The organism is Micromonospora pisi, assembly GCF_003633685.1.
Classification (GTDB): Bacteria; Actinomycetota; Actinomycetes; order Mycobacteriales; family Micromonosporaceae; genus Micromonospora_G; species Micromonospora_G pisi.
Genome location: NZ_RBKT01000001.1, coordinates 5521097 through 5635523 on the forward strand (window position 1 = coordinate 5521097; position 114427 = coordinate 5635523).

At 71.3% G+C, this 114427-nt stretch carries 101 protein-coding genes (2 of these 101 cut by a window edge); 64 read left to right on the top strand and 37 right to left on the bottom strand.

Annotated features, from left to right (window positions below; all coding sequences use genetic code 11):
- The 3 genes from BDK92_RS23635 to metH form a co-directional block, all read left to right on the top strand.
- On the top strand, positions 1-642 hold the 3' portion of the coding sequence (locus BDK92_RS23635) for a helix-turn-helix transcriptional regulator (RefSeq protein ID WP_121158669.1). 2166 nt of this gene lie to the left of the window's left edge; 642 of the gene's 2808 nt are visible here — the last part of the coding sequence; the start codon falls outside the window, past its left edge; the stop codon is at positions 640-642.
- Positions 643-753: 111 nt separating this feature from the next.
- A complete protein-coding gene (locus tag BDK92_RS23640) occupies positions 754-1383 on the top strand; it encodes a TetR/AcrR family transcriptional regulator (RefSeq protein ID WP_121158670.1) in 630 nt (209 codons plus the stop codon).
- Positions 1384-1463: 80 nt separating this feature from the next.
- Positions 1464-5078, top strand: coding sequence for a methionine synthase (gene metH / locus BDK92_RS23645; protein ID WP_281278638.1), 3615 nt, complete (start codon positions 1464-1466; stop codon positions 5076-5078).
- Between the two features lie 19 nt (positions 5079-5097).
- On the opposite strand, the gene BDK92_RS23650 is transcribed toward metH, so the two are convergent.
- Positions 5098-5682 carry a thymidine kinase gene (locus BDK92_RS23650; protein ID WP_121158672.1) on the bottom strand — a complete coding sequence of 195 codons (585 nt, stop codon included), beginning with the start codon at positions 5680-5682 and terminating at the stop codon, positions 5098-5100.
- Positions 5683-5788: 106 nt separating this feature from the next.
- Between BDK92_RS23650 and mdlC the strand changes: the two genes are divergently transcribed.
- The 10 genes from mdlC (at position 5789) to BDK92_RS23700 (ending at position 17697) form a co-directional block, all read left to right on the top strand.
- Positions 5789-7384 (top strand): benzoylformate decarboxylase, encoded by a 1596-nt coding sequence (gene mdlC, locus BDK92_RS23655; RefSeq protein WP_121158673.1) that lies wholly within the window; start codon positions 5789-5791, stop codon positions 7382-7384.
- 188 nt (positions 7385-7572) lie between these two features.
- A complete protein-coding gene (locus tag BDK92_RS23660) occupies positions 7573-8070 on the top strand; it encodes a hemerythrin domain-containing protein (protein WP_121158674.1) in 498 nt (165 codons plus the stop codon).
- A 36-nt stretch (positions 8071-8106) separates the two neighbouring features.
- A complete protein-coding gene (locus BDK92_RS23665) occupies positions 8107-9375 on the top strand; it encodes a sensor histidine kinase (RefSeq protein ID WP_121158675.1) in 1269 nt (422 codons plus the stop codon).
- The gene (locus BDK92_RS23670; protein ID WP_121158676.1) at positions 9372-10025 is read left to right on the top strand and encodes a response regulator transcription factor; all 654 of its coding nucleotides are present in this window, start codon (positions 9372-9374) and stop codon (positions 10023-10025) included. Before BDK92_RS23665 ends, BDK92_RS23670 begins: the two co-directional genes overlap by 4 nt.
- 117 nt (positions 10026-10142) lie before the next feature.
- Positions 10143-11288, top strand: coding sequence for a hypothetical protein (locus BDK92_RS23675; protein ID WP_211349348.1), 1146 nt, complete (start codon positions 10143-10145; stop codon positions 11286-11288).
- A 33-nt stretch (positions 11289-11321) separates the two neighbouring features.
- A complete protein-coding gene (locus BDK92_RS23680) occupies positions 11322-12797 on the top strand; it encodes a magnesium chelatase ATPase subunit I (RefSeq protein WP_121162522.1) in 1476 nt (491 codons plus the stop codon).
- A 3-nt stretch (positions 12798-12800) separates the two neighbouring features.
- Positions 12801-14777: a VWA domain-containing protein gene (locus BDK92_RS23685; protein ID WP_211349350.1), complete on the top strand. Its 1977-nt coding sequence runs from the start codon at positions 12801-12803 to the stop codon at positions 14775-14777.
- Positions 14778-14868: 91 nt separating this feature from the next.
- The gene (locus tag BDK92_RS23690) at positions 14869-15342 is read left to right on the top strand and encodes a hypothetical protein (RefSeq protein ID WP_121158677.1); all 474 of its coding nucleotides are present in this window, start codon (positions 14869-14871) and stop codon (positions 15340-15342) included.
- Positions 15343-15476: 134 nt separating this feature from the next.
- On the top strand, positions 15477-17063 hold the full coding sequence (locus tag BDK92_RS23695) for a PQQ-dependent sugar dehydrogenase (protein ID WP_170208665.1): 1587 nt from the start codon (positions 15477-15479) through the stop codon (positions 17061-17063).
- A 106-nt stretch (positions 17064-17169) separates the two neighbouring features.
- Positions 17170-17697: a hypothetical protein gene (locus tag BDK92_RS23700; RefSeq protein WP_121158678.1), complete on the top strand. Its 528-nt coding sequence runs from the start codon at positions 17170-17172 to the stop codon at positions 17695-17697.
- A 7-nt stretch (positions 17698-17704) separates the two neighbouring features.
- Here BDK92_RS23700 and BDK92_RS23705 read toward each other — a convergent pair whose 3' ends face one another.
- Positions 17705-18706: a GlxA family transcriptional regulator gene (locus BDK92_RS23705; protein ID WP_121158679.1), complete on the bottom strand. Its 1002-nt coding sequence runs from the start codon at positions 18704-18706 to the stop codon at positions 17705-17707.
- Between the two features lies 1 nt (position 18707).
- On the opposite strand from BDK92_RS23705, the gene BDK92_RS23710 reads away from it, so the two are divergent.
- On the top strand, positions 18708-20081 hold the full coding sequence (locus BDK92_RS23710) for an MFS transporter (RefSeq protein ID WP_211349352.1): 1374 nt from the start codon (positions 18708-18710) through the stop codon (positions 20079-20081).
- 16 nt (positions 20082-20097) lie between these two features.
- Here the strand turns inward: BDK92_RS23710 and BDK92_RS23715 are convergent, their stop codons facing one another.
- Entirely contained in the window at positions 20098-20874 is a 777-nt protein-coding gene (locus BDK92_RS23715) for an RICIN domain-containing protein (RefSeq protein ID WP_121158680.1), read from the bottom strand.
- A 91-nt stretch (positions 20875-20965) separates the two neighbouring features.
- Complete coding sequence (locus BDK92_RS23720) at positions 20966-21250, bottom strand: DUF427 domain-containing protein (RefSeq protein WP_121158681.1); 285 nt, start codon at positions 21248-21250, stop codon at positions 20966-20968.
- Between the two features lie 112 nt (positions 21251-21362).
- Between BDK92_RS23720 and BDK92_RS23725 the strand changes: the two genes are divergently transcribed.
- Both BDK92_RS23725 and BDK92_RS23730 read left to right on the top strand, forming a co-directional pair.
- A complete protein-coding gene (locus BDK92_RS23725) occupies positions 21363-21974 on the top strand; it encodes a hypothetical protein (RefSeq protein ID WP_121158682.1) in 612 nt (203 codons plus the stop codon).
- Entirely contained in the window at positions 21964-24330 is a 2367-nt protein-coding gene (locus BDK92_RS23730) for a caspase, EACC1-associated type (protein ID WP_147457095.1), read from the top strand. Before BDK92_RS23725 ends, BDK92_RS23730 begins: the two co-directional genes overlap by 11 nt.
- 399 nt (positions 24331-24729) lie before the next feature.
- Here BDK92_RS23730 and BDK92_RS23735 read toward each other — a convergent pair whose 3' ends face one another.
- Positions 24730-25485, bottom strand: a complete 756-nt coding sequence (locus BDK92_RS23735) for an SAM-dependent methyltransferase (protein WP_121158684.1) — start codon at positions 25483-25485, stop codon at positions 24730-24732.
- 422 nt (positions 25486-25907) lie between these two features.
- Here BDK92_RS23735 and BDK92_RS39745 point away from each other — a divergent pair, with 422 nt between their 5' ends.
- Both BDK92_RS39745 and BDK92_RS23745 read left to right on the top strand, forming a co-directional pair.
- Positions 25908-26609 carry a hypothetical protein gene (locus BDK92_RS39745; RefSeq protein WP_211349353.1) on the top strand — a complete coding sequence of 234 codons (702 nt, stop codon included), beginning with the start codon at positions 25908-25910 and terminating at the stop codon, positions 26607-26609.
- Positions 26610-26702: 93 nt separating this feature from the next.
- Positions 26703-27182, top strand: coding sequence for a cupin domain-containing protein (locus tag BDK92_RS23745; RefSeq protein WP_121158685.1), 480 nt, complete (start codon positions 26703-26705; stop codon positions 27180-27182).
- 20 nt (positions 27183-27202) lie between these two features.
- On the opposite strand, the gene BDK92_RS23750 is transcribed toward BDK92_RS23745, so the two are convergent.
- On the bottom strand, positions 27203-27862 hold the full coding sequence (locus tag BDK92_RS23750; protein WP_170208666.1) for a DUF4232 domain-containing protein: 660 nt from the start codon (positions 27860-27862) through the stop codon (positions 27203-27205).
- 135 nt (positions 27863-27997) lie between these two features.
- Between BDK92_RS23750 and BDK92_RS23755 the strand changes: the two genes are divergently transcribed.
- The 3 genes from BDK92_RS23755 (at position 27998) to BDK92_RS23765 (ending at position 31560) form a co-directional block, all read left to right on the top strand.
- Positions 27998-29197 (top strand): hypothetical protein, encoded by a 1200-nt coding sequence (locus BDK92_RS23755; RefSeq protein WP_121162527.1) that lies wholly within the window; start codon positions 27998-28000, stop codon positions 29195-29197.
- Positions 29194-30669 carry a hypothetical protein gene (locus tag BDK92_RS23760; protein ID WP_121158686.1) on the top strand — a complete coding sequence of 492 codons (1476 nt, stop codon included), beginning with the start codon at positions 29194-29196 and terminating at the stop codon, positions 30667-30669. The genes BDK92_RS23755 and BDK92_RS23760 overlap by 4 nt, the downstream gene beginning before the upstream one ends.
- Positions 30670-30801: 132 nt before the next feature.
- Complete coding sequence (locus BDK92_RS23765; RefSeq protein WP_121158687.1) at positions 30802-31560, top strand: MerR family transcriptional regulator; 759 nt, start codon at positions 30802-30804, stop codon at positions 31558-31560.
- A gap of 254 nt (positions 31561-31814) precedes the next feature.
- Here the strand turns inward: BDK92_RS23765 and BDK92_RS23770 are convergent, their stop codons facing one another.
- Positions 31815-32567: a GNAT family N-acetyltransferase gene (locus tag BDK92_RS23770; protein ID WP_121158688.1), complete on the bottom strand. Its 753-nt coding sequence runs from the start codon at positions 32565-32567 to the stop codon at positions 31815-31817.
- A 241-nt stretch (positions 32568-32808) separates the two neighbouring features.
- On the bottom strand, positions 32809-33729 hold the full coding sequence (locus BDK92_RS23775) for a LysR family transcriptional regulator (RefSeq protein WP_121158689.1): 921 nt from the start codon (positions 33727-33729) through the stop codon (positions 32809-32811).
- A gap of 95 nt (positions 33730-33824) precedes the next feature.
- Here BDK92_RS23775 and BDK92_RS23780 point away from each other — a divergent pair, with 95 nt between their 5' ends.
- From BDK92_RS23780 to BDK92_RS23795, 4 genes are all read left to right on the top strand, one after another.
- On the top strand, positions 33825-34868 hold the full coding sequence (locus BDK92_RS23780) for a DMT family transporter (protein WP_246017213.1): 1044 nt from the start codon (positions 33825-33827) through the stop codon (positions 34866-34868).
- Positions 34763-36046 carry an MFS transporter gene (locus BDK92_RS23785; RefSeq protein WP_121158691.1) on the top strand — a complete coding sequence of 428 codons (1284 nt, stop codon included), beginning with the start codon at positions 34763-34765 and terminating at the stop codon, positions 36044-36046. Before BDK92_RS23780 ends, BDK92_RS23785 begins: the two co-directional genes overlap by 106 nt.
- A gap of 66 nt (positions 36047-36112) precedes the next feature.
- Entirely contained in the window at positions 36113-36454 is a 342-nt protein-coding gene (locus tag BDK92_RS23790) for a PadR family transcriptional regulator (protein ID WP_121158692.1), read from the top strand.
- Positions 36451-37404, top strand: a complete 954-nt coding sequence (locus BDK92_RS23795) for a permease prefix domain 1-containing protein (RefSeq protein ID WP_121158693.1) — start codon at positions 36451-36453, stop codon at positions 37402-37404. The genes BDK92_RS23790 and BDK92_RS23795 overlap by 4 nt, the downstream gene beginning before the upstream one ends.
- Before the next feature lie 70 nt (positions 37405-37474).
- On the opposite strand, the gene BDK92_RS40865 is transcribed toward BDK92_RS23795, so the two are convergent.
- Complete coding sequence (locus tag BDK92_RS40865; RefSeq protein WP_281278639.1) at positions 37475-37609, bottom strand: hypothetical protein; 135 nt, start codon at positions 37607-37609, stop codon at positions 37475-37477.
- Positions 37610-37778: 169 nt separating this feature from the next.
- On the opposite strand from BDK92_RS40865, the gene BDK92_RS23800 reads away from it, so the two are divergent.
- Positions 37779-38177: a hypothetical protein gene (locus BDK92_RS23800; protein ID WP_147457096.1), complete on the top strand. Its 399-nt coding sequence runs from the start codon at positions 37779-37781 to the stop codon at positions 38175-38177.
- A 13-nt stretch (positions 38178-38190) separates the two neighbouring features.
- Here BDK92_RS23800 and BDK92_RS23805 read toward each other — a convergent pair whose 3' ends face one another.
- Positions 38191-38571 (bottom strand): winged helix-turn-helix transcriptional regulator, encoded by a 381-nt coding sequence (locus BDK92_RS23805; RefSeq protein WP_121158695.1) that lies wholly within the window; start codon positions 38569-38571, stop codon positions 38191-38193.
- 130 nt (positions 38572-38701) lie between these two features.
- On the opposite strand from BDK92_RS23805, the gene BDK92_RS23810 reads away from it, so the two are divergent.
- The 3 genes from BDK92_RS23810 to BDK92_RS23820 all read left to right on the top strand — a co-directional run bounded on the left by BDK92_RS23810 (position 38702) and on the right by BDK92_RS23820 (position 45444).
- Complete coding sequence (locus tag BDK92_RS23810) at positions 38702-39565, top strand: SDR family oxidoreductase (protein WP_121158696.1); 864 nt, start codon at positions 38702-38704, stop codon at positions 39563-39565.
- Positions 39566-39844: 279 nt separating this feature from the next.
- On the top strand, positions 39845-42922 hold the full coding sequence (locus BDK92_RS40870; protein WP_281278640.1) for a S8 family serine peptidase: 3078 nt from the start codon (positions 39845-39847) through the stop codon (positions 42920-42922).
- 98 nt (positions 42923-43020) lie between these two features.
- Positions 43021-45444, top strand: a complete 2424-nt coding sequence (locus BDK92_RS23820; RefSeq protein WP_121158698.1) for an ATP-binding protein — start codon at positions 43021-43023, stop codon at positions 45442-45444.
- 64 nt (positions 45445-45508) lie between these two features.
- Here the strand turns inward: BDK92_RS23820 and BDK92_RS23825 are convergent, their stop codons facing one another.
- Positions 45509-45871 (bottom strand): hypothetical protein, encoded by a 363-nt coding sequence (locus BDK92_RS23825; protein ID WP_147457097.1) that lies wholly within the window; start codon positions 45869-45871, stop codon positions 45509-45511.
- A 309-nt stretch (positions 45872-46180) separates the two neighbouring features.
- On the opposite strand from BDK92_RS23825, the gene BDK92_RS23830 reads away from it, so the two are divergent.
- The 6 genes from BDK92_RS23830 (at position 46181) to BDK92_RS23855 (ending at position 54276) form a co-directional block, all read left to right on the top strand.
- Positions 46181-48283 carry an AfsR/SARP family transcriptional regulator gene (locus BDK92_RS23830; protein ID WP_147457098.1) on the top strand — a complete coding sequence of 701 codons (2103 nt, stop codon included), beginning with the start codon at positions 46181-46183 and terminating at the stop codon, positions 48281-48283.
- 144 nt (positions 48284-48427) lie between these two features.
- Positions 48428-49846: an FAD-binding oxidoreductase gene (locus BDK92_RS23835; protein WP_121158701.1), complete on the top strand. Its 1419-nt coding sequence runs from the start codon at positions 48428-48430 to the stop codon at positions 49844-49846.
- A 336-nt stretch (positions 49847-50182) separates the two neighbouring features.
- Entirely contained in the window at positions 50183-50839 is a 657-nt protein-coding gene (locus BDK92_RS23840; protein ID WP_121158702.1) for an RNA polymerase sigma factor, read from the top strand.
- Positions 50836-51615 (top strand): hypothetical protein, encoded by a 780-nt coding sequence (locus BDK92_RS23845; RefSeq protein WP_147457099.1) that lies wholly within the window; start codon positions 50836-50838, stop codon positions 51613-51615. The genes BDK92_RS23840 and BDK92_RS23845 overlap by 4 nt, the downstream gene beginning before the upstream one ends.
- A 44-nt stretch (positions 51616-51659) precedes the next feature.
- Entirely contained in the window at positions 51660-52136 is a 477-nt protein-coding gene (locus BDK92_RS23850; protein ID WP_147457100.1) for a hypothetical protein, read from the top strand.
- 4 nt (positions 52137-52140) lie between these two features.
- Positions 52141-54276: a bifunctional polysaccharide deacetylase/glycosyltransferase family 2 protein gene (locus BDK92_RS23855; RefSeq protein ID WP_121158705.1), complete on the top strand. Its 2136-nt coding sequence runs from the start codon at positions 52141-52143 to the stop codon at positions 54274-54276.
- Between the two features lie 113 nt (positions 54277-54389).
- On the opposite strand, the gene BDK92_RS23860 is transcribed toward BDK92_RS23855, so the two are convergent.
- Positions 54390-55991 carry an MDR family MFS transporter gene (locus BDK92_RS23860; RefSeq protein ID WP_121158706.1) on the bottom strand — a complete coding sequence of 534 codons (1602 nt, stop codon included), beginning with the start codon at positions 55989-55991 and terminating at the stop codon, positions 54390-54392.
- A gap of 68 nt (positions 55992-56059) precedes the next feature.
- Positions 56060-56680, bottom strand: a complete 621-nt coding sequence (locus BDK92_RS23865) for a TetR/AcrR family transcriptional regulator (RefSeq protein WP_121158707.1) — start codon at positions 56678-56680, stop codon at positions 56060-56062.
- 204 nt (positions 56681-56884) lie between these two features.
- Here BDK92_RS23865 and BDK92_RS23870 point away from each other — a divergent pair, with 204 nt between their 5' ends.
- From BDK92_RS23870 to BDK92_RS23885, 4 genes are read left to right on the top strand one after another with little or no spacing between them, the layout of a single operon-like run.
- Positions 56885-57604: a GntR family transcriptional regulator gene (locus tag BDK92_RS23870; protein ID WP_121158708.1), complete on the top strand. Its 720-nt coding sequence runs from the start codon at positions 56885-56887 to the stop codon at positions 57602-57604.
- Positions 57601-58668, top strand: coding sequence for an ADP-ribosylglycohydrolase family protein (locus BDK92_RS23875; protein WP_121158709.1), 1068 nt, complete (start codon positions 57601-57603; stop codon positions 58666-58668). The genes BDK92_RS23870 and BDK92_RS23875 overlap by 4 nt, the downstream gene beginning before the upstream one ends.
- The gene (locus BDK92_RS23880; protein ID WP_121158710.1) at positions 58668-60194 is read left to right on the top strand and encodes a purine-cytosine permease family protein; all 1527 of its coding nucleotides are present in this window, start codon (positions 58668-58670) and stop codon (positions 60192-60194) included. The genes BDK92_RS23875 and BDK92_RS23880 overlap by 1 nt, the downstream gene beginning before the upstream one ends.
- The gene (locus tag BDK92_RS23885) at positions 60191-61225 is read left to right on the top strand and encodes a PfkB family carbohydrate kinase (RefSeq protein WP_246017214.1); all 1035 of its coding nucleotides are present in this window, start codon (positions 60191-60193) and stop codon (positions 61223-61225) included. Before BDK92_RS23880 ends, BDK92_RS23885 begins: the two co-directional genes overlap by 4 nt.
- A gap of 59 nt (positions 61226-61284) precedes the next feature.
- On the opposite strand, the gene BDK92_RS23890 is transcribed toward BDK92_RS23885, so the two are convergent.
- The 3 genes from BDK92_RS23890 to BDK92_RS23900 form a co-directional block, all read right to left on the bottom strand.
- Entirely contained in the window at positions 61285-62511 is a 1227-nt protein-coding gene (locus tag BDK92_RS23890) for an exonuclease domain-containing protein (RefSeq protein ID WP_121158711.1), read from the bottom strand.
- Positions 62512-62650: 139 nt separating this feature from the next.
- On the bottom strand, positions 62651-62914 hold the full coding sequence (locus BDK92_RS23895; RefSeq protein ID WP_121158712.1) for a virulence activator alpha C-terminal domain-containing protein: 264 nt from the start codon (positions 62912-62914) through the stop codon (positions 62651-62653).
- Between the two features lie 60 nt (positions 62915-62974).
- Positions 62975-64084: a hypothetical protein gene (locus BDK92_RS23900; protein ID WP_121158713.1), complete on the bottom strand. Its 1110-nt coding sequence runs from the start codon at positions 64082-64084 to the stop codon at positions 62975-62977.
- Between the two features lie 208 nt (positions 64085-64292).
- On the opposite strand from BDK92_RS23900, the gene BDK92_RS23905 reads away from it, so the two are divergent.
- Positions 64293-65621, top strand: a complete 1329-nt coding sequence (locus tag BDK92_RS23905; RefSeq protein WP_121158714.1) for an AAA family ATPase — start codon at positions 64293-64295, stop codon at positions 65619-65621.
- Between the two features lie 16 nt (positions 65622-65637).
- On the opposite strand, the gene BDK92_RS23910 is transcribed toward BDK92_RS23905, so the two are convergent.
- The gene (locus tag BDK92_RS23910) at positions 65638-66564 is read right to left on the bottom strand and encodes a 2-hydroxyacid dehydrogenase (RefSeq protein WP_121158715.1); all 927 of its coding nucleotides are present in this window, start codon (positions 66562-66564) and stop codon (positions 65638-65640) included.
- A 168-nt stretch (positions 66565-66732) separates the two neighbouring features.
- Between BDK92_RS23910 and BDK92_RS23915 the strand changes: the two genes are divergently transcribed.
- The 5 genes from BDK92_RS23915 to BDK92_RS23935 all read left to right on the top strand — a co-directional run bounded on the left by BDK92_RS23915 (position 66733) and on the right by BDK92_RS23935 (position 71386).
- Positions 66733-67179 carry a MarR family winged helix-turn-helix transcriptional regulator gene (locus tag BDK92_RS23915; RefSeq protein WP_121158716.1) on the top strand — a complete coding sequence of 149 codons (447 nt, stop codon included), beginning with the start codon at positions 66733-66735 and terminating at the stop codon, positions 67177-67179.
- 30 nt (positions 67180-67209) lie between these two features.
- Positions 67210-68970 (top strand): MFS transporter, encoded by a 1761-nt coding sequence (locus BDK92_RS23920; protein ID WP_121158717.1) that lies wholly within the window; start codon positions 67210-67212, stop codon positions 68968-68970.
- 27 nt (positions 68971-68997) lie between these two features.
- Positions 68998-69879 (top strand): hypothetical protein, encoded by an 882-nt coding sequence (locus BDK92_RS23925; RefSeq protein WP_147457101.1) that lies wholly within the window; start codon positions 68998-69000, stop codon positions 69877-69879.
- Positions 69880-69930: 51 nt separating this feature from the next.
- Positions 69931-70386 carry a hypothetical protein gene (locus BDK92_RS23930; protein WP_121158719.1) on the top strand — a complete coding sequence of 152 codons (456 nt, stop codon included), beginning with the start codon at positions 69931-69933 and terminating at the stop codon, positions 70384-70386.
- 166 nt (positions 70387-70552) lie between these two features.
- The gene (locus BDK92_RS23935) at positions 70553-71386 is read left to right on the top strand and encodes a hypothetical protein (protein WP_246017215.1); all 834 of its coding nucleotides are present in this window, start codon (positions 70553-70555) and stop codon (positions 71384-71386) included.
- 89 nt (positions 71387-71475) lie between these two features.
- Here BDK92_RS23935 and BDK92_RS23940 read toward each other — a convergent pair whose 3' ends face one another.
- From BDK92_RS23940 to BDK92_RS23950, 3 genes are read right to left on the bottom strand one after another with little or no spacing between them, the layout of a single operon-like run.
- Entirely contained in the window at positions 71476-72096 is a 621-nt protein-coding gene (locus BDK92_RS23940; protein ID WP_121158721.1) for a hypothetical protein, read from the bottom strand.
- Between the two features lie 23 nt (positions 72097-72119).
- Complete coding sequence (locus BDK92_RS23945) at positions 72120-72401, bottom strand: hypothetical protein (protein ID WP_121158722.1); 282 nt, start codon at positions 72399-72401, stop codon at positions 72120-72122.
- The gene (locus tag BDK92_RS23950; RefSeq protein ID WP_147457102.1) at positions 72398-73483 is read right to left on the bottom strand and encodes a LuxR C-terminal-related transcriptional regulator; all 1086 of its coding nucleotides are present in this window, start codon (positions 73481-73483) and stop codon (positions 72398-72400) included. The genes BDK92_RS23945 and BDK92_RS23950 overlap by 4 nt, the downstream gene beginning before the upstream one ends.
- Positions 73484-73881: 398 nt before the next feature.
- Here BDK92_RS23950 and BDK92_RS23955 point away from each other — a divergent pair, with 398 nt between their 5' ends.
- Together BDK92_RS23955 and BDK92_RS23960 are read left to right on the top strand one after the other, a co-directional pair.
- Entirely contained in the window at positions 73882-74349 is a 468-nt protein-coding gene (locus BDK92_RS23955; protein WP_121158724.1) for a PPOX class F420-dependent oxidoreductase, read from the top strand.
- 64 nt (positions 74350-74413) lie between these two features.
- Positions 74414-75328, top strand: coding sequence for an SDR family NAD(P)-dependent oxidoreductase (locus BDK92_RS23960; RefSeq protein ID WP_121158725.1), 915 nt, complete (start codon positions 74414-74416; stop codon positions 75326-75328).
- A gap of 10 nt (positions 75329-75338) precedes the next feature.
- Here the strand turns inward: BDK92_RS23960 and BDK92_RS23965 are convergent, their stop codons facing one another.
- The gene (locus BDK92_RS23965) at positions 75339-75731 is read right to left on the bottom strand and encodes a hypothetical protein (protein ID WP_121158726.1); all 393 of its coding nucleotides are present in this window, start codon (positions 75729-75731) and stop codon (positions 75339-75341) included.
- A gap of 408 nt (positions 75732-76139) precedes the next feature.
- Here BDK92_RS23965 and yicI point away from each other — a divergent pair, with 408 nt between their 5' ends.
- Positions 76140-78413 (top strand): alpha-xylosidase, encoded by a 2274-nt coding sequence (yicI, locus tag BDK92_RS23970; protein WP_121158727.1) that lies wholly within the window; start codon positions 76140-76142, stop codon positions 78411-78413.
- 65 nt (positions 78414-78478) lie between these two features.
- Here the strand turns inward: yicI and BDK92_RS23975 are convergent, their stop codons facing one another.
- The 3 genes from BDK92_RS23975 to BDK92_RS23985 are packed head-to-tail and all read right to left on the bottom strand — an operon-like array spanning position 78479 to position 80895.
- Positions 78479-79201, bottom strand: a complete 723-nt coding sequence (locus tag BDK92_RS23975; RefSeq protein ID WP_246017216.1) for a YqeB family protein — start codon at positions 79199-79201, stop codon at positions 78479-78481.
- Positions 79202-79999 carry an ABC transporter permease gene (locus BDK92_RS23980; RefSeq protein WP_121158728.1) on the bottom strand — a complete coding sequence of 266 codons (798 nt, stop codon included), beginning with the start codon at positions 79997-79999 and terminating at the stop codon, positions 79202-79204.
- The gene (locus BDK92_RS23985; RefSeq protein WP_121158729.1) at positions 79996-80895 is read right to left on the bottom strand and encodes an ABC transporter ATP-binding protein; all 900 of its coding nucleotides are present in this window, start codon (positions 80893-80895) and stop codon (positions 79996-79998) included. The genes BDK92_RS23980 and BDK92_RS23985 overlap by 4 nt, the downstream gene beginning before the upstream one ends.
- Before the next feature lie 129 nt (positions 80896-81024).
- Here BDK92_RS23985 and BDK92_RS23990 point away from each other — a divergent pair, with 129 nt between their 5' ends.
- From BDK92_RS23990 to BDK92_RS24000, 3 genes are all read left to right on the top strand, one after another.
- Positions 81025-82275 (top strand): sensor histidine kinase, encoded by a 1251-nt coding sequence (locus BDK92_RS23990; RefSeq protein WP_121158730.1) that lies wholly within the window; start codon positions 81025-81027, stop codon positions 82273-82275.
- 29 nt (positions 82276-82304) lie between these two features.
- Entirely contained in the window at positions 82305-83012 is a 708-nt protein-coding gene (locus tag BDK92_RS23995) for a response regulator transcription factor (RefSeq protein ID WP_121158731.1), read from the top strand.
- A gap of 148 nt (positions 83013-83160) precedes the next feature.
- A complete protein-coding gene (locus tag BDK92_RS24000; protein WP_170208669.1) occupies positions 83161-84102 on the top strand; it encodes a phosphotransferase in 942 nt (313 codons plus the stop codon).
- Here BDK92_RS24000 and BDK92_RS24005 read toward each other — a convergent pair.
- Positions 84077-86524, bottom strand: a complete 2448-nt coding sequence (locus tag BDK92_RS24005; protein WP_121158733.1) for a hypothetical protein — start codon at positions 86522-86524, stop codon at positions 84077-84079. The genes BDK92_RS24000 and BDK92_RS24005 overlap by 26 nt on opposite strands.
- A gap of 264 nt (positions 86525-86788) precedes the next feature.
- Between BDK92_RS24005 and BDK92_RS24010 the strand changes: the two genes are divergently transcribed.
- Complete coding sequence (locus BDK92_RS24010; protein ID WP_147457103.1) at positions 86789-87499, top strand: hypothetical protein; 711 nt, start codon at positions 86789-86791, stop codon at positions 87497-87499.
- Positions 87500-87590: 91 nt separating this feature from the next.
- On the opposite strand, the gene BDK92_RS24015 is transcribed toward BDK92_RS24010, so the two are convergent.
- From BDK92_RS24015 to BDK92_RS24030, 4 genes are all read right to left on the bottom strand, one after another.
- The gene (locus BDK92_RS24015; RefSeq protein ID WP_121158735.1) at positions 87591-88325 is read right to left on the bottom strand and encodes a hypothetical protein; all 735 of its coding nucleotides are present in this window, start codon (positions 88323-88325) and stop codon (positions 87591-87593) included.
- On the bottom strand, positions 88312-90657 hold the full coding sequence (locus tag BDK92_RS24020; RefSeq protein ID WP_121158736.1) for a hypothetical protein: 2346 nt from the start codon (positions 90655-90657) through the stop codon (positions 88312-88314). Before BDK92_RS24020 ends, BDK92_RS24015 begins: the two co-directional genes overlap by 14 nt.
- Positions 90654-91526, bottom strand: coding sequence for a hypothetical protein (locus tag BDK92_RS24025; RefSeq protein WP_121158737.1), 873 nt, complete (start codon positions 91524-91526; stop codon positions 90654-90656). Before BDK92_RS24025 ends, BDK92_RS24020 begins: the two co-directional genes overlap by 4 nt.
- Positions 91527-91616: 90 nt before the next feature.
- Positions 91617-92297 (bottom strand): Crp/Fnr family transcriptional regulator, encoded by a 681-nt coding sequence (locus BDK92_RS24030; protein ID WP_170208670.1) that lies wholly within the window; start codon positions 92295-92297, stop codon positions 91617-91619.
- Between the two features lie 90 nt (positions 92298-92387).
- Here BDK92_RS24030 and BDK92_RS24035 point away from each other — a divergent pair, with 90 nt between their 5' ends.
- On the top strand, positions 92388-92873 hold the full coding sequence (locus BDK92_RS24035; protein ID WP_121162530.1) for an SRPBCC family protein: 486 nt from the start codon (positions 92388-92390) through the stop codon (positions 92871-92873).
- Positions 92874-92891: 18 nt separating this feature from the next.
- Here BDK92_RS24035 and aceB read toward each other — a convergent pair whose 3' ends face one another.
- The 3 genes from aceB to BDK92_RS24050 all read right to left on the bottom strand — a co-directional run bounded on the left by aceB (position 92892) and on the right by BDK92_RS24050 (position 95908).
- Complete coding sequence (aceB, locus tag BDK92_RS24040) at positions 92892-94484, bottom strand: malate synthase A (protein WP_121158739.1); 1593 nt, start codon at positions 94482-94484, stop codon at positions 92892-92894.
- A 92-nt stretch (positions 94485-94576) separates the two neighbouring features.
- Entirely contained in the window at positions 94577-95017 is a 441-nt protein-coding gene (locus BDK92_RS24045; RefSeq protein WP_121158740.1) for a hypothetical protein, read from the bottom strand.
- Positions 95018-95170: 153 nt separating this feature from the next.
- On the bottom strand, positions 95171-95908 hold the full coding sequence (locus BDK92_RS24050) for an MIP/aquaporin family protein (RefSeq protein ID WP_121158741.1): 738 nt from the start codon (positions 95906-95908) through the stop codon (positions 95171-95173).
- A 128-nt stretch (positions 95909-96036) separates the two neighbouring features.
- On the opposite strand from BDK92_RS24050, the gene BDK92_RS24055 reads away from it, so the two are divergent.
- The 3 genes from BDK92_RS24055 (at position 96037) to BDK92_RS24065 (ending at position 98551) form a co-directional block, all read left to right on the top strand.
- Positions 96037-97107, top strand: a complete 1071-nt coding sequence (locus BDK92_RS24055) for an NAD(P)-binding domain-containing protein (protein WP_121158742.1) — start codon at positions 96037-96039, stop codon at positions 97105-97107.
- Positions 97108-97401: 294 nt separating this feature from the next.
- On the top strand, positions 97402-97809 hold the full coding sequence (locus BDK92_RS24060) for a hypothetical protein (protein WP_121158743.1): 408 nt from the start codon (positions 97402-97404) through the stop codon (positions 97807-97809).
- Between the two features lie 352 nt (positions 97810-98161).
- On the top strand, positions 98162-98551 hold the full coding sequence (locus BDK92_RS24065) for a cupin domain-containing protein (protein ID WP_121158744.1): 390 nt from the start codon (positions 98162-98164) through the stop codon (positions 98549-98551).
- 117 nt (positions 98552-98668) lie between these two features.
- Here BDK92_RS24065 and BDK92_RS24070 read toward each other — a convergent pair whose 3' ends face one another.
- A complete protein-coding gene (locus tag BDK92_RS24070) occupies positions 98669-99877 on the bottom strand; it encodes a threonine synthase (protein WP_121158745.1) in 1209 nt (402 codons plus the stop codon).
- A 265-nt stretch (positions 99878-100142) separates the two neighbouring features.
- On the opposite strand from BDK92_RS24070, the gene BDK92_RS24075 reads away from it, so the two are divergent.
- The 4 genes from BDK92_RS24075 (at position 100143) to BDK92_RS24090 (ending at position 105084) form a co-directional block, all read left to right on the top strand.
- Positions 100143-100928, top strand: a complete 786-nt coding sequence (locus BDK92_RS24075) for an aldo/keto reductase (protein ID WP_121158746.1) — start codon at positions 100143-100145, stop codon at positions 100926-100928.
- Positions 100929-101146: 218 nt separating this feature from the next.
- Positions 101147-103018: an IPT/TIG domain-containing protein gene (locus BDK92_RS24080; protein WP_147457104.1), complete on the top strand. Its 1872-nt coding sequence runs from the start codon at positions 101147-101149 to the stop codon at positions 103016-103018.
- Positions 103019-103128: 110 nt separating this feature from the next.
- A complete protein-coding gene (locus tag BDK92_RS24085) occupies positions 103129-103518 on the top strand; it encodes a TOBE domain-containing protein (protein WP_121158748.1) in 390 nt (129 codons plus the stop codon).
- A gap of 528 nt (positions 103519-104046) precedes the next feature.
- Positions 104047-105084 carry a hypothetical protein gene (locus BDK92_RS24090; protein WP_147457105.1) on the top strand — a complete coding sequence of 346 codons (1038 nt, stop codon included), beginning with the start codon at positions 104047-104049 and terminating at the stop codon, positions 105082-105084.
- Between the two features lie 149 nt (positions 105085-105233).
- On the opposite strand, the gene BDK92_RS24095 is transcribed toward BDK92_RS24090, so the two are convergent.
- Positions 105234-106367, bottom strand: coding sequence for a glycoside hydrolase family 12 protein (locus BDK92_RS24095; protein WP_121158750.1), 1134 nt, complete (start codon positions 106365-106367; stop codon positions 105234-105236).
- A gap of 252 nt (positions 106368-106619) precedes the next feature.
- Entirely contained in the window at positions 106620-107414 is a 795-nt protein-coding gene (locus BDK92_RS24105; protein ID WP_246017217.1) for an IclR family transcriptional regulator, read from the bottom strand.
- 54 nt (positions 107415-107468) lie between these two features.
- Between BDK92_RS24105 and eda the strand changes: the two genes are divergently transcribed.
- The 4 genes from eda to ctaD all read left to right on the top strand — a co-directional run bounded on the left by eda (position 107469) and on the right by ctaD (position 112462).
- Complete coding sequence (gene eda / locus BDK92_RS24110) at positions 107469-108158, top strand: bifunctional 4-hydroxy-2-oxoglutarate aldolase/2-dehydro-3-deoxy-phosphogluconate aldolase (RefSeq protein ID WP_121158752.1); 690 nt, start codon at positions 107469-107471, stop codon at positions 108156-108158.
- A 5-nt stretch (positions 108159-108163) separates the two neighbouring features.
- Positions 108164-109261, top strand: coding sequence for a sugar kinase (locus BDK92_RS24115; RefSeq protein ID WP_246017220.1), 1098 nt, complete (start codon positions 108164-108166; stop codon positions 109259-109261).
- Positions 109262-109376: 115 nt separating this feature from the next.
- Positions 109377-110483 carry an FAD-dependent monooxygenase gene (locus BDK92_RS24120; protein WP_121158754.1) on the top strand — a complete coding sequence of 369 codons (1107 nt, stop codon included), beginning with the start codon at positions 109377-109379 and terminating at the stop codon, positions 110481-110483.
- Positions 110484-110704: 221 nt separating this feature from the next.
- Positions 110705-112462 (top strand): aa3-type cytochrome oxidase subunit I, encoded by a 1758-nt coding sequence (gene ctaD, locus BDK92_RS24125; protein WP_121158755.1) that lies wholly within the window; start codon positions 110705-110707, stop codon positions 112460-112462.
- Positions 112463-112642: 180 nt separating this feature from the next.
- Here ctaD and BDK92_RS24130 read toward each other — a convergent pair whose 3' ends face one another.
- A complete protein-coding gene (locus tag BDK92_RS24130) occupies positions 112643-113917 on the bottom strand; it encodes an MFS transporter (protein WP_121158756.1) in 1275 nt (424 codons plus the stop codon).
- A 73-nt stretch (positions 113918-113990) separates the two neighbouring features.
- A protein-coding gene (locus BDK92_RS24135) for a nicotinamidase (protein WP_121158757.1) crosses the window boundary here: on the bottom strand, positions 113991-114427 show its 3' portion. Its footprint extends 145 nt past the window's final position; the window shows 437 of its 582 coding nt (coding positions 146-582); the start codon falls outside the window, past its right edge; its stop codon occupies positions 113991-113993.

Sequence of the window (114427 nt, forward strand, 5' to 3'; positions counted from 1 at the left end):
CTGCTGCTGATCAGCCAGGAGCCGTGGGCCGGCCCGCAACTGGTCCGGCTCGCGCTCGCCGGCGGGCTGGACGAGTGGGCCCGGGCCGCCGCGGCGGCGACCCGCCGGCTGGCCGACGCGAACCCCCGGGTCGCCTCGCTCGGCGGTGCGGCGGCGCACGCCGAAGGGCTGCTCCGAGCGGACCGGAGCGCGCTGCACCGGGCCGTGGCCGCGTACCGGTCGAGTCCGCGGGTGCTGGCCAGGGCGTCGGCGATGGAGGACGCGGCACGGGCGGAGAAGACCCACGGCCGGCGTACCGAGGCGGTGGCGCTGCTGGACGAGGTGCTCGAGGTCTACGGGCGGTGCGAGGCGCTGCGCGACCACGCCCGGGTCCGTCGGGAGTTGCGGGCCCTGGGCGTACGGCGGCGCACGATGGCGCCGCCCGCCGCCGCGACCACCGGCTGGACCAGCCTGACCGAGGCGGAACTGCGGGTGGTCCGGCTCGTCGCCCAGGGCATGTCGAACCGGGCGACGGCGGCCCGGCTCTTCCTCTCCCCGCACACGGTCGACACCCACCTGAGGCACGCGTTCGCCAAGCTCGGCGTCTCCAGCCGGGTCGAGCTGACCCGGCGGGTGCTGGAGCATGAGGGCACGTCCTCGTGACGGTGATCCGGGCCACGGGCGGGGATCACGTGAAAGCGTGATGTCGGCCCGGAACCGGACCGACATGATGCTTCCGGAAGGTGGTCACCCGGCCCGGCGGAGGTAGCGCGGATGACGATCTCTGGGCCCCGGGTGGCCGGCGGGGGATCGTCTCGCCGGGTCGGTCGCCCACGTGACGGACGGGTCGACCGTGCGGTCGTCGCGGCGACGGTCGCCCTGCTGGTCGAGGGGGGTGGTGTCGACTCCCTGTCGATCGACGACATCGCGGCGCGGGCCGGGGTGGGCAAGGCGAGCATCTACCGGCGTTGGCCGAACAAGCACGCGCTGCTCAACTCCGTCGTCGCCGACCTGCCCGAGGTGGTGCCCGATCTGACCGGGGTGGGCGTACCGGACGGGCTCCGCCGGGTCTGCGTGTCGCTGCTGGTGTCGGCGCGTGACGAGGAGGTCGGCCGGCTCCTGCCGGCGTTGGCCGGGCTGGGCCGGGCAGATCCGGAGCTGCTGGAGCGTTACCTGTCGGTGGCGGCCGGTGGGCGTCGGCGGCTGCTCCGACAGCTGCTCGAACGGGGGGTGGGCACGGGTGAGATCCGTGACGATGTGGACCCGGTCGACGCCGCCGGCCTGATCGTCCGGTCGATACTCGGCTACGGTCTGCTGGCTACGGCGGGTGACCAGGATACGGTCGACGACTTCCTCGACCTCGTCCTGCGTGGGCTGCGACCCCGCTGTCCGGGGTCGCTCTAGTCTCTGGGGTGCGCGGGCGGGGCCGCGCGGTTGATGTTCCGGACGCGGTGGCATCCGCGGTTGGCGATGAAGGAGTACGGGTGGCGGATCACGGGCAGACCTTGCGTGAGTTGCTGGAGCAGCGGATTCTCGTTCTCGACGGTGCCTGGGGCACGATGCTCCAGGGCGCGGGGCTGACGGCGGCCGACTACCGTGGCGACCGGTTCCGTGATCATGGGCACGACCTGACCGGTGACCCGGACCTGCTGAACCTGACCCGGCCCGACCTCATCCTCGACGTGCACCGGCAGTATCTGGCGGCCGGCGCCGACATCACCACCACCAACACGTTCACCGCGACCAGCATCGGGCAGGCCGACTACGGCCTGGAGGCCGAGGTACGCGAGATGAACCTCGCCGCCGCCCGGCTCGCCCGTCAGGCCGCCGACGAGGCGGGGGGACGGTTCGTCGCCGGCTCGGTCGGCCCACTCAACGTCACCCTCTCGCTTTCCGCCCGGGTTGACGACCCGGCGCACCGGTCGGTGACGTACGACCAGGTCAAGGCGGCGTACGCGGAACAGATGCGGGCGCTGGCCGACGGCGGGGTGGACCTGCTCCTGATCGAGACCATCTTCGACACGCTCAACGCGAAGGCGGCGGTGAGCGCCGCCCGGGAGGTCGTACCCGACCTGCCGATCTGGCTCTCGGTCACGATCGTCGACCTGAGCGGCCGGACCCTGTCGGGGCAGACGGTGGAGGCGTTCTGGTCCTCCGTCGAGCACGCGCAGCCGTTGGTGGTCGGGGTGAACTGCTCGCTCGGGGCCGAGGAGATCCGCCCGCACGTCGCCGACCTGGCCCGGTTGGCGGAGAAGACGTACGTCTCCTGCCACCCGAACGCGGGGCTGCCGAACGCGTTCGGTGGTTACGACGAACTGCCGCACGACACGTCCCGGCAGTTGCGCGAGTTCGCCGAGGCGGGCCTGCTGAACATCGCCGGTGGCTGCTGCGGCACCACACCGGCGCACATCGAGCAGATCGCCGCCGCGGTCGCCGGGGTGGCGCCGCGTCGGGTGCCGGAACACCGGCCACGGACCCGGTTCAGCGGTCTGGAGCCGTTCGAGATCGGTCCCGACACCGGTTTCGTGATGATCGGTGAGCGCACCAACGTCACCGGTTCGGCGCGGTTCCGCCGGCTGATCGAGGCGAAGGACTACCAGGGCGCGGTGGACGTCGCGCTGGAGCAGGTCCGGGGCGGGGCGAACCTGCTCGACGTGAACATGGACGCCGACCTGCTCGACGGCGAGCAGGCGATGATCACGTTCCTCAACCTGATCGCGACGGAACCGGAGGTCGCCCGGATCCCGATCATGATCGACAGCTCGCGCTGGAGCGTGCTCCAGGCGGGGTTGAGCTGTGTGCAGGGCAAGGGTGTGGTCAACTCGATCAGCCTGAAGGAGGGCGAGGAGTCCTTCCTGGCGCAGGCCCGGCACGTACGCGCCGCCGGCGCGGGTGTGGTCGTGATGGCCTTCGACGAGCAGGGGCAGGCCGACACCACCGAGCGGAAGGTGGCGATCTGCGGTCGGGCGTACGACCTGCTCACCCGGGAGGCGGGCTTCGCCCCCGAGGACATCATCTTCGACCCGAACGTGCTCGCCGTCGCCACCGGGATCGAGGAGCACAACGGGTACGCGAAGGCGTTCATCGACGCGCTGCCGCTGATCCACGAACGCTGCCCCGGGGTGCGTACCAGCGGTGGCATCTCCAACCTGTCGTTCGCCTTCCGAGGCAACGACGTGGTCCGCGAGGCGATGCACTCGGCGTTCCTCTTCCACGCGATCCGGGCCGGCCTGGACATGGGCATCGTCAACGCGGGTCAGCTCGTCGTCTACGAGAACATCCCGGCCGACCTGCTCGAACTCGTCGAGGACGTGATCTTCGACCGGCGGCCGGACGCCACCGACCGGCTGGTGACGTTCGCCAGCACGGTCACCGGGGCGGCGACGAAGCGGGAGCGCGACCTCTCCTGGCGGGAGGCGCCGGTGCACCAGCGGCTCGGCCACGCGCTCGTACACGGCATCGTCGACTTCATCGAGGAGGACACCGAGGAGGCGCGGCTGCTGGCCGACCGGCCACTCGACGTCATCCAGGGGCCGCTGATGGACGGCATGAAGATCGTCGGTGACCTCTTTGGCGCCGGCAAGATGTTCCTGCCGCAGGTGGTGAAGAGCGCCCGGGCGATGAAGCGGTCGGTCGCGTACCTGGAGCCGTTCATGGAGGCGGAGAAGGAACAGGCGCTGCGGGAGGGGCGTACCGACGGTGGCCGGGTGCAGGGCAAGGTCGTCCTCGCCACGGTCAAGGGCGACGTGCACGACATCGGCAAGAACATCGTCGGCGTGGTGCTCGGCTGCAACAACTACGAGGTGATCGACCTCGGGGTGATGGTGCCGGCGGCGAAGATCCTCGACACCGCCGTCGCCGAGGGGGCGAACGCGATCGGGCTCTCCGGCCTGATCACCCCCTCCCTGGACGAGATGATCAACGTGGCCCGGGAGATGGAGCGGCGCGGGCTCAAGCTGCCGCTGCTGATCGGCGGCGCGACCACGTCGAAGCAGCACACGGCGGTCCGGATCGCCCCCGCGTACGCCCAGCCGACCGTGCACGTGCTCGACGCGTCCCGGGTGGTCGGCGTCGTCTCCGACCTGCTCGACCCGGTGCTGGCCGAGGAGTTCGACCGGCGTAACCGACTGGACCAGGAGCGGCTGCGGGAGCAGCACGCGGCGAAGGAACAGCGGACCCTGCTGCCGTTGGGTATGGCCCGGTCCCGGGCCGAGCGGCTCGCCTTCGACGACCTGCCGACGCCCGCCTTCACCGGCACCCGGGTCGTCACCCCCGACCTGACCGTGCTGCGCGGTTACATCGACTGGCAGTTCTACTTCTCGGCCTGGGAGCTGAAGGGCAAGTTCCCCGGCATCCTCGACCAGCCGGCCGCCCGGGAACTCTACGACGAGGCGAACGCGCTGCTCGACGAGATCATCGCGGGTGGGTTGTTCCAGGCGCGCGGGGTGTACGGGTTCTGGCCGGCGCGGCGCGACGGCGACGACGTGGTGGTCACCGACGGCCCCCGCTTCCCGATGCTGCGCCAGCAGGCCGCGTGGGGCGACAACCGGCCGAACCGGTGCCTCGCCGACTACGTCGCCACCGAGGGCGACCACCTCGGCGCCTTCGCCGTCTCGATCCACGGCGCCGAGGAGCTGGCCGCCCGTTACGAGGCTGAGCAGGACGACTACCGGGCCATCTCGGTGAAGGCCCTGGCCGACCGGCTCGCCGAGGCGTGCGCCGAGTACGTCCACCTCGAAGCGCGCCGCGCCTGGTACGAGCCGGACGCCGAACCGCTGCTGGCGGACCTGCACGCGGAGCGGTTCCGGGGCATCCGCCCGGCCTTCGGTTACCCGGCCAGCCCCGACCACTCGGAGAAGTCGAAGCTCTTCGACCTGCTCGACGCCGAGTCACTCGGCATGGCGCTCACCGAGTCGTACGCGATGACCCCGCCGGCCAGCGTCAGTGGCCTGCTCTTCTCCCACCCCGGATCGCGCTACTTCGCCGTTGGTCGGATCGGCCGTGACCAGGTCGAGGACTATGCCGCCCGGAAGGGTGTCGAGACGTCCGAGGTCGAACGCTGGCTGCGCCCCAACCTCGGTTACGAGCCGACGGAGTGATCCGGGTGACCGGGCCGGCTCAGGCGAACGCCTGGGTCGGCACGGTCACCGTGGCGGGCAGTACGGCACAGTCACGGCACCGGGCCTCGTACGTGTAGGTGCCGTCGTCGGGCAGGGCGGTGGAGGGCGGCAGCACCCGGACCATCGGCTCGCCGTGTTCGAGGACCTGGGTGTAGACGGCGGTGAAGTCGCGGCAGATGTCGCAGACCGCGCGCCGGTAGGTGACCGTGGCCGGGCCGAGTTCGAGCAGGGCGCGTACCGGCGCGAACATCTCGCCCCGGTGGTCGAGGTCGATGCCGGCCGCGACCACGCGGGTACCGCGCTGGAGCAGCACCCGTACCACCGCCATGTCCTCGACCGTGAACATGTGCACCTCGTCGATGCCGACCACGTCCACCTCCTCGTCGAGGGCGGCGGCGAGGCTGGTGGTCTTCACGGTGGCGAGGGCGGCGCCGCTGCGGGAGACGACACCGATGTCGCGTACGTGCCGGGCGCTCTGGTAGACCCGGTGCCGGACGTTCGTGTACTGCAACGGCGAGAGCAGGCTGACGAGTTCGAGCGACTTTCCGCTCTTCATCGGGCCCAGGATGACGGTCAGATCCACGGCGCACACCGTAGCGCGCGGGTCCGACCGTCGAATAAAGGGTCACATTTGGCCGGATAACCGGCGTGATCGTGGGTAGTCCCGCTCGGACGGGGGGAGTTTGTCCATGGCGACGGTCCGGGAGACGACGTACGACCTGCTCCGGCAACTCGGCCTGACCACCGTCTTCGGAAACCCCGGCTCGACCGAGGAGCCGTTCCTCGGCCACTTCCCGGCCGACTTCCACTACGTGCTCGCCCTCCAGGAGGCGTCCGCGGTGGCGATGGCCGACGGGTACGCCCAGGCGACCGGCGAGCCCGCCCACGTCAACCTGCACACCGCCCCCGGCACCGGTAACGCGATGGGCAACCTCATCACCGCCTGGTACAACAAGACCCCGCTCATCGTGACCGCCGGCCAACAGGCCCGGGAGATGCTGCTGATCGAGCCCCGGCTGACCAACGTACGTCCGGCGGAGCTGGCGCAGCCGTACGTCAAGTGGAGCTACGAGCCGGTCCGCGCCCAGGACATCCCGGCGGCGCTGATGCGCGCGTACAGCACGGCGGTGCAGCCGCCGGCCGGCCCGGTCTTCCTCTCGTTGCCGCTCGACGACTGGCACCAGCCGGCCGAACCGGTCCCGCAACTGCGGCGGGTCAGCCGCCGGTACGCCGCCGATCCGCAGCGGTTGGCGCAGTTCGCGGAGCTGCTCGCGGAGAGCGGAAACCCGGTGCTGGTCTTCGGCGGCGGGGTCGACCGCAGCGGTGGCTGGCCGGCGGCGGTGGCGCTGGCCGAGCGGACCCGGGCGCCGGTCTGGTCCGCGCCCGCGCCGGAACGGGCCGGCTTCCCGGAGAACCATCCGCAGTTCCAGGGCGTCCTGCCGTTCGCGATCGGCCCGCTCGGGGAACGCCTGCGCGGGCACGACACCGTGCTGGTGATCGGGGCGCCGGTCTTCCGTTACTACCCGCACGTTCCCGGCGACTATCTGCCGCCCGGTGCCCAGCTGCTGCACATCACCGACGATCCGTCCGAGGCCGCCCGCGCCCCGGTGGGGGAGAGCCTGCTCGGCGACCCCGGTCTGGCCTGTGCGGCGTTGGCCGCGCTGGTTCCGGTCGCGGGCCGCCCGTCGCCGCCACCCCGGCCGGCGCCACCGGAGCCGGAGGTGAGCGACCCGCCCGCCCCGGCGGCGCTCTTCGATCTGCTCGCCCGGCACTGGCCGGCGGACGGGATCCTGGTGGCCGAGTCCCCGTCGAATCTGACCGTCCTGCGCCGCTACCTGCCGATAACCCGGCCCGGCTCGTACTTCACCACGGCCAGTGGTGGCCTCGGCTTCGGGCTGCCCGCCGCCGTCGGTATCGCCCTCGCCCAGCGGGCCACCGGCCAGCGCCGGCCGGTGATCGCGGTGATCGGGGACGGTTCGTTCCAGTATTCGGTGCAGGCTCTCTGGACCGCCGCCCAGCAGCGGCTGCCGGTGGTCTTCGTGGTCCCGGTCAACCGCCAGTACGGCATCCTCAAGGCGTTCGCCGAGTTCAAGGAGACCGCCGGGGTGCCCGGACTGGACCTGCCCGACCTCGACATTCCCGCCGTCGCCGCCGGGTTCGGCGTCCACGCGCCCCGGTTGACGACCCTGGACGGTTTCGTCGAGGCGTTCCGGGCCGCGCTCGGTGCGGACGGGCCGACCGTGCTGGCGGTGCCGATCACCGCCGAGGTGCCGCCGATCCTCTGAGCCGAGCGGGCCGACCGGCAGACGGAGAGCTCGCAGTGGCCACCGGGCGGTTCCCGGTCCGCGCGTAACCCGGGCGACCGGGAACGCTCCGGGTTAGCGTGAGGCTTGCTTCCGGTCCGGGCCGGTGGCCGCACCCGAACCGGGGCCGGACCGGAACCGGCCGACGACCGCGCCGAAGGACAACCGTCATGGACGACATCACCGCACTCATCCTGGACGACCATCACGCCTTCCGGCGCGGCTTCGCCCGGCTCGACGACGCCCGGGACGAAGCCGAGATTCGGGCGGTCTGGGAGGCGTTGGCGCTGCACCTGGACATCCACGCCGAGGCCGAGGAGGCGATCCTGTACCCGTACCTGGTCCGGCACGGTGACGACGGTCCGGCGGAGACCGACGACGCCATCGGCGACCACAACCACATCCGGGACGCGATCGCCGAGGCGAAGCAGCACGTACTCGGCACCGACGAGTGGTGGGCGGCGGTCTGGCGGGCCCGTAAGGAGAACAGCGAGCACCTGGCCGAGGAGGAGGACGGGGCGTTGGCCGACTTCCGGCGGCATGCCGGGGTCGAGCTGCGGGCCGAACTCGGTTCCCGCTGGCTCACGTTCTACGGCCAGCACCCGAACGGCAAGGGCCTGATGTTCCGTGACAAGGATCCCCAGAAGTACATCCAGGCACATCGCTGACCCCATCGACGGCCGTCCAGGCCCGACAATGGCGGGGTGACGCTCCACCCGGCACTGGCCCCACTGGTACGGGGCACCACCTACCGCCGTGGCGTCTTCCTGCTGCTCGGCGGGGTGCTGCTGCTGCCGTACCTGCTGCTCGGGGTGCTGTTCGGCTCCATGATCAGTGAGTCGTCCGCGCCGCGCAGCGCCATCTGGATCGTGCTGGCGGCGGCGGTGGTGATCGCCGCCGTGCCGATCTTCCTCGGTGGCAGCCGGGCGCTGGAGATCGCCGCCGTGCGGGCTCTGCTCGACGTCGACCTGCCGGAGCCGGCCCGGTCCGGGATGCTGGACCGTGAGTCCCGGCTGCGGGCCGCGCTCTGGATCGGCCTGCACCTGGTCAGCGGTGGCCTGGTGATGTGGGGCCTGATCACCGCGTTGCCGATGTCGCTGGTCTTCATCGTCCAGTGGTTCGGTCTCGGCTCCGAGGCGATGACCGGGGCCCGGTTCGGCCCGCTGGACGAGCACGACACCGGTTGGTTCGTCGCCGCCGGCCTGGCGTTGCTGCTCGGGCTCGGGTACGCGGTCGCCGGCCTGGGTGCGCTGGCCGCCCAGATGGCGCCGGTGCTGCTCGGGCCCTCGCAGACCGAACGAGTCGCGGTGCTGGAGGCGCGGGCCGCCCAGCTCGCCGAACGTAACCGGCTGGCCCGCGAGCTGCACGACTCGGTCGGGCACGCGCTCACCGTGGCCACTGTCCAGGCGGGGGCGGCCCGGGAACTGCTCGACGCCGATCCGGAGTTCGCCCGCCGGGCGTTGTCGGCGATCGAGCAGACCGCGCGCGCCGCGATGGAGGACCTTGACCAGGTGCTCGGCCTGCTCCGCGAGCGGGACCACGACGCGGAGCGGGACCACGACGCCGAGCGGGACGGACGGCCCCGGCGGGACCTCGCCGACCTGGATCGGCTGGTCGCCGAGACCCGGGCGGCCGGTCTGCCGGTCGAGGTCGAGCTCTCCGGCGCGGTCGACCGGCTGCCGGCGGTGCTTTCCCGGGAGGGCTACCGGATCGTCCAGGAGGGGCTGACGAACGCGGTCCGGCACGGTGGCCGGCAGCGGGTGTCGGTGCGGATCGGCGTACCGGTCGGGTATCTCGAGATCGAGGTGGTCAACCCGGTGGGCGGGGCGGGGGACCGGCGTCGCCGTGGACGGGGCCTGGCCGGTATGCGGGAGCGGGTACTGCTGCTCGGCGGACGGATGAGCGCCGGCCCGGAGGGTGGCGACTGGCGGGTTTCGGTCCGCCTGCCGACCGGGAGGGTGGACACGGCATGACCGTCGACGTACTGATCGTGGACGACGAGGAGCTGATCCGGGTCGGCCTGCGGGCGATCATCGACGCGCAGCCGGACCTGCGGGTGGTCGGTGAGGCAACCGACGGTGCGGAGCTGCCCGCCCTGCTCGCCCGGCTGCGGCCCAGGGTGGTGCTGATGGACGTACGGATGCCCGCGATCGACGGCATCCAGGCCACCCGTCAACTCCTCGCCAGTTCCGCCGACCCGCCGAAGGTCCTGGTGATCACCACCTTCGAGAACGACGAGTACGTCTACGCCGCGCTCCGCGCCGGGGCGAGCGGCTTCCTGCTCAAACGGGCCCGCCCGGCGGAACTGCTGGACGCGATCCGGACCGTGGCCCGGGGCGACTCGCTGCTCTTCCCGGCGGCGATCCGGCGACTCGTCGCCAGCTACGGCGGGACCGGCGGGGATCGGCTCGACCGGGCCCGGCTGACCGGGCGGGAGGCCGAGGTGCTGCGCCTGATGGCCGCCGGGCTGTCCAATGTGGAAATAGCGGAGACGCTTGTGGTCGGGGTCGAGACGGTCAAGACCCACGTCGGCAACGTGCTCGGCAAGCTCGGTGCCCGGGACCGAACCCAGGCGGTGATCGCCGCGTACGAGTCCGGCTTCGTCACCCCGGCGACCGGCTGACCCGGTGCCGTCTCCCCCGCGCAGGGGAGGCGGTTCACCCCGACACGGGAGGTTTCCGGGCACGGCACTCGCGAAGGTGGTTGAGCGACATCACCACCTTCGACGAGAGGAACCATGATGACCGAGACGACCGCCCCAGCGGGGGTGAGGAGGGCCGGAAACCGGCCCGGCTGGTGGCCGGAGTACGCCGGCTACCTGACCGCCGTATGGGCCGCCCTCTACGGCCTGCTGGCGCTCGGCTGGACCATCACGGGGCGCGGCTACCCGTACGGGGCCGACCACCCGCGCAACGAGTCGAACCTGCTGCGGCTGCTGACCGACGCCACGGGGGCGCCGGTCTTCGCCACGGTCGGGTTCCTCACCGCCGCGCTCGCCCTCGCGATCACCGGCCCCCGGGCGGTACGCCCGCACGGCCTGCCCCGCGCGCTCCTGCTCGGCTACGGCTGGACCACGGCCGCGCTGCTGCTCCTGGTGGTCCCCGACATGCGGGTGCTGGCGATCGCCGGGTACACGCCGATGCTCATCCTCGGTGCCCCGTTCGGCTGGCCACCGGTCGAGTACGCGGAGATCTTCGACTGGACCACCATCAACAAGCTCTGGGCGGTCCTCGGCGGGCTGCTGCTCGCCCGTGCGCTGCTCGCCTGGCAGTCCCGTACGGCCGCCCGCCCCGGGATCGACGGAGCCGGTGCCGGTTGGACCACGCCGGCGTCGGCGGCCCGCTGGGGTCGGTGGGCGGTCTGGACCGCCGCGGTCATCCCGGTGCTCTACGCGGTCACCCGGTTCGCCTGGGTGTTCGACATCCAGATCGGCCTGACCGCCGAGGAACTGCGCGAACTGCGGGACGAAGGTGCGGTCTGGGCCGGTGCCGGCCTCGCCGCGTTCGCCGTGCTCGGCGCGGTGCTCACCGTCGGCCTGATCCGACCCTGGGGCGAGCGTTTCCCCCGCTGGATGATCGGGATCGCCGGTCGGCGGGTGCCGGTGATGCTGGCGGTGGTGCCGGCCACGCTGGTCGCGGCCCTGGTCACGTCTGCCGGCATCGGACTGTTCAGCGTGCCGGACTTCTGGACCATGATCGCCGATCTCAACCTGGCCGTTGCCCCGGCGTTGCTCTGGCCGCTCTGGGGGGCCGCGCTCGGCGCCGCCGCCCTGGCCTACTACCTCCGTCGACGGCAGCCGCCCGGCCACCTCGTGCCGGACCCGGACGGCCCCTATACCCGTCGGCCGGGTGACCACCGTCCCGTTGGAGATCAACCGCAGCACTGACGGTGGGCAGCGGAGCGAGCTAGCGTGTTCCAGGTGACGGAGATATCCCAGTTGCCGCCCAATCCGCCGGCCGACCTGCCGCGCACGCTCGGAGAGCTGCGCGCGGCAGGTCACCGCTACCGCACCGTGAAACAAGAACTGCGGAACAACCTCCTGACCCGGATGCGGGCCGGCGAGGAGCGGTTCCCCGGCATCGTCGGCTACCAGGACACCGTGCTGCCCGAGGTGGAGCGGGCCCTGCTCGCCGGACACGACCTGGTCCTGCTCGGCGAGCGTGGGCAGGGCAAGACCCGGCTGATTCGGGGACTCGCCCAACTCCTCGACGAGTGGACCCCGGTGCTGCCCGGCTCGGTCCTCAACGAGCACCCGCTGCACCCGCTGACCCCGGCCACCCGCCGGCTGGTCGCCGAGACCGGCGACGACCTGCCGATCGCCTGGCTGCACCGCTCGATGCGGTACGGCGAGAAGCTCGCCACCCCGGACACCAGCGTCGGCGACCTGATCGGCGACGTCGACCCGATCCGGATCGCCGAAGGACGCACCCTCGGCGACCCGGAGACGATCCACTTCGGGCTGGTACCCCGTACCAACCGGGGCATCTTCGCCGTCAACGAACTTCCCGACCTCGCCGAACGGATCCAGGTCGCACTCCTCAACGTGCTGGAGGAACGGGACATCCAGGTCCGTGGCTACCAGCTCCGGCTGCCCCTGGACCTGCTCCTGGTCGCCAGCGCCAACCCGGAGGACTACACCAACCGTGGCCGGATCATCACCCCGCTCAAGGACCGGTTCGGCGCCGAGGTCCGCACCCACTACCCGCTCGACCTGGAGCTGGAGCTGGACCTGATCCGGCAGGAGGCGGAACTTGTCGCCGCCGTACCGGAACACGTGCTGGAGGTGCTGGCCCGGTTCGCCCGCGCGGTCCGGGAGTCGCCGTCGGTCGACCCCCGTTCGGGAGTCTCGGCCCGGTTCGCCATCGCCGCCGCGGAGACCGTGGCCGCCGCCGCCCTGCGCCGGGGCAGTCTGCTCGGCGAGGACGCCGAAGGGACCGGTGCGCCGGTCGCCCGGGTCGGCGACGCCGTCTCCGTCACCAGCACCCTGCGCGGCAAGGTCGAGTTCGAGAGCGGCGAGGAGGGGCGCGAGGTCGAGATCCTCGGCCACCTGCTGCGCACCGCCACCGCCGAGACGTTCCGGGACCGGCTCGCCGGACTCGACCTCTCCGGTTTCATCAACCTGGTCGCCGAGGGCACCGTGATCGAGACGGGTGAGCTGGTCGGCACCGCTGACCTGCTGCGCCAGGTCGGCACCGTACCGGGGCTGGCCAAGGCGCTGGACCGGCTCGGGCTCGGCGACGCCCCCACCCCGGGTGAGGCCGCCGCCGGCATCGAATTCGTGCTCGAGGGGCTGCACCTGACCCGTCGACTGGCCAAGGACGTGACCGAGGACGGCCGAACCCGCTACGGCGGGCGCAACCCGGAGGGCGGCCGGTCGGCCGGTGGGCGGGGCTAACCGATGACCCGCGCTGACCTGCCCGGCGGAAACCGGTTCCGGTACGGCTCCTGGCGGGGCGGTCCGGACCCGCTCGCCCCGCCGTACGACGTGCGTGCCGCGGTCGACTCCGTCGGTGCCGAGGTGCTGGCCGGGGGAAGCCTCCGGGACGCGCTGCGTGCCCTGCTGCGCGGTGGACCGGATGGTCGCGCCGGCCTCGACGACCTGCTCGCCCGGGCGCGGCGGATGCGTCGGGAGGCGATGCGTCGCGGCAACCTCGACGGCGCGGTCACCCGCGCGCAGGCCCTGCTCGACCAGGCGCTCGCGGCCGAGCGTGACGAACTGCGGGGTCGGGACGACGACGCTGCCCGGTTCGCCGAGGCGGTGCTCGACAACCTGCCCGGTTCCACCGCCCGTGCGGTCGAGGAACTGGACGGCTACGAGTGGGCCAGCGACGAGGCCCGGCAGGCGTACCAGCAGATTCTCGACGGGCTCCGTCGGGACGTACTCGAACAGCGGTTCGCCGGGATGCGCGACGCGCTCCGCTCGTCGGCCGCCGACCCGGCTGCCCGGCAGCAGCTGGGCGAGATGATGCACGACCTGAACGACCTGCTCGCCCGACACGGTCGGGGTGAGGACACCACCGACGCGTTCGCCGAGTTCATGCGCCGGCACGGTGAGTTCTTCCCGGAGCAGCCCGGGTCGACCGACGAGCTGGTGGACGTACTCGCCCGGCGGGCCGCCGCCGGGGAACGGCTGATGCGTTCGCTCTCCGACAGTCAGCGGGCCGAACTGGCCCAGCTGATGGAGTCGGCGCTCGGCCCGGACCTGGCCCGGGAGATGTCCGCGCTCGACAGCAACCTGCGCGGGCTCCGCCCGGACCTGGCCTGGGACCGGCGGGAGCGGGTGCGCGGGGAGCAGCCGCTCGACTACGGGCAGGCGACCGGGGCGCTCGCCGAGCTGGCCGAGCTGGACGACCTGCTGGACCAGCTCGGGCAGGAACATCCGGGGGCGACCCTGGACGAGGTGGACGTGGAGGCGGTCCGGCGCAACCTGGGCCGGGACGCCGCCGACGACGTACGCCGCCTGCGTGACCTGGAGCGGGAGCTGCGCCGGCAGGGCTGGGTGACGCGGGACGCCGAGGGCCTGACACTGAGCCCGAAGGCACTGCGCCGCCTCGGTGGCACCGCCCTGCGTCGGGTCTTCGCCGACCTCGGTTCCGGCAAACGTGGGGAACACGACCTGCGCGCGGCTGGTGCGGCCGGCGAGGTCACCGGGGCCTCCCGGCCCTGGGAGTACGGCGACGAGCAGCCGCTCGACGTGGTGCGCACGGTCGCCCGCGCGGTACGTCGTGGCGGCGGCGGGGTGCCGGTCGCGCTGGCGGTCGAGGACTTCGAGGTGGTGGAGACGGAGCGGCGCGCTTCGGCGGCGGTGGCGCTCTGTGTCGACCTCTCCTACTCGATGATCTCGGAGGGGCGGTGGGGTCCGATGAAGCAGACCGCGCTGGCCCTCTCGCACCTGGTGGCGACCCGGTTCCCGCAGGACGCGTTGCAGATCATCGGCTTCGGTCGGGAGGCGGCGACGCTCTCCCGGGAGGAGTTGGCGGCGGTCGAGCCGGACATGGTGCAGGGGACCAACCTCCAGCACGCGTTGCGGCTGGCCGGGCGGCACCTGCGCCGGCATGCGGGCAGCGAGCCGGTGGTGCTGGTGGTGACCGACGGTGAGCCGACCGCGCACCTGGACCCGGACGACGGCGAGGCGGTGTTCAACTGGCCGCCGCTGCGGGAGACGATCGAGGCCACCGTGGTCGAGGTCGACGCCCTGACCCGGTATGGCGCCACGATGAATCTCTTCATGCTCGGCGAGGATCCCGGTCTGCGCCGGTTCGTCGACGCGGTGGCGAAGCGTTCCGGTGGGCGGGTCTTCACCCCGTCGACCGAGGACCTGGGCCAGTACGTGGTCGCCGACTACCTGCGGGTCCGTCGGGGTCGTCGGCGCTGACGTACGTCCCCGGGCCGGTGGCGAGGTGGGCCGGCCCGGGGCACTTCCCAACCTGCCCCGGTGCCCCGTCCAGCGGTCGTAAGCTCGGGGAATGGAGACGGCCGAGCTGCGTCGGGCGTACGAGGAGCTGTTGCGTGAGGTCACGCTGGGCGGGTTCGGCCCGCCGGACGGTGACGGGCTGAACGCGGAGCAGGTGCTCGCGCACCTGGTGGCGAACGACGAGTTGCTCACCGACGCCACCGAGGCGGTGCTTGTCGGCTCGCCGTACGCCTACTACGAGCTGGACACCATCCACCGCCCGCAGCTTGACGACCTGGTCGCCCGGTACGGCGGTCTGGACGGTCTGACCGACCGGTTGCGTGTCACCAGTGACCAGCTCTGCGGGCTGACCGAGCAGGTCGGTGACCGGGTGGACGCGCTGGTCCAGACCCGGTTGCGGGAGGCGCCCCGGCTCGACATCGACGAGGCCCTGCCCTGGGGGCGGGTGCTCGACATCCACGGCCGGGTGCACCTGCCCGCCCACGCCGACGACCTCTGCCTGCTGCGCGAGCCGGCCGGCGACTGAGGCGGTAGCGGACCCCGTCGCTTCGACGCCCGCGGCGGTGTCCCGACACCTGATGGGAGCGTTCCCACGTTCCGGGAAGTCCATTCTGGAGCAGCGCAGCGGCGTTACGTTCCTGTCAACTGATGGGAGTAAATATGCTGCGACGTCAATCGCTTGGCCGGATCTGCGCGGCCGGGACCATCGCCGTACTCATGCCCCTCACCCTCACCGGGGCACCCGCCGCCGCCCGCGACGACTCCCGGACCGGGACGTCACCGGCGGCCGCACCGGCCAGGATCCAGGCGGCGGCGGTGCCGCTCGACCAGCTCACCGTCAGCACCACCCAGGTCGCCTCCGGGCTCCAACGGCCGACCGCGATCTTCGCACCGGACGACGGCAGCGGCCGGTTGCTGATCACCGAGAAGCCGGGGACCGTCCGGGTCTACCACCCGAGCACCGGCCTCGACCCGGCGCCGCTGCTCGACATCACCGACCGGGTGTCGGTCTCGGGCAACGAACGTGGCCTGCTCGGCATCGTCACCTCACCCGGCTTCGCCACCAGCCGGGCGCTCTACGTCGCCTACACCAGCCTGCCCGACGGCGCACTCACCCTCTCCCGGTTCACCCTCGACACCCCCGGTCAGCACCCGGTGCCGGCCGCCCGGGAACAGATCCTGCTCACCCAGCCCCACATCGAGTTCGGCAACCACAACGGCGGGCAACTCGCCTTCGGCCCGGACGGTTACCTCTACTGGAGCCTCGGTGACGGCGGCGGCGCGGACGACGTACTCAACAGCGGACAGAACCTGAACACCCTGCTCGGCAAGATCCTGCGGCTGGACGTCGGCCGGGCCTGCGCGCCGCTGGCGTACTGCGTGCCGGCCGGTAACCCGTTCGTCGGGGTGGCCAACGCCCGACCGGAGATCTGGGCGTACGGGCTGCGCAACCCGTGGCGCTTCTCGTTCGACCCGGCCGACGGCTCGCTCTGGATCGCCGACGTCGGCCAGGGTGCGCTCGAGGAGGTCAACCACCTGCCCGCCGGGCGGGCCGGGGCGAACCTCGGCTGGTCCTGCCGGGAGGGCACGCAAGTCTTCAACCAGGCCCGCTGCCCGGCCGGGGCGACGTTCGTCGAGCCGGTCTTCACCTACCGCACCTCGGTCGACGGCTGCGCCATCATCGGCGGGCACGTCTACCGGGGCCGGCAGTACGCCGACATCGCCGCCGGCACCTACCTCGCCACCGACTACTGCTCCGGTACGGGCTTCGCGATCCGGCCGGGCAGCGGTGGGGCGTACGCCACCCGGGCGCTCGGTGAGCTCACCATCCAGCCGACCACGCTCGGGCTCGACGCGGCCGGTGAGATCTACCTCGCCAACGACCTCCCCGGCCAACTGCACCGGGTCTCGTTCGCCGCGCTGCCTCCGCCGCTCGCCTGCGCGGTCACCTACCGGGTCGACTCCCAGTGGGGGACCGGCTTCACCGCCACCCTGACCCTGACCAACACCGGCACCCAGCCGGTCAACGGCTGGACGGTGAGCTGGGCCTTCGCCGGCAACCAGCGGACCGGCACGTTCTGGAACGCGAGCGGCAGCCAGCAGGGCAGCACCGTCACCGCCCGTAACGCGAACTGGAACGGCACCGTCGCCCCGGGCGCCTCGGTGACCTTCGGCTTCCTGGCCAGCGGCAGTGGCCCCAACCCGCCACCGACCGCCTTCACCCTCAACGGCTCGCCCTGCGCCTGACCGACACCTTCCAAGATCGTCAGATGCTCAGCCGCCCTGTCTTCGGCGTGTCGGTCGGCTGAGCATCTGACGATCATGAGGAGAGCGGTCGGGATAGCCTGCGCGGATGTTGACGGACGAAGATCGCGAATCGCTCGTACGGGTGACCGCTGTCCTGCTCCGGGTGGCCAATCTCCGGGCCAGTTTCCCGTCGGCCCGGGTCAGTGACGACCGTCATGGTGGTAACCACGGTTTGGGGATCATCTGCTGGGACGCGGCCCCGGGTCGAGTGTGGGTGTGGCAGGTGGTGCGCGAGGAGAACGTCGACCGGTCGGCCATCCTCGACGAGATCCACGCCCGGATGGCGAACGTCCGCCTCGATCCGCGTGCTGCCGGTCGCACCGTCGAGTTCGGACCGCGCGGCCTGATGACACCCGCGATCGAGCAGGGGGCGTTCCTGTTCAGCCCTGACACGAAGGTGACCGTCCGATCGGACCAGGACGGGGTGGAGCTGTACCGGGCCGACGAGTTCGATGATCTGCTCCCTGAGGCCCTGATCGACAAATCCGCTGCGGCGGTGCGCGCCGCGACTCTGGCGGCGATCCACGCGGAACGTCATCTCGACTCGTTGATCCGTTCATCAGCGGCCGGGTAGGTGCCTGTCAGTCGACCGAAGCCGCGTGACGGAAGGTGCGGCGGTAGGCGGTCGGCGAGACGCCGATGTGCTGGTGCAGTTGCTGGCGCAGGGCTGCGGCCGTACCGAAGCCGGACTGCTGGGCCACCTGGTCCACCGGCAGGTCGGTGGTCTCCAGGAGTTGTCGGGCGTGGTCGGTGCGCTGCTGGAGCAGCCAACGGGCCGGGCTGAGGCCGGTCTCGGCACGGAACCGCCGGGTGAAGGTCCGTACGCTCATGCTGGCGTGACCGGCGAGCTGGCGCAGGGTCAGCGGCTCGTGCAGGCGTTGCTGGGCCCACTGTCGGGTGGTGGCGGTGCTCGCGTCGGAGACCCGGGGGACCGGGCGCTCGATGTACTGTGCCTGGCCGCCGTCACGCCACGGCGGCACCACGCACCGGCGGGCGGAGCGGTTCGCCACCGCGCTGCCGTGGTCGGTCCGGATGACGTGCAGGCAGAGGTCGATCCCGGCGGCTACCCCGGCCGAGGTGAGCAGGTTGCCGTCGTCGACGAAGAGGACCTCGGGGGCGAGCCGTACGTCCGGATGCCGGCGCCGGAACTGCTCCGCGTACGCCCAGTGGGTGGTTGCCGGCCGCCCGTCGAGCAGCCCGGCGGCGGCGAGCACGAAGGCTCCGGTGCAGATCGACATGATCCGGGCGCCGCGTTCGTACGCCGTGTTCAGTGCCTGGTGCACTTCCGGAGCGAGCACCCCTTCGTCCAGCGCCGGGCCGGCGTGGACTCCGGGCACGATGATGGTGTCCGCCTGCTCCAGCAGCTCCAGCCCGTGGTCGGGCAGCACCTGGAAGCCGGCGGTGCTGCGTACCGGCAGACCGCCGGGGGTGCAGGCGTCGACCCGGTAGCACCGGCGCCCCTCGGCGTCCCGGGCGGTTCCGAAGATCTGCGACGGGGTGCCGAGGTCGAGGCCGACGACATGGTCGAGGGCGAGTACGGCGATCCGGTGCTGACGCGACGACATGGCCGGATTCTTGCGCATGATGGCTCTCCGGCCACTCGTCCGGTCGGTGGAGGTGCCCGAGACTTCGGACGTGAAGTCACCGCGTCTCTTCCATCCTGCCTGGGCGGTCGCCGCCGTCGCCTTCGTCGCCCTGGTCGGCGCCGCGGGCTTCCGCGCCACCCCGTCGGTCATGCTCCACCCGTTGCACGAGGAGTTCGGCTGGCCGTTGGCGACGATCTCCACCGCGGTCTCGGTCAACCTGATCCTGTACGGGCTCACCGCTCCCTTCGCCGCCGCGTTGATGGAGCGCTTCGGCATCCGCCGGGTGGTCGTCGCCGCCCTGCTGCTGGTCTCCGCCGGCAGTGGGCTGACCGTCTTCATGACCGCGAGATGGGAGCTCATCGCCACCTGGGGCGTACTGGTGGGGCTCGGCACCGGCTCGATGGCGCTCGCGTTCGTGGCGACCGTGACCGGCCGTTGGTTCGTCAAGCGTCGAGGGCTGGTGACCGGTGTGCTCACCGCCGGGGGTGCGGCCGGGCAGCTGGTCTTCCTGCCGGTGCTCGCCAACCTGGTGCAGGCGTACGACTGGCGGGTGGCCGCGCTGGTCGTGGCCGGGGCGGCGCTGCTCGTCGTACCGCTGGTGGTGATCTTCCTGCGGGAGCATCCCGCGGACCTCGGGTTGCCGATGTACGGCGGGACGGAGGTGGTCCGGCCCGAGCCGGCGACCGGTGGACCGAACGCGGCGGCGCGGGCGCTCTCCGGTCTGCGGATGGCGTCGCGTACCCGGGCGTTCTGGCTGCTCGCCGGGGGTTTCGCGATCTGCGGTGCGACCACGAACGGGCTGGTCGGCACGCATTTCATCCCGGCCGCGCACGATCACGGGGTGGCCGAGACGACGGCGGCGGGACTGCTCGCCCTGGTCGGTCTCTTCGACATCGTCGGCACGATCGCGTCCGGCTGGCTGACCGACCGGGTGGACAGCAGGTTGCTGCTCGGCGCCTACTACGCGCTGCGCGGGCTGTCGCTGCTGGTGCTGCCGAGCCTCTTCGCCGACGCCACCGGCCCGACGATGCTGGTGTTCATCATCTTCTACGGGTTGGACTGGGTGGCCACGGTACCCCCGACCGTGGTCCTCTGCCGGCAGTACTTCGGTGACCGGGGTGCGGTGGTCTTCGGTTGGGTGTTCGCCTCGCACCAGGTCGGAGCGGCGATCGCGGCCGCCGGTGCCGGCCTGATCCGCGACCGGCTCGGCGAGTACAACCTCGCCTGGTACGTGGCCGGCGGCCTGGCGATCGGCGCGGCGGCGCTCTCGCTGATGCTGAAGCGGCGGGAGCCCGAGCCGGTGCCGGTCGAGCCGGAGCCGGTGGTCAGTGCGGCCCCTCGTGCGTGGCGGTTGCGCCCCAGCGACAGCTAGCCGCGGCGGGGCCGGGTCAGCCGGGTTGGTCCGTCCACCGCTGGTTGCTGCCGCCCTGGCAGCCCCACTGCTGGAGGCCGGTCTCGGGGACATCGAGCGTCTGGGTCGGTACGTCCAGGCACCGGCCGCTGTTGAGGTTGACCAGCGAGATCTGCCCGCCGTCGGCGGCGGCGAGCCGCCAGCGTTGTTCCACGCTGCCGTCGCAGACCGCCGGGCCGACCCGGGCGCCGTCGTCGCGGCTGGCGCCGGTCACCTCCAGGCACCCACCGGTGGCGACGTTCACCAGGGTGACCTGGTCGCCGACGACGGGCGTGGGTCGCCACCGCTGGTTCGGTTCGTCGGTGCAGACCACCTGCCGTACCTCGGCCCCGCTCGGGTCGTTTCCGGCGGTCATCGCGAGGCAGAACGACGATGCGACGGAGTGGAACATGCGGGCCGGGACCTCCACCGGCGTGGGGCTCGGTGGCGGCGCCGGATCGGTGCTGCCGGCGGCGCCACCGCCCGGGCTGGCCGTCGTGGCGTCAACCGAGGCGACCGGGGCGGGCAGTTGCGCGGCCCGGTCGACGTCGGTCCCGCCGTCGCCACGCAGGGCGCCGGTGGCGAAGAGCAGGCCGGTGAGGAGCCCGGCGGCGCCGATCGCGTACGCGCCCGTCATCAGCCGGTCGCGGCCGGGTCGGGGTGGTGGCGGGCCGCCGCCGTACACGGCGCCGCCGGACGAGCCGGGCGCGGCGCCGCCGGACGAACCGTAGACGGTCCCGCCCGGCGCCCGGTGTTGCTCGTCCGAGGTTGCCATCTAGCGATAGTGACCCAGTCGACGGCTCCGCGACCATCCGGCCCGCCCGTCCGACCAGCTATTTCTGGTACGGGTGGCGCCCCGGACCGGATCAGTCGACGACCTGGACGTCCTTCCAGAAGGCGACCCGGTCGCGGATCTGCTCGGCGGCGGGGAGTGGTTCGGGGTAGTACCAGACGGCGTCCTGACTTTCCTTGCCGTCGTACGACAGGGAGTAGTAGGAGGCCTGTCCCTTCCAGGGGCAGATGGTGTGAGTGTCGGATTCGCGCAGCAGATCGTCCCGCAACGCGGCGCGTGGGAAGTAGTGGTTGCCCTCGACGACGACTGTGTCCGTACTTTCGGCGATGACCTGGTCGTTCCAGATGGCTTTCGGCACGTTTTCCAGCCTAGATGGGCCTGACGGGGGCCGCCACGGCTAGCTCGATCTTGACGGAACGGCAAGTCTGTGACCTCTATCGGATCACGCATAGTTACGAGATAATTACAGTATGTCGAGCATATCGTCGGACCGGAAGCTGTTCCTGCAGGTCAGCGGCCCGATAGCAAAAAGCGGACGAGCCGACGCCGAGGCCGCGACCGCACTCCTCCGTGAGCTGCTCAGCGGGACAGGCATAACGGTCACACGGGCCGAAACCACCCCGACTCAGGCGCCAGGCGCCCCGGACCCGAAGGCCGACCCGACCCCGGCTGAGGAGCAGCACGTCCACAAGGGCGGCGAGACCATCTCGCTCGCCGAACTCGCCATCACCGGCGCCTTCTCCGCCAGCACTCTCGCCGCACTCACCCAGATCGTGATCGCCTTCGTCCGGCGTGGCGCCGCCCGTCGGATCGTGCTGCGCGACGGGGCCCGGACGCTGACCATCGTCGACCCGTCGGAACGTACCGAGCGGGCGGTCGCCCGCTGGCTCGCCGGACCCGACCCTGAGCAGCCGGCCGAGGCGCCCGCCCTCCCCGACCAGCCGGCCGGGACGGTCACCGTCCCCGACCGGATCGCCGTACCGGAGCCGACCGTCGCGACGGAAGCGGCCGGCGCCCCGGAGACGATCGCCGGACCCAGGACCGCCCACGCCCGACGGGGTGTCGGCTCCGGTGTCGACTAGGCCATCGGCTGGCCGGTACGCCCTGCTGGTCGCGACCGGCGAGTACGCCGACCCCTCCCTCGACCGGCTGCGTGCGCCGCAGCAGGACGTCACGCGGCTCGCCGCCGTACTCGCCGACCCGGCGATCGGCGACTTCACCGTCCGTACGCTGAGCGACGCCCCGGAACGTGAGGTGCGCGCCGCGATCGAGGACCTGCTCACCGACCGCAGCGACAGCGACCTGGTCCTGCTCTACTTCTCCTGCCACGGGATCGTCGATCCCTACCACCGGCTCTACTTCGCCGCCAGCGACACCGTCCGGACCCGCCCGGCGAGCACCGCCATCTCCCGCTCCTTCGTCAACGAGCAGTTCGAGGCGTGCCGGGCCTCGGCCAAGGTGCTGATCCTCGACTGCTGCTTCGCGGGCGCGTTCGCCGAGGGATTCAAGAGCGCACCGCAGGGCGCGCTCGACTGCCAGGTCGGCCGGGGGTATGTCGTACTCAGCGCGTGTGACAGCTACGAGTACGCGTTCGAGTCCGACGAACTGGTCGCGTCGGCACCCCGTGGTTCGATCTTCACGGACGTACTGATCGAGGGGCTGGTCACCGGCGACGCCGATCTCGACGGCGACGGCCTGGTCGGTGTCGACGAACTCTTCCGCTACGTGCACGACGGGGTGGTACGTCGCCGGCCCGAGCAGCAGCCGAAGTACAGCGCCTACAACGCCGAGCCGCACATCTACCTCGCCACCGTGCCACCGGTCGCCGCCGTGCCGGCCCCGACCGCCGTCACCGGTCCGTCGAAGGTCGGTGGCCCACCGGCGGTCACCTCGTACAACCAGCACCAGGCGATCGTGGCGCGGGGCTTCCGGGTCGGTGCGGAACTGGTCCGGCGCACCTACGGGCCGTTCGGCCGGCGGATGCTGGTCGAGGACGAGCGCGGTGGGCTGCACGAGGTGGCGGACGCCAGCGGCATCGTCCGGTTGCTGGCCGGCGGGGACACCCGGGACAGGCTCGGCAGCGGTTACCTGCGCGAACTCGTGGAAGGGATCCGGCACCGGGTCGGCGACGGCGCCACCACCGGCGTCGTGCTGGCCCAGTCCATGCTGGACTCCGCCTCCGACGCGCTGCGGGCCGGTGCCAATCCGGTGGCGCTGCGACGCGGGATCTCCGCCGCCGTGGCGGACGTGGCGATCGAACTGGCCGGTCTCGCGGTGCCCGTACGCACCAGGGCGGAGCTGCGTGCGCTCGCCACCATCGCCGCCGGCGACGAACTCGTCGGCGACCTGGTCGCGGAGGCGGTCGACCGGGTCGGCCGGGACGGGGTGATCCGGGTCGAGGCGAGCAACCTGTTCGGCCTCGAACTCGAGTTGACCGAGGGGATGAGCCTGCGGGCGGGACACGTGTCACCGGCCTTCGTGACCGACCAGGAGGAGGGGGAGGCGGTGCTCGACGAGCCGTACCTCCTCCTGGTCGACGACCGGATCTCCGGGGCGGAGGAACTGCTGCCACTGTTGACGGCGGTGCAACGGGAGGGCCGGCCGCTGGCGGTCTTCGCCCACGAGATCCGGGACACGGCGCTCGGCGTGCTGGTCCTGGAGAAGAAGGCCCGGCGGCTGCTCAGCCCGGTCGCGGTGGCCCTGCCCTGGCCGGCCGGGCAGCGTACCGAGGCGCTGGCCGATCTCGCCGCGCTGACCGGCGCGACCGTGGTCGGGGGTGGCTCCGGGCCGCGCCTCGCGGATGCGACGCCGGACGTGCTGGGCCGGGCCCGGCGGGTGGTCACGACCCGCAGCGAGGCGGTCGTGCTCGCCGGGCCCGACACCGCGGAACCGATCGTCCGCCGCTACCGGCCGCCGCGGAACGAGCCGGGGCCGGGCGACGCCACCGGACCGGTGTCGGCGGAGCGGATGTCCCGGGTGGTCGGTGGGGTCGCCGTGATCAAGGTCGGCGAGGTGACCGTGGAGCAGCGTCAGGTGCGCCGCCGCCAGATCGACCACGCGGTCCGCAACGCGAAGACGGCGGCGGAGTGGGGGGTGGTAGCGGGCGGCGGCGCGGCACTGCTCGGCGTACACCGCCGGCTCGCCGGTCGCTCCACCGCTCCGGTGCCCCGGCAGCGTGGCGACGACGAGGCGCTCGGTTACGCGCTGGTGGTCGACGCGCTCCCGGCGCCCTTCGAGGAGTTGCTGCGCAGCGCCGGCCGCGATCCCACCGGAGTGCCGGAGGATCTGGCGTACCGGGGCCCGGGCGTCACCTTCGACGTGGTGGGCGGGCGTTACGTGGTGGCCCGGGATGCCGGCATCATCGACGCCGCCGCCACCGTACGGGAGGCGGTGACCGCGGCGGCCGGCATCGTCACCCGGTATCTCATGCTCGGTTGAGTGTCCGCGAGGGCGGCGTTCCCGGTCGGGGCGGCTGACGGGCCCTGTCGCGACTGACCGGCTGCGGTGGCCGGCACCGGTCGCCCGATGCCGGCCATCGCCCGTGCTGCGACGTGGTGCCGACGTGCAGCAGGTCTCTGAGGAGCGGGTTCGGCCATGCGCCACCGTCGGCCGCGCGCGACGCGACGCAACTTGCACTCGTCGAGTCCACTATCCGCCTACCGCGGTGGATCACGGTCAGCCCGAGCGGTAAAGAAGAGGCCCGGCATGTCCGATGCGCGTTCCCGGTTTGTCTGTTGTCCCACGTACGCCAACACGCAGAGTGACCGACCACTGTGGAGAAAGTGGTGGGTCGATGCGCGGTGCGATGGCGCGCCCGACCCTGCCGCGTACCGGCGGCTACCGCCCCGCAGCGAGGGTCGGCCGGAGCACGAAGACCGCCCAGCCGAAGTAGCGGCGACCGTACTCCAGGTGCCAGCGGCGGGACAGGTCCCGGAAGTCGCGTACCTGCTGGGCGCGGGGATCGTGCGGGTAGGCGCGCAGCCACTCGGTCAGCGTCCACCACTGCTGGGCCACGTACCGGTCCCAGCTGTCCGCGTCGGCGTGCACCACCTCGACCAGATCGGTGCCGGCCGCCTCGAAGCGGTCCAGGGTGCCGCTCAGCGAGGTGAAGTCGTCCACCCCGAAGCCGTACGCCCCGTACGCCCCGGGAGGTGGCGGGTCGATCCAGTACGGCTCGCCGACCAGCAGCAGCCCGTTCGGACGTACGGCCCGACGCATCAGCTCGATGGTGCCGGCGAGTCCACCGCCGATCCAGGTCGCGCCGAGACAGGAGACGACGTCGTAGCCGCTCGCCTCGGCCCGGTACTCGGCGGCGTCACCGTACTGGAAGCTGACCCGGTCACTCACGCCCAGTTCGGCGGCGCGTTTGCTCGCGGCGGTCAGGAACACCTCGCTGATGTCCACCCCGTGCCCACGGATGCCGTACCCCTGGGCCCAGCGGCAGAGCAGCTCGCCCTTGCCGCAGGCGAGGTCGAGGACCCGACTCTGTGGGCCCACCCGGCTGGCCGCCCCGAGCAGCATCAGCTTCTCGTGGGTGAACGGGTTGAGGATGCGGTGCTCCGCCTCCGACAGCTCGTGCAACCAAAGCGACATCGGGCCAGGATTACCCGTTTTCCGGATCGTGTCGAGTCCCATCTTTCGGCAGAAGATCACAACCGAGTCGTCGAGGCGCCGCGGCCGCCCCCGGCAGCCCGCTCACCGGCCACCCCGCCGAACCGGTAGCCGAGACATCTGCACAGCTCAGAGACGTTAATTCGGGGGCGCCGAGTGATCGGACGGGCCGGCCGTGAATCGCACAGACTAGACCGGCTTCGATGTGTATCGGATCGGAGCGCGCCGACCCGTGCCGGGTGGTGGGAAAGCTCACGGCCGCTTCACCACACCGCTCCACCGGGTCGACACGACCGCCCCGGTCGGGCAGGCTGTCCGCTGTGCAGCCAGAGGTATTCATCGCGATCGGGTCGGCGGTCGTATCGCTCCTCAGTGTCCTATTCACCACGATCTCGGCGCGCCGAGTGACGGTGCTCCAATATCAGTTGGAGGAACAGCGACACCAGCAGTCCAAGGCCGAGCTGGCCGAGCAGTTGCTCAGCCGTTACCGGGAGCCGCTCCTCTGGTCCGTGCACGCCCTTCAGGGCCGACTCTTCAACTGCGTACGGCCGGGTTTTCTCTCCACCTACCTGCACTGCGGTGATCCGGACGACGAGCGTTACACCCGCGACTACACGGTCTACGTGCTGGCCGAGTACCTCTGCTGGGTGGAGATCATCCGGCGGGAACAGCAGTTCCTGGACCTGGGTGACGTCGAGCGGAACAAGCGATTCTTCGGCTTCCTCGACCGGATGACCCAGATCATCGCCGCGCTCGACCTGCCGGCGCAGCTGCGACTCTTCCGAGGTCAGCAGCGGGCGATCGGCGAGCTGATGCTGGTACGCCTGGAGGACGGTGGCAGCATCCGTTACGAGTCGCGGGGGTACGCCGAGTTCTGCGAGTCGCTCGACACCGACCCCCGGTTCGCGTCCTGGTTCACCCGGCTCCGCTCCGACGTGGACGTGATCGCCGCCGCCGACTGGGACGGCAACGCCCGCCTGGTACGGATGCAGCACGAGTTGATCGCCCTGATCGACTTCCTCGACCCGGACGCGGCCCGGCTCGCCACCCCGAACCGGGCCCTGCTCGACCGGAACCTGATTGGCAAGATCACCACGAACGCCTGAGCGGTCGCTGGAAATCCGCCGCTACCGAGATCTGTCCGACCCCGTTGTTACGGTCGGCCCGGCGGATACCCGCCCGACGAGGGGAGAGCAGTGATGACCTATCCGGAGCCGGTGTACCGGGGGGCCGACGGAGAGGTCAGCGCCCGCTACCGCCCCGCCGGCCAGGCGCCCGATTTCACCTATTCCAACGGCAACAGCGTGCACTACCTCGCCACCGGCGCGTCGACCAACGGCCTGTTCGGGCTCTACCGGTGGGAGATGGGTCCAGAGCCGAGCGGACCGGCACCGCACTTCCACCGATCGATCTCCGAGTCGTTCTTCATCCTCACCGGATCGGTACGCATCTACGACGGCAAGCGCTGGATCGACACCGCGCCCGGCGACTGGGTGCACGTACCCGAGGGCGGACTGCACGGATTCCGCAACGAGTCCGGTGCCCCGGCCTCGATGCTGCTGCACTTCTCGCCCGGCGCACCCCGGGAGGCGTACTTCGAGGAGCTGCCGGCGATGGCCGACGCCAGCGAGGAGGAACGAGCCGAGTTCTTCCTCCGCCACGACAACTTCTGGCGCTGAGCGGAAGCCGGGCCGGGCGGTTACGAAACGCTCCAGGCGTGCACCTCGAGCCGGCCGGTGGTGCCCAGGTCCAGACGCTTCGACACGGTCTGGCTGGGCTGCCCCGCAGCCGACGCCACCTCCAGGAACTCGCCCTCCGCCAGGTCCCCGTCGGTGACCGTGTTGCGCCAGCGTACGGAGGCGTGCGCGGTGCCACCCGGATAGACCGAGAGCGGCTTCGGACCGGGGTCCTCGTTCGTCCGGGACCCGTTCTCGACCGTCACGGCGATCGGTTTGCGCTCCGCGTCGAGCACCCGTACGACCGGGTAGCCGTTGAGTTCGAGGAGTTCGGTGCCGCAGTTGAAGAGCACGATCGACATCGCCCGCAACCCCATCGCGGCGTCCGTCTCGGTCGTGCTCACCAGCACCCCGGACGCCGGGCAGGAGCCGACCGCCCCCGGGACAGCAGTGACCACCGGTGCGGAACCGCTCACCAGCGGGCCGGCGGGCCGCCCGCCACCCCCTTCGGCGACGTTGCCCGGCCTGGTCGTGACCGGCACCGGGCTCTCCGGCAGCACGATCGGCTGGCCCGGCACCGGACCGCTGCACGCGGAGCCGATCAGCGCCGTGCTGGCGGCCGTGACCAGTAACCCGAGCCGGCGGGCCGACAACCGTCGATCACCTCGGTACGACGTCTTCACCCGGCGATCCTGCACCACCGCACGCGCCGCCCGCCACCTCGCGTACGACGTTGTGCCGATGTCGTGTGCGACGTGTGAACGTGTCGACCGCGACTGTTCGGCGGCGCTCGGGTGGTGAACTTGTACGCTGCTGCGATGCCGGATTCCACCGAGTTCGCCGGGACCGAGCGGGTGACCGGCGTCGACCGCTGGTTGCAGCGGCTGCGCGGCGCCGTCGCCCCGCGCCGTCACAACGCCCGGACGATCGCCGCGCTGACCGGCAACCCGGGCTGTCACCGGCGGGCGGTGCTGGACGCGGCCGGGGTCGACAAGCCCCGGCTGGCCGAGCACATCGGCTTCCCGGCCCGGTTCGGCCAGTCCCGGTTCGCGATCACCCGGGGCAACGCGTTCGAGGCGCAGGTCAAGGCGGACGGCGGGGTGGAACTGCTCCGGTTGCTGCGCGAGCGGCTCGGCCGGCCGATCCCGTACGCGGCCTTCACCGACCTCGACGACGACCAGCCCGCGTCCACCCCGGAACCCGCCGCCACCACGGACACCGGTCCCGACGAGAGCAACGAGCAACGGTACGAGCGGTCCCAGCGACTACTCAGCGCGGCGGCCCGCGAGCCGGCGTCCGGCGATGCGGTGATCTTCGACCATCCGCTGCTCCGGTTGCGGGTCGCCGGCCAGCCGGTCTACCTCGAACCGGACCTGATCGCGTTCCGGGTCGACGGCCGGTTCCACGTCGTGGAGATCAAGTCGTTTCCGGTGATCGACGGGCAGGCCGACCCGAGCAAGGTCTCCGCCGCCGCGATCCAGGCCGCCGTCTACGTGCTCGCGATGCGGCAACTGCTGACCGACGCCGGGCACGACCCGGAGATCGTCTCGCACGACGTACTGCTCGTCTGCCCGCGCGACTTCACCAACGAACCGGTGGCCGCGCTGGTCGACGTACGCAAACAGCTGTCGACCCTGCGCCGGCAGCTCACCCGGATGGCCCGGGTCGAAGAGCTGGTGGCCGCGCTGCCGCCGGATCTGACCTTCGACCTGGCCCCCGACCGGGACGGCCGGCCGACCCGGTCACCGGCCGCCCTCACCACCGCGCTCGACGTGGTCGAGGCCCGCTACGCACCGGAATGCCTGGCCAGTTGCGAGCTGGCGTTCTACTGCCGGCACGAGGCACGCGGCCACACCGGTGCGTTGGGCCGCTCGGTCCGGGAGGAACTCGGCGGAGTCGAGCAGGTGCCGACCGTGCTCGCGCTCGCCAACGGCGAACTCGCCCCCGCCGAAGGGCAGGCCGAAGCCGCCGCGTTGCTCCAGGCCGCCGCACGGCTGCGGGCCGAGGCGCTGTCATGAGTACGCTCACCGCCCTCGCCCGCGCCCAGGCACTCGCCGCCGGGGTGGCCCAGCCGATCGCGACCGTACGGCACCTGCACCTCACCGAACGGCCACTGGTCCTGGTGCCGCTCACCATGGCCGGGGAGGCGAACGCCCCGCTCGCCATGCTGGTCGGTACGGAACCGGACCGACCCCGGCTGGTGATCGTGCCGCAGCCCCGCGACCGGGACCAGCGACTCAACTTCGTCACCACGCTCGGCACCGTGCTGCTGCCGTACCTCGGCGCACACCGGGGCGTCTCCGAGTCGGTGCCGATCGACCGGGGCCGGGACGTGCGCTACCGGTACGCCGAGGCGCCGCAGGTGCTGGTGCCGAACTCGGCCGGCATCACCTTCCTGCGGTTGCTGGGGCGCAACAACCGGTTCCGGCGTACCGACGGGGACTACCCGGTGGACGCCTCGGTCCCGCTCGTCGGTTGCTGGCTGACCTGGTTCGCCGAGCGTGCCGAACACCCCGGTTCCGCACTGCTGGTGGCGATGACCGACGCGCTCGGGCTGCACTGGGCGACCGGACAGAGCGGGGTCGAGGACCTGAACCTGGCCGCGTTGCTCGGCTGGATCGACCCGCCCGCCGGCACCACCGGCGCGGTCGCCGCCGAGGAAGCGGAGGACCCGTCGAAATGGCCGCCGGCCGGTCCGACCACCGACCCGGAGTTCGACAACGAGGTGCTCACTCCGGCGATAGCGGCCTACCAGGCGGCGGTGGCGGCGGGCGACGAACCGGCCCGGCGGCGGGCGTACGCGACCATGTCGACGGCGCTGCGCGGGCAGCTCGAACCGACCTGGCGACTGATGTGGCGGGGGCTGTCGCTGCTGCGCCGGCTGCCGCCCGGGGCACGGGTCGTCGGCCGGTGGGAAGCCGACCGGGACGCCTTCACCGACTACGCCACCTACCGGGACGAAGGCGGTCAGCCGCAGCCCCGGCGTGACGGGGCGGTCGCCGCCGCACAGCGGCTGCACCGGCTGGAGCGGGCACTCAGCGCGTACGCGGTCCAGCGCGCGTACGACGACCCGCTGGTGATGGCCGACCACCGGCTGACCGGGGAGGCGTTTGTCGGCGAGGTGACGTTGGCCGACCCGGCGCGGGTCGACGACAGCGGCAAGCGGCCGGTGCTGCGTCCCCGGATCATGCTGGTCACCACCGACCCGGTGCTCTTCCAGCCGGGCACCAGCCTCAGTTCGCCGACCCGGCCGAGCCAGAAGGCCAGGGTCGTCTTCGTCACCCCGACCGGTGACGGCTCGAAGACCGAGGTGGTGCTGGAACTCTCCGGTGGCATGGGACGGGGCCTGACCGCACCGCCGGGAACCGTGCCGGAGGTGGGGGAGCGGCTCTGCTACACCACCCTCACCGACGGCTACGTACCGCCGGGCGCCTTCCCCACCCGCGAGGAAACCCCCTGGACCCACGGCGGCCCCCCACCCGAGGTGTAAGGAAGGGCCCCTTGTTAACGCTATGCGTTAACAAGGGGCCCTTCCTTACTTCGCTGCGCAACGGCGGAACGATTCGGGTTGACCCTCACGTAGCGGCAGGCGGGAGCCTGGTTCCCGGAAGGGAGGGAACCCATGGAATACCCGGTGGGACAGGTGGCGCGGCTGGCCGGCGTGACCGTACGGACGTTGCACCACTACGACGAGATCGGCCTGCTCTCGCCGAGCGGTCGTACGAGTGCCGGCTACCGCCGGTACGACGACAGCGACCTGGACCGGTTGCAGCAGATCCTGTTCTACCGGGAGCTGGGGTTCCCACTGGAAGAGGTCGCCGCGATCATCGACGACCCGTCGTCGAACCCGACCGAGCACCTGCGCCGGCAGCACGAACTGCTGACCGGGCGGATCAGCCGGCTCCGGGAAATGGTCGCCGCGATCGAGTTCGCGATGGAGGCGAAGAGTGTGGGCATCCAACTGACGCCGGAGGAGCGGTTCGAGGTCTTCGGCGACTTCAACCCGGACGACTACGCGGCCGAGGCCGAGGAACGCTGGGGCGGCACCGACGCGTACCGGGAGTCGGCCCGGCGAACCGGTCGGTACAGCAGGGAGGACTGGCTGCGGAACAAGGCGGAGAACGCCGAGTGGGGTGAGCGGTTCGTCGCGCTGATGGACTCCGGCGCCCCGGCGGACGGTCCGCAGGCGATGGCGTTGGCGGAGGAGCACCGGCAGCTCATCACCCGCTGGTTCTACGAGTGCTCGTACGAGATCCACACCGGGCTGGCCGACATGTACGTGGCCGACCCGAGGTTCACCGCGTTCTACGAGAACATCAAACCGGGCATGACGGCCTACCTCAGCGAGGCCATCCACGCCAACGCGATCACGAACGCCTGACCGAGCGGGGCGGATGCGTCCGTTGGCTACGGTGACTGTTGATCGAGGGGCGGGTCCCGCAGACCCGAACGAGCAGACCGCCACCCTCGTCGCCATGCTGCACGCGATCGACGCCCTGCCGAAGGTCGTACCGGGCGACAAGGCGTCGTTGAAGGCGCGAGCCAACGAGATCGTCGAAGGCGATCTGGTGAATCAGGCGCCGGCCGTGACTGATGTACGGCCGGCGCCCGGTTCGCGTCGGGTGGAGCGGGGGATCAGTCGAGCGCGATGTAGAGGCGCTCCCCCATGGGTACGTAACCGATCCGCTCGTACACCCGCCACGAGTCCTCGCCGCCCGCCTCCAGCCAGGCCGCTTCGATGCCCCTGGTGAAGGCGAGTTCGGTGATCGCGGCGGTGAGCGCCCCGGCGACACCCCGTCGACGGAACGTCTCACGTACGCCGATGCCGGCGACCTCGCTGAGCCCGGCGCCCGGCGGCGACGCCTGACCACCGCCCACGTACGTGCCGTCGTCGGCGCGGGCGACCAGCACCACCCCGCCCCGCTCCTGGGTACGCCGCACCCGGGCGACGTCCGCCGGGGTGGCGGTCAGCTCGCCGCCGAACGCCTCATTCTGTGCGGCCAGGCCGCCGGCACGTTCCTCGTCGCTGGTCGGCTCGATGATCCCGAACCCGGCCGGGGTGACCGGCACGGTGAGCGTGTCCGGCGAGCAGACCAGGTACTGGTGCCGGGCCTCGATGGTGAAGCCGGCGTCGAGCAGGTGCTTTTCGAGGTCTGGGGCGCAGCTGGTGACGTACTCCAGCCGGGGCACCCGGTTGATGTTCCGGAAGGCCGCGACCAGCGCGGTCACGTCGTCGGGCGTGATGACGGCGTCGGGTCGCGGGGTCGCGTAGCTGATGAACCGGCTGTCGCTGGTCGGATCCCAGCCGATGACGAACGGGCCGGCATCGACGGTTTCGGGACGGTTGGAGAGTAGAGCGACGACAGATTTCTGGACCAGAGAATCCATGGTTGGGTAAGCCTCATTGTCATAGCGAAAGACGTCTGCGAGCTGCGTGGTGGAGCAAACGTGGGCCGCCGCAGAACAAAATGAGGTGCTCGGCACAGATCGGGCAGCAGAGAGCCGATCAGGCTTGGGAGCACACCTCGGCGGCCGTGTGGGTCGCCGTAACCATGGACTTCGTTCCTTTGAAAAGGTCGCCGCGCCCAACGCGCGAGCCGCCCCACACTCGCACCACTCCCCACCCCTGTCAACCCCGCACGGGGGGTGGGGAGGGCAGGGGGGTGGCGATGGTGTGGAGGGCGTTGAGGAGGGTGGGTAGGGCGGGGTGGGCGGGGGAGGATTCGCGTACGGCGGCGTAGATGACCCGGGTGGGCACGGGGTTGCGGACCTTGCGTACGACGACGGCGGGGTGGCGGGCGCCGACTCCCAACTCCGGGACCAGGCTGACGCCGAGCCCCGCGGCGACAAAGCCCTGTGCGGTGGCGTAGTCCTCGCTCTGCACCGCGAAATCCGGGCGGAAGCCGGCCGAGTCGCAGGCGTCGAGGACAGCGTCCAGGCACGGGCCGGGCCATTCGCTGCCGACCCACGTCTCCTCGGCGAGGTCGCTCAGGTCCAGTACGCGTTTGCCGGCGAGGCGGTGTCCCCTGGGGAGCACGGCCAGGTAGTTGTCGTCGAGCAGGTGCGTGAACCGGATGCCGCCGGCGCGGGTGAGGCCGGGCGGCTGGACCACGATCGCCAGGTCAGCCCGGCCCTGCTTCAACTCCGGCAGCGACTCCTCGGGTTCACCGAGCCGCAGGTCGACCCGTACGCCCGGGTGAGCGTGGCGGAACAGCGCGACGGCGGGCGCCACCAGGCTCGCCCCGGCGGTGGCGAAGTAGCGGACCGCGAGCCGCCCGGTTCGCCCGGCCCGCAGGTCGGCGAGCGCGGTTTCCGCCTCGGCGACCTGCTCGCCGATCGCGGCGGCGTAGTCGTTGAGCAGGCGTCCGGCGTCGGTGGCGCGTACGCCCCGGCCGGTCCGTTCGAGTAGCGCTATGCCGGCCTCCTTTTCCAGCACCGTTATCTGTTGGCTGACGGCGGAGGGGGTGTAGCCGAGGTCGCGGGCCGCCGCGGTGACCGAGCCGCTGGTGACGACTGCGTGCAGCAACTGCATTCGTCGTACGTCAAGCATGTAGCTGAGCTTAACACCGCGTGCAGATCTTTTCGCTTGTCTTACAAGTGCTTCCGGGACACGGTGGTTGCCAGCCCACCCGTCAGGAGGCGCACGTGCCGACCGGATCAGCCAGAACCCTCGTACGCATGGCCGTGCTCGCCCTGCTCTGGGGATCCGGCTTCCTCTGGATCAAGCTCGCCCTCGACGGCGGCCTGACCCCGCTCCAGATCACCGTCACCCGGTGCGCTCTCGGCGCGGCCGTGCTGCTCGTCCTGGCGTACGCCGCCCGTCAGCGCCTGCCGCGCGGGCGCCGCACCTGGGCCCACCTCGTCGTGGCCGCCCTCTTCTGCAACGCCCTGCCGTTCTTCCTCTTCAGCGTCGGTGAGCAGACCGTCGACTCCGGAGTCGCGGGCGTGCTCAACGCCACCACACCGCTCTGGTCGCTGCTGATCGGTTTCGCGCTCGGCAGCGACCGCGACGTGCACCCGCTGCGGCTCACCGGTCTGGTGCTCGGCTTCGCGGGCACCCTGGTCATCTTCGCGCCCTGGCACCAGGCCGGCCTGACCAGTTGGGGCGCCCTGCTGCTGCTCGCCGCGGCGGCCAGCTACGCGGTCGCCTTCGCCTACATGGCCCGCCACCTCACCGGTGGACCGGGCGGCCCGCTCGCGCTCTCCGCCGCCCAGCTCCTCGCCGCGACCGGCCTGACCGCGCTCGCCCTGCCCGCCGGCGGGACCGGCCCGTCCACGCCGACCCTCACCGCGATCGTCGCGGTGATCGTCCTCGGCACCCTCGGTACGGGCATCACGTTCCACCTGAACGCCCGGCTCATCGCCGACGAAGGTCCGGTCACCGCTGCCACCGTCGGCTACCTGCTGCCGGTGGTCTCGGTGGCGCTGGGCGCGATCGTCCTCGACGAGCAGCTCAGCCTCCGAATCATCGCCGGCATGGCGGTGGTGCTGCTCGGCGTCGGCCTGACCCGTACCGGGCGGAACGGGTCCGCGTCCCGCCCGGCTCCGGCCTCCACTCCCAGTGCTCCCCGAACGGACGGATCATGCAGCCCGACTCACCCTGGCGGTTCCCCGACTTCCGCGTGCTCTTCGCCGCAAGCGCCGTCAGCCAGCTCGGCACCAACACCGGGTACGTCGCCATACCGCTGATCACGATAACCACACTCGACGCGAGTCCCAGACAGGTCGGTGCACTCGCCACCCTCAGCACCGTCGCCTTCCTCCTGATCGGACTCCCCGCCGGGGCGTGGGTGGACCGGATGCGTCAGCGCCGGTTGCTGATCGTCGCCGACCTGGCCCGCGCGGCCCTGTACGCCTCCATCCCGCTGGCCTGGTCGCTGGACGCGCTCACGCTCGGGCAGCTCTATCTGGTGGTCCTGCTGGGCGGCTGCGCCACCGTCTTCTTCGACGTCGCCTCGCAGACCGTGCTGCCGCAACTCGTCGGCCGTGGCGGCCTGGTCCAGGCGAACGCGGCCATGGTGAGCCTGATCGCCGCCGGCAACGTGGCTGGCCGGGGAGCGGGCGGAGGGCTGGTGCAGTTGCTCACCGCACCGCTGGCCGTGGCAGGTACGGCGGTCGCGTACCTGGCTGCCGCGTACCGGCTCACCGCGTTGCGACGTACGCCGCCCGCGCCGGTTCCGGAGCGGCGCACCCGGCTCGGCGCCCAGATCGGGGCCGGCCTGCGGCACGTTTTCGGCAACCGGGAACTGCGGGCCCTCGGTCTCACCGCGGCACTGGGCAACTTCGGCTCGCAGGTGGTCAACACCATGCTGCCGGTGCTGTTCGTCCGCGAGTTGGGGCTCCCCGCCGGCGTGCTCGGCCTGTTCTGGGCGGTGGGCGGGGTAGGGCTCCTGCTGGGTGCCCGGTGTGCCCGCCCGCTCGGGGCCCGCCTCGGTATCGGTCGCACGCTGGGTCTGGTCGGACTCTGCCTGGCGCCGGCCGGGCTGCTCGTACCGTTGATCGATCGTGGCCCCTGGTTGTGGTTGGCCGGGGCGGGCTGGGTGTTGGCGCTGTTCAAGACCGGTGTGGACAACGTGCTCGGGGTGAGCCTGCGGCAGCGGATGACACCGGACGACCTGCTCGGGCGGATGAACGCCACCTTCCGCTTCCTGCTCACCGGCGCACTCGCGCTCGGGGCGGCGGCGGCGGGCCTGGTCGGCGAGCTGACGGATGCCCGTACGACGCTCTGGGTGGGGGCCGCCTTCATGGCGGCGGCGTTCCTGCCGGTTTTTCTCTCTCCGGTCCGTACCCGTCTTGACCTGCCGGAACAGCGGCGGACACCGGGTGGCGGGGCGCCTGCGGACGGGGTGCTGGCGCATCGACGGTGAGTCGCCTTCCTGACCCAATGATGTTTCGCTCGACAATAGTGTGTGGCACACAGTATGGTGTGACGCATGGCGAACGACGACATCCTGCGAACGCACCTCCAGGAGCTGAGGCGGGGCACCGTGGTCGCGGCGAGCCTCGTCGCGCTACGCCGACCCGACTACGGATACGCGCTGCTCCAGCGACTCACGGAGCACGGATTTCCAGTGGACGCCAACACCCTGTATCCGCTGCTCCGACGGCTCGAAGAGCAGGGCCTGCTGACCAGCGAGTGGAACACCGACGAAAGCCGGCCGCGCAAGTTCTACCGCACCAGCGACGAGGGTGAGTCCATCCTGGGACGACTCCTCGGCGACCTCGCGGCCATCCAGACCTCCATGACCGGGCTGATCGAAGGAGTCGACCGATGAACACCCTCACCGACCGCTACCTCGCCGCGACCCTGCAATCGGTGCCGGCCCAACGCCGCGACGAGATCGCCACCGAACTCCGCGGCTCGATCGAAGACATGATCGAGGACCGGACCGGGAACGGACAGGACCCCGTCGCCGCCGAGCGCGAGGTGCTCACCGAACTCGGCAACCCCGAGCGGCTCGCCGCCCGTTACGCCAACCACCGGTTGCAGCTCATCGGCCCCACCTACTACCTGATCTGGCGACGGCTGCTGCGCCTCGGGCTCTCCTTCATCCCGGCGATCGTCGCCGTCGTGGTCGCGGTCGTCAACGTGGCCGACGGAAACTCGATCGGTGGCGCCATCGGCAGCGGGATCGGCAGTGCGATCGAGGTGGCGGTCCACATCGCCTTCTGGACCACCCTGACCTTCGCCATCTTCGAACGTGTCAGCCCGGCGGTGAAACTGCCCGACTGGAACGTCGACCACCTCGCCGACGTCCCGGTCAACCGCCAGATAACCCTCGCCGACACCATCGCCTCCGTCGCCGCCATCACGGTCTTCATCGGCTATCTGGTCCTGCAACATTTCGAGTCGTGGGTGACGACCGAGGACGGCGCCAACATCCCGATCATCGACCCGGCGCTCTGGACGTCCTGGCTGCCGGCTCTCATCGCCGTCCTGGTTGTCAGCATGGTCTTCGAGATCGTGAAGTACCGCGTCGGGCAGTGGACCTGGCCGCTCTTCGGCGGCAAGCTCCTGCTGAACCTGGCGTTCGCGGTGCCGGCGCTCTGGCTGCTCCTCACCGACCGGCTGCTCAGCCCGGCCTTCGTGGAGCGGTTCGAGTGGCTCGGCAAGGGCGACAACCTCGACACGGTCGCCGCCATCACCGTCGTGAGCACCGCCGTCATCCTCATCTGGGACATGGTCGACACCGCACTCAAGACCCGGCGCAGCGCCAACGCCTGACCGATCCCGGCAGCACCCCACCGGTCCGACACGCACCCAGCGTGCCGGACCGGTTTCCTGCGCGAGCGCGTCAGGCGGCGGCTACCCGGGCGGCGTGGAAGACATCGGCAGGTAGTGGCTGGTCGAGGCGCCAGAAGATCCGCATCGGCCGGTTACCGGTGTGCCCCTCGTACGTCCCGGGTGGTCCGCCGGTCCCCGCCGCCACGTACCTCGGCTTCGACGGGCGCCCGGCGCCTGCGCCCGCCGCCTGACCCGGTGAGACTGCCCGGGCGGTGACGGGCCGTCCGGAACCTGCCGGTAGGGGCGATTGTTCACCTGGGCCCGATACCCTCGCGGACGACCCGGATCATCCCGTCCTGATGGTGAGGCAATCGATGACCCCACCCGCCGCCCGATTCGCCGTGTCGATGCTGCTGATCACCGCCCTCGCCGGCTGTGGCGACACCTCTGCGGAACCCCGCACCCCGGCCCCCTCGTCGTCCACGATGGACGCCCCTCGGGAGACCCACATCCTGGTCCTCTCGGCGACCGGGACAGCCACCCTGGAGAACGTCAGGTACGTGGTTAACGGCGAGACAGTGGAGGAGACGACCGCGAGGCTGCCGTGGGAGAAGACCTTCCAGATCGAGTCGGGATCGTGGGAGCTGGTGATCCGGCACGGCGCCGGAGACGTCAGGGCGGTCGCCACCGTCGACGGGAATCTGTTCACCCAGGGCGCCGGTGGCGGTGACGGCACCGGCCAGCTACAGCTCTCCGGGTCGATCGACGGCTGACGCCCCCGGGAACCTAGCGGGCGCTGGTGGTGTTGACCTCGTCCTGCACCAGTTCGATGAGATCCACGATCTTGGCGGCCACGCGTTCGCCGAACGGGGTCAGGCTGTATTCGACGTGCGGCGGGATGGTGGCCTGTACGTCCCGGTGGACCAGGCCGTCGCGCTCCAGGCCCTGAAGGGTCTGGGAAAGCATCTTCTCGCTGACCCCGTCGACCCGGCGACGCAACGCGTTGAAGCGGTAGGCGCCTTCGTGCAGGGCGGCCAGCGCGAGCATGCCCCACTTGCCGGCCATGTTCTCCACGATGCGTCGGGACGAGCAGTCGCGCGCGAAGACGTCGGCGACCATCGCGTCGTCGCCATCGTACCCGTCGTCAACTGCTGCGGGGGTGGTCATGGCTTCTACGGTAGCCGCCACGGGGGCACGGCGGATGGTGACGGCACTCACCATTCACTTGGCACTGTCGAAAAGTTAGTACATGCTTCCTGGTGGGCAGTGCCATCGTCGCGTCAACCAAGGAGCAATCATGATCGTCGTTACCGGGGCCACCGGGCATCTCGGCCAACTCGTCGTCGACGAGCTGATCACGCGGGGCGTACCCGCCGGAGAGATCGTCGCGGCCGTACGTAGCCCGGAGAAGGCGGCCGGTCTCGCCGCGCGCGGCGTACAGGTTCGGCGCGCCGACTACAACGAGCCGGAGAGCCTGGCCGCCGCGCTCGCCGGTGCGGAGAAGGTGCTCCTCATCTCCGGCAGCGAGGTCGGGCAGCGGGTGGCCCAGCACCGCAACGTCGTCGAGGCGGCCAAGGCGGCAGGCGTGCGGCTGCTGGCGTACACCGGCACTCTGAACGCCGACGTCACCGAGATCATGCTGGCGGACGAGCACAAGGCGACCGAGGTGGTCATCCGTGAGTCGGGTGTGCCGTTCGTCTTCCTGCGCAACGCCTTCTACTTCGAGGTCTACTCGGCCAACTTCCCGGCCGCCCTGGAGCACGGCGCGCTGATCGACGCCGTCGGCGACGCCCAGCTCTCGGTCGCGACCCGGGCCGACTTCGCTGGCGCGGCGGCGGCGGTGCTCGTCACCGAGGGGCACGAGAACAAGGTGTACGAGCTGGGCGGCGAGCCGAGCTTCACGATGGCCGAACTCGCCACGGAGTTGTCCCGGCAGAGCGGCCGGACCGTGGTCTACAACAACCTCTCAGTGGCCGAGTACGCCGCTTTCCTGGCCAGCGTCGGTCTGCCGCAGGCGATCGCGGACATCTTCGCGGACGCGAGCGGCGGTGCGTCGCGGGGTGACGGGTTCACCGACAGCGGTGACCTGTCGCGCCTGTTGGGTCGCCCCACCACCCCGCTCACCGACGCCGTCGCCGCCGCACTCAAGGGCCTTGGCTGATCCGATGGTTCGGGTGACTCACCCGTCCACGTGACAGCGCGGCAACACCTGGGCGCCTCTGGTCTTCGTACCGGAGGCGTCCATGTTCTTGTCCGTCCAGCCCCGAGAGTCGGGTCTACGGCCCGCTAAATGACATGCAAAGTACCCATGACGTTACGAGCTTGTTTCCAAGATGAACGTTGGGTTACAGGTACTTCTGCATGATCCATAACGCTCCTACGTTTCGGGCCACCGTCACCAGTCTGTGGCGGCCGTCACCCGAACGCGGAGGACAACTACGTGCGACAACCGAAAGCGCAATGGTCCGGACGAACCAGGCGTGGGGTCAGCATGCTGGCCACCGCGACACTGGTCGCGGCCGGCCTGACGAGCCTGGCGGGGAGCGCCGCCGCAGCCCCGGCGGCCAGCAGCGGACCGACTGCCCGCTACCTCGTGCAACTCGACGGCGAACCGCTGGCCACGTACACCGGCGGCGTCGCCGGGATCGCGGCGACCAAGCCGACCGAGGGTGGCAAGCTCAACCGGAACTCCGGCAGCGCCAAGGCGTACCGGGATCACCTGCGCCAGGAGCGCGACACCGTACTGAAGGATGTCGGTCTTCCGGCCGGCAAGCCCACGGTCACGCTGGAGACCGCGTTCAACGGTTTCGCCGTGGACCTCACTGGTCCGCAGGTCGCCCGGCTGCGCGCCACCCGAGGCGTACGGGCGGTGTACGAGAACCGGAAGGTGCACGCCACCACCTCGCACACCCCGGACTACCTCGGCCTGACCGGCCAGGGTGGGGCGTGGCAGCAGCAGTTCGGCGACGTCGCCCACGCGGGCGAGGGCACCATCGTCGGCGTCATCGACAGCGGCTTCTGGCCGGAGAGCGCGAGCTTCGCGCCGTTGCCGACCCCGCGACCCGACCAGGCGATCATCGACGCCAAGTGGAAGGGCACCTGCGACGTCGGCATCGAGGCGCCGGTCAGCTGCAACAACAAGGTGATCGGTGCCCGCTGGTACAACGACAGCGGGATCGCCGACCTCTTCCCCGACGAGTTCTCCTCGCCCCGTGACCGCAACGGCCACGGCACCCACACGGCGAGCACCGCCGCCGGCAACCACGACGTATCGGCGGTCTCGGGCAGCCAGGACCTCGGCAAGATCTCCGGCATGGCGCCGGCCGCCCGGCTCTCGATCTACAAGGCCCTGTACGACGACGGCGCCGGCTCGGCCAGTGGCTCCGAGATCGACATCGTGCACGCCATCGACGACGCGGTCGCGGACGGCGTCGACGTGATCAACTACTCGATCGGTGACGACAGCGAGCGGTTCGGCGCGATCGACGCGACGTTCTTCAACGCCGCGGCCGCCGGGGTCTTCGTCTCCGCCGCCGCCGGCAACGCCGGCCCGACGGCCGGCACCGTGGACAACTCGACTCCGTGGGTCACCACGGTCGCCGCCAGCACCACCGACCGGCAGAACACCCGCAAGCTCACCCTCGGCAACGGCACCGTCATCACCGGCGCCGGCCTGGGTGAGACCGGCGTCGGGTCGGCGCCGCTGGTCTTCTCCCGGGTCAGCGGGCCCAACCCGGAGGACACCTACAACGCCGAACTCTGCGCCGACGACTCGCTCGACCCGGCCAAGGTCAAGGGCGCCATCGTGCTCTGCATGCGCGGCGAGATTCCGCGTACGGACAAGAGCATCGAGGTGGCCCGTGCCGGCGGTGTCGGCATGGTGCTCTACAACGACACGCTGAACTCCCTCAACGCGGACGTGCAGACGGTGCCGACGGTGCACGTCAACGAGATCGACCTCGCCACGATCAGCGCGTACGTCGCTGCCGGCAACGCCACGGCGGCCATCTCGGCCTCCACCCTGGAGACGGTCGAAGGTCCCGGGGTCGCCGCGTTCTCCTCGGCGGGCCCGTCGAACATGAACGCCGGTGACCTGCTCAAGCCGGACATCAGCGCCCCCGGACAGGACATCGCCGCCGCGTTCTCGCCGGCCGGCGGCGGCAACAACTTCGCCCTGGAATCGGGTACGTCGATGGCCGCGCCGCACATCGCCGGCATCGCCGCCCTGCTGCTCGCCAAGCACCCCGACTGGTCGCCGGCGACGGTCCGCTCCGCACTGATGACCAGCGCGGTCGACACCACCGACAAGGGCAACCCGACCAAGATCGGCACCTACGACGCCACCCCGCTCAACTACGGCGCCGGCCAGGTGCGGCCGGGCAGTGCCTTCGACCCGGGTCTGGTCTTCGACTCCGGTGCTAAGGACTGGATGCGCTACCTCTGCGGCGTTGCCGCACGCGGCACCGAGTACGTGGAGATGGAGGGCTGCGACACGATCGGCACGATCGACACCGCGCAGCTGAACTACCCCTCGATCTCGATGGGCCGGATGGTCGGCAAGCAGACGGTCATCCGTACCGTCACCAACGTCAGCGACAAGGTCAGCGCGTACACCTCCTCGGTGCAGGCGCCCCCGGGCTACTCGGTGAAGGTCACCCCGGCCAAGATTCACATTCGTCCCGGTAAGACCGAGAGCTTCAAGGTCGAGATCACCAACACCGGTGGCGCGTTCGACACCTGGGTCGACGGTGCGCTGACCTGGCGCGACGAGTACCAGCACAACGTGCGGATTCCGCTGGTCGTACACAACTCGGGGCTGGTCACGCCCGACACGATCACCGGCACCGGCACCTCCGGCGACGCCCGGATCGCCGCCGAGGTCGGCTACCAGGGACAGCTCATCTCGCAGCTCATCGGCCTGACCGCGGGCACCGGCAACGCGGTCACCCTGGACGGCAGCAGCCCCTCCTGGGACTGGAGCTCCTCGAACAACCTGCCGGTGCCGCTGCCCCCGTCGATGTACAAGAGCACCGTGCACGTGCCGGCCGGCACCATCAACCCGCACGTACGGGTGACGTCGCAGTTGCCCGCCTGCTCGGCCATCGACTGGGAGGACGAAGAGGGCGTCATGCCCTGCGTGGAGTTCAGCGTCGACGTCTATGACACCGCCGGCAAGTTCGTCACCGCCACCGTCAGCGGTCGCGCCGGCGCCACGGTGACGCTGCCGGAAGGCGCCGGGGACTACATCCTCGTCGTCGAGCAGAACTTCGTCGAGAACCTGCCCGCCGGGCAGGAGACGAACACGTACACCGTCACCACCTACCTGCCGGGCGCGCCGGGCACCGCCACCGGCAAGCTCACCATCGACCCGAAGCAGCGCAGTGTGCAGGCGGGTGCGACGGCGAACCTGACCCTGCGCTGGTCGGGGCTCACCCCGGGACAGCGTTACGTCGGCTTCGTGACGTTCCGCAACGGCAACGGCCCACTCAAGACCGTGCCGATCACCGTCCAGTCCTGACGGTGCCGTCGATCCGGCGGACCGGTGATGTGACTCAGGTCACCACCGGTCCGCCGGCCGGCCGTCGCCGTCCAACGGGGTGATGTGCTCGCCCCACGGTGACCGACAGCGGCGAGGACAAGGCGCGGGGCGGCGGGGCTTCATCCCCCATCCGCCCCGCACGCCTGCGCGGGCCCGTCGAATTCGTCGGACGGTCGGTGGAACTGGCGCTGCTACGCCGGCTCGTCGAAACCCCACCATGCCTGGTCCTGCTCGAGGGTGAAGCCGGCATCGGCAAGAGCCGCCTGGTCGCCGAACTCCTCGCCGGGCTGCCCGGGCGCCGCCTGATCGGCGAATGCGACGACGTACCCGAACCCTTCCCGCTCGGCGTGCTGCTCGACGCCGTACGCGCCAACGCCGACCAGTTCGGCCCACTCAACCCGGTGGCCGGCGCCCTCGCACCGCTGCTCCCCGAACTGACCGACGTGCTCCCCGCCGCACCCGCACCGCTGGGCGAGCCGGCGGCCGAGCGGCACCGACTGCTCCGGGCCGTCGCCGCGGTGCTGACCGCGCTGACCCCCGCCGTACTGGTGCTGGAGGACCTGCACTGGGCCGACCCGGCGACCTGCGAATTCCTCGGCTACCTCAGCAACCACCCGGTGCCCGACCTGGCCGTGCTGGTCACCGCCCGTACCCCGGCACCCGGCGGCAGCACGCCGATCCACGACACACTGGCGCGTACCCCGCCGGGGGCGGTCACCCGCGTCCCGCTGGGCCCGCTCGACGCCGACGACGTACGCCGGCTCGCCGCCAGGACACTGCGGCTCGACGACCCGCCACAGCGGTTGACCACCACCCTGCTCGACCGGACAGCCGGCATCCCGTTCGTGGTCGAGGAGGTGCTCCGTACGCTCGCCGAGCGAGGCGGTGACCCACTCGCCGACGACAGCGTCCCGTTCGTGCTTCGGGACGTACTGCTCTGGCGGCTGCGCCCACTCGACGAGGCCACCCGGGAAGTGCTCGGTGCCGCCGCCGCCCTGGGGCTGGCACCGGACCAGCGCATCCTCGCCTCGGTTCTCGGACAGAGCCGGGCGGCGGTCGACGCCGCGCTGGCCACCGCCCACCAGGCCGGGCTGCTGCACGACGCCGGGGACGGGAGACGATTCCGGCACCACCTGGCCCGGCAGGTCGTCTACGACCTGGTGCCCAGCGAGACCCGGGAGTGGCTGCACCTGCGCATCGCACGGGTGCTGGAACAGGAACTGCCCCGGCCGGTCGCCCAACTGGCGCACCACTACCGGTTGGCCGGCAGCGGCGCCGACTTCGTCCGCAACGCCGAGGCCGCCGCCGACCTCGCCACCGAGCGCGGCGACGACGCCACCGCCGCCGGTTTCCTGCTCCAGACCATGGACGTGGCCGAGCTACCCCGACCCGTACGCGCCCGGCTCGCCGCCAAGCTCGGCCGGTCGGCGATCGACGGGCTCAGCCAGGCGGCGGCGATCCCGGTGCTGGAGCGGCTCCTGGCCGACCGGCGGCTGCCACCCGGAGCCCGGGGCGAACTGGGACTGGTGCTCGGGCGGATGCTCCGTCAGCAGGGCGAGGCGCTGCGCGGGTACGCCGAGATCGAGCGCGCGGTGCCGTACCTTCGGGCACCCCGCCGCCGGGCGCCGGCCCTCGCGGTGCTGGCGGCCCCGGACACGGTCGTCGGCCGGCACGTCGACCACCACCTGGCCCAGTGCTCGGAGGCGGAGGCCGCCGCGGCGGCCAGCGGCGACCCAGCAGCCGACCTCGCGGTCCGGATCGCCCGCGCCTCACTGCTGCTGGAACTCGGCGACCCGGCCGCCTGGGCGGTCATCGCGGAGCTGCGCACCGGCGCGGCGCTGGCCGACCGGCCCCGGGAACACGCGCGGGCCTGCCTCAACTGGGCGCAGGGCGCGATGCACGCCGGACACCTGGACCAGGCCGCCGCGCTCCTCGCGAGCGGCCGGGAACTGGTCGACGAGACCGGGTACGAGCGGCTGACCGCCCTGGTGGAGGCGACCGAGCTGTCGTTGGACCGGGCCGCCGGGCGGCTCGACGGGCTGGCCGAGCGGCTCACCCGGTTGATCGCCACCTCGGAGCGGATGCCGGTCACCCTGCTCGACGCCCGCGTCGAACTGGCCACCGTGCTGGCGCGTACGGCCACCGACGGCGCGGTGGAGCCGGCCGAGCGGGCGCTGTGCGAGGTGATCGCCGACGCCCGCCGGGTCGGTGCGATCTGGCCGCTGGTGCAGGCGCTCTCGGTGCTGGCCCGGTTGACCCTCCCGGGGCGACCGGACGAGGCCGTCCGGCACGCGACCGACGCGCTGTCGCTGGTGCGGGGAAAGGGCCTCTGGGCATGGGCCGCCGAGGCGGTCCTGGTGCTGGCCGAGGCGGCCGTGGCGGCGGGTGAGCCGGCGCGGGCCACGGCGGCGGTGGGGGAGCTGGCCGCCGGCATCGAGGGGCGGGACGCACCGGTCGCCCGGGCCGTGCTGCGCCGGTGCCGGGAACTGGTCCCGGGCTGAGCGGGACTCGCCCGCACCGCCCGGCGACCGCTCTGACCGCCCGGTTGCACCCGCGCGAGCCGGATTACTCCAACTCGCCGCCGTACGTGGCCTGGTAGATCAGCCGCCCCAGTCGCTGGTGCAGGTGGTGCGCCTCCTGCAGGGAGAGCATGACCTGACCCCAGCCGTACCCGTCCGGGGTGGCGTCGGACTGGTGCAGGTCGATCAGGACGCTCGGGTGGGACTCGCCGCTCCCGTCCACCCTGACCATGTTCGTGAAGGAGACGCGGCCGTCGGCGTCAGGGCCCCACTCGCCGACCTCGATGCCGTAGCCGGCGCCGTACTCCGCCCAACGGTCCTCCCAGCGCTGCTGTTCGACCTCCCGCCAGGAGACGTCCCCGCCGTGCGCGCCCGCACCGGACGTACCCATGCCCACTCCAGCACTCATCGTCACTCCTCGCAGCTCTGCACGGTGCGCCGCCACCGCCGCCCGACGAACAGCGGCGACCCGGGAACGTACCAACCGGGCGACGATGACGGGCCACCGACCGGTCCTCTGACTCGCCGTGTTTGACCTCACAGCCGGTGCCTGACTCGCCGGGTCCGTACCGACTCCGGATCTACTCTTCCGAGGGTCAATTTGTTCGGCTTCGGGGGGAAGCGGTCACCGCGACCGGCGAAGCAGCCGGGCCGGCAGGGCGGGCGGGCGTGGCAGTTTTCGGCGAGCTGCCCGACAGGCGGTGGAGGGGGCACGAGCGTGGCTGCTGAGCGAGGACTTCGGCTCGCGGTGCTGGGTCCGGTACGGGCCTGGCGGGATGGACGGGAAATCGACCTCGGATCGCCGCAGCAGCGGGCGGTCCTGGCGATCCTGCTGCTCAGCGATGGCGTGCAGGTCTCACCCGAGACACTTGTCGACGGCGTATGGGGAGACGACCCGCCGCGTACGGCAGTCGGGACCGTACGGACCTACGTCTACCGCCTCCGGAAGGTGCTGGGCGGGGACGGGTCCCCCCTGGTCATCGAATCGGTCGCCGGTGGTTATGTCGTACGCGTTCCGCCCGAGGTCCTCGACCTCGGCATGTTCCGCCACCGGCTCGCACAGGCCCGGGAGGCCCGACGCGCGGGCGACCTGGCGCGGGCGGCGACCGAGCTGCGCGACGCCCTCGACCTGTGGCAGGGCACGCCACTGGTGGGCATCAAGGGGTCGTTCGCCGACGGGCGCCGCACCGGCCTCCGGTCGCTGCAACTGGCCGCGATCGAGGGTCGGTTCGACCTCGACCTCCAGCTCGGCTGCCACGAACAGGTGGCCCTCGAGTTGACCGAGCTGGTCGCGGAGCACCCCCTTCGCGAGCGGCTGCGCGAACTGCTCATGCTGGCGCTGTACCGGTCGGGTCAGCAGGCCGAGGCGATCGACGTCTACCAGGACGGCCGGCGTCTCCTCGCCGAAGAGTTGGGCATCGACCCGGGACCGGCACTGCGGGACCTCTACCAGCGGATTCTCGCGGCGGACCGGGAGCTGGACGCCGAGTCGGCCGTCCGGCCGCCGTCGGACCAGTCGCTCTCGGCGCCGTCCCAGCTTCCGCCGGACCTGCCGGACTTCACCGGACGCGCCGACCTCCTCGCCCGCGCGGTCCATCGGTTGACCTGCCCCGACGCGACCACGGTGCTCGGCGTCGACGGGCTGGCCGGGGTGGGCAAGACTTCCTTCGCCGTCCATCTGGCGCACGCGGTGCGAAACTCCTTCCCCGACGGGCAGGTCTTCGTCGACCTCACCGACGAGGGCGGCCAGCCGGTCGGTCCGGGTCTGGTGCTGGAATTCCTGCTCCAGGCGTTCGGCGTCCCGCTCCGCGAACTGCCGGAGAGCGTCGGTCAGCGGGCGGCCCTCTGGCGGAGCACGCTTCGCGGCCGGCGGGTGCTCGTCGTCCTGGACGACGTCCGGCACAGCGCCCAGGTTCGTGAGCTGCTGGCGATGTCGCCCGGGTGCGCCATGGTCATCACCAGTCAGCGTCGACTTGTCGACCTGCCCGTCTCACACTGGCTGCGGCTGGACGTACTGGAGCCGGACGAGGCGTTGGCCCTCTTCGAGCGGGTCGCCGGCCGCGACCGGGTGAGCGACGACCTCGACATGGTGATCCGGCTGACGGGGAAGTTCTCGTACCTGCCGCTCCCGGTGCGGATGGCCGCCGCCCGACTCGCGAGCAGACCCCGGGGCAGCCTGGCCGTGATCGAGCACTACCTGTACGTGGACAAGTACCTCAACGGTGATTTGGGTCAGCCGATGTTCGAGGACTGCCGGATCGCCGCCGCCCCGCTCGACCGGGCGTACCGGCGGCTGGACGACACGCTGGCCCGCGCCTTCCGGCTGCTCGCCCTGGCCGATGCCCCGGACGTGTCGATCATGTCGGCGGCGGCGATCCTCGACGTCGAGCCGGACATCGCGGTGACGGTCCTCGAGTCCCTCGCCGATCTGCACCTGATCGAGCCGGACGGCGCACGCCGCTACCACTACCTCGGCCTGATCCGGCCCTGGGCCCGGCAGCAGGCGTTTTACCAGGACGGCGTCGCCGCCTGTGACGCGGCAGTCGCCAGGTATGTCGGCTTCCTGCTCGCCACCGCCTGCAACGCCCTGCAAACGGTCGGTCCGGCGGGGTCCGGGATTCGGGTCCTCGACGGCGCCGGCCTCACCTTTTGTGACCGGGAGGCCGCCGCGAGGTGGCTGTCGGAGCACCGTCGGCACCTGCTCGCCGCGATCGACCAGGGCAAGGCGAATCCGACCGTGGCGCGGACACTGCACCGGGAACTGGCGACGCTCGCGCAGGCACTCCGCGCCGACCCGGCGGCGCTGCGAGCCGTCGCGTGACCTGCCTGGTGGGGGGCGTTCCAGTCACCGGGCCCGCCGGCCGTGTCCACGCGTCGTCCATCAGTCGTAGATCACGAGATGGTGCGATCGCCCGGTCGCCGGATTCCGACACGCGACGCGAAAACGATCGACCTTGGAGCGCGTATGCCCACGCCATCTTCCCGGCCTGACGGGGTCCAGATTCAGCGCCACGAGGCGGACGAACTCGGTGCTGAGGTCACCGGAACCGTCTTCCTCCCCGGCGACGCCGGCTACGAGGAGGAGTGCGCCGCCTACAACCTCGCCCACCCGCACCACCCGGCCGTGGTGGTGGGGGCGGTCACCGCCGCGGACGTGCAGGCGGCGGTACGGTTCGCGGCGCGGCGGCGGCTGCCGGTCGCCGTCCTGGCCACCGGCCACGGCACCCCGATGTCCTCGGACGGGGCGGTGCTGATCGCCACCCGGCGGATGGACGCCGTCACCATCGACGAGGCGAACCGGGTCGCCCGGGTCGAGGCCGGCACCCGCTGGGACCAGGTTGTCGCGGCGGCCACGCCGTTCGGCCTGGCACCGCTCAACGGTGCCTCCCCGACCGTCGGGGTGGTCGGCTACACGCTCGGTGGCGGGCTCGGCCCGTTGGGCCGCGCCTACGGGTACGCCTCCGACCGGGTCCGCGCCATCGACCTGGTCACCGCCGACGGCGAACTGCGCCAGGTGACCGCGTCGAGCGAGCCGGACCTGTTCTGGGCACTGCGCGGCGGCAAGGGGAACTTCGGCGTCGTCACCGCCCTCGAGTTCGACCTCGTACCGCTGCCGCACTTCTACGGCGGTGGCCTCTTCTTCCCCGGCGAGTACGCCCCGCAGGTGCTGAACGCCTGGCGGGAGTGGGTCGCGACGGTCCCGGACGAGATGACCTCCTCGGTCGCGTTGCTCCGGCTGCCGCCCCTGCCCGAGGTTCCCGAGCCGCTGCGGGGACAGTTGACCGTGCACGTCCGCATCGCGTACGCGGGCCCTGCCGCAGACGCGGAGCCGTTGGTCGCGCCGCTGCGCGCGGTCGCCCCGGCGATCATCGACACGGTCGCCGAGATGCCGTACGCGGCGGTCGGTTCGATCCACGCCGACCCGCCCGCGCCGATCCCCCTCTACGACCGGTCCGCGGTGCTGCGGGACTTCCCGGCGGAGGCGGTCGACGCCGTCGTCGAGCTGGCCGGACCGGGCGCCGACTGCCCACTGGTGCTGGTCGAGATCCGGCACCTCGGCGGTGCCCTGGCGCGTCCCGGCGGGTCCCCGAGCGCGATCGACCACCACCAGCTTCCGTTCCTGTTCTACACGGTGGCCATCGCCGGCCCCGACCAGGCGGACGCGGTCGACACGTACGCCGCGAAGCTGCTCCAGGGCCTGGCCCCGTGGGACAGCGGACGTCGTTTCGTCAACTTCCTCACCGCCACCGACGCCACCGCCGAGGGTGTCCGTAGCGCCTACAGCACCGCCACCTACGAGCGGCTGCGGGCGGTCAAGGCCAGCTACGACCCGGAGAACCTGTTCCGGGTGAACCAGAACATCGAGCCGCTGCCGAACGCCTGACGGTGGCGCGCTGGGCCGCGTCCGTTCCTCCTCGGACGCGGCCCACCGCTCGAACTCCGGCTCCCGAAGCAGGCCGCCCCGGCGGCTTTTTGTGCTATTCATCGCCTGTCTGTCTGTTTTGACCAGGCAACTTTGCGCGACCTACGGTGGGCGCTGACGACGTCCGGGGTATGCCTGCGACCCGCGCCGTATCTCCGGCCAGACCGACCTGGCGGACACGTCGTTCCGGGACGGTGTGACGAATCGGGGGCCGGCGACGCTGACTCCTGTGGCGGAGTAGCTCCGCCGCCTCAGGGAGGTGCAGATGGCGCAGGCGTACGCCCGGCGACGGGCCCGATGATCCGTCGAGCGGGCCCCGACGCGACCGTTGGCGGCGACGACCTGTCGTACGCCGTCGCCGCCGCCCGGGACGGTGACGACGAGGCGTTCCGGACGCTCTACCGGCTGGTCCAGCCCCTACTACTGCGATATCTGCGCGTGCTGGTCGGTGACTCCGCCGAGGACGTGGCCTCGGAGACCTGGCTACAGATCGTCCGCGACCTGCACTCATTCCAGGGTGACTACGACAGGTTCCGGGGCTGGGCGGCGACCATCGCCCGGCACCGCGCGCTCGACCATGTCCGGTACGTGCGTCGACGGCCGAGCGTTCCCGTGCCGGTGGAGGAGCTGGGTGAGCTGGCCGATGGCGCCGACACCGCCGGTCTGACCATCGAGGCGATGGCCACCCGCGCCGCGATCGAACTCATCGCCACGCTGCCGCCGGACCAGGCCGAGGTGGTGGTGCTCCGGGTGGTGCTCGGGCTGGACGTGGCGGCGACGGCCAAGGTGCTGGGTAAGCGCAGCGGTGCCGTGCGTACCGCCGCCCACCGGGGTTTGCGACGTCTCGCCGAGCACTTCCCGCAGCCAGCGTCGATTCCCGTCGATGACGGGGCGGAGCGGGCGAGGACGGCAGTGACGGTGGCGCGGCGGTTGACGCTGAAGGACATGAGATGAGCAGATTCGTACGCGGGAGATCCGTTCGTGACGGCGGTGAGGGCTGGCCCGGTGGTGCCGGCACCGGCCCTCAGGATGACCTTGCCCGGTTGCTTGCCGCGGTCTCCGGCTCCGCGCACCCGGACGAGTTGGCCGGCGAGGAAGCCGCGATCAGTGCGTTCCGGGCACACCACGCGGGCCAGCTCCGCCCGCCGGCAGCACGCCGGTCGGTTCCGGCGTCGGTGGCCAGGTACGTCACCGTGAAGGTTGCCCTCGCCTCGGCCCTCGCCGTCGCGGCAACCGGTGGTGTGGCGCTCGCCGCCACGACCGGCGCGATACCCGACGCACTCGGCGGAGCGAGGTGGGGCGGTGCACCGGCACGCCCACACGTCACGCCGCGACCGTCGGAGTCCAACGGCCCCGGGGGCGCCGGTCCGGCTTCCACCGCCCCGCGTGACTGGTGCCGGTCCTACCAGGCCCGAACCAGTGAGGGGGAGAGCGACATGCTGGACGACCCGCAGTTCCGTGCCCTGGTCGCCGTCGCCGGGGGGCGCAACGAAGTGGCCGGCTACTGTGCCGGCCTGCTCGGCGGCGACGCCGACGGGGGCCCGCCCGGGGCCGACCGGTCCCAACCTGCGGAGGGCAGGTCTGCTCATCCGACCGGCAAACCGTCCTACCCGCCCGGCAAGCCGACGGATCTGCCTGGCAAGCCGGACAAACCAGGCGGAGGGCCGCTCACGTCGACACCCGGACATCAGCCGGGTCGACCGACGCCCCAGCCGAACAACCGGTCCTGAGCACCGGAAACTCCCACCCCATCAATCGAGCTGAGAACAAACCCATGCATGTGTCCCAGCGGGAGCAGGACGAGCAGGTCGCCGGGAACGGACCGCAGACGGTCCAGCCGGTGTTCCTCGACCAGACCGGTCGTCGCCGTCGCCTGACCGTCACCATCGGCTCCGGCGTCGCCGCCGCACTGCTGGCCAGCCTCGCCCTGATCGGGCTCGGGCTGTTCGGCGGCACATCGGCAGTGATCCCGGGTTGGCCCGGTGGCGACAGCGGCTCCGGACCGAGACCCGAGACACGGATCGAGGAGATGAGCCCGTCCCCGGGATCAGCCGGCCGGAACGACCAGGTCTCGGTGACGGCACCGACTCACGTCGCCACCAGGTCGTCCGTGCCGGCCCCACCACGGCCCGCACCGTCGTCGGTCAGCCCGCTCCCGAGCAGCGGCGTCACGACGCAGCCGGGCCAGGGTGGCCTGCACCGCAACACCCCGAGCGGTAGGCCCGACAAGTCGCCCGGCAAGCCGAGCTGATCCGATGCCGAAGCACATCGCGGTGAAGGACGCCCGCGCACACTGGTATCTGCTGGTGCTGAGCCTGCTCGTACTGCTCGTGGTGCTGTCCCTGCACGCGTACACCACCGGAGTCGGTGGCGGGACCGGGCATCCGGCCAACGGGGCCGATCCCACCCCGGCCGGCGACGAGTTCACCGGCGCGGGACCGGTGATCCGCCTCGACGGCGGCGCGGTGGTCAGCCGTACGATGCCCGCCCGTACGATCGCCCTCACCTTCGACGACGGCCCCGACCCGGTCTGGACGCCCCGAATCCTCGAGGTGCTCCGCCGGCACGACGCGCACGCCACCTTCTTCGTGGTCGGAGCACGGGTGAACGAGCATCCGGAACTCGTCCGGCGAATACTCGCCGAGGGCGACGAACTCGGCTCCCACACGTTCACCCACCCGGATCTCAGTGCCCTGCCCGGTTGGCGGCGGGAGATCGAATTCAGCCTCACCCGTAGTGCGGTCGCCGGGGCCACCGGCCGGCAGGTCACACTGATGCGACCGCCGTACTCGGCCAGTCCGCAGAGCCTGACCGGGAACGACGTCGGCGTGCTGCGCGACGGGGCCCGGACCGGGCACGTCGTCGTGCTCACCGACGTCGACAGCGGGGACTGGCAACGGCCGGGGGTCGACGCCATCGTGGCCGCCGCCAGTCGGGAGCGGGCCGGTGCGGGTGCGGTGGTGTTGATGCACGACGGCGGAGGCGACCGCTCGCAGACCCTGGCCGCCCTGGACCGGCTGCTCGGCGAACTGACCGCCAAGGGCTACCGGTTCACCACCGTCTCCGAGGGCCTCGGCGTGCCCCGCTCGGACGTCGCCGCGCCGGCCGTGGCACAGCTGCGGGGCAAGGCACTGCGCTACGTCCAGCTCGGCGCCGACCTGACGGCCGACGCGATGAACTGGCTGCTCGCGGCGGCTCTGATCCTCGGCATCGGCCGACTGTTCGTGCAGGTGGTGGCGACCCGCGTCCACCTGGGACGGGTACGCCGGCGACGTCGGAACCCGGTACCGGTCCAGGCGCCCGTCTCGGTGATCGTGCCGGCCTACAACGAGGCCGCGAACATCGCCGCCACCGTACGTTCGCTGGTGACCAGCGACTATCCGGCGCTCGAGGTGATCGTGGTCGACGACGGGTCCAGCGACGACACCGCTGGCATCGTCGAGCGGTTGGGGCTGCCCGGGGTCCGGGTGATCCGTCAGGCCAACGCCGGCAAACCCGCCGCCCTCAACACCGGCATCCGGGCAGCCCGCGCCGACCTGGTGGTCCTCGTCGACGGCGACACGGTCTTCCAGCCCGACACGATTCACCGCCTGGTCCAGGACTTCGCCGACCCCGGCGTGGGGGCGATCTCCGGCAACACCAAGGTCGCCAACCGGCGCCGGCTGCTCGGTCGGTGGCAGCACCTGGAGTACGTCATCGGCTTCAACCTCGACCGCCGGATGTACGACGTGCTGCGCTGCATGCCGACCATTCCCGGGGCGATCGGCGCCTTCCGCCGGCAGGTGCTGGTCGACGTCGGCGGGGTACCGGCGGACACACTTGCCGAGGACACCGACCTCACCATGGCGGTGCTGCGCGCCGGTTGGAAGGTGACGTACGAGGAGTCGGCGATCGCCTGGACCGAGGCGCCGTCGTCCCTGCGTCAACTGTGGCGGCAGCGCTACCGCTGGTGTTACGGGACCATGCAGGCGATGTGGAAGCACCGCCGGTCGGTGGTGGAGCGCGGGGCCGGTGGTCGGCTGGGCCGGCGGGCCCTGCCGTACCTCGCGGTCTTCCAGGTCCTGCTGCCCCTCACGGCGCCCGCGGTCGACCTCTTCGCGATCTACGGTCTGATCTTCCTGCCCTGGTCGCAGCTCATCCTGGCGTGGCTGGGACTGCTGGGGCTCCAGGCGCTGACCGCCGCCTACGCCCTGCACCTGGACCGGGAGCGGTACGGGCCGCTCTGGACCTTGCCGTTGCAGCAGTTCGTCTACCGCCAGGTGATGTATCTCGTGGTCATCCAGTCGGTGGTGACGGTGCTGCTCGGTTCCCGGCTGCGCTGGCACCGGATGGTGCGTACCGGCGAAGCCGCGGCGCTCGTCGAGGCAGGGGCCGCCGCTTCGCGACGTTGACCGGGCCGGTGCCGACCGGCTCGACGTCGACCGGCTGAACAGGGCGAGCCCGCACCTCAGCATTGAGGTACGGGCTCGCTGTCTGTCCGGCCCCGGGGTGGGCCGTACGGGCGTCAGTGCGTCGGCGCGGGGCTGCTCGCCGCCTTCTCCTCGGCGGCGAGGCGCTCGGTGCCGCTCAGCGTGCTCAGCGGCTTCTCCTTGATGAACACCACGGCGATGACGGCCAGCAGCGCGATCGGTGCGCCGACCAGGAACAGGTCGGCGGTGGCGGTGCCGTAGACGTCCTGGACGATCCGGAGCACCGGTTCGGGCAGGGTGCTCAGGTCGGGGACGGCGGCGGTGCCGCTGCCGCCGTCGGGCGCCGGGCCGAGTTTCTCGCTGAGCAGCGAGGTGACCCGGTTGGCCAGGACCGCGCCGAGGGCGCTGACCCCGATCGCCCCACCCATGCTGCGGAAGAAGGTCAGCACCGAGGTGGTCGCGCCGAGTTCGTTCGCCGGCACGTCGTTCTGGGCGGCGAGGACCAGGTTCTGCATGAGCATGCCGACGCCGATGCCGAGCACCGCCATGTAGATCGAGAGCACGAGCACACTGGTGCGGGCGTCGATGGTGCCGAGCAGGACCATGCCGGCGGTCATGATGGCGCCACCGGCGACCAGGTAGATCTTCCACCGGCCGTACTTGGTGATGAGTTGGCCGGCGATGGTGGACGAGACCAGCAGACCGAAGATCATCGGCAGGCTCATCAGCCCCGCCACGGTCGGCGACTTGCCGAGCGAGACCTGGAAGTACTGCGACAGGAAGACGGTGCCGCCGAACATCGCCACACCGACCAGCACGCTCGCGATGGTGGCCAGCGAAACGGTGCGGTTGCGGAAGATGCCGAGCGGGATGATCGGTTCGGCCACCCGCGACTCGACCCAGATCGCCAGTGCCAGCAGCACCACGCCACCGCCGACCATCAGCGCGGTCCAGCCCGAACCCCAGGCGAACTTGTGCCCGGCCAGCGAGGACCAGACCAGCAGGGTGGAGACGCCCGAGATGATCAGCAGCGCGCCGAACCAGTCGATGTTGACCTTCCGGCGTACGACCGGCAGGTGCAGGGTGCGCTGGAGCAGGAAGATCGAGAGCAGCGTGAACGGTACGCCGATCAGGAAGCACCAGCGCCAGCCCAGCCACGAGGTGTCGACCAGTACGCCACCGATCAGCGGCCCGGCGATGGTGGCGACACCGAAGACCGCACCGAAGATGCCGGAGTAGCGACCCAGTTCGCGGGGCGGGATCATCGCCGCCATGACGATCAGGGCGAGCGCGCTCATGCCACCCGCGCCGATGCCCTGCACGATCCGGCTGACCAGCAGCACCTCGACGTTCGGGGTGAAGCCCGCGATCAGCGAACCGGCGACGAAGAGACCGAGCGAGAGCTGGATCAGCAGCTTCTTGCTGTAGAGGTCGGCCATCTTGCCCCAGAGCGGGACGGTGGCGGTCATCGCCAGCAGTTCGCTGGTGACGATCCAGGTGTAGACGGTCTGGCTGCCGTGCAGGTCGGCGATGATGCGTGGCAGCGCGTTCGCCACCACCGTCGAGGCGAGGATCGACACGAACATGCCGACCATCAGGCCGGAGAGTGCCTGGAGCACTTCCCGGTGGGACATGCGCCCGGAGCCGGCGTCGGGGCCGACATCTGTGTTGTCGGCTGGCGCGGCGGTTGTGGTCATCGACGCTTCCTCACTGTGGAACAGGGTTGGTGCGCTCCGGTGTGCGTACCGGGGCGGAACGTGTGGGGTCAGGAGGCGGATCGGGGATCGGGCAGTCCGGCGGCGATCCCGGAGAACGCCTCGTCGACCAGGTCGGCGAGGGGGAGCTTGCCGGCGCTGCGCGCCCAGCGCATCATCGCGACCCGGAACGCGGCGCCGGTGACGGCGGTGACCAGGGCCGGGTAGCCGTGTTCCGGTCCGAGCCCGAGCCGCGTGGCGAGGGCGTCGGTCATGGCCTGTTCGGTCTCGGTGCTGCTGGCGACCAGACGTGGCAGCAGCGCCGGGTTCCGCTCGATGACCTCCATCCGGAGCACCCAGAGGGGGGCGTCGGCCTGCATCTCGTCGATGATCTCCGCGAGGGCCAGCCGGACGGCGTCCAGCGCGGGCACCTCCAGCGGTGCGGCGCGCAGTGCCGCCAGCACCCGGGCGATGTCGACCGCCTGGTCGCCGAGGAGCGCGTCGTCCTTGGACGAGAAGTAGTTGAAGAACGTACGGGCGGAGACGTCGGCGGCTTCGCTGATCTCCTCGACGGTGACCTGGTCGAGGCCGCGCTCGGCGACCAGGCGCAGCGCGGCGGCGGCCAGGGCGTCCCTGGTCTGCCGCTTCTTGCGGTCCCGGCGCCCGGTGGCGACGTCGTCGGAGATGGTCACCAGGCGACGGTACGAACAAACTTGCAGGCCGCGCAAACTTTTATCGGACGAAGTGATACTTGCCACCGGCCCAGCTCAGCGGCGGTAGACGGCCATCGCCCGCTGGAGCCGTTAGTGCTCCTGCGGGGTGCCGATCGCGGCCCGGAACTCCGTCCACTTCTTGTCCGGTTGTCGTACCCGCAGGCCAGAGCTATTGTCCTGAACATGTCTGGACAGGTTATCCGGCTCAAGCACCAGCGGATCGCCGACGAGCTGGCCCGGGACATCCGGGGCGGCCGGCTCGCCAACGGCGCCCAGCTCCCCGGCGAGCACGCGCTCGCCGCGCGCTTCGACGTGAGCCGGAACACGGTACGACAGGCCCTCACCGAGCTCGGCAAACGCGGGCTCATCTCCACCCACTCCGGAAAGGGCTCGTTCGTCACCTTCGACGGCCGTACCCTCGACGACCGGCTCGGCTGGGCCCGCGCCCTCGCCGAACAGGGGGTGCCGACGACCGTACGGGTGCTCCGCCTCGAACTGGTCCACGAACCCGAACTGGCCGCCCGCTTCGACCTGCCGACCACCGAGTACGTCGCCGTCGACCGGCTCCGGTCCCTCACCGACGGCCCCGCCATCTCGATCGAACGCAGCCGCGTCCCCGCCCTCGGAGAGCTGCGGAAACTGCCCGAACGCGGCCTCACCGGCTCGCTCTACGCCGCCCTACGCGACGCCGGTCTGGTGCCGGACCGGGGCGAGGAGTGGGTAGAGCTGACCCAGGCCACCGAGGACGACGCCGAGCTGCTCGGCTGCGCCGCCGGCAAGCTCTGGCTGCACACCCGCCGACTCAGCCGCGACTCCACCGGAAACCTGGTCGAACACGTCGAGAGCCTGCTCGACCCCGAGCGGTTCCGGCTGCACCTGCGCTTCGGAGGGGAGTCGGCATGACCACCACGACCACGCCCGCTGCCGCGGCACGGGCCGTCGCCGCGCTGACCGGACTCGCCATCGGCGACGCACTCGGCATGCCCACCCAGTCCCTGCCCCGCGAGCGGATCAAGGAACGGTACGGCCGGCTCACCGGCTTCGAACCCGGACCGGCGGACCAGCCCATCGCCCCCGGCATGTCGGCCGGCTCGGTCACCGACGACACCGAACAGGCGGTCCTGCTCGGCCGACTGCTGCTCGACGGCGGCGGCCGGATCGACGGGCACCGGCTCGCCGCCGAACTGCTCTCCTGGGAGGACGAGATGCGCCGCCGGGGCTCACTCGACCTGCTCGGCCCCTCCACCCGGGCCGCCGTCGCCGCCGTCGCCGCCGGCCGCCCGATCGAGGAAGCCGGCCGGTACGGCACCACCAACGGCGCCGCCATGCGGATCACCCCGGTCGGCATCGCCGTACCCCCGAACAACCTGGACCGGCTCGTGGACCGGGTCGTCGAGGCGAGTTGGGTCACCCACAACACCGGGGTCGCGCTCGCCGGCGCGGCGGCCGTCGCCGCCGCCGTCAGCACCGCCCTCGACGGCGCCGACCTCACCACCGCGACCGCGACCGCGGTACGGGCGGCAGAACTCGCCACCACCCGGGGCCACTGGATCGCCGCCGCCGACATCGGCGCCCGGATCGACTGGGCCACCCGCCTCGTCGCCGGCCAGCCGCCGGAACAGGCGGCCGAACTGATCTACCGCCTGGTCGGCACGAGCGTCGCCACCCAGGAATCGGTCCCGGCCGCCTTCGCGGTCCTCGCCGTCCACCCGGACGACCCCTGGCGAGCGGTCCTGCTCGCCGCCTCCCTCGGCGGCGACTGCGACACCATCGCCGCCATCGTCGGAGCCATCGCCGGTGCCGCCCACGGCGCCGACGCGTGGCCATCCGCCGCGCTGCACACCATCGACGCGGTGAACCACCTTCCGTTGCACGAACTGGCGATCAACCTGCTCGCCCTCCGTCAGGACGCCGACCCCGGTCAGCGGACTGACGCCGGAGACCGCAGGGGAAAGGCAGGACAATGATGTCCGCGACCGAACTGGCCGGAACCGCTCCGGCCGAGGCCAACCGGATCGGAGCCATCGAAACCCGAGGCATCGAACCGGTACCCGCCGACGAACGTACGGGCGGACCACGCCAACTCTTCTGGGTGTGGTTCGCGGCCAACATCTCGATCCTGGGACTACCGCTCGGCGCGACCCTGGTCGCCCTGCGCGGCATGAACATCTGGCAGGCGCTGCTCGTCGCCGCGCTCGGCTCCTTCGGCTCCTTCGCGCTGGTCGGCCTGATCAGCGTCGCCGGCAAATGGGGCGGGGCACCGAGCATGACGCTCTCCCGGGCGGTCTTCGGCCCCCGGGGCAACCACGGGCCGACCGTCGTTTCGTGGCTCTCCCGGGTCGGCTGGGAGACGGTCAACACCACCACCGCCGCGTACGCGCTGCTGGCCCTGATTAGCATCATCTTCGGGGTCGGCGCGAACTCCGTACTGACCGTCATCAGCCTGCTCGTCTTCGTCGCGCTGACCCTGGTCGTCTCCGGACTCGGACACGCCACCCTGGTCTGGATCCAGCAGTGGGCCACGTACCTCTTCGGCGCGCTGAACATCCTCGTCGGCGCGTTCCTGATCACGAAGGTGAACTGGGACGCGGTGGCGCACGCCCCGGCCGCCCCGGTCAGCGTGGTCGTCGCCGGAATCGGCGTGATCGCCGCCGGCACCGGTATCGGCTGGGCGAACGCGGGCGCGGACATGGCCCGCTACCAGCACCGGCACGTACCCGGACGGCGGATCGTGGCAGCCGCGTCGGTCGGTGCCGGCGTACCGCTCTTCCTGCTCATCGGCCTCGGCGGGCTGCTCTCCGCCGGTGACGGCAGCCTCGCCTCGGCGAGCGACCCGGTCTCCGCGATCCAGGTGATGCTGCCGTCGTGGATGGCGGTGCCGTACCTGCTCGCCGCCTTCGGTGGGCTGCTGCTCTCCAACAACCTCTCCGTCTACTCGGCCGGACTGACGATGATCACGCTCGGCGTACGGGCCCGCCGGGTGGTGGCCGTCGGGCTGGACATCGTGCTGACCCTGGCCGGCGGCATCTACTTCATGCTGATCGCCGGGGACTTCTACGGACCGTTCATCACCTTCATCTCGCTGCTCGCCGTACCGATCACCGCCTGGGTCGCGGTCTTCCTCGCCGACATGCTCTTCCGCCGGCACTACGACCCGCGCGGCCTGATGGACACCGGCGCCACCAGCGTCTACTGGTACCGGGGCGGATTCCGCTGGTCGGCGGTGCTGCCCTGGGTCGCCGGCATCGTCGTCGGCCTGCTCTTCACCACCGCCTCCACCTCGGCGACCGACGTCTGGTTCAGCGGTCCGCTCGCGGACTCCTGGATGGGGAGCAACGGACTCGGCTGGGTCGTCGCGTTTGTCGTGGCCGGCGGGCTCTACCTGCTCTTCGGCGCGACGACCGCCCGCCGGCTCGGCGGGACGTCCAGCCCCGACCCGACCACCCGGCCCGGCGCCCGCACCGACGGCGAACCCGCGGCGGTACGGCCGTGACCACGCCGAGCACGGCGGTCACCGGTACGGCCGTGACCACGCCGAGCACGGCGGTCACCGGTACGGCCTTGACCGCGCCCAGCGGCGCTTCGGCGGTGCACCGGCCGGACGTACCGGCCCGGCTGGTGCACACCGGAAACGTCGTCGTCGACGTGGTGATGTACCTGCCCCGGCTGCCAGAGAGCGGCGGTGACGTGCTCGCCTCGGAGAGCCGGATCACCGCCGGGGGCGGGCTCAACGTGATGGTCGGCGCCGCCCGCCAGGGGTTGACCGTCGCGTACGCCGGCAGGCACGGCACCGGACCCTTCGCCGACCTGGCCCGACGGCAGCTCGCCGAGGCCGGCGTCGAGGTGATCCAGCCCCCGTCGCCCGAGATCGACACGGGGTTCAGCGTGGCGATGGTCGACCCCTCCGGGGAGCGGACCTTCGCCACCAGCCTCGGCGCCGAAGCGCAGCTCGCCCCGGCCGACCTCGCCCGGATCGTCACCCGCCCCGGCGACATCGTCTACGTCTCCGGTTACAGCCTGGCGTACCCGTCCAACGGTGCGGCGCTCGCCGAGTGGCTCCCCACCCTCGGCCCGGAGGTCACCGTCATCGTCGACCCCGGCCCGCTGGTCTCCGAGATCCCGGCCCCGGTGCTGGCGTCGGCCCTGGCCCGCGCCGACTGGTGGAGCTGCAACGAGCGGGAGGCGCGACTGCTCACCGGCCACGCCGACCCGACCGTCGCCGCGACGGCGCTCGCCAACCGGACCGGTCGGGCCGGGGTGCTGGTCCGGACCGGGCCGGACGGTGCCGTACTGGTGCTGGCCGGTGGCGGCGGGCCGGTTGTCGTACCGGCGTTCCGGGTGGAGGTGGTGGACACCAACGGCGCCGGGGATGCCCACGTGGGCGCCTTCGCGGCGGCGCTCGCCCGAGGGCTCGACCCGGTCGAGGCGGTACGCCGAGCGAACGCCGCCGCCGCGTTCGCCGTCACCCGCCGGGGTCCCGCCACCGCCCCCACCACCACCGAACTCAACTCCCTACTCGGTTGAGTGAAAGGAAGGGCCCCTTATTAACGCATAGCGTTAATAAGGGGCCCTTCCTTTCACCCTCAGGTGCGGTTGACCAGCTTGAGGAAGGCGGCGGGGTGGACGACCGGAATGCGATACTTCCGGGCCTGCCGGGCCTTGCCGGAGAGGCTGTCCGGATCGGCGGCCACCAGCAGTGCGGTCTTTTTCGTCACCGACCGTCCGACCTGGTAACCGGCGCCGAACGCGCGGGCCTCCCAGACCTCACGTGCCTCGTCCATCTGACCGGTGAAGACCACGAGGTCACCGGCGGAGAGTGTGAAGCGTTGCGGAACGGGTGCCACCGCAGGTGCCCCGGGCCCGGCGGAGAGCGCCTCGGCGATCGCCCCGTCGACCTCGCCGGACGCCAGGTCGAGCAGGGACGCCACCTCGTGCAGGTCGCCCAGTTCCTCTGTGGTGACGATGCCGTCGTCGACCGCCTCCGTGGCCAGCGCGCGCAGGTACTGCCGGTGCAGGCCGACGACCTCGCGGCGGGTGAGTCTCAGCGCGTTCGCGGTCTCGACCAGGGCGTCCGTTTCGGCCGCGGACAGGTAGCGGTCGAGCAGCGCCTGGTCGAGCAGGGCCAGGTACGCGTCCGCCTGCGGCGGTTCGGGTACGCGCGGCAGCCGGTCGACCAGCCGGGCCAGGAAGTGCACCTGTCGGGCGGCTGCGGCACCCCGCGTCATCGCCGTCGCCGCAGCGGTCGGGGCCAACTCGGGCCACACCTGTTTACGTGCCAGCCGGATGGCGTCCTCCCAGGGTGCGGGCTGTCCCGCCGAGGCGAGGTAGTACGCCAGCAGTCGGGCTGCCGCAAGCGCGTCGTCCAGGGCCGAGTGCGCCTGTTGCTGGGGGATCGCGGCGGCGAGGCAGCAGTCGGCGAGACTGCGGCTGGCCAGTGGGAGGAAGCGTGGCGCCAGCCGCATGGTGCAGAGGCCGTCCGCGTGGTGGATCGGCACCGTGGCGCCGAGCCGGGCGTACTCGGCGGTGACGAACCGGGCGTCGAAGGCGAGGTTGTGTGCGACCACGAGACGGTGCCGCAGGCGTTCCGTGATCTCCCCGGCGAGCTGCCGGAAGGTGGGGGCGTGTCGTACGTCGGCCGCCCGGATGGCGTGGATCCGTTGTGGACCGAGGTCCCGCTCCGGGTTGACCAGGCTCGACCAGTGGTCGGTGACCCGACCCCGCTCGTCCACATGCACCACGGCGATCTCACAGACCCGGTCGTGCATGGCCGGGTTGAGACCGGTGGTCTCCACGTCAATGACGGCGTACACCTGGCGCCACCTTCTCTGCTGTCGGAGCACAGGCAAGCCACACTATTGACCACGACCGGCGAACAGTACGGCCGAAGGTACCGGCCCACCACTACCGACAGCCGGCCGGTCGGACCGAGGGCCGGTCGGTCGGTCGGACCTACAGCCGGCTGGCGAGCCAGGAGGTCCATTCCCGCATGACCCGCTGGGACTCGACGCCGAACCGGAGTACGGCGTAGTTGCCGAACTTGGGGTGGGTGGTGTCGTCGTAGCCCTCCGCCCGCATCCAGTCGAGTTCCTCCTCGAAGGCGGTGAGCGTGGCGGCGGCCTGTTCGGCGAGGCTGCGGTAGACGGCCGCCATCCGTTGTGGATCGGCGCTGTTCACCGCGTACGCCTTGAGCGCGACCTCGCTTCGTGGCGCGATGGTCGGTGGCTGCGGTAGCCAGTCGGCGAGTGCGGCCCGCCCCGCTGCCGTGACGTTCGCTCAGTCCTTCATCTTCACGGTGACCGTGGCGGTGTCGCTCAACCCCGCCTCGGTCAGTCGGTAGACGAACGTGTCGGCGAGCCGGTGGCTGGCGGTACGGACGTACTGCACCTCGTAGCGGGAGTCGACATTGGTCAGGTAGCCGTACTTCGGCGGCGAGGTGACGGTGAGCTTCGCCGCGCCGCTGGCCAGGTCGTTGTCGCGCACTTTGATCACCTTCGGGGTGTGCCGGTAGGCGTGGGCCAGGTCGTCGTTGGCGATCGGGACGGTGGCGAAGGTGCCGTCGCCCCGACCGAGGTGGACGACGGTCGTACCGGTGCGCTCCGAGGTGGTCCGTACGTCCAAGCGGCCGTCGGCGTTGACGTCGAGCACCTGGAGGGAGTAGCTCTCCTGCGGCTCCCCGTCACGCAACGGGACCCGCGTGCCGTTGTCGAGCAGCACGACCACGTCACCGTCGTTCGGGTGGTCGACGCAATTGATCACCACGTCCTGCCGCCCGTTGCCCTGGAAATCCGCCAGCAGATAGCGCGGATCGGCGCAGGCGTACGTGACCGGCCCCGGGACCAGGGTGCCGGCCGGGGTGTTGAGCAGCGTGGTGAAACCGCCGAAGTACGTGCTCAGGTAGAGATCGGGCAGGTCGTCGCCGTTGAACTCGGCAACCTCGATGTGGTCGGTCTCCCAGAGGCCGGGGAGCGTTCCGGCCGGCTGGAAGTTCCGCAGGATCAGCAGGCCGTAGTCGACCGCCGGACCGCAGCACCAGCCGACGACCAGTTCGACGACACCGTCGCCGCCGATGTCGAGCGCGGTGCCGGTGTCGGGGCAGAAATCGGAGTTCGGGTCGCCCGGAACCCGGTACGGGTGCAGCGTGGCGCTGCCGTACCGTCCGGTGCCGTCACCGGGGAAGACGTTGACCCCGCAGCCCCCCGTGACGGCGACGCCGAGGGTGATCCGGTCGGGGTGCCCGTCGCCGGTGACGTCCCCGTAGAACGCCTGACCCGTACCGGCTGCCGAGGCGGCGGGCGGATGCGTCAGGGCGGCTCCCGAACCGGTGGCGACGACAAGGGCGACGGTGAGGACAAGACGGCGGGCATGATGACGTACGGTCCACATGGGCCAGCTCCTCGGCTTGACCGCCAGAGGCCATCTGACCTCGGGTTTCTCGGACGGTAGTGGCCGTTGCGCAAGACCGGCCCGGATCTGACCGTGTTCCGACAATCACGCTCGGTGTAATTTCGTTCGCCCGGACGGGCGCGTACGACGGCGGGCCGCCGGGGCCGATAATGTGCCGGGAACCGTCGGTCGGAGAGTGGGGCGACGCATGGTCACGGGCTTGACGTTGCCGCCGTCGGTCGAGGCGGGGCGGGTCGTCGACGCGGTCCTCGCGGACCTGCGCGACGGGGCGCACCGAGGTGTGGTGGTCGACTCGCCGCCGGGCGCCGGGAAGTCGACCCTGGTGGTGCGGGCCGCCGTGGAGCTTTCCTCGGCCGGTGTGCCGCTGATCGTGATCGCCCAGACCAACGAGCAGGTCGACGACCTCATCGACCGGCTGGCGGTGGCCGCGCCCGAACTGCGGATCGGGCGGCTCTCGGCCACCGACTACGTACCGTCGGAGCGGGTCTCGCGGCACGACGGCGTCCGGGTCGCGGCCAAGGTCGCGGAGCTGGGCGGTCCGGCTGTGACCATCGGTACGGCGGCCAAGTGGGCGATGGTCTCCGAGGGTTCCTGGCCCTGGGCGATCGTCGACGAGGCGTACCAGATGCGCTCCGACGCCCTGCTCCGGGTCGCCGCCCGGTTCGAGCGGGCGCTCTTTGTCGGCGACCCCGGTCAGCTCGACCCGTTCTCGACCGTGGACACGGTCCGCTGGACGGGCCTGACCTGGGATCCGATGCAGAGCGCGGTCGCGGTGCTGCTTCGGCACAACCCGGAGCTGCCGGTGCACCGGCTGCCGGTCTCCTGGCGGTTGCCGGCCTCGGCGGCACCGGTGGTGGCGCAGGCGTTCTACCCGTTCACCGGTTTCCGGGCCGGCACGTCGGCCGGGGACCGGACGCTCGCGTTGACCGTGCCCGGACCGGGTGACCCGGTCGACGCGGCGCTGGAGCTGGCCGCCACCAGTGGTTGGGCGCTCTACGAGCTACCCGCCCGGCACACCCCGCGTACGGACACCGAGGCGGCGGCGGCCTGTGCCGCGCTGGCCCGGCGGGTGCTCGAACGCGGTGCGGTGGCGGTTTCGGAACGTTCCCCCGATCCGGCGCCGGTCGACGCGTCCCGGATCGCGATCGGTGCCGCCCACCGGGACCAGGTCGCGGTGATCCGGTCGTTGCTCGGCCCGGCGGGCGAGGGGATCACGGTGGACACCGCGAACCGGCTCCAGGGTCGGGAGTACGACCTGACCGTGGTGCTGCACCCGCTCTCCGGGCGGCGTGACGCGACCGCGTTCCACCTGGAGTCGGGGCGGCTCTGCGTGCTCACCTCCCGGCACCGGCACGCCTGCGTGGTGGTGGCCCGCGCCGGCATCGCCGAGCTGCTCGACGCCCACCCCTCCACCGAGCCGGTGCACCTGAACGTGCCGGTGAAGTTCCCCGACGGCTGGGAGGCGAACCAGTCGATGATGTCGGTGCTGGAGGGCTCCCGCGCGTCGCGTCAGTAGCCGTTGACGACCTGCGTCAGTAGCCGTTGACGACCTGGTTGAGCAGCGGCTCGCCGGCGACGTACCGGCGCAGTTGGTCCCCGGCCAGCCGGTAGGCGCGGGCCATCAGGCCGTGCACCATCGCGCCGACGTGCGGCGTGATCAGTACGTTCGGCAGCCCCCAGAGCGGGTCGTCGGCGGGGAGCGGCTCCGGTTCGGTGACGTCCAGGGCCGCCGCGATCCGACCGGTGGCGAGTTCGGCGTAGAGCGCGGCCGGGTCGGCGACCGGGCCTCGGGAGGCGTTGACGAGCAGGGCGCCGTCCGGCATCGCGGCCAGGAAACGGGCGTCGATCAGGCCCCTGGTCTGGTCGGTGAGCGGCACCAGCAGGACCACGATGTCGGCCTCGGGTAGCAGTCGTGGCAGCTCGGTGACCGCGTGGACGTTCTCCTCGGGGCGGGCGGTCCGGGCGGCCAGGGTCAGGGTCACCCCGAACGGGGCGAGTCGGGCGGCGACCGCGGTGCCGATCGAGCCGGCGCCGACGATCAGTACGCGCTTGCCGTACAGCTCGTCGGTCGGTGCGACCTCCTGGTGCGCCCACTCGTGCCGCTGCTGGGCGCGGACGAGGGCGGGGAACCGGCGCAGCTGGGCCAGGATCGCGCCGACCACCCACTCGGCCGTCGACGAGTCGTGCACGCTGCGCGCGTCGCAGAGGGTGACGCCCGGGGGCAGGATCCTGATGAACGCGTCCGCTCCCGCACTGGGTAGCTGGATCACCCGCAGGTCGCGCAGGCGGGGAAGGAGCTCGACCATGGGGGGCTGGCCGATGAACGTCGGCAGCCAGAACTCGACCCCGGTCGGGTCCGACGGCAGTCGGGACGGGTCGTCCGCGACCTCGACGGTGACGCTGGGCGGCAGCTCGCCGAGCAGCGGTATGCCTGACTTATGAGGAATCCACGCCTTCACGTATTAAAACGATAGCTTTTCATAATTCGTCGATGGCTGCCGGACCCGGAAATCCGCAGGTCGGAGCCGTTCCGTCGATGGGATGCGGGAGCCTTCCCGATCATCGTCGTGACTGTTGTGCGGTGAATCATAAGGAACTTCTATAAGTAGCTGATATATAACTGAGCCGTGGCGAACGGATCTTCCGACAGCGACCCCGACCTGCTCCGTACGGTGACCAGCTTCGACCGGGTGTTACGGCTGCTGCGGCGGCTCACCACGCCGGACGGGCTCAGCCTCACCGCCGCCTCCACCCTCTACCGGCTGGACGAGTTCGGCGCGCACCGCCTCTCCGACCTGGCCGTGGCGGAGGGCGTCACCCAGCCCGGCATGACCCAACTCGTCTCCCGACTGCAACGCGACGGGCTGGCCGTACGCGGTGGCGACCCCGCCGACGGCCGGGTGGTCGTCGTCGAGATCACCGAGGCCGGCCGAGAACTGGTCCGCGACCGCCGCACCACCCGCGCCCGGATGCTCGCCGAACTCCTCGCCGACCTGTCGGCACCGGAGCGGGAAGCCGTGGTGACCTCGTTGCGGGTGCTGGACCGGCTCGCCGAACGAACAGCCGCACACTGAACGACACTCTCGACAAGGACATGTGATCCGATGGTTCTGAACGGGCGGGACAGCACCAGCCCCGGCACCGACCGGAGCGGTCCGGCCGGCGGCGCCGACAACCCGCGCTACAAGTGGATCGCGCTGTCGAACACCACCCTCGGCATGCTGCTCGCCACCATCAACTCGTCGATCGTGCTGATCTCACTGCCGGCGATCTTCAACGGGGTGCACCTCAACCCGCTGGAGCCGGGCAACGTCAGCTACCTGCTCTGGATGCTGATGGGTTACATGCTGGTCACCGCCGTCCTGGTGGTGACCCTCGGCCGGCTCGGCGACATGTATGGGCGGGTCCGCATCTACAACGCCGGCTTCGCGATCTTCACCGTCACCTCGATCGTGCTCTCCCTCGACCCGCTCGACGGCGGGGGAGGAGCACTCTGGCTGATCGGCTGGCGGGTGCTCCAGGCCGTCGGCGGCTCGATGCTGATGGCGAACGCCGCCGCGATCGTCACCGACGTCTTCCCGGCCCGGCAACGCGGCACCGCGCTCGGCATCAACATCGTCGCCGGGATCGCCGGCTCGTTCATCGGACTGGTCCTCGGCGGACTGCTCTCCGAGTGGAACTGGCGCTCGGTGTTCTGGGTCAACGTACCGATCGGTGTGCTCGGCACCATCTGGGCGTACCGCTCGCTGCACGACACCGGCGTACGGATCAAGGCGAGGATCGACTGGTGGGGCAACCTCACCTTCGCCGTGGGGCTGACCGCGCTGCTCGCCGGCATCACGTACGGCATCCAGCCCTACGGCGGGCACACCATGGGCTGGACCAACCCGTGGGTGCTGACCGGGTTGATCGGCGGCGCCGCCGTACTCGTGCTCTTCTGCGTGATCGAGTCCCGGGTGGCCGAGCCGATGTTCCCGCTGAAGCTGTTCCGGATCGCCGCCTTCGCCAGCGGCAACGCCGCCAGCCTGCTCGGTTCGATCGCCCGTGGCGGCCTCCAGTTCATGCTGATCATCTGGTTGCAGGGCATCTGGCTGCCGTTGCACGGCTACAACTACGAGCAGACCCCGCTCTGGGCCGGCATCTACCTGCTCCCGCTCACCATCGGCTTCCTCGCCGCCGGACCGCTCGCCGGAGCCCTCTCCGACCGGTACGGCGCCCGGCTCTTCGCCGCCGGCGGCCTGGTCGTGATGGCCGCCTCCTTCGCCGGGCTGCTGCTCATTCCGAGCGACTTCAACTACTGGGTCTTCGCCGCGCTGGTCTTCCTCAACGGACTCGGCGGTGGTCTCTTCGCCGCCCCGAACACCGCGCTGGTCATGTCGAGCGTGCCGGCCCGGCTGCGGGGCGCCGCCTCGGGCATGCGGGCGACCTTCCAGAACGCCGGCATGGTGCTCTCCATCGGCGTCTTCTTCTCGCTGATGGTGGCCGGGCTCGCCGGGTCGCTGCCGGGGACGCTCGACTCCGGGCTGACCGCGCAGGGCGTACCGGCCGCCGCCGCGCACACCGTCGCCGAACTGCCGCCGGTCGGTACACTCTTCGCCGCGTTCCTCGGCTACAACCCGATCGAACAACTGCTCGGCCCGCAGGTGCTCGGTGCCCTGCCGGCGGTGAACGCCGAGACGCTGACCGGTCGGGAGTTCTTCCCGCACCTGATCGCGGGACCGTTCCACCATGGACTCGGCGTGGTCTTCTGGCTCGCGATCGCGATGGCCCTGGTCGGTGCGGTGGCGTCGCTGTTCGCGCCGAAGTCCCGCCCGGCCGGGCCGGCGGAGGACCCGGTGACCCAGGAAGCGGAGCTGGCCGACTGAGGCACTGGTCGGGGCATGATGGTCGTCATGGTGGCCACCGTGTCGGCGCGGCTGAGAGCGTTGTCGCGTCTGCGATGGCCGTGGATCGCGCCGGTCGCGCTGATGCTCCTGGCGCTGCTGCTGATGCCACTGCACGAGCGCTGGTACGCCTTCGTCGGGAACTACGACGTCCAGGGCGACGACCAGCGGATCGAATGGCTCTACACGGTTGCGCTCCTGCGGGCCAGCTCCGGTTTCGTCTACGGCCAACTGATGGCGCTCGGCCTCGGCGCGGTGCTCGGCCGCCAGTTCGTCCACATCGGACAGCGCGGTCGCGGAACAGCGCCGCTACTGTCCACGATGGTCGCCGCCGCGCTGACCGGCACCGCGCTGGCCCTGGTGAACCTGGCGGTGGTGGTGCCGGTCGCGGTGGCGGGCAGCGGGTGGAGCGCCTCCCTCGCGGAGGCTCGCGTCCTGGGCCCGGACCTCGTCCACGACCTCGGATTCTGGCAGGTGCTGCTGGTCGGAGTGGTGTCGTTCCCGCTCTGGGCGGTGGCCGGTGCCGGTGCGGCGGTGCTGACTGGTCCGAACCGCCGGGTCGTCCCGGCGATCTCGGCCTGGCTGCTGCTCGGCCTGGTGCTGGCCGGCGTGCTGGTGCTCTGGAGCGAACGGACCCCGGTCGTGCTGACCGCTGTCCTGCTCAGCCCCGCGTACGGCAGCCTCGCCGCCGCCTTCGACACCGGCGCGGGCGGTACGACGGTCACCGTGTCCCTGCTCGCCGCCGGGGCCGGCTACGCGTTCCTGCTCGTGACCGCCGCGTCCCGGGCCACCCGTCGGAGGGCGTCCAGGGCGGCTCGACGCGGCGGCGACGGCTCCGGACAGGTCGGTCCGGAGCCGGGTGGGGCCCCGACCGACGCCGGATCCAGGTGACACCCGTCATGATCGGTTCGTACCGGACGTCGGGGCGGTAAGCTCGCTCTCGTGGCCGCCGTGACACTTACCCGCCCCTTGTGGTGGGTGGCGCGCCGGTCACTGCGGCTGCTCACCGGCCTGATCCTGATGGCCCTCCTGCTCGGCCTGAGCGCCGGCACCGGTGAGGCCGCACCCGCCGCGCCATCGCTCGCCGTCGCGCCAGCCGCCGCGACCGTGTCGTCCACGGCCGACACAACCTCGGCGGACCCGCGCGGGGTGGTCGCCGAACCACCGAGCGGCACGACACCGGGGGCCGGGACCGAAGTCGGCGCGGGTACCGAGGTCGTCGCGCCGGTGGAGGTCGACGGTGCCGTCGAACCCGCCCAGGTGGCGGCCGACCGGGCGGCCCTCACTTCGGTCGAGCCGGACCCACGGTCGGTCCGACGGCTGCCGGCCGCCGCCGACGCGGCGAGCGCCTCCGGGCACGGCCTTCCCACCGGACAGCGGGCCCCGCCGCTGAGCTGACACCCCACCGGTTGTCACACCGGTGCGTGGGTGTTCCGCGGCGCATGCACGTTCCGCCACCGCACCGCAGCCCCGGCCGGGGGTTTCGGACCAGGACGTCGAACGTGCACCCGCCTTTCCGGTCGGATCCCTGAACGTCATCGTTTATCGGCGAGGTGTGCTGGTTATGGAAAACCTCATGTACTTCTTCCTGCTCGACATTCCACGGGCCGCGGGGATCTGGTCCGCCCTGATCGTGGTGGCATTCGCCGCGATGGCGGTCCTGATCGCCCGTCGACCCCGACCCGAAGCCGCCGACGCCGGTGACGTCCTCCGTGGCGAGCAGGGCGGTCGACTCCGGGCGGCGGTCGCCGGCCGGGCCCGGCTCACCGCCGAGGCCGAGGAGTTGGCCCGCTACGCCGAAGAGGTGGGGGTCGCGGCGACGCGGGCAGCCGAGACGGCCCGCCGACGCCGCGAGGAGTGGCTCGCCTCGCAGGACGAGGTCGAGGAGGCGTGGAAGGCGTACGAGGCCGCTGACGCCGACGCTCGACGGGTCGCCGCGACCACGTACCTGCCGGTGCCGCGTACGCCCCGTACCCCGGCCGAGTACGCCGACCGGGAGCGTTACCTGCACCGGGCGGCGTTGAGTGCGTGCGGCCGGCAGGAGCTGTCGGTGTTGGAGCTGAGCGACGCGCTGGCGCACCGCAACGGGTGGGACCCCCGCCGGCACCCGGTGGAGCAGGAAGTGGTGCTGCGCCGGGCCGTACGCGACGGCCGACTCGCCGCCCAGCGTCGGGCGGCGGAACGTGAGCGGGCCGCCTGGCACACCGCCGAGGCGGCGGCCGTCGCCGCGCAGAGCCTGCGGGACGAGGCGTTCGCCGCCGCCGAGCGGGCCCGTCAGGCAGCGCACCTGCTGCCCCCGACCGGCGGTACGGGCAACGGTACGGGCAACGGTTCGGCCCGGGACGTGTCCCGCCGCCCGCAGCAGGCCACCCGCTGGCGCGCCGCCCGCGCCGGCTGACCCGGCCGGCTGGCGTGGCCAGCCGGCCGACCCGGGGCGGTGTCGTACCCGCCCCGGGCGCTGATCGGCGTGGCCGGAAGCAGACGGGGTCAGCGCAGCCCGAAGCAGGTGCCGCAGCCCCCGCCCGGATCACCGAGCTGCGAGTCGTCGACCAGGCTCACCGGCTTGGTCACCAGCGGGTCGTCGACCGCGATCGGCTCGGCGGTCATCTCCAGCTCGTCGGAGAAGGTCAGCCGCAGGCAGGCGACCGGCGCGGCGATGGTTCGCATGAGACAGACGCCGAGCTGGCCGGGGATCGCCCGACCGATCGTCGTCGCGGTCACCGGCGTCGGGCCGTCCGACCGGTACGGCCGCAGTTGACCGTCGAGGGCGTACGCCTGGTCCTGATCGGTCCGGAACGAGACGATGGTGAAGCGGAACAGTGCCGAGTCCGGCCCGCAGTTGGTGATCTCCGCTGGGACCGTGACCCGGCCGTAGGTGTCCAGCGCCGGCTCACCGAAGTAGCCGGTGGCGCAGGTCGTACCGAACCAGACTCGGGGGATCGGCGCGCCGGTCGCGGTGGTGACCGGCCCTCCCGTCGTGCGCACCCCGATCGGCGGTTCGACATTGGTGGGTCCGGCGACCGCGGTGGTGGTGGCCGCGACGACCAGGAGTGCCGTCGTGGCGAGGACTGCCAGCAGCGGGGCGAGGCGGACCGGCGATCGGCTCATGGGTCTCCTTGGATGGGCGGGAGTCAGGGCGCCACGGGCAGGGTGGGGATCACGATCGAACCCTGGTCCCTGGGCTCCACGAAACAGGTGGCGCAGGCGCCGATCGGGGTGCCGAGCAGGTGGACCTCGCCCGTCGCCCCGGCCGCCGTGCCGGCGAGCGGAACCGTCGTCTGCGCCTGGTGGGCCCGCGACGGGGAAGCGGTCCCGCCCGCCACCGCCGCCCCGGCGACGGTGGTGGCGGCGAGCAGCCCGGCCACGGCGGTGGCGAGCAGGGTCGGTGCAAGGCGGGCGGAGCGGTGTCTCATTCGTCTTCCTTGTCAGCTGGGCTGGCCCTGTCGGGTGGGCCGGTCGGAGATGGTGCGGCGGTGCGGGTGGTCGGGATGGGGGCGGCGCCAGCGGCGCCGAGGAGGAGAGCGAGTTGGAACCTGTTCTCCACGCCGAGCCGATCCATCAGCTCCCGCATGGTGTACGCCACCGTCCGTACGCTCAGCTTCAGCTCGTTGGCGGCGGACACGTCGGTGTGTCCGGCGGACAGGAGCGCGACGAGCGCCTGCTCTCGGGGCGTGAGTGTGATGGGCGGAACCCCCTGTCGGTGTGGATCGCGTCCCTGCGCCCACAACCGGTCGAAGAGTCCGCAGAGCGCCTGTACCGCCGGTGGGTCGTCGATCTCGACGACCCCGGCTTCGAAGTTCAGCGGGTCGGCCGGGAAGAGCGCGACGCGTCGGTCGAAGACCATGAGTTTGAGCGGCAGGTCCGGTAACTCCCGGTAGATGCCACTGGCGTTGCCCAACTGGGCCAGGTGGGCGGTGGACCGGTCGCCGTCGCCGGGTGGGCGGCCGACGATCCGCATCTGCACACCCCGTTCGACCAGGGCGCGGTCGGTCGGCAACGCGGCAGCGGTCACCTCGGCGGTGAGCACCTCCTCGTTGTTGATCGCCAGATGTTCGTGTCGTTCGGCGGCGGCCAGGTGGGCGATCCGGCGCCGGGCCAGCGGTCGGCTGCCCCAGAGTCGGGTCCGGGACGGCTCCAGCGCCGGCAGTCGCAGACCGTCGATCGCCGCGAAGTGCCGCCGCCATCGGTCCCGGTCGGCGCTGGGTACGACCGGTCGACGCAACCGCCCCAGGACCTGCGGCAGCGGGCACGGGTGCCAGCGCCGGGAGACCCGGGCACTGCCGTGCACGGCCGGGGAACCGACCGGCTGGGCCGCCCGGAGCGCGGCCAGTTCGTCCAGGGCGGCGACCACCCGGGCCCGGGCGAGGCCGAGTTCCCGGCTCAGCTCGGTGTCCTTCCGACCACCGAGCATGGTCAGCGCCCGGTAGACGAGGTCCGCGTCGGGCGACACCCCCCAGCGGGTGAGGCGCGGAATCGTCGCGGTGGCGTCGGGCACCAGATCCTCCCGTTGACCTTCATGAGCGGTGTCCCCGCTCCCGCCCGTACACAGAACACCATCCGGTCAACGCGAGCGGAAGGCCCAGCAGGGCAGTTGCAGGATCATGCAACGGCCTGATCGGGAACGCTTGCCCAGCCGAGCCGGATTCCCGCATTGTCAGTGCACCGGTACGCGGCGGAGAGCTACGAAAAACGGGGGGTAGCTCTCCCCGCGACGAGGAACGGGTTCCCAGGGGTACGGGTTGGGGTCGTCATGGGGGCGGGGGCCCGGTCACGGTCACCGTCGGGTCATCAGCGCCGGGGTCAGGCGACTGGTGACCCGACGGTGGTCACCGGCCCGCCGCTGGCATACCGACCCACGACGCGGCGGCGACACCAGCGCCCTAGGGTGGGGTCATGCCCAGGACCATCGCCACCAACACGCAGGTCGACCGTGACCGTCTGACCGAGTTCCTCGCCCCGCGCCACCGGGCCATCCTGCTCACCACCCGCGCCGACGGCCGCCCGCAGTCGTCCCCGGTGACCTGTGGCGTCGACCCGGCCGGCCGGATCGTCATCTCGACCTATCCCGAGCGCGCGAAGGTGGTCAACCTCCGCCGCGACCCACGGGTCTCGGTCTGCGTCCTCTCCGACGACTGGAACGGGCCATGGGTCCAGGTCGACGGTACGGCCGAGGTGCTCGACCTGCCCGAGGCGCTGGAACCGCTGGTGGAGTACTTCCGTTGCATTTCGGGGGAGCACCCGAACTGGGACGAGTACCGGCAGGCGATGGTGTCCCAGGGCAAGTCGCTGATCCGGGTCACCATCGAGGGCTGGGGTCCGCTCGCCACCGGTGGTTTCCCGGCCCGGCTCGCCGACGCCTGAGCCCATCCCCGGGCGGTTTGCCGGTTCCAGCCCGGCCCCGGTCGGGCTGGGGCAGCATACGGAAATGACCCGTATCGAGACACCGTTCGGCTTCTCCTCCACCGCCGCCGAGGTGGCGGAGGGGACCGACCTGACCGGTCGTCGGGTGGTCGTCACCGGCGGGGCGTCGGGGATCGGGGTGGAGACCGCTCGGGCGTTGGCGGGGATCGGCGCCGAGGTGACCCTCGCCGTACGCAACACCGACGCCGGGGCGCGTACCGCCATGGACATCAGCGGCACCACCGGCAACAAGGAGGTCCGCGTCGCCCCGCTGGACCTGGCCGACCGTGCGTCGATCGCCGCGTTCGTCGACAACTGGGCCGGTCCACTGCACGTGCTGGTCAACAACGCCGGCATCATGGCGTCGCCGGAGCAGCGTACGACCGACGGGTGGGAGATGCAGTTCGCCACCAACCATCTCGGCCACTTCGCGCTCACCTTCGGCCTCTACGAAGCCCTGGCGGCGGCCGGGGGCGCCCGGATCGTCGCGGTCAGTTCCAGCGCGCACATGCTCTCGCCGGTGATCTTCGACGACGTCCAGTTCTACTTCCGCGCCTACGACCCCTGGCTGGCGTACGGGCAGTCCAAGTCCGCGAACATCCTCTTCGCGGTCGGCGCCACCGCCCGCTGGGGTGACGCGGGCATCACCGCGAACGCGTTGAACCCGGGCGCGATCGAGACCAATCTCCAGCGTCATGTCGGCGGCAAGCTGAGTACGCCGCCCGAGCTGATCAAGACGACCGAGCAGGGGGCCGCGACCTCGGTACTGCTGGCGACCTCACCGCTGCTCGACGGGATCGGTGGCCGCTACTTCGAGAACTGCCAGGAGGCGCCGGTGATCGAGCGGCGGGGCGACGAGTTCAGCGGGGTGGCGCCGTTCGTCCTTGACCGGGCCAACGCCGACCGGCTCTGGGAGATCTCGCTGCGACTGCTCGGCTGAGCGAGCGCGTTCATTCCGGTGGGCCGGCGAGGACCTGGAGTTGCAGGGGGCGGTAGTCGGTGTTCGGGTCAGCCACGGTGAAGCCGGCCGAGTCGAGGATGGACCAGGCCGCCTGCCGCATGGCCTCGGCGATGGCGCCGAAATGGCGCAGTACCGGGTCGTCGATCCGCTGTTCGGTGACGCTCTCCGCGACCGCGTTGCCGAGTCGTCGGTGTGGTCGCCAGAGGACGAAGACGCCGCCGGCCTCGTCGTCGCCGGGGTCGACGTCCACCGTCACACCGGCGAAGTAGTCGGGTTCGTTCTCGGTCGCGACCGGCAGGCCGGCCTCGGCGAGAGTGTCCCGGACCCGGGCCGCGAGTCGCTTCCAGTCGTCGAGCACCGCGGGCGACACGAGCGTGAACACGCCTGGACTCCTCCGGTGTCCGTCGGCGGCCGTGCCACCGGCCCGGCCCTGATCAACTGCAACGACCCTAGCAACGCCGGGTGTACGCGCAACCGCGCCGGCGTCCTGAGCTGCCCGGCCGCGCCCGTTGGCGGTCAAAACGGGGGTACGGCCGGAGCGGGCGCGGAGGAACGTACTGGCGGCGCAGTGATGGGGATGACGGTGCGGTTCCGGTGTGGCCCTTACGCGGCAACCTGCCGGAATTTCCCCGTCACCCCATTGACGTGGCTGGGGCAGCGCTCGTAGCTTTCGTGTCGAAGCCGTCAGTCGAAGCGCTTCGACCCTTCTGGCCTGCGACGACGATCCGTCCCTCGGCGTGCTCCGGGGCGACCGGATGATGGACGCCACCACCAGCCGATAGGACCGGGAATGAAGTTCAGCAACGGTTACTGGCGGATGCGCAACGGTGTGCACCCGCTCTATCCGATGCAGGTACGCGACGTCGCGGTGGAGCCCGCCGCGCTGACCGTGTACGCCCCCACGAAGAAGATCCTCGGCCGGGGCGACACCCTCAACCAGCCACTGATCACCGTACGGTGCAGTTCGCCGGCGCCGGACGTGATCGCGGTCAGGGTGGCGCACCTGCTCGGCGAGCGCCCCCGCCGCCCCGAGTTCCCGCTCGCCACCGACCCGGCGACCGAGGTACGGGTCAGCGACGGCGTCGACTACGCCACCCTCACCTCCGGTGCGCTCACCGCCCGGTTCCACCGGGGCGACGACTGGCGCCTCGAATTCGTCGCCGGTGACCGGGTGCTGACCAGCAGCGGGTACAAGAGCATGGCCGCGCTCGACACCGACGACGGCCCGTACGTCCGCGAGCAGCTCCTGCTCGGCGTCGGCGAGACGGTGTACGGGCTCGGCGAGCGCTTCGGCCCGGTGGTGAAGAACGGGCAGACCGTCGACATCTGGCAGGAGGACGGCGGCACCAGCAGCGAGCACGCGTACAAGAACGTGCCGTTCTACCTGACCACCGCCGGGTACGGCGTCTTCGTCAACCACCCCGGCAACGTGTCGTTCGAGGTCGGCGCCGAGGCGGTCTCGAAGGTCTCGTTCAGTGTCGCCGGGCAGTCGATGGAGTACCTGGTCATCTACGGCCCCACCCCCCGGGAGATCCTGCGCAGGTACACCGCGCTCACCGGCCGTCCCGCGCTCCCGCCGGCCTGGTCGTTCGGCCTCTGGCTGAGCACCTCCTTCACCACCTCGTACGACGAGGAGACGGTGCACAAGTTCGTCGGCGGCATGGCCGACCGGGACCTGCCGCTGTCGGTTTTCCACTTCGACTGCTTCTGGATGCGCGAGTTCCACTGGTCCGACTTCGAGTGGGACCCGAAGGTCTTCCCGGACCCGGTCGGCATGCTCAAGCGGCTGCGTGAGCGCAACCTGAGGATCTGCGTCTGGATCAACCCGTACATCGCCCAGCGGTCGGCGCTCTTCGCCGAGGGCATGGCGCACGGCTACCTGGTCCGGACCGCCAACGGAGACGTCTGGCAGTGGGACGAGTGGCAGGCCGGCATGGCGCTGGTCGACTTCACCAACCCCGAAGCCCGGACCTGGTACGCCGGGAAGCTGCGCGGTCTGCTGGAGATGGGGGTGGACGCGTTCAAGACCGACTTCGGTGAGCGGATCCCGACCGACGTGGTCTGGTACGACGGCTCGGACCCGGAACGGATGCACAACTACTACACCCAGATCTACAACCAGGTCGTCTTCGATCTGCTCCGGGAGCACCGGGGCGAGGGGGAGGCGGTGCTCTTCGCCCGTTCGGCCACCGCCGGTGGCCAGCAGTTCCCGGTGCACTGGGGTGGCGACAGCGAGTCCACTTTCGAGTCGATGGCCGAGACGCTGCGCGGCGGGCTCTCGCTGGCCATGTCCGGCTTCGGCTACTGGAGCCATGACATCGGCGGTTTCGAGGGCAAGCCGGATCCCGCCCTGTTCAAGCGCTGGGTGCCGTTCGGGCTGCTCTCCACGCACAGCCGCCTGCACGGCAGCCAGAGCTACCGGGTGCCGTGGGACTTCGACGAGGAGGCGGTGGACGTGCTGCGGACCTTCACCCGGCTCAAGGCGCGGCTGATGCCGTACCTGTTCGGGCAGGCGCTGGTCGCGCACCGGGAGGGGATGCCGGTGCTCCGGCCGCTGGTGGCCGAGTTCCCGGACGATCCGGCGGTGCCGTACCTGGAGCGGCAGTACCTGCTCGGCGACAGTCTGCTGGTGGCGCCGGTGTTCAACGCGGAGGGTGCGGTGAGCTACTACGTGCCGGAGGGCACCTGGACCGACCTGATCACCGGTACGGAGGTCGCCGGCCCGCGCTGGGTCCGGGAGTCGGTCGGCTTCGAGCGGGTGCCGGTCCTGGTCCGCCCCGGTACGGTGCTGCCGCTCGGCGCGGTGCAGGACCGCCCCGACTACCCGTACGCCGACGGGGTGACCCTGGCGGTCTACCAGCTCGCCGACGGCGCCGAGGTGACGGTGACCGTGCCCGCCCCCGACGGCACCGAGGCGGCGCGTTTCTCGGTCGTCCGTTCCGGGGCGACACTGACCGCGACCCGGCTCTCCGGCGCCCCCGCCCCCTGGGCGGTCCGCCCGACCCCCACCGCCGACCCCCACCCCGTCCCCGCCACCCACACCACCTGGACCGGCCCCTGCTGACCTTCCCCCGCCGATCATGAAGTTGGCGCGGACGTCGGCCCGGACTGTCCGCGCCAACTTCATGATCAACCCGGGTGGTCGGGTACGCGGCGCCAGTACTGGTGCTTCTTCCGTTCGTCGCGGACCACGTAACCGAGCTGACCCAGCTCCCCACGGATCCTGGACGCGTACCCGGACTTGTCCTCCTTCAACGCCTTCTGACGGGCGGCGAGAAGGACGTTCACCGCGTCCGGCAGGTCGCCGACCGGGGCCACCCAGAGCCGGTACTCGGCCCGGTGCGGATCCTCGGCGACCCACCGGAACCCGTGCGCCTCGAACGCCTCGCGCAGCGCCTCGGCGTCCAGATCCGACTTCTCCCGGGCCAGTTCCGCCCCGGCCGGGTCCAGCAGCACCAACTGCTTGCCGTCGAGGAAGACCAGCGCGATGTCCGCCCCGTCGACGCTCCGTACGGTCCCGTTCCCCCGAGACAGGGTGACCCGCTCGGCGGCGACGGTCACCGCCAACTGCTCGTGCACCGCCGCGACGGCGACGATCAGCCCGGCGACCAGGCCGATGGCGACCGCCCCGAGCGTCGCGGCCGGCTCGGGCAGGTCGTCCACGAACTTCGCCGGATACTTCACCGGTGCCCAGGGCAGCTTCATCAACCAACCGGTGATCGCGTTCAGCCCGCCGATGACACCCGCGCCGAGCAGCGGGAACAGACCCCAGATCAGCACCCGTACCCAGCCCGGCTCGGCCACCTTCCGCGCGTTCGCCGGCCCGGCCGGTCCGGCACCGGAGGCGGTCACCTACGACACCTCGCGCCGGACGATCCGTACCATTCCGGCGGCGAGCGGTAGCAGCACCCAGACCAGCACCGACACGGCGATCCGGCCCCACTGACCGGCGGTCACCTCGGACGTGGTCAGCGGCATCATGGTGACGCTGAGGTCGAGCCACTCCGCGACCCGGCGCAGCCCACTGATCAATCCGCCCAGGATCGACCACACCATCGGCAACACCAGGTAGAGCACGATCGCCAGCGGGGTGTTCAGGAACAGCATGCCGAACGCCACCCCCATCACCACGTTGACGACCTGGAACAGGGCCGCGTACGCGATGATGACCGGCTCGAACGACCAGGTGCCGGCCCCACCGGTCGCCCCCGCGAGCGCGGTGCCGATCGCGGCGACCGCCAGGCTGGCCAGCACCGAGGCGAGCGCGGCGATCGTCGCTGCGGCGATCTTCGCCACCAGCACCCGGGACCGCTGCGGCACCAGGGCGAACGTCGTCATCGCGGTGCGCTGCGACCACTCGCCGGTGACCAGCAGGATGCCGAGCACCGGCAGCAGGATGCCGACCGGAAGCAGCGACGGGACGAAGAAGTTGACGAAGGTCTGGTCCGCCTCCGGCATGACGAAGAGCTGGACGGTGACGATCGCCGCCGCGGCCAGGGCGATCACGATCAGCAGCCAGTAGCCGGCCCGGGTGTCGGTGAGCTTGCGCAGCTCGACCCCGGTGAGCCGGGCGAGCCCGGCACGCCGCAGCGCCGGATGCGTGGCCGGCCCGGCCGGCGAGGTGGTCGAGTTGATGGTCGCGGTGGTCATTTGACTGCCTCCAGTACCGAGTCACCGGCGGTCAGAGTGAGGAAGATCTGTTCCAGGCCGTTGCTCTCGGCGGAACGCAGCTCGATCAGGACCGCGCCGGCGTCAGCCGCGACCCGACCCACCGCCACCGGCTCCGCCTGCACCAGCAGGCTGCCGTCGGTGCTGGTGGTGGCGGTCAGCCCGGCCCGCTCCAACGCCGTACGCAGCGTCTGCGGGTCGAGCGCCCGAACCACCGTCCCGGTCCCGGCCAGCAGTTCGTCCTTGCTGCCCTGGGCGACGATCCGGCCACCCCCGATCACGACCAGCCGGTCCGCCACCGCCTCCACCTCCCGCAGCAGGTGGGAGGAGAGCAGCACGGTGCCACCCCGGTCGGCGAACTCGCGCAGCAGGCCGCGCATCCAGAAGATGCCCTCCGGGTCCAGGCCGTTCGCCGGCTCGTCCAGGATCAACACCCGGGGCTCACCGAGCAGCGCCTGCGCCAGGCCGAGCCGCTGCCGCATACCGAGCGAGTACTTCCCGACCCGCCGCTTCGCCGCGACCGCGTTCAGCCCGACCCGCTCCAGGGTCTCCCCGACCCGCCGCCGGTCGACCCCCATGGTCAACGCGGCCAGGGTCAGCGCCTCCTGGCCGGTACGCCCGGCGTGCTGGGCGGAGGCGTCCAGCAGGATGCCGATCTCCCGCCCCGGGTTCGGCAGGTCCTGGTACCGGACGCCGTTGATCGTCGCGGTGCCGGCCGAGGGCGGGGTCAGCCCGCAGATCATCCGCATCGTGGTGGACTTGCCGGCGCCGTTCGGACCGAGGAATCCGGTCACCGTGCCCGGTTCGCACTGGAACGTCACATCGTTGACGGCCGGATGGGCACCGTACCGTTTGCTCAGATGGTTGACCGCAATCATGCGACCAGCTTGACCGTCCGCTGCCACCCGCCGCTGCGGCCGTCGGTCGGCTTCGCGCGACCTTGGTCTACGGTCCGGCCTCGACTTTGGTCGCTGTCCGAGGCCGGTGACAGTTCGTAACATGGGGTCGTGACCGGTATCGCGGCTTCGGAGAACGCGTGGCTGCTGCCGTCCGCCCTGACCGCCGAGTCGGACCGGGCCGGACGCCAGCCGCGCCGGACCACCCGCGACTGGATCGTCGACTCGCTGATCTTCCTGATCGCCTTCGGCTTCGCCGTTTTGGTCTCCTGGGACCTGCACCAGCGCGATCAACCGACCCCGCTCGGCGGCACCATCCCGGAGTGGCTGCTCACCCTGGACGGCTGGTTCAGTGCCCTGCTCTGCGCCGTGCTCTGGGTACGCCGCCGTTGGCCGATCCAGCTCGCGGTGGCCGTGCTGCCGTTGAGCCTGATCTCGGCCCCGTCCGCGATGGTCGTCCTGATCCTGCTCTTCACCGTGGTGGTGCACCGGCCCTTCAAGGTGGCCGCACCAGTGGTCGGCCTGCACCTCCTGGCCGCGCTCGCCTTCTGCTGGATGCGCCCCGACCCCACCGTCAGCATCCGGGCCGCGGTCGCATTGGCCATCACGTTCACCGCCTCGGTGGTGCTCTGGGGCATGGTGGTCCGGGCCCGCCGCCAGTTGGTGGTCTCGCTGCGGGAACGGGCGCACCGGGCCGAGGCCGAGCAGCAGTTGCGCGTCTCCCAGGCCCGGCACCTGGAACGGACCCGGATCGCCCGGGAGATGCACGACGTGCTCGCCCACCGGATCTCGCTGCTCAGCCTGCACGCGGGGGCGCTCGAATTCCGCCCCGACGCACCATCGGACGAGGTGGCCCGGGCCGCCGGGGTGATCCGGGACAACGCCCACCAGGCGCTCCAGGACCTCCGTGAGGTGATCGGGGTGCTCCGCGAGGAGTCCGCCGCCGACGGACCGGAACGTCCCCAGCCGACCCTGGCGGACCTGTCCACGCTGGCCGAGGAGTCGCGGATGGCGGGGATGCGGGTCAGTGTCCGGGAGCGGGTCGAGCGGGCCGACGCGGTACCGGCCGGGATCGGGCGCAGCGCGTACCGGATCGTGCAGGAGGGGCTGACCAACGCCCGCAAGCACGCGTTCGGCGCCGCGGTCACGGTGACCGTCGCGGGTGGTCCCGGCACCGGGCTGAGCGTCGAGGTCTGCAACCGCTGGCCGGTCGGGCAACCGCCCGCGCAGCGGATTCCGGGCACCGGCACCGGACTGGTCGGGCTCACCGAGCGGACCAACCTGGCCGGCGGACGGCTGGAGCACGGCCGTACCGAGTCCGGTGACTTCCGGCTGGCGGCGTGGCTGCCGTGGTCGGCGTGAGGGACGGGGCAACGGGCGACAGCTCAGCGGTGAGCCCACCCATCCGGGTGCTGCTGGTCGACGACGACGCGTTGGTCCGGGCCGGCCTGTCCATGATCCTCGGCGGGGTGCCGGACCTGCGGGTGGTGGGGGAGGTGGCCGACGGTGCGGAGGTCGCCGCCGCGGTCGCCGCGTACGCCCCGGACGTGGTGTTGATGGACATCCGGATGCCCCGGGTGGACGGGCTCGCCGCGACCGAGGCGCTGCGCGCGGCACCCGACCCGCCCGAGGTGCTGGTGCTGACCACCTTCGACGCGGACGAGCACGTGCTCCGGGCGCTGCGGGCGGGGGCGAGCGGGTTCCTGCTCAAGGACACCCCACCGGCCGAGATCGTGCACGCGGTCCGTCGGGTCGCGGCGGGCGAGGCCACCCTGTCGCCAGCGGTCACCCGCCGGCTGATCGCGTACGCGACCGGTCCGACCGTGGGACCTCGGGCCGGTGCTCCGCCCGGGCCGGGTGGGCCCGGTGGTGTAGCACCGCGGCGGGACCGGGCGCTCCGGCAGCTCGCCGGGCTGAGCGAGCGGGAGCGGGAGGTCGCGCTGGCGCTCGGTCGGGGCTGCTCGAACGCGGAGATCTCGGCCGAGCTCTTCATGAGCGTGGCGACGGTCAAGGCGTACGTCTCCCGGTTGCTGGCCAAGCTGGAGCTGAACAATCGGGTGCAGGTGGCGCTGCTGGTGCACGACGCCGAACTGGTCTGAGCCGCGTTTGTCCGTTCGGCGTCTTCTCCAGATGACCGCACTTCTCACCTTCCGCTGCTGACGTCGGTCGATGCCTTCCCCAGAATGGCCAACGAGTATTCGTCTGATGACGATGAGTAGTCGTGGGTGGCGTGGGAGGCGGATGGCAATGCCGGACAGCAGACTCAGTCAGCCGCAACTGGCCGCCATCCTGGCCCGCTACGACATCGCCGCCCCCGGGGTGGTGCCGGAACCGGACGGAACCACGAACAGCAGCTACCTGATCCGGGGCAGGTCGGCGTCGTACGTGCTGACCGTGCTCGACGACCACGACGAGAACTCGGCCCGTCGGCTCACCGCCCTCCTCGACCACCTGGTCCGGCACGGGGTGCCGACGAGCCGCCCACTGCGCGGCCGGGACGGCACCGAACTGACCACCTTCGGAGGTACGCCGGTCCTGGTCAAGCAGTACCTGCGGGGCGACTGCCGGGCGCAACTGCCCCGGTACAACTGCGCCGCCGCCGGTGAGCTGCTCGGCCGGGTGCACACCGTGCCGGTCCCGAACTGGCTGCCCCGGCGCGGGCGTCGACTCCCCGCCGGTTGGTTGGCCCAGGTGGACACGTTCGCCGACCGGCGCTTCGCCGACTGGCTCCGCGAACAGTGGGTCGACGCAGCCGCCGTCGAAACCCTCGCCGGCCCGTACGGGCTGGTGCACGGTGAGTACGCCGCCCGGAACCTGGTCGTCGGCGAGGACGGGCGGCTCGCCGTACTCGACTGGGAGACGGCAAGCCACGACCTGCTCGTACTCGACCTCGGCGCGGCGCTGATCCGGCTCTGCGCCATCGACGGGCGATTCGACGCCGACCGTGCCGCCGCGCTGCTCGCCGGCTACCGGCGGAGCCGGGAACTGACCGACGCCGAGTACGCCCACCTGCGGGCCGCCGCGCACCACGCCGGACTCCGCATCGCCTACCACCGCTATCTGCGCTACCGGCGCAACCGCCCCAACCCGGTACGCGCACACCTCTACCGCGCCCTGCCCGGCTTCCTGGCCAGCCTCGACCAGCACTGGCCACGGCTCCTGGTCAACTCCGGGGCGCGGGGACGGTGACCGGATCACCCGGCCGGGGCCGGCCCGGTTCCAGCGTCGCCGCCACCTCACCCGCGAGCTGGTCCACGGTCAGCCACACCGTCGGGTCGGACCAGTAACCGGAGTGCCGGCCGGGCGCCGGCTCCGGCTGACCGTAGATGTGCCAGCTCGTCCTCGGATCCGGCAACTCCACGTCGACCGGGTGCGCCGTCGCCCCCGGATCGGGGACGAGGACCGAGCCACCGACGTAGTCGGTCAGGTAGTAGAAGTTCCGCCACTCGTACACCGCCGTACGGCCTGTTCCAGCGCTGCCCGGCGCCGCACCGCCGTCCGTCGACGGCGCGGTCGACGGCGCGAGCTGGCGTAGCACCCGGTCGTCGAAGTACGCCGGAAAGGCCCAGCCGTAGAGGGTGCGCAGCGGCGACCCGAAGGTCACCAGAGCCACCGTGTCGTCGGCGGGTCGGCTCTGCGCCTGGAGCAGCGCGGCGGCGGCGATGACCGTGCCCTGGCTGTGCGCGGCGAGCACCACCCGGCCGCCCCGGTCGTGGATCCGCCACAGCCGCCGCTGCACCTCCGGCACCGCCCGCTCGGCGTACGACGGTGGCGCCAGCGGGTGGTACGCGCGCGGCCAGAACGTCATCACGTCCCAGACCACGCCGATCCGCCGACGGCTCTCCAGGTTCCGCCAACCCCGACGCAGCAGCACGATCACCGCGAGCGGGATGCCGGAAGCCAGGTAACTGCCGATGGTGAACGCCCACTGGGTGCCCCAGGGCAGCTTGCCGTAGAGCCAGTAACGCGTCTGGATCGCGATCAGCACCAGCAGGCCGAGCGCGGCCATCGTGGTGAGCAGCTTGTCCAGGTCGTGCGCCATCCGGGCGACCCGGCGGGCCCGTGCCACCCGCGCACCCCAACGCCGACCGGCCGCCGACGAGCCCGGTACGTCGGCCGTGGACGGTACGGCGCCGGCCGCGTTGTACTGCCAGCGTCGCTCGTCCGTCGGCTCGTCCAGATTGCGCAGGTACCAGGCGCGGATCCGGTCCACGCTGGTCCGGTCGTTCCCGGCCCGCCAGTAGACGACCAGTTCGTAGAGGACGAAGAGCAGCACTATCGCCAGCGGCACCAGGGTCAGGTAGTGCAGCAGCTTGCCGACGATCGGGTAGAGGTACACCTCGGACTCGGCCACCGCCGCGTCGGGCAGCCTGCTCCGGGTCGACACCTCGGCCACCAGGTCGGCGAAGCGGGACATCGCGCCGAGCAGCACCACGTTGAGCGCGAAGACGCCGAGCACCAACGCGACGAAGGGGCCGAAGATGACGAACGTACCGCGCCGCCAGCCCCCGCACAGCAACGCCACCAGCACCAGGAGCAGGCTCACGAAGACGCCGCCGAGGGTCAGGCCGGCGACCACCGGGATGCCCGGCAGGTAGCCGAACGGTTGGACGTACCCGGGTTGGATCGTGGCGTACCAGCCGGCGCCGACCAGGCTGAGCGCGCCCAGCACGAGCACCACCGCCGCACTCCCCGGCGGACAGGCGTCGAGGGCGGTGAGTACGAGTACGGCGAGCATCACCCCCGCGCAGACCAGCAGTACGAGCAGATGCAGCCACCCGGCGGTGGCCGCCGTCGCGGCCTGCGACGAGGTGGCGTGCACGGTGTGGGTGAGGGTGAGCGCGACGAACCCGAGTCCCGCGCCGAGGTGCAGGTAGCCCAGGTCGAGGGTGCTGCGCCGGCCGGCCCAGAAGCTCGGGTCGGTCAGACCGACCGCCGGCTGGGCGGCGCTGCGCGGTGACTCGCGTGACGGCAGCCGCGACGGTGGGCTGACCGCCTCGTACCGGCCGATCGAACGCAGGGTGAGGACCGCGAGCAGGGCGACCAGGGCGAGCGGGACGAGCGCGCCGAGGAGCAGCCGACGGGCCGGGAAATCGGCCAGCATCGGGTCTCGCAGCGGGCGCAGCAGCCAGCTCTCCCGGGCGCAGCCGGCCCGGCCACCGCACTGGTACGCCAACAGTTCCAGAGCGGTGATCGCGGCGATGAGCAGCAGGTTGAGGGTGAGGAAGAGGGCGGCCCAGCGGACCGCCGTACGGTGCAGCCGGAATCGCCAGGGCGAGGCGTGGGTGCGGGGCATGCACATCCAGCCGGCCACGTTCGCCAGCGCGAACGGGAAGAGCAGCAGCCACAGCACCCGCGAGCCGGCGCGTGAGGTCAGCCCACCCCACGAGTACGCCTCGACGTGCCGTCCGGCGACGTCGGCGCTCCGGTAGAAGCCGGCGATCCGGTCGCCGGCGACCTGTAGGGGTGCGTCGTCGCCGAGCAGGTCCTGCGGGGTCGTCCCGCCGACCCCGTGCAGCCGCAGTTCGGTGACCCCGGTCAGGTCCGGTACGGGTGGAACCAGACCGGAGGGGCGTGGGACCGGGGCGGTGTCGAATCGGACCAGCGGCATGGGGCAACATCTCCGAAGATCGGCTCCGCCACCCCGTTTGTGCAGCTCAGTGCTGGTGTAAGGGGTGGTCGGCGCCCTCTTACGGTGCGCCCTCGACCGCGTTCGGCGCAGTCGGATATCAGACATAAATCACCTGATAGCACGATCTGACCCAGGCCCGTGTGCCGCCGGCCGCCCGCCCTGTCGCCCACCCGACGCAACCGCCACCCGGCCCCAGGTGTGTAACGGGTGCGGCCGGGAACCGGCCCTTCGAGAGGAGGAATGATGCCTGGAACACGCAACGGCGGCCGGTGGGGTGTGACGGTGCTGGCGGCGACCCTCGGCGCCACGGTCACACTGCTCGGAGCCGGATGCTCGGCGACGCCCGGGAACGCGGCGGGCACGCCGACCGGCACCCCCACGGCCGGCGCCACCGTGTCGGTCAGCCCCACCCCGGCGGCCACCCCCGACCCGGCGCCGAGTGCGCCGAGTGCGACCCCGGGCCGTACCGCGAGCCGACCGGCGACCGTCGCGCCGTCGCGCGGGCCGGTGCAGTACGACCCGGCCCGGAACCCGACCGACCTCGCCGCCCTCACCGACGGACTCGTCCTCGGGCGGCCGGTCAACGGCGTACGCCACGGCGAACTGGTGGTGACCATCCGGAACAACGGCCCGTTCCCGGTCGAGCGGCTGATCTTCACGGTGGAACTGCCGGAAAGTGTTTCCGCCGACGGCGGCGACTGGACCGGGTGCGACGAACTCCGGTCCCGGCAGGACGGTTACCCGGCCGGATCAAAGTGCGACAAGGGCCGGCTCGGTGCCGGTGAGACCAGGGTCTACCGGCTCGGCGTACAGACACCGGCGGCCGAGGACGGCAACGACAGCCAGATCTCGCGCTGGCTGGTCGACGTCTGGTCCAGCGGCCCGCACGACGAGATGCACCGCGACTCCGTACCCGAGAACAACCGGCGCATCTTCCGGGTCACCCGTTCCTGAACCGGTCCTCCCCGCCACGGTCCAGAGCCGGTCGTCGTGATCACCACAGCGACGGCGGTCTGGACCGGGAGGGAGAACGGTTCGCGGGTGCCTAGTGGTCGAGGACGCGGGCGGCGAGGTCGCCACGGTCGAAGGAGACGAAGACGTCGCCGAGCCGGGCCAGCAGATACCGGCGCTCGTCCTCGTCGAGCCCACCGAGGAAGTCGTGCACCACCGCGGCGATCGCCGGGACCTCCGGCGAACCCGACGAGGTGAGCCGCGCCGCCACCCGCTCGAACTGGTCACCCAGCAACGGTTCCAACGAACCCGGGTGGTGCTTGAACCAGTAGGTACGCGCCGTCGCCGGATCGGCCAGCACCTGCTCCCGCAGATACCGCAGCTGCGCCTGCTCCAGTTGCTGTTCCAGTTGCTGGACCACCAGATTCCGGCGCAACTGCTCCGCCAGCGTGACCGCCTGCCGTACCTCCGGTTGCACGGTCACCGACACCGTGCAACCGGCCAAGCTGATCTTGGACTGGGTCAGGTCCAGCAGCGGCAGCCGGTAGCTCAGCTCCGCCTCCACCAGCGTCAGCGCCGTCACCTCGGCGGATTCCGTCATGCCGCGCGCGGCGTGGAGCAGGCAGTAGCGCAGCGCCGCCTCGCCCTGCGCCGCCGTCCCACCGAGCAGGTACCAGTCGGCGGTGATCGCCACGTCGAAGGCGGCCCCCGCCATGCTGCTCGGCAGCTGATCGGTGAACTCGCTCCGCCGGATCATCGGTGGCGGTGCCGGTGGCAGGGCTGCCTGCGGTGGGCCGAGCAGGTCGCGGAGGAACTCAAACAGTCCCATTCGTACTCCATCTCTGTGGCTGAGGGTGACGGGTCAGGGAGACATCGACCCGGTGCAGCTCCCTGACCAGGTGTTCCCGGAGCGCGGCGCGCTCCGGGCGCTCGTGGTCCATGGCCGGTGGCTGCCAGTCGTGCAGCAGGCCACGGATCCGGGCCACCCGGCGTCCCGCCGCCGGGCCGGTGGCCACCCCGTGCGCCAACAGCCGCGTGACGAGTCCGGTCCGGGGCGCGTCGCCGGCCGCCGCGTCGCACCAACGACGCAGCAACACCACGATCCCGACCGGGATGTCGGTCCCGACCACGGTTGCCCGGCCGATCGCCGTACCGACCGCCTCCACCACTTCCGGCGGTTCGTGACCGACCGTGGCGAGCACCCGGTCCACCCGGTCGTCGGGGACCCTGCCGGTCGGGGAGTCGGGCACCGGGTCCACGAGTTGGTCGGGGACGCCCACGGCCGGCGGCTGGCCGAGGAGTTCGAGGGCGCGACCGGCCAGGGCGACCCGGGGGCCGGGCGGACCGGCCAACCACCGGGCCAGACGGAGCAGCACGGCGGTACGCAACACCGGCCGGCGCCAGATCGACGACAACGCGGCCAGCACCGCCTCGTCCACCTCGGACTGCCCCCACCGCGCCAGTTGACCGAGTCGGACCAGCGCCTGTTCGACATAGAAGTCCGCGAACCCACCGCCACAGACCCGCGCCACCGTGGCCAGCACCGACGGATGGTTTCTCTGAGCCACCGCCCAGCGGTACAGGCGTCGTCGGATCGCCGCCCCGATCTCCGGGCTGAGCGCGCCCAGTTCGAGGATCTCCACCAGGGGCACCCGCAGTTCCGGTCGCCGGGCCCAGGCCGCCGTCACCAGGGCCAGGATCTCCGGTGAGCGACGTCGCAGGGCGGTCCGGAGCACCAGTTCGGCGATGCCGACGGCGACCGTACGGTCGACCCGGGTGCCGTCGATCGGCAGCCGGGCCACCCAGCGCCAGAGTTCCCGTTCGAACTCCTCGGTGCGGTCGGTGATGACGAAGTCCAGCACCGCGTCGCCGTACCGGGGGCGCCGGAACCGGACCCGACCGGCGGGGTCGAGTTCGGCACCGACCTCGTCCAGCAGGGTCCGGACACCGGCCTCGCCCAGGCCGGGCGGCGGGTTGTCACCGAGCCGGTTCCCCAACAGCTCGGCCGCCCGCAGCACCCGCCCAGGGGCGGACCCGGCCAGGACCGCCGCCGCGACCAGGAAGAGCCTCGGTCGTGGCGCCGGATGCTGGCCGAACCAGGTGTGCAGTTCCGCCTCCCAGTTGCGGAAGGCCGAGACCAGGGCCTCCACGAGATCCTTCGCCGCCGGCTGGTCCGGCCCGTGCAGGTCCTGCCGGTAGGACCGGGCGAACGTGCCGAGGATGTCGTTGGCCAGTCGGGCCAGCCGTACCGCCTCGGCCGGGGTGGCGGTCACCAGCAGACCCGCCACCGTGGGGGTGCCGGCCAGCCACGCGAGGTCGAGATCGGGAAGAAGCCGGCGCAACTGCGCGTCGAGCACCATCGACGCGGGCGGTACGCCGACCCGGAGCACCAGCCCCTCCGACGCCGGGGTGAGCTGGCCCCAGACCTCCTCGGTCACGGTCACCACGACGTAGGAGCCCAGGTCGGCCAGCGCCTCGACGTAGGCGGCGAGGTCGCGGGCGAAACCCGGATGCACCTGCTCCGCCCGTTCCGGCAACTCCAACAGGTACGCGACCTCCGGGTGCATCGGAAGCGCGGTGATGCTCAACTGTTCGTCCCGGGCCGGGTCGAAGGACCGGATCTCGCGGAGCGTACGGCCGGTGCCGTCCAGCAGACGCAGCGCGGCGGTACGCCGTCCGGTCCCAGCCGCCCCGACGAGCACCGCTCCACCGTGGCGCAGCAGCAGCCCGGTGGCCTCCGCGCTGACCAACCGCTCGCCGTCGGTCTGCCGGTAGCCGGGTTCGACGAAGGTGCCGAGCAGGTTGCGTACGTGCTGTTCGGTGAGTTCGTGGTAGTCACGTACCCGGTCGAAGTGCTGGTGCAGGCCCCCGTAGACCACCCCGGCGACCTGGCCGGAGCTGTACTCGACGGAGAACGTGGCCGGCGGCGGGTCGGTCCCCTCCGCCTCGGCGGACTCGCCCTCCAACAGTTCGGTCTCGTCGGGATCGTCCTCGTCCGGACCGGTGTCGGGGGAGCGGGGACCGGGGACGGACGGCACCGTCCGGGTGGCGGTCGGGGCCGGCGGCGGTGCTCCGTCGGCGGGCGGAGCGGGTGGTGTGGACAGGCCGTCGACCGGCTCCCCGGTCGACGCGTCCGGGACCTCGTCGACCGTCCAGGTCATGCCTCGCCTCCCCGGTGCGACTGGTGCATGCCGCCGCTGACCGTGCCGGCGACCTGCCCCGTGTTGTGCCCGACGTACGGGCCGCCGGTGCCTCCCCGGGGCCGCCGCCGGTCGCCACCGGAGCGGTCACCGGAGTCCGGGCGCTCGTCGTCCCGCCCCTTCCGCGCCCCGGCGGCCGACCAGTCCTGCGTGGCCGGTGGAGACAACCGGGGCAGCACCAACGGGCTGCCTGAGGGCTCCGGCACGTAGATCCAGGCGCGTTGGCTGAACTGCTTGCCGGGCACAGTGGCGGCGACCTCGACGAACTGGTCAGGGTGCCGACCGGTGAAGCCGGCCGCCACCACGTCCTGGAACACCCGGTCGGAGAGGACAGCGGCCACGTACGTCACCTCCGCGCTGCCGGCGGCGAGCATGAGGCGTACCGGCTCGGAGTCCAGGAGCCGGTGGGCCTCGTTGCGGGCGGTCCCGTTGCCGCCCAGGTGCCGCCGGTCCGCGTCGAGCGCGACCGGGCCGACGTGCAGGGCCACCCGGAGTCGGATGAGCGGGGTGCCGCGCCGGGAGCCGTTGTTGTACTCGGCCAGCACCTCCTGGAGCGTGGCGAGGAAGGGATGGACGAGTGCGGGCAGCAACCGGGTCGGTACGCCGATCGCGAAGCCGTCGCCGGTCCCGGCGAAGAACGGCGGCATGGTCCATGCCTCGCCGAACCCCGACCGCTGGGCCGCTTCCTCGGCCAGTCGCGGTATGAGGTCGCTGACCTGCTGGTGGGTGCTACCGGGCTCGCCGGTGAAACCCTTCGCGTCCACCGCGAGAATTCCCGTGTAGGGCGGCAGTTCCCGGGTGGTGGTGAATGGGGCGGGGATAGCGGTCACGGTGGCTCCTGCCGTCGAAGGTGACGACAGAGCATCCTGCCGACCGGCGGTGCCCGGATCTGCCCAGCAGTGGGCAGTCGGCGAATCCGGTCAGGAAAGCTCGTAGCCGATCTCGGCCAGGCGCGCGAGGTCGGTCAGGTACATCCGACGGTGTTCCGTACGGAGCACGCCCGCTTTACGGAGCAACGTCAGCTCGGCCACCACCGCGTTGCGGGACGCGCCGATGAGCTGTCCCAGCGCGTCCTGCGGCAGGCCAAGGTCGAGCACCGCCCGGTTCTCGTCGCCGTCCTTGCGGTGTGCCAGCCGCAGCAGCGTCCGGGCCAGTCGTTGCCGTACCGGCAGCAGCGCGATCTCGACCCGTTGTTCGTCCGACTCGCGGACCCGCGCGCTGTGGTACCGGTGCAGCGCCCGGTCGAGTCCACGAGCAGTGATCAGGGCGTTGAACCGTTCGGCGGTCAGCACCCGCGCCTCGACCGGGCGCAACACCGCCACACCGGCGGATCGGGGAGTCCCGTTCAACGCGGCCATCTCCCCGATCAGGTCGCCGCCGAGTCGGATGCCGATCAGGCTCTGGTGACCGTTCATCTCGGTCCGGAAGACCTTGACCGATCCGGAGAGGAGGACGAGGACCTCGCTTTCGGTCGCTTCCTGAAGGAAGAGCACCCGGCCGGCGGGAAGCCGCCTGAGCTGGCCGGCAGTGGCGAGTGCCGCCCAGTCCGCCGGTGGGACGAAGTCGACGAAGCTCGCCTGGGCAGGAGAGGTGACCGGCATGTGCCCACCGTACTGATCCGTCGATGCCCCGGGGTGCCCGTGACGCGCCAGGGGTCGTGCCCGATCTCGCACCTGTGGATACTGACAGGCATGCGCCGGTACGAGATCGACGTCCATGCGGTGTCGCGGGGCAGCGCGCAAACCGTGTACGAGCTGCTGAGGGCGGGCGAGACCTGGCCGACCTGGTCCGGGTTGGGCTCGTTCACGCTGGAACAGCCGAGCCCGATGCCGGACCGGGACGGGGTGGCGGCCAGCGGCGTCGGGGCGGACCAGGCGGTGGGTGCGATCCGGTTGTTCCGTACCGGGCCGCTGCGCAGCCGGGAGCAGATCGTCGAACTGGTGCCGGGGCGCCGGCTCAGCTACGTACTCCTGTCCGGGCTGCCGTTACGTGACTACCGGGCCGATGTCGACCTCACCCCGACCAGCGGCGGGACCGAGATCCGCTGGCGGTCGACCTTCGCCGCCAAGGTGCCGGGCACGGGCTGGTTCTACCGTTGGTTCCTCGGTCGATTCCTGGACCAGACCGTACGCGGGCTGGCCGGTTACGCCGGACGGGCTTCCTCGCCAGCCGGATGAGCCGGCCCGGCTGCCCGGTCAGGGCATGCGCTCGTAGGCCGGCAGGGTGAGGAAGTCGACGAACTCGTCCGCCACCGCCACCTCCAGGAAGAGCGCGCGGGCGGCGTCGTACCGGGCCGGGTCGCCGTCGAGCTTCGTCGTCTCCTCGTGCGCGATCCGTTCGACCAGTTCCCGGGTGACCCGGAGGCCGGCGCCACCGTCGGTGTCGACGGTGACGTTGTTGTGCAGCCACTGCCACACCTGGGACCGGGAGATCTCGGCGGTGGCGGCGTCCTCCATCAGGTTGTTGATCGCCACCGCTCCGGTGCCGGCCATCCAACTGGCCAGGTACTGGATACCGACGCTGATGTTCGCGCGCAGTCCCGCCTCGGTACGGGCGCCAGGCGTGCTCCGTACGTCCAGCAGTTGCGCGGCGGTGACGGTGACCTCCGCGCGGACCCGGTCCAGTTGGTGCGGCCGTTCGCCGAGCTGGGCGTCGAACACCTCACGGCAGATCGGAACCAGGTCCGGGTGGGCCACCCAGGAACCGTCGAATCCGTCGCCCGCCTCGCGTGTCTTGTCCTCCCGCACCTTCGCCAACGCGGTCTCGTTCACCCGGGGGTCGCGGCGGCTGGGGATGAACGCGGCCATCCCGCCGATCGCGTGGGCGCCGCGCTTGTGACACGTACGGACCAGCAGCTCGGTGTACGCCCGGATGAACGGGGCGGTCATCGTGACCGCGTTCCGGTCCGGCAGGAGGAAGTCCGTACCCCGGGCCCGGAACTTCTTCACCACGCTGAACATGTAGTCCCACCGGCCGGCGTTGAGCCCGGCGGAGTGCTCGCGCAGCTCGTGCAGGATCTCCTCCATCTCGAACGCGGCCGGAAAGGTCTCGATCAGTACGGTCGCCCGGATGGTGCCACGCGGGATGCCGAGCCGCTCCTGCGCGAAGAGGAAGACGTCGTTCCAGAGCCGCGCCTCCAGGTGGCTCTCCAGTTTCGGCAGGTAGAAGTAGGGGCCCGAGCCGCGGTCGAGTTGGCGGCGTGCACAGTGGAAGAAGTAGAGCCCGAAGTCGACCAGGGCACCGGCCAACCGCTCCCCGTCGACCAGCAGGTGCTTCTCGGTCAGGTGCCAGCCCCTCGGCCGTACCACGATGGTGGCGAGGTCGCCCTCGTCGAGCGTGTAGCGCTTGCCGGCCGGCGAGGTGAAGACGAGCGTACGGTCGATCGCGTCCCGCAGGTTGAGCTGGCCTTCGATGACGTTCTCCCAGGCCGGGGTGTTCGCGTCCTCGAGGTCGGCGAGCCAGACCCGGGCACCGGAGTTCAGTGCGTTGATGGTCATCTTCGCGTCTGTCGGCCCGGTGATCTCGACCCGCCGGTCGACAAGTCCGGGCGCGGGCTCGGCGACCCGCCACTCGCCGTCGCGGATCGGTGCCGTCCCGGGGAGGAAGTCGAAGAGTTCACCCCGGGCCAGGGCGGTCTCGCGTTCGACCCGCAGGGCCAGGAGTTCCCGGCGTCGCGACTCGAAGGCGTGGTGCAGTTCGGCGAGGAAGCCGAGCGCCTCCGGGGTGAGGATCTCCTCGTACCGGTCGTGCCGTGCCCCGGTGACCTCGACTTCGGCGAGCGGGCTCATCGACGCTCCTCTCCACGCCCCGGGCCACCGCCCGAGTCGATCAACAACCGCGTTTCCCGACTCTAGTGGCTGCCGGGACGGCGGCTGCCGGCTCACTCCAGTGGGATCGCGACGACCGGGCCGCTCTCCAACACGTCACCCGCGGCGATGGTGGCCACCGCCCGGTCACCGAGCAGGCGTCCGTCGACCAGCACCAGCCGTACGCAGTCCGGGTCGCCGGTACGTTCCGGCAGCTTGCCGGTCAGGTCGCGGGCGCGTTCGGCGCTCGCCTCGTCCAGGGTGAACCCGGCCGCTCCCCAGGTGCCCTCGGCGGTGAAGAACGGCTTGCTGTCGTTGTCCAGGTCGCCGTTGAGCACCACGCTCCGGTCGTCGCCGGTCAGTGCGCTGGATGCCTCGTTCAGCCCCCACACCTGGTAGGACCCGGAGCCGGAGTCGGGTGCGCCGGCCACCCCGACCCCGGTGCAACCGGTCAGTGTGAGCAGTGCGGCCAGCAGCAGGAGGGGAAGCGTGCGCCGCGGGTGTCCGTACGTCATCCCGACCGCCCTGTCGTGGACCGCGACGGCGACCGGGGCGCCGTCGACCGGGCGCCAGTTTATCGATCGCGGTCTCCGCGTTCCAGTGCGACGGGATCAGTGCGGGATCGGCGCGCGGGGGTACCCGCCTCGGGGCGTTGGGGAACCGGCGCCTCAGACGGCGCTGGGCGGTTCTCCCGGGGCGCCCGGGGCGGGGCTGGGGCCGGGAGCCGGGGTCCGCCAGTCGGGGCCGAGGACGAGCGGTAGGGCCAGGGCGGCGAGGATGCCGCCGATCAGCGGCGCCACGATGAAGACCCAGAGCTGGGACAGGGCGGCGCCGCCCTCGAACAGGGCTGGGCCGAACGACCGTGCCGGGTTGACCGAGGTGCCGTCCAGTGCCACGCCGACCAGGTGGCATGCGGCGATGGCGAGGCCGATGGCGACGCCGGCGATCGCGCGCTGTTCGAATCTGCTGGTCACCGTGAGGATGACCAGGACCAGCAGGAAGGTGAGCACGATTTCCAGCAGGAAGGTGCCGCCGAGGTTGATGTTCGCGCCGTACCCGTTGGTGCCGAGCGCGCCGCTCTGGTCGACCACGTCGCCGCCCTCGACCAGGATCCAGAGCAGGAGCGCGCCGATCACCGAGCCGACCAGCTGGGAGATCCAGTAGCCGATCGCCCCGGCCAGCGAGATCCGGCCGGTGAGCAGGGCGCCGAGCGTCACGGCCGGGTTGACGTGGCAACCGGAGATGCCGATCAGCATGTAGGTCAGGACGAGCAGGGTGAAGCCGAAGGTGAGCGCCACCACGACCACGCCGCCCTCGACCCGGGCGGCGATGACGCTGCCGACGCCGAAGAAGACCAACAGCAGGGTGCCGAGGAACTCCGCGCCGTAGCGTTTGGTGTTGTCCATGTCGTCAGGATAAGAATGTTTCGGCCATTCTGGGGGATTTCCCCTGATCTTCGCGGCATGTCGGAGGTGTGAGCGGATCGACGCGGGGATTCGGTACGAAATTCGGCACCGCGGCCGTTGCACCCGTCGTGAACGGCCAAAACGTCGATGTGGTGGTGATCGGTGCTGGTCAGGCCGGCCTCTCCGCCGGCTACTTCCTGCACCGGGACGGGCTCGCGCCGGAGTCCGGTTACGTGATCCTGGACGGCGACGACGGACCTGGTGGTGCCTGGCGGCACCGGTGGCGGACGCTGCGGTTGGACGGTGTGCACGGCATCCACGACCTGCCCGGGATGGCGCTCGGACCGGCCGACCCGGCACGGCCGGCGGCCGAGGTGGTGGCCGACTACTTCCGGACGTACGAGCGGGAGTTCGGGTTGCCGGTCCACCGCCCGGTACGCGTCGACGCCGTCCGGGACCGGTCGGACGGGCGCCTCGACGTGGTCAGCGCGGCGGGCACCTGGACCGCCCGGGCGTTGATCAACGCGACCGGCACCTGGACCCGTCCGTTCTGGCCGCGCTATCCCGGGCAGGAGTCGTTCCGGGGCCGGCAGTTGCACACCGCCGACTATCGGGGTCCGGAGGAGTTCGCCGGTGAGCACGTGGTCGTGGTCGGGGGCGGGACCTCCGCGGTGCAGCTGCTCGGCGAGGTCTCCGAGGTCGCCGGCACCACCTGGGTCACCCGCCGGCCGCCGGAGTTCCGGGTCGGCGAGTTCACCCCGCAGGAGCACGGCCGGGCCGCGGTGGCGAAGGTCGACGAGCGGGTACGGGCGGGGCTCCCACCGGCGAGCGTGGTCGGCGTGACCGGGCTGGTGGACACGCCGCGTACCCGTGAGTTGCGGGAACGTGGCGTGTTGCGGCGGCTGCCGATGTTCGACCGGGTCACGCCGGAAGGGGTTGCCTGGGCGGACGGGCGGTTCGTCCGGGCCGACGTGATCCTCTGGTGCACCGGGTTCCGGGCGGCGCTGGACCACCTTGCCCCGCTCCGACTCCGGGCCCCGGGTGGCGGGATCACCATGGACGGCACGCGGGTGGTCGCCGACGAGCGGATCCAACTGGTCGGTTACGGACCGTCGGCAAGCACCATCGGCGCGAACCGGGCGGGGCGTGCGGCCGTACGCGAGATCCGGCGGTTGCTGCGCCCGACGTCTGCCCGTTGACGATCCCGGGCGTTCGAGAGTTGCCCCCTCCTGGCCAGCGGGAATGCCACGCAACGCTCCACAGTGGAGGAGCCGGCGCCGGGTGCATTCCGAAAAATGTTCGGGTATGACACCTTCTGTCGTTGATTGTACAGGTGTACGACCTGGTTACTCGCGGTAGTCGCGCTTAGCCTTAAGGGGGTAAATGACATTGATCACAGAGAATCAAGTTACTCATGCCTGATTCGTAAATTGGTGCCATTTGCTCCCATCCCCTGCGGGTGAGGTCAACCCGCCGACACGAGGAGCACCGCCATGTCTGAGTCCGCCGCCAGCAAGAGCAAGTCAACCTCCCAGCCGCCGGCCAGCGCGGCAGAGTCCGCCGGCACGGAGTCCGTCCCCGCCACCAGTGCCGGCCTGCCACCCACCGCCCAGGTCCTCTTCGCCGTCATCAACGGCGGCAACGGCACCGTCGTACGGAGCCTGGGTGTCACCTCCGCCGCCCGGCTGGCCGTCGGGATGTACCAGGTCATCTTCAGCCACGACGTCACCGGCTCCGCCTACGTCGGCACCATCGGGCTGCCCGGCAGCGACGGCGCGTCGCCCGCCGGTGAGATCGCCGTGGTCGGACGAAGCGGTGTCGCCAACGGCGTCTTCGTACAGACCTTCAACTCCGCAGGTGCGTACGCGGACCGCTCGTTCCACCTCGCAGTGCTCTCCTGACACCCCCCACGGGTGGCCCCCGGGCAGGCTCAGCCCGGGGGTCACCGGTGTCAGGGAGGGGGAGAGGGACACCCCGGTACGGGCGTGAGCGCGCGGCGCCGCCCGACCCGAGTCGAGCGTCGCCGCGCTCTGGCCGTCTCCCACCATCGCAGCCCTTCGGCGGTACGCCAGCGGGGACCTGGCTCGACCGACGTGCAAACCATCGCGTCGGTCAGTTGGTGAGGTTCCCGCCCGTGCGAGTGGCAAACCTCACCCCGGCATCGGATGTCGATGTGTCGCGACCGGTGTCCCGCCGGGTCGAGTGACGCACGCGCGGGCGTCATCCGGTCCCGTTCGGGGTAAGAGGCCGGTCATGGAGCATTTCACTATCGCGACCGTCGCCGAGCGCAGCCCGGACTTCCGTCGGGTGCTGTGGACCGGCGAGCACACCCAACTCGTCATCATGACCATCCCCGCCGGAGGTGAGATCGGCGAGGAGGTCCACGAGGACACCGACCAGATCCTCACCTTCGTCAGCGGAACCGGCGAGGCCCGGGTGGCGGGTGAGACCAAGGCGGTGGCCCAGGGCGACCTGGTGGTGGTGCCGGCCGGAACGAAGCACAACTTCGTGAACACCGGGCCGAACCCACTCGTGCTCTACACCGTCTACGGACCTCCCGAGCACGCCGACCAGGCGGTGCACCGGACCAAGGAGGAGGCGGACGCGGCAGAGGAGGCCGGCCAGGACCAGCCGCCGACCTGACCGGAGCCGATCGTGGCGAGCATCCCGGTGCCGGCTCGGGCCGCGACCACGTCCAGTGGCCGGTCGAAGCGCCGGTGCCGGGCCGCCGTTCACGGGCTGCCGTTCACGGGCTGCCGGTTACGGGCGCGGCAGGACCGGGAGGTTGTCGGCCTCGACCGTCTCCGGGTACTTCAACCCGGCGCCGGTGTTGAGCACCACCACCCGCTCGTCGCTCCGGATCCAGCCACCGGCCCGGAGCTGCTTCGCCGCGGTGAGGCAGGCCGCGCCCTCGGGGCAGAGCAGCAGCCCCTCACGGGCACCGAACTCCCGCAGGTCGGCGAGGATGTCCTCGTCCCGGACCGCGATCGCGGTGCCGCCGGTGTCCCGCAGCGCGTCCAGGATCAGCTCGTCGCCGAGCGGCGCCGGCACGGTGATGCCGAAGGCCACCGTATGCGCGTCCACCCAGGGCTCGGCCCGGCGGGCACCGGAGGCGAAGGCGCGCACGATCGGTGCGCAGCCCGTCGACTGGACCGCCACCAGGCGGGGGAAGCGGTCGCCGATCCAACCGAGCTGTCGCATCTCGTGCAGCGCCTTGTGGATGCCGATCAGGCCGACGCCGCCCCCGGTCGGGTAGAGGATCACGTCCGGCACCTGCCAGCCGAGCTGCTCGACGATCTCGTACCCCATGGTCTTCTTCCCCTCGAGCCGGTAGGGCTCCTTGAGGGTGCTGGCGTCGAAGATCGAGCCCTCGGGGTCGTCCGCCGACGCGGCGATCAGCCCGGCGATGAACCGGCCGGCGTCGTTGATCAGGCCGTCGATCAGGTGCAGATCGGCCCCGGCCGCCAGGCACTCCCGACGGGTGATCGTGGGGGCGTCGACCGGCATGGCGATGGTCGCGCTCATTCCGGCGCGAGCCGCGTACGTGGCCCAGGCGGCGCCCGCGTTGCCGTTGGTCGGCATCGCCACCCGGCGGATGCCGAGTTCACGCGCCCGGGAGATGCCAACCGCCGCACCGCGTGCCTTGAACGAGCCGGTCGGGATCAGTCCCTCGTCCTTCACCAGGAGGCCGGGCAGGCCGATCCCGGCGCCGTACCGGGGCGCCGGCAGCAACGGGGTCCAGCCCTCACCGAGGGTGGTCACGTTCGCCTGGTCGGCCACCGGCAGCAGTTCCCGGTAGCGCCACAGGTCGGCGGGGCGTGCCGCGATCTCGGCCGGCGTGACCGCCGCGGCGACCGCGTCCAGGTCGTACCGGGCGAGCAGGGGCGAGCCGCAGGGGCAGAGGTTCCGTGGCTGGTCGGCCTCGAAGGTGTCGCCGCAGCGCGGGCATTCCAGGTGGGTCAGGTACACCGTTCTCCTCGGCGGTCCGTGCGACGGGACGCTCCGAGTCGGCGTCCGTGCCGGACGCCACCCCGAAGATCAGAAACTGTACGCCGGTCGACCGGCCGGCGGCACCCGGACGCCGGTAGCTGTCCGCAAGGACACCCTCGCGGGTATGGTTCCGCCCCCTCGCAGCGGGCCCGCCCGCGTATCGTCGGCAGGTCCCGACCCGGCGGTGCCGACGGCGGGACTCCGGGCCCCGCATGGTCCCGGCCGCTTCGGGTAGGAGATCGCCATGACCTCATCTGCTGACCAACCGACGGTCGCTCTGCCGGGCGAGGTGGCGATGCCACTGGTCGGGTTCGGCACCTGGCAGGCCACCGGCCGGTCCGGTTACGAGTCGGTCCGGACCGCGCTGGAGGCCGGCTACCGGCACATCGACACCGCCACCGCGTACGGCAACGAGGACGAGGTGGGTCGGGCGCTGCGGGACAGTGGGGTGCCCCGCGAGGAGGTCTTCCTCACCACCAAACTGCCCCCCGAGCACGCCGGCCACGAGCGCCGTACGTTGGCCGCCAGTCTCGCCGCCCTCGGCACCGACTACGTCGACCTCTGGCTGATCCACTGGCCGCCGCAGCGGGGCGCTGGACTCGACACGTGGCAGGAGTTCCTCGCCGTACGTGACGAGGGGCAGGCGCGCGCGATCGGTGTGAGCAACTACAGCACCAGCCAGCTCGACGTGTTGATCCAGGCGACCAGCGAGCCACCGGCGGTGAACCAGATCCGGTGGAGTCCTTCGCTCTACGACCCGCAGGTGGTGGCCGAGCACCGCGAGCGGGGGATCGCGGTGGAGGGTTACAGCCCGTTCAAGACCACCCGGCTCGACGACCCGGTGCTGATCGAGATCGCCCGCGCGCACGGGGTCGAGAGCAGTCAGGTGGTGCTCCGCTGGCATGTCGACCACGGGGTGGTGGTGATCCCCAAGTCGGTGACGCCGGACCGGATCCGGGCCAACTTCGACGTCTTCGACTTCTCGCTCAACGAAGACGAGTTACGCCGGATCGACGGGCTCGCCGGCTAGTCCACCGGTACGCCCCGGCCGGTACGTCGCACCCCGTCGGCCGTCGTTCGTCAGTGGACCTCGGCCAAACGGGCAATTTGCCGGAACTTGGCGGTTATCGTATTATGGCGCTGTTTTTGTCGTAACTGACGTCTTGTTGGCTTCGTTACAAAGATCGGGTTCGAGTGCTTTCTCGGTCCTCGGGATTCCTTGACGTGATCTGAGACGAGGCAACGACGGTGCGTCCTATCTGGCGAAACACATCAACAGCGGCCCTGACCCTCGCGGTCGCCGGCGCGGCGACCCTGGGGCTGGCATCGCCGGCCCTGGCGGCCCCCGGCGACGCGAGCGCCACCGGAGTGGTGGCGCAACTTTCCGCCGAGGTGCTCGGCGTTCCGGTGGTCAGTGCGAACGCCACGATCGGGTCGGTGACGGCACCGCCCGGCGGCGGCACGGACTCGGACACCGGAGTGGCGGTGAGCCTGCCCGGCGCGACCGGTGCGGCGGCCAGTGGCACGCTGTCCCTCGCCGCATCCCGTAACCCGGGCATCTCGACCGCATCGTCCACAATCGAGGATTTCTCGTTGAGCATCCTCGGCGCCAGCGTCGTCACCGCCGACGAGATCTCCGCGTCGGTGAGCTGCCCGGCGGTCGGTACGCAGGTCGCCGACACCGTGCAGAACGGGCTGACCCTATTCGGCGCCCCGGTCAACCTGCTGCCCAACACCCCCGGGGTCGACGGCAGCGTCGCGATCGTGGTCCCCGGCCTGGTCGGGGGAGCGCTCAACGTCACGCTGACCAGCGTCGAGACGGTCGTCGCGACCGGGGCGACCGCCACCGCCGTGATCGCCTCCGCCACCATCACCGGCACGGTGTCCGGCCTGCCGGTCAACATCGACGTCGGCGACGTGACCATCGCCTCGGCGACCTGTGAGCGGGCGCTGGCCCCGGCGGCGCCGATCGCGTCCTCGATCAACCCCAACGCCGGTCCGGAGTCCGGCGGGCAGCTGGTCACCATCACCGGGTCCAACTTCGTACCGGGTGGCACCACAGTCGTCTTCGACGGCGTACCGGGCACCAACGTGACGGTCGCACCGGGCGGTACCTCGCTGACGGTGGTCACCCCGGCCGGCGAGGTCGGACCCGCCTCGGTGGTGGTCAGCACCGCGAGCGGAGACTCCGACTCGCTCGGGTACACGTACCTCGCGGACGGCAGTGACGCGGTCGTCACCGACCTGACGCCGACCACCGGTCCCACCGCTGGCGGCACGCTGGTCACCATCACCGGTACCGGTTTCACCGGGGCCACCGGCGTCACCTTCGACGGCGTACCCGGCACCTCGTTCACGGTGAACCCGGCGGGCACCACGATCACCGTGGTGACCCCGGCCAACGCCGCCGGACCGGCCACGGTCAACCTGGTCTTCCCGGCCGGTACCGCGACCGCGCCGGTCTTCACCTACGTCGCGCCGACCATCACCGACATCACCCCGGAGCAGGGCCCGACCTCGGGTGGCACCAGCGTGACGATCACCGGTACCGGCTTCACCGGGGCCACCGGGGTGACCTTCGGCGGCAACCTCGGCACCAACCTGGTGGTGAACGCGGCGGGCACCTCGCTGACCGTCACCACCCCGCCGGGACCGGTCGGACCGGTAGACGTGGTCGTGCTCCTGCCCGGCCCGGACGCCACCGCGCCGGACGGCTTCACGTACGTCCTCGCCGCGCCGACCATCAGCGACCTCGACCCGGACCAGGGCCCGACCGCGGGCGGTACGACCGTCACGGTCGACGGCAGTGGCTTCGTCCCCGGCGAGACCATCGTCAACATCTGCGGGCGGTCGATTCCGGCCACCTCCGTCACGGTCAGCCCGGACGGGCTGTCGCTGACCTTCGTCACCCCGCCGTGCGGGGCCGGGAACACCACGGTCACCGTCACCACCACGGAGGGCAGCTCCAGCGGTCTGACCTTCCGGTACGTGAACGGCGGCCTGCCGGTCACCGGCGCCCCCGCGAGCACCCTGTTCGTGCTGGCGCTGGTGCTGATCGGAGCCGGTGCTGTCGCGCTGGTGCTGATCCGTCGCCGGGCGCGCCTCTCCTTCACCATCTGATCGACCGGTAGCCGATCCGGGCTCCGGGGCAATCGCCCCCGGAGCCCGGATCTGTTCGTCCGTCGCAGGTGGTGCGGCCCCGGGACGGCATGCGGCTCTAGGGTGGTCCGGTGGCGACGTATCGGATTGGCGAAGCGGCTGAACTGCTCGGGGTCAGCGTGGACACGGTGCGGCGCTGGGTGGACGCCGGTCGGCTGGCCGCGACCCGGGACGAACACGGCCACCGGAGCATCGCCGGTGCGGACCTCGCCAGCTTCGCGCGCTCCCTGGCGGAGACGCCGGACGGCGGCACCGGCCGCTCCTCGGCCCGCAACCGGCTGCGCGGCATCGTGACGGCGGTGAGCCGGGATTCGGTGATGGCGCAGGTCGACATCCAGGCCGGGCCGTTCCGGGTGGTGTCGTTGATGAGCCGGGAGGCGGTCGACGAACTCGGCCTCGACGTCGGTTCGACCGCCGTCGCAGTGATCAAGTCCACCACGGTGGTGGTCGAACGGGGCTGACCTGCGGTCGGTCGGTACCGGCCATGCGGCTGGCGTGAATCAGATGTGAAGTCGGGCCGCTCTTTCTTTACAGAAAATGAGAAAACCGGCTTCCTTTCCGGTGTACCGGACGCCCGGAAGCGGTGTCGTCCAATTCGGATCGTGAGGAGAGTACGCCGCTGCGTGACCTGGTTGATTGCCGTAACCGGTTCCGTGGCGCGGCAGGCGCCGAATGGTTCGGTTCCCGCGCTCGCCGCACCTCTTGGTTACGCACAGTGTTGTCGACAGAGTCATTGAGCAATGTTGTCTCCCGGCCCTGAGCTGGTGTATTACCAATCTGGACGCCCGCGCTGTCAATTCTGTGACTAACAGCCAGTTAGTGTGGTGCCGGCGCGCGTTGCCCGTGGATTTTCTCGCAGATCTAGGGCAAAGTGGCGTCACCCACAGACCGAACCACTCGACCTCGCCCTGGATCTGAGGGAAAGAAAGGTCGGGCGCAGCGGGTGGGTGGAGATGGGTACCTGGGGTGAGGCCATGGGGAGGCGCACGATGAACAATGAGGTGAACCGCGGCGGTGCAGTACCGCCGATCTGGGGTCACTACAGCGAGTCGGAACCCGATTTCGCTACCTGTCTGCTCTATCTGGACTGCGGCGACGACCCGTCCCGCAGCCTGGCTCTGTTGGAGCACTGGTACGACGAGGCGTGCCGGTTGCTGCTGCCCTTCGTGCAACCGGCGGGCGCGCCCGAACCGTGGCTGTCGCTCAGCGCGTACGAGCAGCACCCGGACGGACGGGCCCGACGCCGCCGGCCACAGCGCTGGGCGGATGGACTGACCGAGGGGCTCTACCAGCTCTCCGCGCACTGGGCCGACGTCGACCCGGCCGCCGTCGCGTCCGAGCTCGAGCTCTACGTCTTCCGCTTCGCCCACCACCGGCACCTCAAACTGCAGGTGTCGGTCGGATTCGAGGGCCGCCCGGGACGGCTGGCGCAGGTGCTGCCGGCCCTGGTCGAACTCACCCGACGGGTCGGGGACGTGGCGAACCCGTCGTACGGCGAGATCGTGATCAACGCCGGCACGGTCGCGCCCTCGACCATCCTGGACTCGGTGCTCTCCCGGCCGGTCGAGGAGTCGGCCCAGTTCAGCCGCAGCTACCTGCGGGGCTACGAGTGGGTGACGCTCTGCCCGGAGGAGCTGCTGGTCCGCCTCGGCGGTGTCTCGGCGCTGCGGGAAACCGGCGTCTTCGCCGAGGTGGTGCCGCTGACGTACGGCGGCGCGTTGCTGCGGGCGACCCAGTCACCGGTCGACTACCGGGGTGACCGGGTCCGTGCCGTGTTCCGCGCGCTGGCACCGGTGCTCCCGTCCGGCCAGCCGCACGACCTGTCGGCCGACCTGCCGGCGCAGGACCTGAGCCGGATCGTCTTCGCCGACGCGGCGTACCCGTACGGGGCGCTCGATCTCGGCCCGGCCCTGCCGGCCAAGGCCGGCGTCGGTTCGGCCCCGGCGCCCGCGCCGGCGATGGCCCCGCAGAACTGGGGCGGCTTCGGTCCGGCCGGCTCCGCCGCCCCGGTACGCCGCGACTTCTGACCCGGGGTCAGCCGGGTGCCGGCTGTCGGGGCACCCGGGACGGGCGGAGCGGGTGAGTGCTCGGGTGCCGGTCCGGGCCACGGCGGCGGCTTCCGGTCAGAGCGCGACGCCGTGGTCCATGAATCGGCCACGGCGCCGCGTTCGTGCCGTCAGGCCCGGGTGCAGGTGGTGCCGTTCAAGGTGAATGCGGTAGGTGCGGTGTACCCGCCGCCGTGGGTGCCCTGGTAGCCGAAGGAGACCGTGCTGCCGGGGGCGATGGTGCCGTTCCAGCCGATGTTCCGGGCGGTCACCGCCGACCCGCTCTGGGTCACGTTGGCGTTCCAGGCACTGGTGACCTGCTGCCCCGAGGGCAGGTTGTACGCGAGCGTCCAGCCGTTGACCGGGCTGGATCCGGTGTTGGTGACGCTGACGTCGGCGGTGAACCCGTTCTGCCAGGAGTTCGAGGTGTAGCCGACCCGGCAGCCGCCGGTGCCGGGGTTCGGCGGTGTGGTGGGCGGGCCGGCGGTCGGCGGTGTGGTCGGCGGTGTGCCGCTGTTGACGGCGGCGGAGAACGAGTTGACCCCGAGTCCGGCGCCGCCCTGCCACGGTTCGAAGCCGGCCTGCACGCTGGTCAGGTACCAGGAGTTGGTGATCGCACCCCGGTTGCGTACGTCGTTGATGAAGTCGAGCACGCTGAAGTTCCAACTCGTGATCGCCGACGGCGCCACGTACGAGACGACGTTGTTCCCGCCGTTGTTGCCGGTCCAGACCTCCCAGCTGCGACCCCCGACCGTGGCACTGCCGGTACGCGAGCCGATCGGTTGGATCGAGCCCTGCCGGTTGAACCAGATCATGATCTCCATCTGGTTCACCCCGGTGGTCTTCGGCGTCGGGTCGAGCCAGATGTCGTAGGACGCGTTGTAGGTCGCCCCGCTGACGTACGTGTAGTTGATGCTGCTGGTGGCACTGCTGATCCGGCTCACCTGCATGGGCAGGTTGGTCCCGGGCGAACAGTTGCCGTAGTGGCAGCCGAGGTAGACCGACGGGTACGACACCGGTGCCCCGTTGGTCGGCGCCGAACCCTGCTGGCTGAGTACGGAGAAACCGGTGTCGGTGACGTTGATGCACTGCTGGGCGGTGGTGCCCCAGCGGTTGTTCTGGACCACGTAGCGGCCCTGGATCGTGGTCGATCCGTACTGTTCGCAGATCTGGGTGTCGGCCTGGGCCGGGCCGGCGGCGGCGATGGCGACGAGCGAGCCCGCGATGAGCAGGCCGGCGGCCACGAGGGCGCGAGCGGTTCTCATGGATGCTCCTTGGACGGTGGGTGTCCGTACGTGCGGCGAAAACATGTGGTGGCGGCGATGACGGGAGCGCTCCCACGCCTGCCAACACATTGACACGCTTGAAATTCCAGCGCAACTCCCACTCCACCCCCACCGCTCTCGATCAAGGGCAAAGCCGCGCTGGACGATCTCCTGGCGGAGCGATTTGCCCTAGATCAACGAGGCGGGGCGGGGGGAGGGGGGGAGGGAGGGGTGGCGGGAGGGGGTGGGGCGTTAGGGGGTGGGGAGGAGGGGGCGGGCGGCGCGGACCTGGGCCAGGGTGGCGTTCAGTGCGACGACAACCCGGTCCTCGGTGGTGGCGGCGAGCCGGCTGGCCGGGATGGAGAGGCTGATCGCGTCGGTCGCCGGCGACTGGAGGGGGACCGCCATGGCGAAGCAGACGATGCCGTCCGTGTTCTCCTCCCGGTCGACCGCGTAACCACGGGACCGGATGGTGGCCAGTTCGGCGTGGAGTGTGTCCGGGTCGGTGATGGTCCGGCCGGTCAGCGCGGCCAGCGGCCAGTGCAGCAGCCGGTCGACCGCCTCGTCTGCCCGCTCCGCGAGCAGCACCTTGCCCAGCGCGGTGGCGTGCGCCGGCAGGTGCCGGCCGATCGCGCTGTAGAGCCGTAACGGGTGGATCGATTCGCGTTTGGCCAGGTAGACGACGTGTGGCCCGTCGAGTCGACCGAGGTGAACGGTCTCGCCGAATTCGCTGGCGAGCTGGTCGAGCACGCCGCTGAGCAGGCCGGTCACGGTGTCCGTCTCCAGGTACGCGGCGCCGACCTGGAGGGCGCGTACGCCCAGGCCGAACCGGGTGCCGGTGGCGTCGGCCTCGACCCAGCCGCGCTTCATCATCGTCCGCAGGATGCCGTGCAGGCTGCTCTTCGGGATGCCGAGCGCTCGGGTCAGCTCGACCAGCGAGCGGGGCCCGGTGCCGTCCGCCAGTGCCTCCAGCACGTCCAGGGTCCGCCCGGCGGACTTGACCGGCTGGAATGCCCCTTCCCTGAGGGTGTCGGCGGCTGTCGTCATGGCTGCCACTCTAGTGCTCTTGACAGCTTCGATGACCGCACTAGGGTCACGTATGTGACTAGCGTTCATCATTCTGAACAATCATCGGGTTCGTCGGAGGCCGCAGCGGTCCCGTCGGCCATCGCGGCCGGCCGGATCCTGCCCGTGGTGGTGCTGGAAGAGGCCGCCGCCGCCGAGCCGCTCGCCGTCGCGCTGACCGAGGGCGGCCTGCACACGGTCGAGGTGACCTTCCGGACCGACGCCGCGGCCGACGCGATCCGGGTCATGTCGCAGCGGCCGGACCTGCTGGTCGGCGCCGGCACCGTACTCACCCCGGCGCAGGTGGACCGCGCCGTCGAGGCGGGTGCCCGGTTCGTGGTCAGCCCCGGGTTCGGGCCCGCCGTGGTGCGGCACTGCCAGGAGTTGGGCGTACCGGTCTTTCCCGGTGCGGCGACCGCCACCGAGATCCAGCTCGCCCTCGACGCGGGGCTGGACACGGTGAAGTTCTTCCCGGCCGAGCAGCTCGGTGGGCTCGCCATGATCAAGGCGTTGGCCGCGCCGTTCCGCTCGGTGCGGTTCATCCCGACCGGCGGGGTCAACACCAGCAATCTCTCCGACTACCTCGCCAACCCCTCGGTGCTGGCCGTCGGCGGCACCTGGATGGTCGCCCCGGCCCTGCTCGCCGCCGGACGCTGGGACGAGGTCACCCGACTGACCGCCGCCGCCGTCTCCGCCGCCCACGCCGTCGGCGGAAGTCAGGAGTGATGACGATGTTCGAGCTTCGTCCAGCCGACGAGTGCCGGTACGACCTGGTCTCCCTCGGCGAGATCATGCTGCGGCTCGACCCGGGCGAGGGCCGGGTGCGTACCGCCCGTGGCTTCCGCGCCTGGGAAGGGGGCGGTGAGTACAACGTCGCCCGGGGGCTGCGCCGTTGCTTCGGCCTGCGTACCGCCGTGGTCACCGCCTTCGCCGACAACGAGGTGGGACGGCTGCTGGAGGACCTGGTCCTGACCGGCGGCGTGGACACCTCACTGATCAAGTGGATGCCGTACGACGGCATCGGGCGCACCGTCCGCAACGGACTCAACTTCACCGAACGCGGCTTCGGCGTACGGGGCGCGGTCGGCACCTCGGACCGGGGGCACACCGCCGCCAGTCAGCTCCGCGCCGAAGACGTCGACTGGGACCACCTCTTCGGCACGCTCGGCGTGCGCTGGCTGCACACCGGCGGCATCTACGCCGCCCTCTCCGAAACCACCCCGGAGACGATCGAGGCGGCGATGGCCGCCGCGCGTCGGCACGGCACGGTCATCTCGTACGACCTCAACTACCGGCCCAGCCTCTGGAAGGCCGTCGGTGGTCAGGCGCGGGCGCAGGAGGTCAACCAGCGGCTGGCCCGGTACGTCGACGTGATGATCGGCAACGAGGAGGACTTCACCGCCTCGCTCGGCTTCGAGGTGCCGGACACCGACGAGTCCCTCGCCGAGCTGGACGTGGCGAACTTCCGTCGCATGATCGAGGCGGTGACCAAGGAGTACGGCAACTTCCGGGTGGTCGCCACGACGCTGCGTACCGTCCGAAGTGCCACGGTCAACGACTGGGGTGCGGTCGCCTGGTCCGCCGCCTCGGGTTTTGTCGAGGCGACCCACCGGCCGAACCTGGAGATCCTCGACCGGGTCGGCGGCGGGGACAGTTTCGCCTCCGGTCTGGTGTACGGGTTGATGGCCCACGGTGACCTCGCCCTCGCGGTGGAGTACGGCGCGGCCCATGGCGCGCTCGCCATGACCACCCCCGGGGACACCTCGATGGCCAGTCGCAAGGAGGTCGAGGCCCTGATGCGGGGCAGCGGGGCACGCGTCCAGCGCTGACAATTCCCTGGGGAGACTCCGGCGCCACCAGAGGTGGTGCTATCGGTCAGCGGTCGCACGGAGTAGCGTCTTGGCTTCAACGCGTGCCGAGTCCCCTCCCGGAGGCGTCACCACCATGCTCGGTTCCACCCTGCGCATCCTCGTCGTCGGCGGGGGCATCGCCGGCCTGGCCACCGCTCGTGCCCTCCGTCTCGCCGGTTTCCGGCCGGAGGTGACCGAGTGGCAGTCGGCGCCGATGGCGATCGCGGGCGGCATCTACCTGTTGGGTAATGCCGCCCGCGCACTGCGTGAGCTCGGGTTGGACGGCCCGGTCCGCCCGCTCGGCCAGGTGGTCGGGCGGCAGCGCTTCCTCGACGTACGCGGCCGGCGGCTCTGCGAGCTGGACAACGGCCTGGTCTGGGCCGGGGTGGGGGAGTGCCGGGCACTGCCCCGGGCCGACCTGCACCAGGTGCTGCTCACCGCGGCCGGCGGGGAGGTGCGGTACGCCACCGGGGTCGACGCGCTGGAGCTGAGCCCGGAAGGGGTCGAGGTCACCTTCGACGATGGCCGGCAGGGGGAGTACGACCTGGTCATCGGGGCCGACGGCCGGCATTCGACGGTCCGTACGCTGGCCGCCCTCGGTGGCCCGGCCCGACCGGTCGGGCAGGTCACCTACCGCAGCGTGGTCACCGGTGGGCCACGCGTCACCGACTGGACCGCACTGCTCGGCCAGCACTCCGCGTTTGTCATCGTCCCGATGGGCGCCGGCCGGTTGCACTGCTACGCCGACGAGACCTGGGGCGAGATACCAGTGGACCCGGTGGCCCGGCTGCGGGAACGCTTCGCCGAGTACGGCGGGCCGGTGCCGGCGGTGCTCGACGCGATCCGCTCGGTCCGGGTGGCCTCGAGTGACGAGGTCGAGTTGGGACGTTGGTCACGTGGCCGGGTGGTGCTGGTCGGTGACGCGGCGCACGCCACCGCGCCGACGTTGGCCCAGGGGGCCGCGATGGCGTTGGAGGACGCGCTGGTCCTCGCCGGGGCGTTGGCCAAGGCCGAGACGGTGACCGAGGCGCTTGTCCGGTACGAGAGCCGACGGCGCCCGCGTACCAAATGGGTGTTGGACCGGACCCGGGACCGGGACCGGACCCGGGACGTCCCGCCGCCGTTGCGTGACCCGTTGCTGCGTGGTCGTGGTGCGCGCATCTTCGCCGAGCACTACCGTTTGCTGCTCGACCCGGCGTAACCGCCCACTTACCACCTGATCCGGCGTAACCCGTCGCCGTGCCGCCGGCCGGGGTGCGCGGGGCACGGGAGCGCCCCCGACGGCGCGTCCGACCACCCGGCGCTGAAGCCACCGCTGCTGGGGACTATTCTCGCCTCCGAGATACGGCCAACAGAGAATCAACAGCGCGTGCGGATCAGATCTGTGGGCGCAGTGGGACTAACGAGAACCGGAGGCCACTCGTGACCACCGTCGCACCGAAGCCGATCGTGACCCGGCCATGGCCGGTCCGCCAGCCGGTCAGGGGTTCGGCCATCGCGCGGCTGCTGCGTACGACGGACGCGAAGCAGATCGGGATCATGTACATGATCACCGCGTTCGCGTTCTTCATGATCGGCGGCCTGATGGCGCTGCTCATGCGGGCCGAGCTGGCCCGGCCGGGGCTGCAGTTCCTGTCGCCTGAGCAGTACAACCAGCTCTTCACCATGCACGGCACGATCATGCTGCTCTTCTTCGCGACGCCGATCGTGTTCGCTTTCGCGAACTACGTGGTGCCGTTGCAGATCGGCGCACCGGACGTTTCCTTTCCGCGGCTGAACAGCTTCGCCTACTGGCTCTACCTGTTCGGTGGCACCATGGCGCTGGCCGGTTTCGCCAGCCCCGGTGGCGCCGCCGACTTCGGCTGGTTCGCGTACGCGCCGTTGAGCAGTGTGGAGAACTCGCCGGGTGTCGGCGCCAACCTGTGGATCGTCGGCCTGGCGGTCTCCGGTCTGGGCACCATCCTCGGTGGCGTGAACATGATCACCACGATCCTCACGCTCCGTGCGCCCGGCATGACGATGTTCCGGATGTCGATCTTCACCTGGGCCATCCTGGTCACCAGCCTGCTGGTCATCATGGTCTTCCCGCTGCTCGCGGCGGCCCTGTTCGCGCTCGCCGCGGACCGGATCCTGGGGGCACACGTCTTCGACGCGGCCACCGGCGGACCAATGCTCTGGCAGCACCTCTTCTGGTTCTTCGGTCATCCCGAGGTCTACATCGTCGCGCTGCCGTTCTTCGGCATCATCAGCGAGGTCATCCCGGTCTTCTCCCGCAAGCCGATGTTCGGCTACAAGGGCATGGTCGGCGCGATGATCGGTATCGCCGCACTCTCGATGAGCGTCTGGGCACACCACATGTTCGCCACCGGTCAGGTGCTGCTGCCGTTCTTCTCGTTCCTCAGCTTCCTGATCGCCGTACCGACCGGTATGAAGTTCTTCAACTGGATCGGCACCATGTGGCGTGGCCAGATCAGCTTCGAATCGCCCATGCTCTGGGCGGTCGGCTTCCTGGTGACGTTCCTCTTCGGTGGTCTCTCCGGGGTGCTGCTGGCCAGCCCGCCGGTCGACTTCCACGTCTCCGACACCTACTTCGTGGTGGCGCACTTCCACTACGTGCTCTTCGGCACCATCGTGTTCGCCGTCTTCGCCGGCATCTACTTCTGGTTCCCGAAGATGTTCGGCCGGATGCTGGACGAGCGCCTGGCCAAGGTGCACTTCTGGCTCACCATGGTCGGCTTCCACACCACCTTCCTGGTGCAGCACTGGCTCGGCGCCGAGGGCATGCCCCGGCGGTACGCCGACTACCTGCCCGGGGACGGCTTCACCACGTTGAACACGATCTCCACGATCGGTGCGTTCATCACGGGCATCTCGACCCTGCCGTTCCTCTACAACGTGTGGAAGTCGTACAAGACCGGCCCGGTGGTGGAGGTCGACGACCCGTGGGGCCACGGCAACTCGCTCGAATGGGCCACCAGCTCGCCGCCGCCGCTGCGGAACTTCGACCGGATGCCCCGGATCCGCTCCGAGCGGCCGGCGTTCGACCTCAAGTTCCCGCACCTCGCCGCAGGTCACTCCCTGGCCGGTCCGCCTGAGGGTGGCGCCAAGCCGCTGACCAGCGAGTCCGACGGTGGGGCCAGCTACCAGGAGGACGTCGCCTCCGACATCGACCGGCACTGAACCACCGGTCGAACAGAGCGCCACGAGGGCGCCGACCCCCTGGGGGTCGGCGCCCTCGCCGTATCCGGGACGCTGGACCCAGCCGGGCGTTCAGTGTGGTCCGAGCGGTTCAGCGCGGTCTGGGCTGCCAGCATCGGAGCATGCTCTGGGCCGCCAGCATCGGAGCGTGTGCTGGGCGGCTCAGCGTGGGCTGGAGGAGCCCGCCCCGCTGGCCGCCAACGTGGCCTCCCCGGTCGGCTCGGCGGCCGGTGCCGGCCTGGTCGCGGCCCGCTGCCGGCGCCGCAGTTCGAGCGGCAGCACCACCAGCGCGATCACCGTGCCGAGCAGGCCGGTCGCGGCGAAGCCCCAGGCCGGGGACGAGGCGTCGATGACCGCGCCGGCCGTCGGCGCCCCGATGGCGATGCCAACGGTGATCGCCGAGCCGTGCAGGCCCATCGCCTCACCCCGTACGCTCGCCGGTGCCAGCCGGCTCACCGCGTCCGAGCTGGCCGCGAGGGTCGGGGCGCAGAGCGCGCCAGCGGGCAGCAGGGCGAGGCTGAGCAGCCACCACTGCCCGCCGCCGAGCCCCACCGGAATGGTGGCCAGGCCGAGCAGGATCGTCAGCAGCAGCGGCGAGACCGGTCGGGAGAGCGCGCCGTACGCGAAGCCGCCGAGGAGCGAGTAGGTGGCCCACATCGTCAGCACCGCACCGGTCCAGCCGACCTGCCCGGCGTCGCGCAACACTGCCACCACGGCGACGTCGGTGCCGCCGAGCACCAGCGTGCTGGCGGCGGCCAGTGCGAGCAGGCCCACCAGGCGGGGGGTGAGCCAGTCCCGGCGGGCCAGTGGAGCCGCCGGGGTGGTCGACTCCGACTGGGTACGGGTCGGCGGGTCGAGTACGAACAGGAGCACCCCGGAGAGGACCATGCCGGCGCCGATGGCGTACATGGCGACCTCCGGCGACACGGCGGTGGCCAGGAGTACGGCGAGCGCCGGCCCGGTCATGAAGGAGACCTCGACCGACATCGAGTCCAGCGCGTACGCCGGCCGCCGTTGGTCCGGTGGCACCAGCGCGGCGATCGACTGCCGTACCACCGAGAAGACCGGCAGTGTCAACAGGCCGCCGAGCAGGACCGAGCCGAGCAGGAACGGGTACGACAGGCTCGGCGCGGCGACCCAGAAGACCGCGGACGCGACGGTGGTGACGATCAGCAGTGGTCGCAGTCCGCGTCGGTCGACCAGCCGGCCGAGCAGGGGTGCGCCGAGCGCCGAGCCGACCGTCATGAACGCGCCGACCAGACCGGCCGGCCCGTAGCCGTAACCGAGGCCGACCACGTGCAGGGTCATCACCACGGCACTGGCCGCCATCGGCACCCTGGCCAGGATCGACACCAGCAGCAGTGGCCGCAGTCCGGGAAGCGTGAGCACTTCCCGGTAAGGCTTCATATTCAACACGGTCCGTACCTCCTGGAACATCTTGGCCCAGTGGTACGGCCCGCGGGCTACCGGATTTCCCCGGTTCCTCGGCGGTGGTGGCGGTCTGCCCGGTTCAGGCTGCTTTGACCACCGGTTCGCCGCGTAGTGTGACGCCCGCCTCACCCAGTTCGTCCAGCGCCAGTTCGGTGCTGTGGCCGGACACCCCTGCGGTCAGGTCGAGCAGCACAGTGGTGTCGAATCCCTCCCGGCGGGCGTCCAGTGCGGTGGCCCGCACACAGTGGTCAGTGGCGATCCCGACCAGTTCGACCGTGTCGACGTCGTGTTCGCGCAGCCAGTCGGCCAGTCCCGCGCCGTTGTCGGCGTACCCCTCGAACCCGGAGTACGCCGCCGCCCGCTCACCCTTGCGGAACACCGCCTCGATCCGGTCCGTACGCAGGTTCGGATGGAATTCGGCGCCGGGCGAGCCCGCCACACAGTGGGCCGGCCACGAGTGCGCGTAGTCCGGCACCTCGGCGAAGTGGGCGCCCGGGTCGACGTGGTAGTCCTTGG

Excerpts from the sequence above, each read along its gene's own strand:
- BDK92_RS23640 (WP_121158670.1), top strand. The coding sequence starts at position 754 with ATGACGATCTCTGGGCCCCGGGTGGCCGGCGGGGGATCGTCTCGCCGG.
- mdlC (WP_121158673.1), top strand. The coding sequence starts at position 5,789 with ATGGCGACGGTCCGGGAGACGACGTACGACCTGCTCCGGCAACTCGGC.
- BDK92_RS23660 (WP_121158674.1), top strand. The coding sequence starts at position 7,573 with ATGGACGACATCACCGCACTCATCCTGGACGACCATCACGCCTTCCGG.
- BDK92_RS23670 (WP_121158676.1), top strand. The coding sequence starts at position 9,372 with ATGACCGTCGACGTACTGATCGTGGACGACGAGGAGCTGATCCGGGTC.
- BDK92_RS23675 (WP_211349348.1), top strand. The coding sequence starts at position 10,143 with ATGACCGAGACGACCGCCCCAGCGGGGGTGAGGAGGGCCGGAAACCGG.
- BDK92_RS23685 (WP_211349350.1), top strand. The coding sequence starts at position 12,801 with ATGACCCGCGCTGACCTGCCCGGCGGAAACCGGTTCCGGTACGGCTCC.
- BDK92_RS23690 (WP_121158677.1), top strand. The coding sequence starts at position 14,869 with ATGGAGACGGCCGAGCTGCGTCGGGCGTACGAGGAGCTGTTGCGTGAG.
- BDK92_RS23695 (WP_170208665.1), top strand. The coding sequence starts at position 15,477 with ATGCTGCGACGTCAATCGCTTGGCCGGATCTGCGCGGCCGGGACCATC.
- BDK92_RS23700 (WP_121158678.1), top strand. The coding sequence starts at position 17,170 with ATGTTGACGGACGAAGATCGCGAATCGCTCGTACGGGTGACCGCTGTC.
- BDK92_RS23705 (WP_121158679.1), bottom strand. The coding sequence starts at position 18,706 with ATGCGCAAGAATCCGGCCATGTCGTCGCGTCAGCACCGGATCGCCGTA.
- BDK92_RS23710 (WP_211349352.1), top strand. The coding sequence starts at position 18,708 with ATGGCTCTCCGGCCACTCGTCCGGTCGGTGGAGGTGCCCGAGACTTCG.
- BDK92_RS23715 (WP_121158680.1), bottom strand. The coding sequence starts at position 20,874 with ATGGCAACCTCGGACGAGCAACACCGGGCGCCGGGCGGGACCGTCTAC.
- BDK92_RS23725 (WP_121158682.1), top strand. The coding sequence starts at position 21,363 with ATGTCGAGCATATCGTCGGACCGGAAGCTGTTCCTGCAGGTCAGCGGC.
- BDK92_RS23735 (WP_121158684.1), bottom strand. The coding sequence starts at position 25,485 with ATGTCGCTTTGGTTGCACGAGCTGTCGGAGGCGGAGCACCGCATCCTC.
- BDK92_RS23745 (WP_121158685.1), top strand. The coding sequence starts at position 26,703 with ATGACCTATCCGGAGCCGGTGTACCGGGGGGCCGACGGAGAGGTCAGC.
- BDK92_RS23755 (WP_121162527.1), top strand. The coding sequence starts at position 27,998 with ATGCCGGATTCCACCGAGTTCGCCGGGACCGAGCGGGTGACCGGCGTC.
- BDK92_RS23760 (WP_121158686.1), top strand. The coding sequence starts at position 29,194 with ATGAGTACGCTCACCGCCCTCGCCCGCGCCCAGGCACTCGCCGCCGGG.
- BDK92_RS23765 (WP_121158687.1), top strand. The coding sequence starts at position 30,802 with ATGGAATACCCGGTGGGACAGGTGGCGCGGCTGGCCGGCGTGACCGTA.
- BDK92_RS23770 (WP_121158688.1), bottom strand. The coding sequence starts at position 32,567 with ATGGATTCTCTGGTCCAGAAATCTGTCGTCGCTCTACTCTCCAACCGT.
- BDK92_RS23775 (WP_121158689.1), bottom strand. The coding sequence starts at position 33,729 with ATGCTTGACGTACGACGAATGCAGTTGCTGCACGCAGTCGTCACCAGC.
- BDK92_RS23785 (WP_121158691.1), top strand. The coding sequence starts at position 34,763 with ATGCAGCCCGACTCACCCTGGCGGTTCCCCGACTTCCGCGTGCTCTTC.
- BDK92_RS23790 (WP_121158692.1), top strand. The coding sequence starts at position 36,113 with ATGGCGAACGACGACATCCTGCGAACGCACCTCCAGGAGCTGAGGCGG.
- BDK92_RS23795 (WP_121158693.1), top strand. The coding sequence starts at position 36,451 with ATGAACACCCTCACCGACCGCTACCTCGCCGCGACCCTGCAATCGGTG.
- BDK92_RS23800 (WP_147457096.1), top strand. The coding sequence starts at position 37,779 with ATGACCCCACCCGCCGCCCGATTCGCCGTGTCGATGCTGCTGATCACC.
- BDK92_RS23805 (WP_121158695.1), bottom strand. The coding sequence starts at position 38,571 with ATGACCACCCCCGCAGCAGTTGACGACGGGTACGATGGCGACGACGCG.
- BDK92_RS23810 (WP_121158696.1), top strand. The coding sequence starts at position 38,702 with ATGATCGTCGTTACCGGGGCCACCGGGCATCTCGGCCAACTCGTCGTC.
- BDK92_RS23825 (WP_147457097.1), bottom strand. The coding sequence starts at position 45,871 with ATGAGTGCTGGAGTGGGCATGGGTACGTCCGGTGCGGGCGCGCACGGC.
- BDK92_RS23835 (WP_121158701.1), top strand. The coding sequence starts at position 48,428 with ATGCCCACGCCATCTTCCCGGCCTGACGGGGTCCAGATTCAGCGCCAC.
- BDK92_RS23840 (WP_121158702.1), top strand. The coding sequence starts at position 50,183 with ATGATCCGTCGAGCGGGCCCCGACGCGACCGTTGGCGGCGACGACCTG.
- BDK92_RS23845 (WP_147457099.1), top strand. The coding sequence starts at position 50,836 with ATGAGCAGATTCGTACGCGGGAGATCCGTTCGTGACGGCGGTGAGGGC.
- BDK92_RS23850 (WP_147457100.1), top strand. The coding sequence starts at position 51,660 with ATGCATGTGTCCCAGCGGGAGCAGGACGAGCAGGTCGCCGGGAACGGA.
- BDK92_RS23855 (WP_121158705.1), top strand. The coding sequence starts at position 52,141 with ATGCCGAAGCACATCGCGGTGAAGGACGCCCGCGCACACTGGTATCTG.
- BDK92_RS23860 (WP_121158706.1), bottom strand. The coding sequence starts at position 55,991 with ATGACCACAACCGCCGCGCCAGCCGACAACACAGATGTCGGCCCCGAC.
- BDK92_RS23870 (WP_121158708.1), top strand. The coding sequence starts at position 56,885 with ATGTCTGGACAGGTTATCCGGCTCAAGCACCAGCGGATCGCCGACGAG.
- BDK92_RS23875 (WP_121158709.1), top strand. The coding sequence starts at position 57,601 with ATGACCACCACGACCACGCCCGCTGCCGCGGCACGGGCCGTCGCCGCG.
- BDK92_RS23880 (WP_121158710.1), top strand. The coding sequence starts at position 58,668 with ATGTCCGCGACCGAACTGGCCGGAACCGCTCCGGCCGAGGCCAACCGG.
- BDK92_RS23900 (WP_121158713.1), bottom strand. The coding sequence starts at position 64,084 with ATGTGGACCGTACGTCATCATGCCCGCCGTCTTGTCCTCACCGTCGCC.
- BDK92_RS23905 (WP_121158714.1), top strand. The coding sequence starts at position 64,293 with ATGGTCACGGGCTTGACGTTGCCGCCGTCGGTCGAGGCGGGGCGGGTC.
- BDK92_RS23920 (WP_121158717.1), top strand. The coding sequence starts at position 67,210 with ATGGTTCTGAACGGGCGGGACAGCACCAGCCCCGGCACCGACCGGAGC.
- BDK92_RS23925 (WP_147457101.1), top strand. The coding sequence starts at position 68,998 with ATGGTGGCCACCGTGTCGGCGCGGCTGAGAGCGTTGTCGCGTCTGCGA.
- BDK92_RS23935 (WP_246017215.1), top strand. The coding sequence starts at position 70,553 with ATGGAAAACCTCATGTACTTCTTCCTGCTCGACATTCCACGGGCCGCG.
- BDK92_RS23940 (WP_121158721.1), bottom strand. The coding sequence starts at position 72,096 with ATGAGCCGATCGCCGGTCCGCCTCGCCCCGCTGCTGGCAGTCCTCGCC.
- BDK92_RS23945 (WP_121158722.1), bottom strand. The coding sequence starts at position 72,401 with ATGAGACACCGCTCCGCCCGCCTTGCACCGACCCTGCTCGCCACCGCC.
- BDK92_RS23955 (WP_121158724.1), top strand. The coding sequence starts at position 73,882 with ATGCCCAGGACCATCGCCACCAACACGCAGGTCGACCGTGACCGTCTG.
- BDK92_RS23960 (WP_121158725.1), top strand. The coding sequence starts at position 74,414 with ATGACCCGTATCGAGACACCGTTCGGCTTCTCCTCCACCGCCGCCGAG.
- yicI (WP_121158727.1), top strand. The coding sequence starts at position 76,140 with ATGAAGTTCAGCAACGGTTACTGGCGGATGCGCAACGGTGTGCACCCG.
- BDK92_RS23980 (WP_121158728.1), bottom strand. The coding sequence starts at position 79,999 with ATGACCACCGCGACCATCAACTCGACCACCTCGCCGGCCGGGCCGGCC.
- BDK92_RS23985 (WP_121158729.1), bottom strand. The coding sequence starts at position 80,895 with ATGATTGCGGTCAACCATCTGAGCAAACGGTACGGTGCCCATCCGGCC.
- BDK92_RS24000 (WP_170208669.1), top strand. The coding sequence starts at position 83,161 with ATGCCGGACAGCAGACTCAGTCAGCCGCAACTGGCCGCCATCCTGGCC.
- BDK92_RS24005 (WP_121158733.1), bottom strand. The coding sequence starts at position 86,524 with ATGCCGCTGGTCCGATTCGACACCGCCCCGGTCCCACGCCCCTCCGGT.
- BDK92_RS24010 (WP_147457103.1), top strand. The coding sequence starts at position 86,789 with ATGCCTGGAACACGCAACGGCGGCCGGTGGGGTGTGACGGTGCTGGCG.
- BDK92_RS24015 (WP_121158735.1), bottom strand. The coding sequence starts at position 88,325 with ATGGGACTGTTTGAGTTCCTCCGCGACCTGCTCGGCCCACCGCAGGCA.
- BDK92_RS24020 (WP_121158736.1), bottom strand. The coding sequence starts at position 90,657 with ATGACCTGGACGGTCGACGAGGTCCCGGACGCGTCGACCGGGGAGCCG.
- BDK92_RS24030 (WP_170208670.1), bottom strand. The coding sequence starts at position 92,297 with ATGCCGGTCACCTCTCCTGCCCAGGCGAGCTTCGTCGACTTCGTCCCA.
- BDK92_RS24035 (WP_121162530.1), top strand. The coding sequence starts at position 92,388 with ATGCGCCGGTACGAGATCGACGTCCATGCGGTGTCGCGGGGCAGCGCG.
- aceB (WP_121158739.1), bottom strand. The coding sequence starts at position 94,484 with ATGAGCCCGCTCGCCGAAGTCGAGGTCACCGGGGCACGGCACGACCGG.
- BDK92_RS24045 (WP_121158740.1), bottom strand. The coding sequence starts at position 95,017 with ATGACGTACGGACACCCGCGGCGCACGCTTCCCCTCCTGCTGCTGGCC.
- BDK92_RS24050 (WP_121158741.1), bottom strand. The coding sequence starts at position 95,908 with ATGGACAACACCAAACGCTACGGCGCGGAGTTCCTCGGCACCCTGCTG.
- BDK92_RS24060 (WP_121158743.1), top strand. The coding sequence starts at position 97,402 with ATGTCTGAGTCCGCCGCCAGCAAGAGCAAGTCAACCTCCCAGCCGCCG.
- BDK92_RS24065 (WP_121158744.1), top strand. The coding sequence starts at position 98,162 with ATGGAGCATTTCACTATCGCGACCGTCGCCGAGCGCAGCCCGGACTTC.
- BDK92_RS24075 (WP_121158746.1), top strand. The coding sequence starts at position 100,143 with ATGACCTCATCTGCTGACCAACCGACGGTCGCTCTGCCGGGCGAGGTG.
- BDK92_RS24090 (WP_147457105.1), top strand. The coding sequence starts at position 104,047 with ATGAACAATGAGGTGAACCGCGGCGGTGCAGTACCGCCGATCTGGGGT.
- BDK92_RS24095 (WP_121158750.1), bottom strand. The coding sequence starts at position 106,367 with ATGAGAACCGCTCGCGCCCTCGTGGCCGCCGGCCTGCTCATCGCGGGC.
- BDK92_RS24105 (WP_246017217.1), bottom strand. The coding sequence starts at position 107,414 with ATGACGACAGCCGCCGACACCCTCAGGGAAGGGGCATTCCAGCCGGTC.
- BDK92_RS24115 (WP_246017220.1), top strand. The coding sequence starts at position 108,164 with ATGTTCGAGCTTCGTCCAGCCGACGAGTGCCGGTACGACCTGGTCTCC.
- BDK92_RS24120 (WP_121158754.1), top strand. The coding sequence starts at position 109,377 with ATGCTCGGTTCCACCCTGCGCATCCTCGTCGTCGGCGGGGGCATCGCC.
- BDK92_RS24130 (WP_121158756.1), bottom strand. The coding sequence starts at position 113,917 with ATGTTCCAGGAGGTACGGACCGTGTTGAATATGAAGCCTTACCGGGAA.